Origin of the sequence: Streptomyces sp. NPDC007929 (assembly GCF_042959065.1) — a bacterium.
Lineage (GTDB): Bacteria > Actinomycetota > Actinomycetes > Streptomycetales > Streptomycetaceae > Streptomyces.
In genome coordinates this window covers 165,808-278,699 of the sequence record NZ_JBIBKD010000003.1, presented here as the reverse complement: position 1 = coordinate 278,699, position 112,892 = coordinate 165,808, and the positions used below count along the sequence as shown (strand labels likewise).

The 112,892-nt window shown below is 71.1% G+C and carries 102 protein-coding genes, 4 tRNA genes, 3 pseudogenes and 1 riboswitch (2 of these 110 only partly in view); of the genes and pseudogenes, 42 read left to right on the top strand and 67 right to left on the bottom strand.

Annotated elements, in window-relative coordinates:
- The 5 genes from rplA to ACFZDE_RS10875 form a co-directional block, all read right to left on the bottom strand.
- On the bottom strand, positions 1-254 hold the 5' portion of the coding sequence (gene rplA, locus ACFZDE_RS10895; protein ID WP_031102571.1) for a 50S ribosomal protein L1. It extends 472 nt beyond the left edge of the window; 254 of the gene's 726 nt are visible here — the first part of the coding sequence; its start codon is at positions 252-254; its stop codon lies off the left edge, out of view.
- A 77-nt stretch (positions 255-331) separates the two neighbouring features.
- Positions 332-766 (bottom strand): 50S ribosomal protein L11, encoded by a 435-nt coding sequence (gene rplK, locus ACFZDE_RS10890; protein ID WP_003992325.1) that lies wholly within the window; start codon positions 764-766, stop codon positions 332-334.
- 167 nt (positions 767-933) lie between these two features.
- Positions 934-1,758, bottom strand: a complete 825-nt coding sequence (gene nusG, locus ACFZDE_RS10885; RefSeq protein ID WP_390993063.1) for a transcription termination/antitermination protein NusG — start codon at positions 1,756-1,758, stop codon at positions 934-936.
- A gap of 80 nt (positions 1,759-1,838) precedes the next feature.
- The gene (secE, locus tag ACFZDE_RS10880) at positions 1,839-2,123 is read right to left on the bottom strand and encodes a preprotein translocase subunit SecE (protein WP_030839741.1); all 285 of its coding nucleotides are present in this window, start codon (positions 2,121-2,123) and stop codon (positions 1,839-1,841) included.
- Positions 2,124-2,231: 108 nt separating this feature from the next.
- Positions 2,232-2,304: transfer RNA gene (locus ACFZDE_RS10875), tRNA-Trp, on the bottom strand.
- A gap of 306 nt (positions 2,305-2,610) precedes the next feature.
- On the opposite strand from ACFZDE_RS10875, the gene ACFZDE_RS10870 reads away from it, so the two are divergent.
- Both ACFZDE_RS10870 and ACFZDE_RS10865 read left to right on the top strand, forming a co-directional pair.
- Positions 2,611-3,837, top strand: coding sequence for an aminotransferase class I/II-fold pyridoxal phosphate-dependent enzyme (locus ACFZDE_RS10870; RefSeq protein WP_390993059.1), 1,227 nt, complete (start codon positions 2,611-2,613; stop codon positions 3,835-3,837).
- A gap of 140 nt (positions 3,838-3,977) precedes the next feature.
- On the top strand, positions 3,978-5,009 hold the full coding sequence (locus tag ACFZDE_RS10865) for an adenosine deaminase (RefSeq protein ID WP_390993056.1): 1,032 nt from the start codon (positions 3,978-3,980) through the stop codon (positions 5,007-5,009).
- Between the two features lie 490 nt (positions 5,010-5,499).
- Here ACFZDE_RS10865 and ACFZDE_RS10860 read toward each other — a convergent pair whose 3' ends face one another.
- The 9 genes from ACFZDE_RS10860 to ACFZDE_RS10820 form a co-directional block, all read right to left on the bottom strand.
- Positions 5,500-6,555 carry a UDP-N-acetylmuramate dehydrogenase gene (locus tag ACFZDE_RS10860; protein WP_391199385.1) on the bottom strand — a complete coding sequence of 352 codons (1,056 nt, stop codon included), beginning with the start codon at positions 6,553-6,555 and terminating at the stop codon, positions 5,500-5,502.
- 99 nt (positions 6,556-6,654) lie between these two features.
- Positions 6,655-7,035 carry a DUF3291 domain-containing protein gene (locus ACFZDE_RS10855; RefSeq protein ID WP_391199383.1) on the bottom strand — a complete coding sequence of 127 codons (381 nt, stop codon included), beginning with the start codon at positions 7,033-7,035 and terminating at the stop codon, positions 6,655-6,657.
- A 32-nt stretch (positions 7,036-7,067) separates the two neighbouring features.
- Positions 7,068-8,516 (bottom strand): DHA2 family efflux MFS transporter permease subunit, encoded by a 1,449-nt coding sequence (locus ACFZDE_RS10850; protein WP_391199381.1) that lies wholly within the window; start codon positions 8,514-8,516, stop codon positions 7,068-7,070.
- A gap of 94 nt (positions 8,517-8,610) precedes the next feature.
- Positions 8,611-9,165 (bottom strand): TetR family transcriptional regulator, encoded by a 555-nt coding sequence (locus ACFZDE_RS10845; RefSeq protein WP_391199378.1) that lies wholly within the window; start codon positions 9,163-9,165, stop codon positions 8,611-8,613.
- A gap of 209 nt (positions 9,166-9,374) precedes the next feature.
- Complete coding sequence (locus ACFZDE_RS10840; protein ID WP_391199898.1) at positions 9,375-9,803, bottom strand: MaoC/PaaZ C-terminal domain-containing protein; 429 nt, start codon at positions 9,801-9,803, stop codon at positions 9,375-9,377.
- Positions 9,804-9,811: 8 nt separating this feature from the next.
- Entirely contained in the window at positions 9,812-10,264 is a 453-nt protein-coding gene (locus ACFZDE_RS10835; RefSeq protein ID WP_030839763.1) for a MaoC family dehydratase N-terminal domain-containing protein, read from the bottom strand.
- A gap of 100 nt (positions 10,265-10,364) precedes the next feature.
- Positions 10,365-10,529, bottom strand: a complete 165-nt coding sequence (gene rpmG, locus ACFZDE_RS10830) for a 50S ribosomal protein L33 (protein WP_003948671.1) — start codon at positions 10,527-10,529, stop codon at positions 10,365-10,367.
- Positions 10,530-10,619: 90 nt separating this feature from the next.
- Positions 10,620-10,692 (bottom strand) — tRNA-Met (locus ACFZDE_RS10825).
- A 47-nt stretch (positions 10,693-10,739) separates the two neighbouring features.
- Positions 10,740-10,812, bottom strand: a tRNA-Thr gene (locus tag ACFZDE_RS10820).
- Between the two features lie 288 nt (positions 10,813-11,100).
- Between ACFZDE_RS10820 and ACFZDE_RS10815 the strand changes: the two genes are divergently transcribed.
- Together ACFZDE_RS10815 and ACFZDE_RS10810 are read left to right on the top strand one after the other, a co-directional pair.
- Positions 11,101-12,432 (top strand): amidohydrolase family protein, encoded by a 1,332-nt coding sequence (locus ACFZDE_RS10815; RefSeq protein WP_391199376.1) that lies wholly within the window; start codon positions 11,101-11,103, stop codon positions 12,430-12,432.
- A gap of 229 nt (positions 12,433-12,661) precedes the next feature.
- Positions 12,662-13,318: an NAD(P)H-binding protein gene (locus ACFZDE_RS10810; RefSeq protein WP_390993037.1), complete on the top strand. Its 657-nt coding sequence runs from the start codon at positions 12,662-12,664 to the stop codon at positions 13,316-13,318.
- 87 nt (positions 13,319-13,405) lie between these two features.
- Here the strand turns inward: ACFZDE_RS10810 and ACFZDE_RS10805 are convergent, their stop codons facing one another.
- The 4 genes from ACFZDE_RS10805 to ACFZDE_RS10790 form a co-directional block, all read right to left on the bottom strand.
- Positions 13,406-13,618 (bottom strand): hypothetical protein, encoded by a 213-nt coding sequence (locus tag ACFZDE_RS10805; RefSeq protein ID WP_030839769.1) that lies wholly within the window; start codon positions 13,616-13,618, stop codon positions 13,406-13,408.
- 410 nt (positions 13,619-14,028) lie between these two features.
- Positions 14,029-15,522, bottom strand: a complete 1,494-nt coding sequence (rox, locus tag ACFZDE_RS10800; RefSeq protein WP_391199375.1) for a rifampin monooxygenase — start codon at positions 15,520-15,522, stop codon at positions 14,029-14,031.
- Between the two features lie 180 nt (positions 15,523-15,702).
- Positions 15,703-16,236 (bottom strand): CAP domain-containing protein, encoded by a 534-nt coding sequence (locus tag ACFZDE_RS10795; RefSeq protein WP_391199372.1) that lies wholly within the window; start codon positions 16,234-16,236, stop codon positions 15,703-15,705.
- 447 nt (positions 16,237-16,683) lie between these two features.
- Positions 16,684-16,765, bottom strand: a tRNA-Tyr gene (locus ACFZDE_RS10790).
- 219 nt (positions 16,766-16,984) lie between these two features.
- Here ACFZDE_RS10790 and ACFZDE_RS10785 point away from each other — a divergent pair.
- On the top strand, positions 16,985-17,473 hold the full coding sequence (locus ACFZDE_RS10785; protein WP_390993013.1) for a YajQ family cyclic di-GMP-binding protein: 489 nt from the start codon (positions 16,985-16,987) through the stop codon (positions 17,471-17,473).
- A 238-nt stretch (positions 17,474-17,711) separates the two neighbouring features.
- On the opposite strand, the gene ACFZDE_RS10780 is transcribed toward ACFZDE_RS10785, so the two are convergent.
- The gene (locus tag ACFZDE_RS10780; RefSeq protein ID WP_030839776.1) at positions 17,712-17,978 is read right to left on the bottom strand and encodes a GlsB/YeaQ/YmgE family stress response membrane protein; all 267 of its coding nucleotides are present in this window, start codon (positions 17,976-17,978) and stop codon (positions 17,712-17,714) included.
- Between the two features lie 193 nt (positions 17,979-18,171).
- Between ACFZDE_RS10780 and ACFZDE_RS10775 the strand changes: the two genes are divergently transcribed.
- Positions 18,172-19,428, top strand: coding sequence for an amino acid permease (locus ACFZDE_RS10775; RefSeq protein WP_391199369.1), 1,257 nt, complete (start codon positions 18,172-18,174; stop codon positions 19,426-19,428).
- Positions 19,429-19,772: 344 nt separating this feature from the next.
- Here ACFZDE_RS10775 and ACFZDE_RS10770 read toward each other — a convergent pair whose 3' ends face one another.
- The 12 genes from ACFZDE_RS10770 to ACFZDE_RS10715 form a co-directional block, all read right to left on the bottom strand.
- Positions 19,773-20,165, bottom strand: a complete 393-nt coding sequence (locus ACFZDE_RS10770; protein ID WP_031108328.1) for a YccF domain-containing protein — start codon at positions 20,163-20,165, stop codon at positions 19,773-19,775.
- Complete coding sequence (gene htpX / locus ACFZDE_RS10765; protein WP_030839782.1) at positions 20,162-21,025, bottom strand: zinc metalloprotease HtpX; 864 nt, start codon at positions 21,023-21,025, stop codon at positions 20,162-20,164. Before htpX ends, ACFZDE_RS10770 begins: the two co-directional genes overlap by 4 nt.
- A 279-nt stretch (positions 21,026-21,304) precedes the next feature.
- The gene (locus ACFZDE_RS10760) at positions 21,305-22,828 is read right to left on the bottom strand and encodes a proton-conducting transporter membrane subunit (protein ID WP_391199366.1); all 1,524 of its coding nucleotides are present in this window, start codon (positions 22,826-22,828) and stop codon (positions 21,305-21,307) included.
- Entirely contained in the window at positions 22,825-24,399 is a 1,575-nt protein-coding gene (locus ACFZDE_RS10755) for an NADH-quinone oxidoreductase subunit M (RefSeq protein WP_390993003.1), read from the bottom strand. Before ACFZDE_RS10755 ends, ACFZDE_RS10760 begins: the two co-directional genes overlap by 4 nt.
- Before the next feature lie 6 nt (positions 24,400-24,405).
- Complete coding sequence (locus tag ACFZDE_RS10750) at positions 24,406-26,400, bottom strand: NADH-quinone oxidoreductase subunit L (protein WP_391199363.1); 1,995 nt, start codon at positions 26,398-26,400, stop codon at positions 24,406-24,408.
- Positions 26,397-26,792, bottom strand: coding sequence for an NADH-quinone oxidoreductase subunit NuoK (nuoK, locus tag ACFZDE_RS10745; RefSeq protein WP_390992997.1), 396 nt, complete (start codon positions 26,790-26,792; stop codon positions 26,397-26,399). The genes ACFZDE_RS10750 and nuoK (ACFZDE_RS10745) overlap by 4 nt, the downstream gene beginning before the upstream one ends.
- Complete coding sequence (locus ACFZDE_RS10740; RefSeq protein ID WP_390992994.1) at positions 26,792-27,475, bottom strand: NADH-quinone oxidoreductase subunit J; 684 nt, start codon at positions 27,473-27,475, stop codon at positions 26,792-26,794. The genes nuoK (ACFZDE_RS10745) and ACFZDE_RS10740 overlap by 1 nt, the downstream gene beginning before the upstream one ends.
- A complete protein-coding gene (locus ACFZDE_RS10735) occupies positions 27,472-28,227 on the bottom strand; it encodes a 4Fe-4S binding protein (RefSeq protein ID WP_391199361.1) in 756 nt (251 codons plus the stop codon). The genes ACFZDE_RS10740 and ACFZDE_RS10735 overlap by 4 nt, the downstream gene beginning before the upstream one ends.
- Positions 28,228-28,229: 2 nt before the next feature.
- Positions 28,230-29,198: an NADH-quinone oxidoreductase subunit H gene (locus ACFZDE_RS10730; RefSeq protein WP_391199358.1), complete on the bottom strand. Its 969-nt coding sequence runs from the start codon at positions 29,196-29,198 to the stop codon at positions 28,230-28,232.
- Complete coding sequence (locus ACFZDE_RS10725) at positions 29,195-30,436, bottom strand: NADH-quinone oxidoreductase subunit C (RefSeq protein ID WP_391199355.1); 1,242 nt, start codon at positions 30,434-30,436, stop codon at positions 29,195-29,197. The genes ACFZDE_RS10730 and ACFZDE_RS10725 overlap by 4 nt, the downstream gene beginning before the upstream one ends.
- Positions 30,433-31,143, bottom strand: coding sequence for an NADH-quinone oxidoreductase subunit NuoB (gene nuoB / locus ACFZDE_RS10720; protein WP_391199352.1), 711 nt, complete (start codon positions 31,141-31,143; stop codon positions 30,433-30,435). Before nuoB ends, ACFZDE_RS10725 begins: the two co-directional genes overlap by 4 nt.
- The gene (locus tag ACFZDE_RS10715; protein WP_030234112.1) at positions 31,134-31,541 is read right to left on the bottom strand and encodes an NADH-quinone oxidoreductase subunit A; all 408 of its coding nucleotides are present in this window, start codon (positions 31,539-31,541) and stop codon (positions 31,134-31,136) included. Before ACFZDE_RS10715 ends, nuoB begins: the two co-directional genes overlap by 10 nt.
- 247 nt (positions 31,542-31,788) lie before the next feature.
- Between ACFZDE_RS10715 and ACFZDE_RS10710 the strand changes: the two genes are divergently transcribed.
- The 5 genes from ACFZDE_RS10710 to ACFZDE_RS10690 all read left to right on the top strand — a co-directional run bounded on the left by ACFZDE_RS10710 (position 31,789) and on the right by ACFZDE_RS10690 (position 38,845).
- The gene (locus tag ACFZDE_RS10710) at positions 31,789-32,997 is read left to right on the top strand and encodes a sensor domain-containing protein (protein ID WP_390992978.1); all 1,209 of its coding nucleotides are present in this window, start codon (positions 31,789-31,791) and stop codon (positions 32,995-32,997) included.
- Positions 32,998-33,259: 262 nt separating this feature from the next.
- Complete coding sequence (locus ACFZDE_RS10705; protein WP_391199349.1) at positions 33,260-34,621, top strand: sensor domain-containing protein; 1,362 nt, start codon at positions 33,260-33,262, stop codon at positions 34,619-34,621.
- Positions 34,622-34,847: 226 nt separating this feature from the next.
- A complete protein-coding gene (locus tag ACFZDE_RS10700) occupies positions 34,848-35,507 on the top strand; it encodes a response regulator (protein WP_391199896.1) in 660 nt (219 codons plus the stop codon).
- A gap of 337 nt (positions 35,508-35,844) precedes the next feature.
- The gene (locus ACFZDE_RS10695; protein WP_391199346.1) at positions 35,845-37,773 is read left to right on the top strand and encodes a 2-oxoacid:acceptor oxidoreductase subunit alpha; all 1,929 of its coding nucleotides are present in this window, start codon (positions 35,845-35,847) and stop codon (positions 37,771-37,773) included.
- On the top strand, positions 37,766-38,845 hold the full coding sequence (locus tag ACFZDE_RS10690; protein WP_390992966.1) for a thiamine pyrophosphate-dependent enzyme: 1,080 nt from the start codon (positions 37,766-37,768) through the stop codon (positions 38,843-38,845). The genes ACFZDE_RS10695 and ACFZDE_RS10690 overlap by 8 nt, the downstream gene beginning before the upstream one ends.
- A 48-nt stretch (positions 38,846-38,893) precedes the next feature.
- Here ACFZDE_RS10690 and ACFZDE_RS10685 read toward each other — a convergent pair whose 3' ends face one another.
- Positions 38,894-39,274: a winged helix-turn-helix transcriptional regulator gene (locus ACFZDE_RS10685; protein ID WP_391199344.1), complete on the bottom strand. Its 381-nt coding sequence runs from the start codon at positions 39,272-39,274 to the stop codon at positions 38,894-38,896.
- A 91-nt stretch (positions 39,275-39,365) separates the two neighbouring features.
- Here ACFZDE_RS10685 and ACFZDE_RS10680 point away from each other — a divergent pair, with 91 nt between their 5' ends.
- Together ACFZDE_RS10680 and rarD are read left to right on the top strand one after the other, a co-directional pair.
- Positions 39,366-40,220: an NAD(P)H-binding protein gene (locus ACFZDE_RS10680; protein WP_391199341.1), complete on the top strand. Its 855-nt coding sequence runs from the start codon at positions 39,366-39,368 to the stop codon at positions 40,218-40,220.
- Between the two features lie 188 nt (positions 40,221-40,408).
- On the top strand, positions 40,409-41,359 hold the full coding sequence (rarD, locus tag ACFZDE_RS10675; protein ID WP_390993930.1) for an EamA family transporter RarD: 951 nt from the start codon (positions 40,409-40,411) through the stop codon (positions 41,357-41,359).
- An 80-nt stretch (positions 41,360-41,439) separates the two neighbouring features.
- On the opposite strand, the pseudogene ACFZDE_RS10670 reads toward rarD, so the two are convergent.
- A pseudogene (locus ACFZDE_RS10670) lies at positions 41,440-42,519 on the bottom strand (MFS transporter); the annotation flags it as partial.
- 194 nt (positions 42,520-42,713) lie between these two features.
- The gene (locus ACFZDE_RS10665) at positions 42,714-43,289 is read right to left on the bottom strand and encodes an ABATE domain-containing protein (protein ID WP_391199894.1); all 576 of its coding nucleotides are present in this window, start codon (positions 43,287-43,289) and stop codon (positions 42,714-42,716) included.
- A 69-nt stretch (positions 43,290-43,358) separates the two neighbouring features.
- On the opposite strand from ACFZDE_RS10665, the gene ACFZDE_RS10660 reads away from it, so the two are divergent.
- Together ACFZDE_RS10660 and ACFZDE_RS10655 are read left to right on the top strand one after the other, a co-directional pair.
- Positions 43,359-43,832 carry a VOC family protein gene (locus ACFZDE_RS10660; RefSeq protein ID WP_390992957.1) on the top strand — a complete coding sequence of 158 codons (474 nt, stop codon included), beginning with the start codon at positions 43,359-43,361 and terminating at the stop codon, positions 43,830-43,832.
- Between the two features lie 242 nt (positions 43,833-44,074).
- Positions 44,075-45,025 (top strand): M28 family peptidase, encoded by a 951-nt coding sequence (locus ACFZDE_RS10655; RefSeq protein ID WP_391199338.1) that lies wholly within the window; start codon positions 44,075-44,077, stop codon positions 45,023-45,025.
- Positions 45,026-45,039: 14 nt separating this feature from the next.
- On the opposite strand, the gene ACFZDE_RS10650 is transcribed toward ACFZDE_RS10655, so the two are convergent.
- Complete coding sequence (locus ACFZDE_RS10650) at positions 45,040-46,440, bottom strand: tetratricopeptide repeat protein (protein ID WP_391199336.1); 1,401 nt, start codon at positions 46,438-46,440, stop codon at positions 45,040-45,042.
- 159 nt (positions 46,441-46,599) lie between these two features.
- On the opposite strand from ACFZDE_RS10650, the gene ACFZDE_RS10645 reads away from it, so the two are divergent.
- From ACFZDE_RS10645 to ACFZDE_RS10635, 3 genes are all read left to right on the top strand, one after another.
- Positions 46,600-47,103 carry a DUF6668 family protein gene (locus ACFZDE_RS10645; protein WP_391199332.1) on the top strand — a complete coding sequence of 168 codons (504 nt, stop codon included), beginning with the start codon at positions 46,600-46,602 and terminating at the stop codon, positions 47,101-47,103.
- 47 nt (positions 47,104-47,150) lie between these two features.
- Positions 47,151-48,446 (top strand): amidase family protein, encoded by a 1,296-nt coding sequence (locus ACFZDE_RS10640; RefSeq protein WP_391199329.1) that lies wholly within the window; start codon positions 47,151-47,153, stop codon positions 48,444-48,446.
- Positions 48,447-48,529: 83 nt separating this feature from the next.
- On the top strand, positions 48,530-49,111 hold the full coding sequence (locus ACFZDE_RS10635) for an NAD(P)H-dependent oxidoreductase (protein ID WP_391199892.1): 582 nt from the start codon (positions 48,530-48,532) through the stop codon (positions 49,109-49,111).
- Positions 49,112-49,146: 35 nt separating this feature from the next.
- Here ACFZDE_RS10635 and ACFZDE_RS10630 read toward each other — a convergent pair.
- The 3 genes and pseudogenes from ACFZDE_RS10630 to ACFZDE_RS10620 all read right to left on the bottom strand — a co-directional run.
- Positions 49,147-49,284 (bottom strand): annotated as a pseudogene (locus tag ACFZDE_RS10630) (ATP-binding cassette domain-containing protein); the annotation flags it as partial.
- A gap of 1 nt (position 49,285) precedes the next feature.
- Complete coding sequence (locus tag ACFZDE_RS10625) at positions 49,286-50,566, bottom strand: outer membrane lipoprotein carrier protein LolA (RefSeq protein ID WP_391199326.1); 1,281 nt, start codon at positions 50,564-50,566, stop codon at positions 49,286-49,288.
- A 230-nt stretch (positions 50,567-50,796) separates the two neighbouring features.
- Entirely contained in the window at positions 50,797-51,807 is a 1,011-nt protein-coding gene (locus ACFZDE_RS10620; protein ID WP_390992940.1) for a polyprenyl synthetase family protein, read from the bottom strand.
- 501 nt (positions 51,808-52,308) lie between these two features.
- Positions 52,309-52,482, top strand: a riboswitch (cyclic di-AMP (ydaO/yuaA leader).
- Positions 52,483-52,487: 5 nt separating this feature from the next.
- Between ACFZDE_RS10620 and ACFZDE_RS10615 the strand changes: the two genes are divergently transcribed.
- Positions 52,488-53,264 carry a transglycosylase SLT domain-containing protein gene (locus ACFZDE_RS10615; protein ID WP_390992937.1) on the top strand — a complete coding sequence of 259 codons (777 nt, stop codon included), beginning with the start codon at positions 52,488-52,490 and terminating at the stop codon, positions 53,262-53,264.
- Here ACFZDE_RS10615 and ACFZDE_RS10610 read toward each other — a convergent pair.
- Positions 53,228-54,076, bottom strand: coding sequence for a Cof-type HAD-IIB family hydrolase (locus ACFZDE_RS10610; protein WP_390992934.1), 849 nt, complete (start codon positions 54,074-54,076; stop codon positions 53,228-53,230). The genes ACFZDE_RS10615 and ACFZDE_RS10610 overlap by 37 nt on opposite strands.
- A 171-nt stretch (positions 54,077-54,247) precedes the next feature.
- Between ACFZDE_RS10610 and ACFZDE_RS10605 the strand changes: the two genes are divergently transcribed.
- The 3 genes from ACFZDE_RS10605 to ACFZDE_RS10595 all read left to right on the top strand — a co-directional run bounded on the left by ACFZDE_RS10605 (position 54,248) and on the right by ACFZDE_RS10595 (position 57,714).
- A complete protein-coding gene (locus ACFZDE_RS10605) occupies positions 54,248-55,333 on the top strand; it encodes a GNAT family N-acetyltransferase (RefSeq protein ID WP_391199323.1) in 1,086 nt (361 codons plus the stop codon).
- A 78-nt stretch (positions 55,334-55,411) separates the two neighbouring features.
- On the top strand, positions 55,412-56,875 hold the full coding sequence (locus tag ACFZDE_RS10600; protein ID WP_391199321.1) for a glycosyltransferase: 1,464 nt from the start codon (positions 55,412-55,414) through the stop codon (positions 56,873-56,875).
- Positions 56,872-57,714 carry a polysaccharide deacetylase family protein gene (locus ACFZDE_RS10595; protein WP_391199318.1) on the top strand — a complete coding sequence of 281 codons (843 nt, stop codon included), beginning with the start codon at positions 56,872-56,874 and terminating at the stop codon, positions 57,712-57,714. Before ACFZDE_RS10600 ends, ACFZDE_RS10595 begins: the two co-directional genes overlap by 4 nt.
- Positions 57,715-57,754: 40 nt before the next feature.
- On the opposite strand, the gene ACFZDE_RS10590 is transcribed toward ACFZDE_RS10595, so the two are convergent.
- From ACFZDE_RS10590 to ACFZDE_RS10570, 5 genes are all read right to left on the bottom strand, one after another.
- Entirely contained in the window at positions 57,755-58,888 is a 1,134-nt protein-coding gene (locus ACFZDE_RS10590; RefSeq protein ID WP_391199315.1) for a glycosyl hydrolase, read from the bottom strand.
- Positions 58,885-59,313 carry a hypothetical protein gene (locus ACFZDE_RS10585; RefSeq protein ID WP_390992922.1) on the bottom strand — a complete coding sequence of 143 codons (429 nt, stop codon included), beginning with the start codon at positions 59,311-59,313 and terminating at the stop codon, positions 58,885-58,887. Before ACFZDE_RS10585 ends, ACFZDE_RS10590 begins: the two co-directional genes overlap by 4 nt.
- Positions 59,310-61,169: a glycosyltransferase gene (locus ACFZDE_RS10580; RefSeq protein ID WP_391199890.1), complete on the bottom strand. Its 1,860-nt coding sequence runs from the start codon at positions 61,167-61,169 to the stop codon at positions 59,310-59,312. The genes ACFZDE_RS10585 and ACFZDE_RS10580 overlap by 4 nt, the downstream gene beginning before the upstream one ends.
- A 243-nt stretch (positions 61,170-61,412) precedes the next feature.
- Complete coding sequence (locus ACFZDE_RS10575) at positions 61,413-63,749, bottom strand: lipopolysaccharide biosynthesis protein (RefSeq protein WP_391199312.1); 2,337 nt, start codon at positions 63,747-63,749, stop codon at positions 61,413-61,415.
- Positions 63,742-65,031, bottom strand: a complete 1,290-nt coding sequence (locus tag ACFZDE_RS10570; protein ID WP_391199309.1) for a DegT/DnrJ/EryC1/StrS family aminotransferase — start codon at positions 65,029-65,031, stop codon at positions 63,742-63,744. Before ACFZDE_RS10570 ends, ACFZDE_RS10575 begins: the two co-directional genes overlap by 8 nt.
- A gap of 310 nt (positions 65,032-65,341) precedes the next feature.
- Between ACFZDE_RS10570 and fahA the strand changes: the two genes are divergently transcribed.
- From fahA to ACFZDE_RS10530, 8 genes are all read left to right on the top strand, one after another.
- A complete protein-coding gene (fahA, locus tag ACFZDE_RS10565) occupies positions 65,342-66,553 on the top strand; it encodes a fumarylacetoacetase (RefSeq protein WP_391199306.1) in 1,212 nt (403 codons plus the stop codon).
- A 217-nt stretch (positions 66,554-66,770) separates the two neighbouring features.
- Positions 66,771-67,709, top strand: a complete 939-nt coding sequence (locus tag ACFZDE_RS10560) for a M48 family metalloprotease (RefSeq protein WP_390993924.1) — start codon at positions 66,771-66,773, stop codon at positions 67,707-67,709.
- 215 nt (positions 67,710-67,924) lie between these two features.
- Positions 67,925-68,713 (top strand): UTRA domain-containing protein, encoded by a 789-nt coding sequence (locus tag ACFZDE_RS10555; protein WP_391199304.1) that lies wholly within the window; start codon positions 67,925-67,927, stop codon positions 68,711-68,713.
- A 33-nt stretch (positions 68,714-68,746) separates the two neighbouring features.
- Positions 68,747-68,974: a ferredoxin family protein gene (locus ACFZDE_RS10550; protein WP_003992261.1), complete on the top strand. Its 228-nt coding sequence runs from the start codon at positions 68,747-68,749 to the stop codon at positions 68,972-68,974.
- Positions 68,975-68,989: 15 nt separating this feature from the next.
- A complete protein-coding gene (locus tag ACFZDE_RS10545) occupies positions 68,990-70,336 on the top strand; it encodes an ABC transporter substrate-binding protein (protein WP_391199301.1) in 1,347 nt (448 codons plus the stop codon).
- Positions 70,333-71,247 carry an ABC transporter permease subunit gene (locus ACFZDE_RS10540; RefSeq protein WP_391199298.1) on the top strand — a complete coding sequence of 305 codons (915 nt, stop codon included), beginning with the start codon at positions 70,333-70,335 and terminating at the stop codon, positions 71,245-71,247. The genes ACFZDE_RS10545 and ACFZDE_RS10540 overlap by 4 nt, the downstream gene beginning before the upstream one ends.
- Positions 71,231-72,061 carry an ATP-binding cassette domain-containing protein gene (locus tag ACFZDE_RS10535; protein WP_391199296.1) on the top strand — a complete coding sequence of 277 codons (831 nt, stop codon included), beginning with the start codon at positions 71,231-71,233 and terminating at the stop codon, positions 72,059-72,061. Before ACFZDE_RS10540 ends, ACFZDE_RS10535 begins: the two co-directional genes overlap by 17 nt.
- A gap of 11 nt (positions 72,062-72,072) precedes the next feature.
- Positions 72,073-74,901, top strand: a complete 2,829-nt coding sequence (locus ACFZDE_RS10530; RefSeq protein WP_391199293.1) for a fumarate reductase/succinate dehydrogenase flavoprotein subunit — start codon at positions 72,073-72,075, stop codon at positions 74,899-74,901.
- 57 nt (positions 74,902-74,958) lie between these two features.
- On the opposite strand, the gene recQ is transcribed toward ACFZDE_RS10530, so the two are convergent.
- A complete protein-coding gene (gene recQ, locus ACFZDE_RS10525; protein ID WP_391199291.1) occupies positions 74,959-77,094 on the bottom strand; it encodes a DNA helicase RecQ in 2,136 nt (711 codons plus the stop codon).
- Positions 77,095-77,320: 226 nt separating this feature from the next.
- Between recQ and ACFZDE_RS10520 the strand changes: the two are divergent.
- Positions 77,321-77,594: pseudogene (locus ACFZDE_RS10520) on the top strand (Uma2 family endonuclease); the annotation flags it as partial.
- A 67-nt stretch (positions 77,595-77,661) separates the two neighbouring features.
- Here ACFZDE_RS10520 and nuoN read toward each other — a convergent pair.
- The 14 genes from nuoN to ACFZDE_RS10450 are packed head-to-tail and all read right to left on the bottom strand — an operon-like array spanning position 77,662 to position 93,760.
- Positions 77,662-79,311 (bottom strand): NADH-quinone oxidoreductase subunit NuoN, encoded by a 1,650-nt coding sequence (nuoN, locus tag ACFZDE_RS10515; RefSeq protein ID WP_391199289.1) that lies wholly within the window; start codon positions 79,309-79,311, stop codon positions 77,662-77,664.
- Positions 79,308-80,879 carry an NADH-quinone oxidoreductase subunit M gene (locus ACFZDE_RS10510; RefSeq protein ID WP_391199286.1) on the bottom strand — a complete coding sequence of 524 codons (1,572 nt, stop codon included), beginning with the start codon at positions 80,877-80,879 and terminating at the stop codon, positions 79,308-79,310. Before ACFZDE_RS10510 ends, nuoN begins: the two co-directional genes overlap by 4 nt.
- 5 nt (positions 80,880-80,884) lie before the next feature.
- Positions 80,885-82,849 (bottom strand): NADH-quinone oxidoreductase subunit L, encoded by a 1,965-nt coding sequence (nuoL, locus tag ACFZDE_RS10505; RefSeq protein ID WP_391199283.1) that lies wholly within the window; start codon positions 82,847-82,849, stop codon positions 80,885-80,887.
- A 15-nt stretch (positions 82,850-82,864) separates the two neighbouring features.
- Positions 82,865-83,164: an NADH-quinone oxidoreductase subunit NuoK gene (gene nuoK, locus ACFZDE_RS10500; RefSeq protein WP_003992252.1), complete on the bottom strand. Its 300-nt coding sequence runs from the start codon at positions 83,162-83,164 to the stop codon at positions 82,865-82,867.
- On the bottom strand, positions 83,161-84,003 hold the full coding sequence (locus tag ACFZDE_RS10495) for an NADH-quinone oxidoreductase subunit J (RefSeq protein ID WP_391199280.1): 843 nt from the start codon (positions 84,001-84,003) through the stop codon (positions 83,161-83,163). The genes nuoK (ACFZDE_RS10500) and ACFZDE_RS10495 overlap by 4 nt, the downstream gene beginning before the upstream one ends.
- Positions 84,000-84,665 (bottom strand): NADH-quinone oxidoreductase subunit NuoI, encoded by a 666-nt coding sequence (nuoI, locus tag ACFZDE_RS10490; RefSeq protein ID WP_390992886.1) that lies wholly within the window; start codon positions 84,663-84,665, stop codon positions 84,000-84,002. The genes ACFZDE_RS10495 and nuoI overlap by 4 nt, the downstream gene beginning before the upstream one ends.
- The gene (gene nuoH, locus ACFZDE_RS10485) at positions 84,658-86,031 is read right to left on the bottom strand and encodes an NADH-quinone oxidoreductase subunit NuoH (protein WP_390993922.1); all 1,374 of its coding nucleotides are present in this window, start codon (positions 86,029-86,031) and stop codon (positions 84,658-84,660) included. The genes nuoI and nuoH overlap by 8 nt, the downstream gene beginning before the upstream one ends.
- 20 nt (positions 86,032-86,051) lie before the next feature.
- Complete coding sequence (locus ACFZDE_RS10480; protein WP_391199277.1) at positions 86,052-88,556, bottom strand: NADH-quinone oxidoreductase subunit G; 2,505 nt, start codon at positions 88,554-88,556, stop codon at positions 86,052-86,054.
- The gene (gene nuoF, locus ACFZDE_RS10475; protein WP_390992881.1) at positions 88,553-89,899 is read right to left on the bottom strand and encodes an NADH-quinone oxidoreductase subunit NuoF; all 1,347 of its coding nucleotides are present in this window, start codon (positions 89,897-89,899) and stop codon (positions 88,553-88,555) included. Before nuoF ends, ACFZDE_RS10480 begins: the two co-directional genes overlap by 4 nt.
- A complete protein-coding gene (nuoE, locus tag ACFZDE_RS10470; RefSeq protein ID WP_390992878.1) occupies positions 89,899-90,759 on the bottom strand; it encodes an NADH-quinone oxidoreductase subunit NuoE in 861 nt (286 codons plus the stop codon). Before nuoE ends, nuoF begins: the two co-directional genes overlap by 1 nt.
- Entirely contained in the window at positions 90,756-92,078 is a 1,323-nt protein-coding gene (locus ACFZDE_RS10465) for an NADH-quinone oxidoreductase subunit D (protein ID WP_390992875.1), read from the bottom strand. The genes nuoE and ACFZDE_RS10465 overlap by 4 nt, the downstream gene beginning before the upstream one ends.
- Positions 92,075-92,836: an NADH-quinone oxidoreductase subunit C gene (locus tag ACFZDE_RS10460; RefSeq protein ID WP_391199275.1), complete on the bottom strand. Its 762-nt coding sequence runs from the start codon at positions 92,834-92,836 to the stop codon at positions 92,075-92,077. The genes ACFZDE_RS10465 and ACFZDE_RS10460 overlap by 4 nt, the downstream gene beginning before the upstream one ends.
- A complete protein-coding gene (locus ACFZDE_RS10455) occupies positions 92,833-93,387 on the bottom strand; it encodes an NADH-quinone oxidoreductase subunit B family protein (protein ID WP_006133126.1) in 555 nt (184 codons plus the stop codon). The genes ACFZDE_RS10460 and ACFZDE_RS10455 overlap by 4 nt, the downstream gene beginning before the upstream one ends.
- A gap of 13 nt (positions 93,388-93,400) precedes the next feature.
- On the bottom strand, positions 93,401-93,760 hold the full coding sequence (locus tag ACFZDE_RS10450; protein ID WP_003974383.1) for an NADH-quinone oxidoreductase subunit A: 360 nt from the start codon (positions 93,758-93,760) through the stop codon (positions 93,401-93,403).
- Positions 93,761-94,522: 762 nt separating this feature from the next.
- On the opposite strand from ACFZDE_RS10450, the gene ACFZDE_RS10445 reads away from it, so the two are divergent.
- Together ACFZDE_RS10445 and def are read left to right on the top strand one after the other, a co-directional pair.
- Complete coding sequence (locus ACFZDE_RS10445; RefSeq protein ID WP_391199272.1) at positions 94,523-95,353, top strand: NlpC/P60 family protein; 831 nt, start codon at positions 94,523-94,525, stop codon at positions 95,351-95,353.
- A gap of 263 nt (positions 95,354-95,616) precedes the next feature.
- Positions 95,617-96,246 carry a peptide deformylase gene (gene def / locus ACFZDE_RS10440; RefSeq protein WP_390992866.1) on the top strand — a complete coding sequence of 210 codons (630 nt, stop codon included), beginning with the start codon at positions 95,617-95,619 and terminating at the stop codon, positions 96,244-96,246.
- 12 nt (positions 96,247-96,258) lie between these two features.
- Here the strand turns inward: def and ACFZDE_RS10435 are convergent, their stop codons facing one another.
- Positions 96,259-97,551, bottom strand: coding sequence for a geranylgeranyl reductase family protein (locus ACFZDE_RS10435; RefSeq protein ID WP_390992863.1), 1,293 nt, complete (start codon positions 97,549-97,551; stop codon positions 96,259-96,261).
- A 100-nt stretch (positions 97,552-97,651) separates the two neighbouring features.
- Between ACFZDE_RS10435 and ACFZDE_RS10430 the strand changes: the two genes are divergently transcribed.
- On the top strand, positions 97,652-98,167 hold the full coding sequence (locus tag ACFZDE_RS10430; RefSeq protein WP_390992860.1) for a GNAT family N-acetyltransferase: 516 nt from the start codon (positions 97,652-97,654) through the stop codon (positions 98,165-98,167).
- A gap of 99 nt (positions 98,168-98,266) precedes the next feature.
- Positions 98,267-98,599, top strand: a complete 333-nt coding sequence (locus ACFZDE_RS10425) for a PASTA domain-containing protein (protein WP_391199270.1) — start codon at positions 98,267-98,269, stop codon at positions 98,597-98,599.
- 72 nt (positions 98,600-98,671) lie between these two features.
- Here ACFZDE_RS10425 and ACFZDE_RS10420 read toward each other — a convergent pair whose 3' ends face one another.
- Entirely contained in the window at positions 98,672-99,367 is a 696-nt protein-coding gene (locus tag ACFZDE_RS10420) for a demethylmenaquinone methyltransferase (protein WP_390992856.1), read from the bottom strand.
- Between the two features lie 136 nt (positions 99,368-99,503).
- Here ACFZDE_RS10420 and ACFZDE_RS10415 point away from each other — a divergent pair, with 136 nt between their 5' ends.
- The gene (locus tag ACFZDE_RS10415) at positions 99,504-100,523 is read left to right on the top strand and encodes a chitinase (RefSeq protein ID WP_391199268.1); all 1,020 of its coding nucleotides are present in this window, start codon (positions 99,504-99,506) and stop codon (positions 100,521-100,523) included.
- A 23-nt stretch (positions 100,524-100,546) separates the two neighbouring features.
- On the opposite strand, the gene ACFZDE_RS10410 is transcribed toward ACFZDE_RS10415, so the two are convergent.
- The 5 genes from ACFZDE_RS10410 to ACFZDE_RS10390 all read right to left on the bottom strand — a co-directional run bounded on the left by ACFZDE_RS10410 (position 100,547) and on the right by ACFZDE_RS10390 (position 107,405).
- Complete coding sequence (locus tag ACFZDE_RS10410) at positions 100,547-101,236, bottom strand: hypothetical protein (RefSeq protein WP_391199266.1); 690 nt, start codon at positions 101,234-101,236, stop codon at positions 100,547-100,549.
- A 42-nt stretch (positions 101,237-101,278) separates the two neighbouring features.
- The gene (gene mqnC, locus ACFZDE_RS10405) at positions 101,279-102,478 is read right to left on the bottom strand and encodes a cyclic dehypoxanthinyl futalosine synthase (RefSeq protein ID WP_391199264.1); all 1,200 of its coding nucleotides are present in this window, start codon (positions 102,476-102,478) and stop codon (positions 101,279-101,281) included.
- An 86-nt stretch (positions 102,479-102,564) separates the two neighbouring features.
- Complete coding sequence (locus tag ACFZDE_RS10400) at positions 102,565-103,701, bottom strand: type II CAAX prenyl endopeptidase Rce1 family protein (RefSeq protein WP_391199261.1); 1,137 nt, start codon at positions 103,699-103,701, stop codon at positions 102,565-102,567.
- 25 nt (positions 103,702-103,726) lie between these two features.
- Complete coding sequence (locus tag ACFZDE_RS10395) at positions 103,727-104,455, bottom strand: prepilin peptidase (RefSeq protein WP_391199259.1); 729 nt, start codon at positions 104,453-104,455, stop codon at positions 103,727-103,729.
- A gap of 4 nt (positions 104,456-104,459) precedes the next feature.
- Positions 104,460-107,405 carry a BTAD domain-containing putative transcriptional regulator gene (locus tag ACFZDE_RS10390; RefSeq protein ID WP_391199256.1) on the bottom strand — a complete coding sequence of 982 codons (2,946 nt, stop codon included), beginning with the start codon at positions 107,403-107,405 and terminating at the stop codon, positions 104,460-104,462.
- A gap of 358 nt (positions 107,406-107,763) precedes the next feature.
- Between ACFZDE_RS10390 and ACFZDE_RS10385 the strand changes: the two genes are divergently transcribed.
- From ACFZDE_RS10385 to ACFZDE_RS10360, 6 genes are all read left to right on the top strand, one after another.
- Positions 107,764-108,414, top strand: coding sequence for a hypothetical protein (locus ACFZDE_RS10385; RefSeq protein WP_391199253.1), 651 nt, complete (start codon positions 107,764-107,766; stop codon positions 108,412-108,414).
- Entirely contained in the window at positions 108,402-109,463 is a 1,062-nt protein-coding gene (locus ACFZDE_RS10380; protein ID WP_391199251.1) for a hypothetical protein, read from the top strand. Before ACFZDE_RS10385 ends, ACFZDE_RS10380 begins: the two co-directional genes overlap by 13 nt.
- A gap of 138 nt (positions 109,464-109,601) precedes the next feature.
- On the top strand, positions 109,602-111,182 hold the full coding sequence (locus tag ACFZDE_RS10375; protein WP_391199249.1) for a putative T7SS-secreted protein: 1,581 nt from the start codon (positions 109,602-109,604) through the stop codon (positions 111,180-111,182).
- A 26-nt stretch (positions 111,183-111,208) separates the two neighbouring features.
- A complete protein-coding gene (locus tag ACFZDE_RS10370) occupies positions 111,209-111,601 on the top strand; it encodes a hypothetical protein (RefSeq protein ID WP_391199246.1) in 393 nt (130 codons plus the stop codon).
- 32 nt (positions 111,602-111,633) lie between these two features.
- The gene (locus ACFZDE_RS10365; protein ID WP_390992824.1) at positions 111,634-112,239 is read left to right on the top strand and encodes a hypothetical protein; all 606 of its coding nucleotides are present in this window, start codon (positions 111,634-111,636) and stop codon (positions 112,237-112,239) included.
- Between the two features lie 26 nt (positions 112,240-112,265).
- The gene (locus ACFZDE_RS10360) at positions 112,266-112,628 is read left to right on the top strand and encodes a hypothetical protein (protein WP_142160769.1); all 363 of its coding nucleotides are present in this window, start codon (positions 112,266-112,268) and stop codon (positions 112,626-112,628) included.
- Between the two features lie 67 nt (positions 112,629-112,695).
- On the opposite strand, the gene ACFZDE_RS10355 is transcribed toward ACFZDE_RS10360, so the two are convergent.
- Positions 112,696-112,892, bottom strand: the 3' portion of a protein-coding gene (locus tag ACFZDE_RS10355; protein ID WP_390992821.1) for a hypothetical protein. It continues 34 nt past the right edge of the window; 197 of the gene's 231 nt are visible here — the last part of the coding sequence; the start codon falls outside the window, past its right edge — the gene reads right to left on this strand; it ends in the stop codon at positions 112,696-112,698.

Genomic DNA, 112,892 nt, shown 5'->3' with positions numbered 1-112,892 from the left:
TCGGCACGGTCACCGGTCGCGAAGACCAGGACCCGGGCGGTCTTGCCGGTGCCGTGCGGAAGGTTCACGGTGCCACGGACCATCTGGTCGGCCTTGCGCGGGTCGACACCCAGGCGGAAGGCGACCTCGACGGTGCCGTCGAACTTGGTCGTGGAGGTCTCCTTGGCGAGACGGACGGCCTCGAGCGGGGCGTACAGCTTCTCCCGGTCGACCTTGGCGTCCGCAGCGCGAAGGGACTTGCTGCGCTTGCTCACTACTGCTCCTGTGGATTCTTAGGAGTCGTGGTCCGGGCCGAGCAGGCCCCGCCACTACTGCTGGTGGTGGTTGGGGCTCAGCCCTCGACCGTGACGCCCATGGAGCGGGCGGTGCCGGCGATGATCTTCTCGGCGGCGTCCAGGTCGTTGGCGTTGAGGTCGGGCATCTTGGTCGTGGCGATCTCGCGGACCTGGTCACGCGTGATCTTCGCGACCTTGGTCTTGTGCGGCTCGCCGGAGCCCTTCTCGATGCCCGCGGCCTTCAGGATCATCTTCGCGGCCGGCGGCGTCTTGGTGATGAAGGTGAAGGAACGGTCCTCGTAGACCGTGATCTCCACCGGGATCACCCAGCCACGCTGCGACTCGGTCGCGGCGTTGTAGGCCTTGCAGAACTCCATGATGTTCACGCCGTGCTGACCCAGCGCGGGGCCGACCGGCGGGGCCGGGTTGGCGGCACCGGCCTGGATCTGGAGCTTGATGAGCCCCGTGACCTTCTTCTTCTTGGGAGGCATAGCTCTCCGGGTCCTTTCGATTCGGGTCCTGCCCGTGTACGGGGACCACCCGGACGCAGGCATACCGCACAACGATAACGGGTATAGATGCGCGGCCAAAAACCGAGCAGGTCAGGCGGACGCCGATGCGATCGCCTGACCTGCGCGGAAGCGATGGGTCCAGAAAGCTAGTTCTTCTGGATCTGGTCGAAGGAGAGCTCGACCGGCGTCTCGCGGCCGAAGATCTCGACGAGGCCCTTGACCTTCTTCGAGTCCGGGTTGATCTCGTTGATGGTCGCCTGCAGCGTGGCGAACGGGCCGTCGGTGACGGTGACCGAGTCGCCGACCTCGAAGTCCAGCACCTGGACCTCGACCTTGCGCTGCGGAGCCGGTTTGCCCTCGGCCTCGGCGGCCTCGCGGGCGGCCTTCTCCTCGGCCTCCGGGGCGAGCATCTTGACGATCTCGTCCAGGGTCAGCGGGTACGGGTCGTAGGCGTTGCCCACGAAGCCGGTGACGCCGGGGGTGTTGCGGACGACGCCCCAGGACTCGTTCGTCAGGTCCATACGGACCAGGACGTAGCCCGGGAGCTTGTTCTGCTTGATCGTCTTGCGGTCGCCGTTCTTGATCTGGACGACCTCTTCCTGCGGCACCTCGGCCTGGAAGATGTAGTCCTCGACGTTCAGCGAGACGGCACGCTGCTCGAGGTTGGTCTTCACGCGGTTCTCGTAGCCGGCGTAGGTGTGGATGACGTACCACTCGCCGGGCAGGACCCGCAGTTCCTCGCGGAGCTTCTCGATCGGGTCGCGGTCGTCCTCGGGCTCTTCCTCGAGTTCTTCCGCGGCCTCTTCGGCGTCCTCGGACTCCGCCTCGGCGGCGTCGTCCGCGACGGCGTCGGCAGCCTCGACCTCGGCGGAGGCCTCGGTGTCCTCGCTGTCCGCGCCCTCGACGACGTCGAGCTCGTCCTCGACGGACTCGACAGGCTCGATGGCGTCGTTCACGTTCGGGTCAGACACGGTGGCTGCTTCTTCCTGGATACATAGGGGTGGAACATGCGAAAGGAGCGCCGGGTACCTCGGCGCTCTTCGCGGACTGCTCAGCCGAACACGTACTTGGCGGCGTTGCTGAGCCCATAGTCAATCACGGTGACCAGGCCGATCATGATGACGACGAAGATGATCACCACGGTCGTGTAGGTCGTCAGCTGGTTGCGCGTCGGCCAGACGACCTTACGCAGTTCCGCGACGATCTGACGGTAGAAGAGGGCGAGCCGCTTCAGCGGGCCCTTCTTTCCGCGCTTGCCGCCCTTGCGAGTCTTCTTGGACTCCGGCGCCTCGTCCTGGGCATCAGGCATGTCGATGGAGCCCACGGCGTCCGTCACTCGTCCTCACCTGATTCCGGGTCGTGGCCGTGCCGCGCCCGGTCTGAGCCGCACGGCGGTGCATTGCTGTACGTACATGCGCACACATCCTGGCGAAGGTGTGTGTAGCAGGGCCGGAGGGACTTGAACCCCCAACCGCTGGTTTTGGAGACCAGTGCTCTACCAATTGAGCTACGACCCTTTGTGTGTCCCCCAACGTACCGCATCCATCCGAATGCTTGGTGTGCACCGAACGGGCGCGGCCTGCGAGAGGCCAACGAGGTGAGAGTGTACGTGCTCGGCGGCCGGTCGTCGAACAGAAAGGGCCCGTGGCAGGGCTCGTTGGCGCAAGATCGCCTCTACGGCCGGGGGCGGACCCACGCGGACACGCCGAAGATCGCCCAGGCCGCGCGGGTGATCCGCACTGTTGTTCAAGGGTTTGCCCGACGTTGTTCAGTCTGTGAAACCCCCGTGCCGCGCGCGTTTCCGGTCTGAAACGATGGGCCCCATGAGCGCTGCAACCCCTCCCACCGAGCGCCGGGTCTCCGCCCGAGTCGGCGCGATCTCCGAGTCCGCCACCCTCGCCGTGGACGCCAAGGCCAAGGCCCTCAAGGCCGCAGGGCGGCCGGTGATCGGCTTCGGCGCCGGTGAGCCCGACTTCCCCACTCCGGACTACATCGTCGAGGCCGCGATCGAGGCCTGCAAGAACCCGAAGTTCCACCGCTACACGCCGGCCGGCGGGCTGCCCGAGCTGAAGGCCGCCATCGCCGCGAAGACGCTGCGGGACTCCGGCTACGAGCCCGACGTGTCGCAGATCCTGGTCACCAACGGTGGCAAGCAGGCGATCTACGAGGCCTTCGCCGCGATCCTCGACCCCGGCGACGAGGTCATCGTGCCCGCGCCGTACTGGACGACGTACCCGGAGTCGATCCGGCTGGCCGGGGGTGTCCCGGTGGAGGTCGTGGCCGACGAGACGACCGGCTACCGGGTCTCCGTCGAGCAGCTGGAGGCGGCGCGCACGGAGAAGACCAAGGTCGTCCTCTTCGTCTCCCCGTCCAACCCGACCGGCGCGGTCTACAGCGAGCAGGAGACCGAGGCCATCGGCCGCTGGGCCGTCGAGCACGGCCTGTGGGTGATGACCGACGAGATCTACGAGCACCTCGTCTACGGCGGCGCCTCCGCCGTGTCGCTGCCGGCGGTGCTGCCGGAGCTGCGCGACAAGTGCGTCGTGGTCAACGGTGTCGCGAAGACGTACGCCATGACCGGCTGGCGGGTCGGGTGGATCATCGGCCCGAAGGACGTCGTCAAGGCCGCGACCAACCTGCAGTCGCACGCCACGTCGAACGTGTCCAACGTCGCCCAGGCGGCCGCGCTGGCCGCCGTCTCCGGTTCGCTGGACGCCGTCGCGAAGATGCGTGAGGCGTTCGACCGGCGGCGCAAGACCATCGTGCGGATGCTGAACGAGATCGACGGTGTGGTGTGCCCGGAGCCGGAGGGCGCGTTCTACGCCTACCCGTCGGTGAAGGCGCTGGTCGGCAAGGAGATCCGGGGGCGCCGGCCCAAGGACACGGTGGAGCTCGCCGCGCTGATCCTTGAGGAGTCCGAGGTCGCGGTGGTGCCGGGCGAGGCGTTCGGTACGCCCGGGTACCTGCGGCTGTCGTACGCGCTGGGTGACGAGGATCTGGTCGAGGGTGTGAGCCGGATTCAGAAGCTGCTGGCGGAGGCCAGGGACTGAACCAGCCGACTCACGTGAGTAGGTTGAGCGGGCCGTTCCCCTGGTGGGGAACGGCCCGCTCTGTCGTGTGCTCGTGCGAGCAAGACCACGTTCGGGGAAAACGCTGTCGGGAGTGCTGAGGCATGCGGCAGGATCCTGGAATGGAGCGTGAACGTGATGTCTCTGAGCTGCCGAAAGCCCATCTGCACCTGCACTTCACCGGGTCGATGCGGCCCTCGACCGTGCTGGAACTGGCCGACAAGCACGGGGTGCGGCTGCCCGACGCCCTGACCGAGGCCCTGGTCGGCGGGGAGCCGCCGAGACTGCGGGCGACGGACGAGCGGGGCTGGTTCCGCTTCCAGCGGCTGTACGACGCGGCGCGCTCGTGCCTGCGGGAGCCGGAGGACATCCAGCGGCTGGTGCGGGAGGCCGCGGAGGAGGACCTCCGGGACGGGTCGGGGTGGCTGGAGATCCAGGTCGACCCGACGTCGTACGCACCGCGGCTGGGTGGGCTGATTCCGGCGCTGGAGGTCATCCTCGACGCGGTGGAGACGACGTCGCGGGAGACCGGGCTCGGGATGCGGGTGCTGGTCGCGGCGAACCGGATGAAGCACCCGTTGGACGCGCGGACGCTGGCGCGGCTGGCGGCTCGGTACGCGGAGCGGGGGGTGGTCGGGTTCGGGCTGTCGAACGACGAGCGTCGGGGGATGGCGCGGGACTTCGACCGGGCGTTCGGGATCGCGCGTGAGGCCGGGTTGCTGTCGGCGCCGCACGGGGGTGAGCTGGCGGGGCCGTCGTCGGTGCGGGACTGCCTGGACGACCTGGGGGCGAACCGGGTGGGGCACGGGGTGCGGGCGGCGGAGGATCCGCGGCTGATGAAGCGGTTGGCTGACCGGCAGGTGACGTGCGAGGTGTGTCCGGCGTCGAACGTGGCGCTGGGGGTGTACGAGAAGCCGGAGGACGTGCCGTTGCGGACGTTGTTCGAGGCGGGGGTGCCGTTGGCGCTGGGCGCGGACGATCCGTTGCTGTTCGGGTCGCGGCTTGCCGCGCAGTACGAGATCGCGCGGCGGCATCACGGGTTCACGGACGCGGAGTTGGCGGAGGTGGCCCGGCAGTCTGTGCGGGGGTCGGCGGCGCCGGAGGGTGTGAAGACGAAACTGCTGGCGGGGGTGGACGACTGGCTGGCGTCGTAGGGGGCGGGCGGGCTTCGCCTATGCCTGGGGGGCGTGGCTCGCCTGGCTGGCGTCGTAGGGGGCGGGCGGGCTCCGCCTATGCCTGGGGGGTGGGTCGCCTGGCTGGTGTCGTAGGGGGCGGGCGGGCATCGCGTATGCCTGGGGTGTGGCTCGCCTGGCTGGCGTCGTAGGGGGCGGGCGTCGCCTACGCATGGGTGGTGGGTCGGGGCCGCGCCGGGGGGTGTCCGTCCTCGGAACGGCGCGATGGGGTTGCGTACCGACTCACTACCCGTTGACGCGCCAACCGCTGCGGGCGGACACCCCCCGACACGACCCCTTACGTCCGACGGCGGCTGCGGGAGCACTTAGCTGCGGGCATGCGTGCCGCTCGGGGCGGCACGGGTGGGCGCAGCGGCACCCCGCTCCGCCGGGCTGCGAAACCCCCCGGGCTCAGCAGCAACGCCGGGTACCTCGATCGCCGGGCTGCGGACCCAGCCGCAGGGTCGGGTGGCTACAGGCTGACTCCGACTGTCACCGGCTCGTTGACCAGCGTGATTCCGAAGGCCTCGTGGACTCCGGCCACGACCTCGCGGGCCAGGGCGAGAAGATCCTCGGTGGTCGCACTCCCCCGGTTCGTGAGCGCCAGCGTGTGCTTCGTCGAGATGCGGGCCGGCCCGTCGCCGTACCCCTTGGTGAAGCCGGACTTGTCGATCAGCCAGGCCGCGGAGGTCTTGGTGTGGCCCTCACCGGCCGGGTAGGCCGGGGGTTCCACCCCGTCACCGAGTCGTTGGCGCACGCGCGCGCGGAACGTCTCGAAGTCCGCGTCCTTGAGGATCGGGTTGGTGAAGAAGGACCCCGCCGACCAGGTGTCATGGTCCTCGGGGTCGAGGACCATGCCCTTGCCGGAGCGCAGCTTGAGCACCGTCTCGCGGGCCGTGGCGAGGGGGACGCGATCGCCCGCCTCCACACCGAGGGCGCGGGCCGTCTCGGCGTAGCGGAGGGGCGCGGAGAGGCCCTCGGCGTCCTCCAGGGAGAAGCGGACGCGCAGGACCACGTACCGCTCGGGGTCGGACTTGAAGCGGCTGTGACGGTAGGAGAAGGCGCAGTCCTCGTTGGCCAGGGTGACCGTCTCACCGGTGCGGCGGTCGTAGGCGACGACCTCGGTGATCGTCGAGGAGACCTCCTGGCCGTACGCCCCGACGTTCTGGATGGGGGTCGCGCCCGCCGAGCCGGGGATGCCGGCCAGGCACTCGATGCCGGCCAGGCCCGCCTCGACCGTGCGGGCGACGGCGTCGGTCCAGACCTCGCCGGCCGCGAGCTCCAGGTTCGTGCCGTCCAGGGAGTAGCCCTTGGTGGCCAGGACGAGGGCGGTGCCCTCGAAGCCCTTGTCGCCGATGACCAGGTTCGAGCCGCCGCCGATGAGCAGCAGCGGGGTGCCCGTCTCGTCGGCTTCGCGGACGGCGGCGATCACCTCGTCGTCCGTCGTCGCGGTGATCAGCCGGGTGGCGGGCCCGCCGAGCCGGAAGGTCGTCAGAGGGGCGAGGGGGGCGTCGTGGAGTTCCTGCACGGGCTCAAGAGTACGAGACGGCACCGACAGGGCCGGGCACGCGTGTGTGCGGCCCCGTTCCGTGAGGGGAAGCGGGGCCGCACGCGCGCGTGGAGGCTGTCAGGGCAGTCGGCGCAGTGCCTCGGACCAGGAGATCGGGAGGTCCTCGCTGCTCGCCTGCCAGGTGGTGAACGACGAGTCCCTCATCTGCGGGGCGAGGCCGCGGGAGGAGGGGCCGTGGGTGCCCGCGCGGGCGAAGGCGTGGAGCGCGTCCTTGGACTCCCAGGCCGAGAGGGTCCAGAAGGTCCGTTGCAACGGCTTCGCCCTCAGGGTCGCTCCGTAGGCGCCGGGGCTGCTGCGGACCTGCCGCCAGACGGCGGGCGTCCCGGCGAGGAACTTCAGGGCTCCCCACAGCGTGCGGGTCTCGAAGCGGGAGGCGAAGACGTACACCTCGGTGTCGCGGGGCGGGGTGTTCGGGACGGTCCAGGGAAGGGTCGGCATGCCGCTTCTCCTTAAGTTCGGCTCCTGTGGGGTCAGTGGGCGGCCGTCTCCAGCACCCGTGCCGGTTCGGCCGGGCCCCCCTGTCGTTCCGTGCGCCGCCGGGTCGGTATCAGCAGGGCGGCGATGCCGGCGAGGGCGACCACCGCGGCGCCCGTCACCAGGGCGGGCCGCATGCCGTCGACGAAGGTCTGGCCGGTCTCGTAACCGCCCTGGGCGGCGAAGATCGACGCCATGATCGCGATGCCGAGCGCCCCGCCCACCTCGCGCAGGGCGTTGTTGGCCCCGGAGGCGATGCCCTGCTCCGAGGGCCGCACGCTGGACATGACCAGGTGTGAGGCGGGGGCGAAGTAGAGCGCCATGCCGATGCCGCTGACGATCAGGGCGGGCAGCTGCGAGCCGTAGGAGGCGTCGGCCGTCGCCACCACGGCCATGTAGCCGAGGCCCAGGGCTTGCAGGAAGAGGCCCGTGGCGACGACCGGGCGGCCGCCGATGCGGTCGGCCAGGATGCCGGCGATGGGGGCGACCAGCATCGGCATGCCGGTCCAGGGCAGCATCCTGAGGCCGGCCTCGGTGGGCGAGTAGCCGAGGACGCCCTGCATGTACTGGCTGAGCAGGAAGATCGAGCCGAACATGCCGAGGAACATCAGCAGGCTCGCCGCGTTGATGCCGGCGAAGGCACGGGAGCGGAACAGCCGCATCGGGAGCATGGGGTTCTTGGCGCGGGTGCTGTAGAGGATGAAGCCGAGGAGCAGAGCGGAGCCCGTGAGCAGGCCCGTCAGGACGAGGGAGCCGGTCCAGCCGTCGACGGGGCCGCGGACCAGGCCGTAGACGATGCCGAAGAGGCCGCCGCTGGCGAGCAGGGTGCCGGGGATGTCGAGCGGGGCCCCGGTGCCGTGGGACTCGGCGAGGCGCAGCCGGGCGAGCGGCAGCAGGGCCAGGCCGAGCGGGACGTTCAGCCAGAAGATCCACTGCCAGGAGATGTGTTCGGTGAGGGTGCCGCCGACGAGCGGCCCGGAGGCGACGGCGAGTCCGTTGACGGCGCCCCAGATGCCGTACGCCATGCCGCGCTTGGCGACGGGCACGGCGGCGGTCAGCAGGGTGAGCGTCAGCGGCATCATCACGGCCGCGCCGACGCCCTGGACCGCGCGGGCGGCGATGAGGGAGTCGATGCCGGGGGCCATGGCCGCGGCGGCGGAGGCGCCGGTGAAGACGGTGAGTCCGGCGATGAACAGCCGGCGGCGGCCGAAGCGGTCGCCGAGGGCCGCGCCGAACATCAGCAGGACGGCGAAGGTGAGCGTGTAGGCGCTCACGGTCCATTCCAGGTCGTGCAACCCGCCGCCGAGGTCCTCGCGGATGGAGGGAAGGGCGGTGGTGACGACGAGGTTGTCGAGGGCCGCCATGAATCCGGCGACGCTGGTGATGACGAGGGCCCAGGCGGCTCCCCCGCGACGTGCGGTCTGCTGTGAAACCTGTTGTGACATCGCTCCCCCATGGAGTGTGTGCCGTAATCGATTAGTTATTGATTACTAACTTTCGAGGTCATGAAAAGGGGCCTTGCCTTCTCGTCCTGACGTATCAGCCGTCGGACTCCGACGGGCGCAGTCCCGCCCAGACCCGGTGATCGGCCGGGAAGCCCATGGCCACCAGACAGTTGATGAGCATGCCCTGGGCGAGGAACGACGTCGTCTCGTGGGCGTCAGCGCCGAGCGGCACATGGATCGTGTCCCACAGGCGCATCCAGCCCGCGCGCACGGCCTCGCCGAACTCGCGGTCCCCCTCCTCCTCCGCGGCCGACACGGCGAGGTACATCTGCATCTGCATCATCAGCCGCTCGGGCTGCTCGGAGATGGTCTCGACGTACGCACCGCCCATGGCGAGGCGGGCCTCTTCGCCCTCCAGCCCCTCGGCCGCGTCCGCGAACATCCGGATCGTATCCTCGACGCACCGCTCGGCGGCCGCCAGGAAGATCGCCTTCTTGCCCGGGAAGAGCCGGAAGAGATACGGCTGCGAGACGCCGACCCGGCGGGCGATCGCCTCGGTCGAGGTGCCGTGGTAGCCACCGCGAGCGAACTCGGTCGTCGCCGCCCGGATGACGCTCTCGCGCCGCTCTTCCGCACTCATCCTTGCCATGCGTTCAAAGTTAGTGCTCAATCACTAACCATGTCAAGCGAACAGTTCCATGCGTCCGTGGCCCCCCATATGCGTCCGTGGCCCCCCCATATGCGTACGCGGCGCCTCCATATGCATAAGGGACGACCCCATATGCGCAAGGGACGCCCCGGCATGCGTAAGGGACGCCCCGCAGTGGAGGGCGCCCCTTACATCGCGTCGCAGCCGTGTCAGGCCAGTCGTACGACCGCCCTGGACATGCCCAGCACCTTCTGACCGGCGCAGGTCGCGGTCAGGTCCACGCGGACGGTGTTGTCGTCGAGCTTGGCGGCGACCTTGCCGGCCACCTCGATCACGGCGCCCTGGTCGTCGTTCGGGACGACGACGGGCTTGGTGAAGCGGACGCCGTACTCGACGACCGTGCCCGGGTCGCCGGTCCAGTCGGTGACGACGCGGATCGCTTCGGCCATGGTGAACATGCCGTGCGCGATGACGTCGGGCAGGCCGACCTCCTTGGCGAACCTCTCGTTCCAGTGGATCGGGTTGAAGTCGCCGGAGGCGCCCGCGTACCGGACGAGGGTCTCGCGGGTCACGGGGAAGGTCTGCGCGGGCAGTTCGGTGCCGACCTCGACGTCGGCGTAGGAGATCTTCGCGGTCATGGGGTCGCTCACGCCTCCTCGGCCGCGCGGGCCACGAGCTTGGTCCAGGCGGTCACGACGTGCTCGCCGGCCTCGTCGTGGACCTCGCCGCGGATGTCCACGATGTCGTTGCCCGCGAGGGACTTGATCGCCTCGATGGTCGAGGTGACCGTGAGCCGGTCGCCGGCGCGGACCGGGCGGCGGTAGGCGAACTTCTGGTCGCCGTGCACCACGCGGCTGTAGTCCAGGCCGAGCTGCGGGTCCTGGACGACCTCGCCTGCGGCCTTGAAGGTGATCGCGAAAACGAAGGTCGGCGGGGCGATGACATCGGGGTGACCGAGTGCCTTGGCGGCCTCCGCGTCCGTGTACGCCGGGTTGGCGTCGCCGACGGCCTCGGCGAACTCACGGATCTTCTCCCGGCCCACCTCGTACGGCGCGGTGGGCGGGTACGTCCGCCCCACGAAGGACTGGTCGAGCGCCATGGCTCGGTACCTCCTGGTAGCTCTACTGACCGGTACGGGTCCCGCAACGACGCGAGGCCGCCCCCGATCTCTCGGGAACGGCCTCGTGTACGAGCCTGATTTATCGCGTTTCGCGGTGCGCGGTGTGCGCGTTGCAACGCGGGCAGTGCTTCTTCATCTCAAGGCGATCCGGGTTGTTACGCCGGTTCTTCTTGGTGATGTAGTTCCGCTCCTTGCACTCCACGCAGGCCAGCGTGATCTTCGGGCGGACGTCGGTGGCAGCCACGTGAGTGCTCCTAAGACGAACGGATGGACTTATTCAACGCAAGAAAGAGTAGCCGATCGAAGGACCGACCCCGCAATCGGCTACTGTCAGTAGCGGTGACCGGACTTGAACCGGTGACACAGCGATTATGAGCCGCTTGCTCTACCGACTGAGCTACACCGCTTTGATGTGGTCCGGACCCCGTCTTGCGACGGGAGCCAGTCACACCAGAGCCCCAAAACGGAATCGAACCGTTGACCTTCTCCTTACCATGGAGACGCTCTGCCGACTGAGCTATTGGGGCGAGCGATGAAGACATTACACGCTCCGCCGCCGTTCGCCCAAATCCGTTTCGAGGCACCCAGCCCGGGCGCCCGGACCGTCCTCCCGGCGCCCCCAGGGGGCCCTGCGGGATGTCTCCCGCCCAGCGGGCGGACCACGCCGAACCACACCGGACCACGCCTGACCACCCCGGACCACGCCGGTACGACTATTGCGCTCCTCCCGGCCACGGGCCGGAGGCCGTCCTAGGCTCGTCTCACTCTGCGTGATCACGCGCCCTCCCGCGCGCAGCCCGAGCCCCTGGAGTGCGATGCCCGACAGCCGGCCGCAGCCGCCACCGCCCCCGTCGTCCTCGCCCGGCCCCGCCGACCCGTCCTCGCTGCTGCTGTGCGGCGCGCGGCTCACCGACGGCCGGACCGTGGACGTACGGCTGGGCGGCGGGCGTATCGAGGCGGTCGGCACGGCCGGCAGCCTGGGAGCGGGCGGCACGCGCGCGTGCCGGGCACGGGTGGACCTCGGCGGCTACCTGCTGCTGCCGGCCCCCGCCGAGCCGCACGCCCATGCCGACACGGCCCTGTCGGCCGACTCCGAAGGCCCCGCCTCCCACGAACCGCAGGACGTGCAGCGCCGGGCGACGGAGGCCGCGCTGCTCCAGCTCGGACACGGGGCGACCTCGATGCGGGCGCACGTGCGCGTGGGCGACGTCCAGGGGCTGGGCGCGCTGACGGCCGTACTGCAGGCGCGCCGTGCCCTGCGCGGGCTCGCCGAGCTGACGACGGTGGCGATGCCCCGGGTGCTGACCGGGGTCGCGGGCGCCGACGGACTGGCGATGCTGCGGGACGCGGTGAAGATGGGCGCCTCGGTGGTGGGCGGCCGGCCGGACCTCGACCCTGATCCGACGGGGTACGTGGAAGCGGTCCTGGAGCTGGCCTCCGAGCACGGCTGCCCGGTCGACCTGCACACGGACGCCGGCGATCCGGCCCGGCTGGCCCGGCTGGCGGCGATGGCGGGCGGCCTGCGCCCCGGCGTGACCCTCAGCCCGTGCGGCGACCTCGGCCGGCTGCCCACCGAGGTGGCCTCGCGGACTGCCGATCAACTCGCTGCCGCCGGAGTGGCGGTGGTGTGCCTGCCACAGGGCGGCTGCGGCGGCGCCGACCGGCGGGGAGCGGCTCCGGTACGGCTGCTGCGCGCGGCCGGGGTGCGGGTGGCCGCCGGGAGCGGTGCGCTGCGGGACGTGTCCAACCCGGTGGGGCGTGGCGACCCGCTGGAGGCGGCCTTCCTGCTGGCCTCGCGCTACGGCTTGCCGCCCGAGGAGGCCTACGACGCCGTGAGCACGTCGGCGCGGGAGGTGCTGGGGCTGCCCGAGGTGCGGGTGGAGGCGGGATTCCCGGCCGAGTTGCTCGCGGTGCGCGGGGAGCGGCTCTCGGGGGTGCTGTCACTGGCCTACAGCCGGATCGTTGTACACCGGGGGCGCGTGGTGGCGCGGACCAGCGCGGTGCGGGAGTACTGCAGTTCTGCGGGTTCGGCAGGTTCGGCGGGTTCGGGGGGTTCGGCGCGTTCGTCTGCTTCCGCTACTTCGGGGACCTCGGTGGCTTCGGCGGAGTTGGGGCTGCCGCGGCAGGGGCGGGGGGATGTGCCGTAGAGCGGGGGAGCGGGCGGGGGCGGGGGAGCGTGGGGCGTGGGGTGTGAGTGGGGGCGCATCGGACGTGGGTGGGGCGCGTGGGGCGTGGGTGGGGGCTGAGGGCCGGGGCTGAGGCCGGGGCTGAGGCCGGGGCTGAGGGCCGGGGGATGTGCGGAGGTGTCGGGGTGGTGTGGGTGGTGTGGGTGAAGTCGTGCGGCGGGCAGTGCTGTCCGGGCGTACGGTCGAAGGCATGCGCATTGTCATCGCTGGTGGTCATGGTCAGATCGCGTTGCGGCTCGAGCGGCTGCTCGCCGCGCGCGGGGACGAGGTCGCGGGGATCATCCGCAAGGCCGAACAGGCCGACGATCTGCGGCAGGCCGGTGCCGAACCGATCGTGCTCGACCTGGAGTCGGCGTCCGTGGACGAGGTCGCGGAGCGGCTCAGGGGCGCCGACGCGGCGGTCTTCGCGGCGGGCGCGGGCCCGGGCAGCGGGGTGGCCCGCAAGGACACGGTGGACAAGACCGCGGCGGTCCTCTTCGCGGACGCGGCGGTGAAGGCGGGCGTACGGCGCTTCGTGATCGTGTCGTCCATGGGCGCCGATCCGCGCCATCAGGGGGACGAGATCTTCGACGTGTATCTGCGCGCCAAGGGCGAGGCGGACGCGTATGTGCGCGGGCTCGACGCCCTGGACTGGACGGTCCTGCGGCCCGGCCGGCTCACCGACGACGCCGGTACCGGTCTCGTCCGTCTGGAGGCTCGTACGGGCCGCGGCCCGATCCCGCGCGACGACGTGGCCGCCGTACTGGCGGAGCTGGTGGACACGTCCGCGACGGCCGGACTCACGCTGGAGCTGATCAGCGGGCCCGCGCCGGTTTCGGTGGCGGTGAAGTCGGTGGCGGGGAACTGAGGACTTCGGGGCGGGTACTGACGACTTCGATGGCGTTCGGGGTGGGCTGCTGGCGTCGGTCTGCCCGGCCGTCTCGTCAGGGCCTGCCTAGAACAGGGGTAGCTGGCCAGGGAAGTCCGGGACCGTGTAGCCGTCCAGTGAGGGTTGTTCGGGGCCAGGGCGGGCCTGGCGGCGGGAGCCCGGGCACGAGGTGAGTTCACCGTGCTCGCGGGCGCCGGGCGGGTCGTGGCGCGCGTACCGCCCGGCGACGACGGCGATCTCGCGGCGGCACTCGGGGCAGACTCTGCGGCGGGAGGACATGGGGCAAGTGTGCCGCGCGGGTGGGCCGGACATGCCTCTCCCCTGCGGAGGGCTCCCTTTCAGTGGCTTCACTCAATCAGTCGGCGGCCCGGGGCGGGATTCCCGTGCGGGGCCGTGTGCTGGGGGCCGACCGGGCCGCCGTCGGCGGGGCCGCGGTGACGTTGATCTCGCTGGGCGAGTTCACGGTCACCGACCTCGGGCCGGGGCCCGTGACCCTCGCGGGCAACTCCCCCAAGCACCGGCCGCCGGCCCAGGTCGTCGAGATCGGCGCGGCCGGGGCCACGGCGGGGCGTGAACGGCCACGACATCGAACTCGCCCACGTCGGGGAGTAGGGGCGGGGTGGGGCGGAGGGGGTGGGTGGGGTGCTCCGCCCCGCGCCCCCTGCGCCCGTCGGCCGTTCACGGATCGCTCAGCCGGTGCGGCCGGTGTGCTCGGTGTGCTCGGTGTGACTTTTGCGCTCGGAGTGGTCGGTGTGGCCGGTTGCCGTTCCGAACCATCGCGGCAGCCGGTCGAGCAGGTCCTGCTGGTTCTCGCCGACCCAGGCCACGTGGCCGTCCGGCCGCAGCAGCACAGCAGGAACGTCGAGCTCGTCGCTGACGTCCACGACGTGGTCGATCCGGTCCGCCCAGCCCGCCACCGAGAGTCCGCCGCCGGTCTGGTCGAGCAGCAGTCCACGGCCGCCGCGCATCCGCTCGTAGAGGCGGCCTCGCTGTCGCAACCGCACGTCCCGCAGCCTCCGGCCGAGCAGTTCGTGGCCGTCCCCGAAGTCGTAGCGGACGTCGATCGCGGTGATCTTCTCGATCAGGTGCCGGTTCACCTCCTCGAAGTCCATCAGCTCCGCCAGCAGCCGGCGCACGGCCTGCGGTCCTGGTTCGGGCGACAACAGCTGCATCTGTGCACGGGTGTTGTCCAGCACGGCGGCGGCCACCGGATGGCGTTCGTCGTGGTAGCTGTCCAGCAGGTCGTCCGGTGCCCAGCCGCGCAGCTCGGCGGCCAGCTTCCAGCCGAGGTTGAACGCGTCCTGGATACCGAGGTTGAGCCCCTGCCCGCCGGTCGGCGGGTGGATGTGCGCGGCGTCGCCGGCCAGCAGCACCCGGTCCACGCGGTAGCGCTCGGCCAGCCGGGTGGCGTCGCCGAAACGGGAGAGCCAGCGCGGGGAGTGCACGCCGAAGTCGGTGCCGGCGAACGCGCGCAGTTGCTGCTTGAACTCGTCGAGGGTCGGCGGAACCGTGCGGTCCTCGGCAACTCCCTCGGCGGGCACGATGACCCGGTGCACCCCGTTCCCCAACGGCATGGCCCCGAACCGGAACTGGGTCTTGCGGACCTCGGCCATCACGGCCGTCAGCTCCTGCGGCGACGCGGTCAACTCCATCTCGCCCAGCAGCGTCTCGACCCTGGAAGGCTCGCCGGGGAAGCCGATCCCGAGCAGCTTGCGCACCGTGCTGCGGCCGCCGTCGCAACCGACGAGGTAGCGGGAGCGCAGCCGCGTGCCGTCGGTCAGTTCGGCGGTCACACCGTCGCCGTCCTGGCTCAGCCCGACGAGTGCGCGGCCGCGGCGGATCTCCGTGCCGAGATCGGCGGCGTGCTCGGCCAGGAGACGGTCTGTGGCGGGCTGCGGGATGCCGAGGACGTAGCCGTGTGTGGTGTCCAGCCCGTCGGGTTGCGGCTTGGTGAGACCGGCGAAACCGCCGATCGGATGCGTCTTGCCCTCGGCGAGGAACCGCTCCAGCAGGCCACGCTGGTCCAGCACCTCGATGCTGCGTACGTGGAGACCGAGCGCGCGGACGTTCGGAGGCGGCTCCGCGTCCCTTTCCACTACGAGCACGTCGACGCCGTGCAGCCGCAGTTCTCCGGCCAGCATCATTCCGGTCGGACCACCGCCGGCAATGATCACATCAATCAAGACAGACCCCCGCTTTCGCCTGTTCCTGGCTTCAGGTCGGAGAATTCTGCGGCACAACGGGGGCCTTGCCGCAAGACCCCCCATGCGCTATAGGTTGAGAGTGGCGAGGAGTTGGTGAGTTGATGACTCCTTGCCTTTCTCATTCCCTCTCTTCTCTTATGAGAGAGGCGCTGCTGCGGCTCAGTAACCGGTGGCCAGGTCCAACGTCCACCAGGGCCCCCCGCGGCCGTTCGCGACGCCGACGCCCGCGTGGATGTAACGGCAGGTCAGGATGATGTCCCGGTGCTCGGGACTGTCGATCCAGGTGCGTACGACGGACTCGGGGGTGCCGGGGCCGGCGGCGATGCTCTCGGCGATGTAACCGGGGTGGTATCCGGCGTCCCGCATCCGGGCGGCCGGACTGCTGCCGTCACTGCCGGTGTGGGTGAGGCGCTGCTCACGGGCCATGTCGGCACTGTGCCTCTGGGCAGCGCGGTTGAGTGCGCTGCGGAGCCGCAGTGGTCTGCAATCGGCCCGGGCGCGCTGCCGGTTGACGGCGTCGACGACACCGGCTGCCGTATCGGCACGGACCTGGTCCGGACGGGTGTGGCTGTCCCAGGGCCGGACCAGCCCGGGTTCGGGCGCGGGCAGGGGCAGGGGCAGAGGCAGGGGCAATTCGGCAGAGGCGAAAAGGGTGACCCCCAGGGCGAGCGCGGCCCTGCCTATCCCGATCATTCATTCCCCCTTCTTTTCTCGGCGTACCGCTCACTGCGTCACGCCTTCCTCGCTCTGCGTGTCGCACGGAACACGCTAGTAATTCCCTTGCCTGTTGCCGCGCCCAGCGGTTCATTCGGAGTAACGGCACAAGCCGGTCTCCGAGGCGGCCGGTCGTCGGTCAGGCCGGGCTGGGCCGGTGCCGTGAGGGGGAGGGGGACGACAGGGCACCTCACCCGGCCGCGAGGGTTCGTGGGGTGGGCGCGAGGATCGAGGGCTGAGCCGAGGGCCGGGCAGCCCTTTATGACCTTCGTCACGGAAGCCCGCTGCGGTCCGAACTGGGGACTCGATGGACTGTGCGCGGAGACAGTCGGCGATCTTCGAGCCCACCCGGACAGCACCCTGAACGCAACGAAGAGACCCCCTCCGCTCTGCGTTTCCGCAGTTCGGAGGGGGTCTTCCCCAGTGTGGCGGCGCCAGGATTCGAACCTGGGAAGGCTGAGCCGGCAGATTTACAGTCTGCTCCCTTTGGCCGCTCGGGCACACCGCCGGGGGTTGCTGCCCGTCGAGCCGCTTTCCGCGGCGCTCCGTGGCAACGACGTAAACAATACCTGATGCGGAGGGGTGCTCCGCCACCCGGTTGATCGGCGCTCGGAGGGCCACGGGTGACTAGGCTTGCCGGATGCGGCCCGGGACCTGAACGGGCCCTGCGACCGCCCTCATACGCCGGTACGCACGATACGCACCCCGATACAAGGAGCCACAGGACATGGCCGACTCCAGTTTCGACATCGTCTCGAAGGTCGAGCGGCAGGAGGTCGACAACGCACTCAACCAGGCCGCCAAGGAGATCTCGCAGCGCTACGACTTCAAGGGCGTGGGTGCCTCGATCTCGTGGTCCGGTGACCAGATCCTCATGGAGGCGAACTCCGAGGACCGGGTGAAGGCCATCCTCGACGTCTTCCAGTCCAAGCTGATCAAGCGGGGCATCTCGCTGAAGGCTCTGGACGCGGGCGAGCCTCAGCTCTCCGGCAAGGAGTACAAGATCTTCTCGTCGATCAAGGAGGGCATCTCCCAGGAGAACGCCAAGAAGGTCGCGAAGACCATCCGCGACGAGGGCCCCAAGGGCGTGAAGGCGCAGGTGCAGGGCGAGGAGCTGCGGGTCAGCTCCAAGAACCGTGACGATCTGCAGGCCGTCATCGCCCTGCTGAAGGGCAAGGACTTCGACTTCGCCCTGCAGTTCGTGAACTACCGGTAGGTCTGGCCGGTAACTACCGGTAGGTCTGGCCGGTCGTCGGTCTCCCGCGGTCCGTACGGATATCAGGAAGGGTGGGTGCCGCCGGTGCCCACCCTTCTCGGCTGTTTGCGGCTCCCGGCACGACTGGTGGCTCGGCCAATCTGAGGCTGCCCCGCCCATGGCTCGACCAGTCCGTGGCTCGACCCGCCCATGGTTCGGGCGCTCGACCGGTCCGTGGCTCGACCGGTCCGTGGCGCCCTCAGTCGCGGGAGTTTCCGAACAGCAGCCGGTAGGCGATCAGCAGGACGAGGGATCCGCCGATCGCCGCTGCCCAGGTCGCACCGTCGTAGAAGCCCTTGGTGATCGGGTGGTCCATCCAGCGAGCCGATATCCAGCCGCCGATGAACGCGCCCGCGATGCCGATCAGGGTGGTGCCGATGAGGCCGCCCGGGTCGCGCCCCGGCAGCAGGAACTTCGCGATGGCTCCGGCCAACAGTCCCAGAATGATCCAGCTGATGATGGTCATACCGTGAACCTGCCCTTTCATGCTGTGCCCGCACGGTCCCGGCATGTGATCTTGCTTTCGGCCAGACCAGGCTCGTGCGTCGTACGTCGGGCGCTCCGAGCGCGGCCTCTTCGCCCCGCGCGTTCACGCCGTATTGGTGGGGAGGACGTCCGGCCAGCGTCTGCCGGTTGCAGTGATCAGTAGGGTGCGACGCATGTCAACCTCAGGTCCCGGGCTGCGCCGCACCCTCGGCGTGGGTGACGCAGTCGTCATCGGACTCGGCTCGATGGTGGGGGCCGGTGTCTTCGCCGCTCTCGCACCGGCCGCCCACGCCGCCGGCTCGGGACTGCTCCTCGGGCTCGCCGTCGCCGCCGTGGTCGCGTACTGCAACGCCATGTCGTCGGCTCGTCTCGCCGCCCTGTATCCCGCCTCGGGCGGCACCTATGTGTACGGGCGGGAGCGGCTCGGGGATTTCTGGGGGTATCTCGCCGGCTGGTCGTTCGTGGTCGGGAAGACGGCCTCCTGTGCGGCCATGGCGCTCACCGTGGGCACATACGTCTGGCCCGAGCAGGCGCACGCGGTGGCGGTCGCGGCCGTGGTGGCGCTGACCGCGGTGAACTACGGCGGCGTCCAGAAGTCCGCATGGCTGACGCGGGTGATCGTGGCGCTGGTCCTGGCTCTCCTCGCTTCCGTGGTGGTGGCTTGTCTGGTGTCGAGTGAGGCTGATGCAGGGCGGCTGGACATCGGGGCCCCGGGCGGGGCGGCCGGGGTGCTCCAGGCAGCCGGCCTGCTGTTCTTCGCCTTCGCCGGGTACGCGCGGATCGCGACGCTCGGCGAGGAGGTACGGGACCCGGCGCGCACCATTCCGCGCGCGATCCCGCTGGCGCTGGGCATCACGCTGGTGCTGTATGCCTGTGTGGCGGTGGCCGTCCTTTCGGTACTCGGGGCGGGCGGTCTCGGGAACGCGACAGCGCCGCTGGCCGACGCGGTGCGGGCGGCCGGGGTGCCCTCGCTGGTGCCGGTGGTGCGGGTCGGTGCGGCCGTGGCCGCGACGGGCTCGCTGCTCGCGCTGATCCTCGGGGTGTCGCGGACGACGCTGGCCATGGCCCGGGATCGGCATCTGCCGGGGGCGCTGGCCGCCGTGCATCCGCGGTTTCAGGTGCCGCACCGGGCGGAGCTCGCCGTGGGTGCGGTGGTCGCGGTCCTGGCCGCCACGGTGGACGTGCGCGGCGCGATCGGGTTCTCCTCCTTCGGTGTGCTGGCGTACTACGCCGTCGCCAACGCGTCGGCCTGGACACTGTCTTCGGCGCCGGCGGCGCGGCTGGTGCCGGTGGTGGGGCTGGTCGGGTGTGTGGTGCTGGCGTTCTCGCTGCCCGGGGTGTCGGTGGCCGTGGGCGCGGGGGTGCTGGCGGTGGGGGCGGTTGCGTACGTCGTGCGGGGGCGGATGAAGGGCGGGGCGGAGACGGGGTAGGACCGACGGTGGCCCTTCGCTACGGGCCGGGGTGGGGACGGGCGCAAGGGGCCAGGGATGGATGGGCGGAGGGCGGGTCGGGCCTTCAGGAGCCTCTCGAACCGAGTGCCGTCGAGCCTCGTGACCTGGTTCTCTTGGCGCTTGTCACCGACGCCGCAGACGCGCAGCGCGAGATGGTGGTCTCCGGGCCAATGTTGTGGTTCCTGGCCGTCATACGGGTCGGCAACTGCTCGATCGCGGTCATGGGTTCATGATGCAGACCGCCACTGACAATCGGGCGGGCCTGTGGATAACCCGAGACCTGTGGAGAGAGGGGACGTGGCCGGAGGGCCTGCGCTCTTCCGTCAGCGCACCGCGAACGGTTCGTCGGTCCGCACGATGTCGCGGCCGAGCGGGAGCAACGACACGGGAATGAGCTTGAAGTTGGCGATGCCCAGCGGGATGCCGATGATGGTGACGCACAGGGCGATGCCGGTGGCGATGTGGCCCAGGGCGAGCCACCAGCCCGCCAGCACCAGCCACAGCACGTTGCCCACGCAGGACGGGGCACCCGCGTCACGTCGCTCGATCGTCGTGTACCCGAAGGGCCACAGGGCGTAGACGCCGATGCGGAAGGCCGCGATGCCGAACGGGATACCGATGATCGTGATGCAGAGCAGCAGGCCCGCGAGCATGTAGGCGAGGAACAGCCAGAAGCCGCTCAGGACGAGCCATATGACGTTGAGTATGGTCCTCACTGGTTCCCACCTGCCATCTTCTCGAGCCGGGCGATACGTTCCGCCATCGGCGGGTGTGTGGAGAACATCTTGGAGAGGCCCTGACCGGGCCGAAACGGGTTGGCGATCATCATGTGGCTGGCGGTCTCGATGCGCGGCTCGGGCGGCAGCGGGAGCTGTTTCGTGCCCAGTTCGAGCTTGCGCAGGGCGCTGGCGAGGGCGAGCGGGTCGCCGGTGAGCTGGGCACCGGAGGCGTCCGCCTGGTACTCCCGGGAGCGGCTGATGGCCAGTTGGATGAGCGAGGCGGCGAGCGGGCCCAGGATCATGATCAGCAGCATGCCGAGCAGACCGGGGCCGTCATCGTCGTCCGAGCGTCCGATGGGGATCAGCCAGGCGAAGTTGACCAGGAACATGATGACGGAGGCTAGGGCGCCTGCCACGGACGAGATGAGGATGTCCCGGTTGTAGACATGGCTCAGCTCGTGGCCGATGACGCCGCGCAGCTCGCGCTCGTCCAGCAGGCGAAGGATGCCGTCGGTGCAGCACACTGCGGCGTTGCGCGGGTTGCGCCCGGTGGCGAAGGCGTTGGGTGCTTCCGTCGGGGAGATGTACAGGCGCGGCATGGGCTGGCGGGCCTGGGTGGAGAGCTCGCGGACCATGCGGTAGAGCGCCGGGGCCTCGAACTCGCTGACCGGGCGGGCGCGCATGGCGCGCAGTGCCAGTTTGTCGCTGTTCCAGTACGCGTACGCGTTGGTGGCCAGTGCTACCAGGACGGCGATGACGAGCCCCATGCGGCCGAAGAAGCTGCCGATGACGATGATGAGTGCGGACAGTCCTCCCAGGAGGATCGCTGTCCTGAGCCCGTTGTGCCGGCGGTGCACGGTACGCCCTCCTAGTGGTGCGGCGGGGGGACCCTTGCTTGCTGTGTCTGCGGTGCCACTGGTGCCGCGTCTCACGTCCCAGTGGACCTTCCCGTACTGGTCAACGCCAGGCGGGAGGCTCTAGTTCCCTTGCGTGTGCGGCGGCGGGTGTGGACCGTCCGGGTGACGGCGCCGGGAAGCGGCACGCGCGCGTGGGGGCGAGTGCCCCACGCGCGCGCGGTGTAAGCGGCCGGTTCCTGGAGGGCCCGGTCCGTTGCTGAAAGCCCGGCGGCAGGCCGTTCAGAAGAGCCCGGTGTCGGTGAAGCGCAGGACGAGCTGGGGTGCGCCGGACAGCGCGATGCCGAGGACGCCGGTCAGGGCGATCGCGGCGGTGACCGGGCCGGGAACGCGGTGCTTCTCGGGTTCGCCGTCGGGGGCGCGGAAGAGCAGGGCCGTCCACTGGAGGTAGTAGAAGAGCGCGATGACGACGTTGACGGCCATGATCACGGCCAGCCAGCCGAGATCGGCGTCGACGGCGGCCGAGAAGACGGTGACCTTGGCGAAGAGGCCGATGATGCCCGGCGGAAGCCCGGCCAGGCACAGCAGGAAGAACGCCAGGAGCAGCGCGGACAGGGGGCTGGAGGCATACAGGCCGCGGTAGTCGGCGACCCGGTTGAGGACCTTCGTCCTGCCGACGAGTGCCGCCACGGCGAAGGCTCCGAGGTTCACGGCGGCGTACATCAGGGCGTAGGCGACGGTGGAGCCGATCGACTTCTCGGCGTCCCCGGAGTACGCGGCGGCGGCGATCGGGACCAGGAGGTAGCCGGCCTGGCCGACGGAAGACCAGGCGAGCAGCCGTACCGCGCTGTACGCGCGCGTGGCCTGCTGGCGGAGGGCTCCGACGTTGCCCACGGTCATGGTGAGCGCGGCCAGGGCCGCCAGTGCGGGGCCCCACACATCGGCGTACGACGGGAGGGCTACGACGGTGACGAGGATCAGGCCGCTGAAGCCCACCGCCTTGCCGATGACCGACAGGTAGGCCGCGATCGGCAGGGGCGCGCCCACGTAGGTGTCGGGCACCCAGAAGTGGAAGGGCACGGCGGCCGTTTTGAAGGCGAATCCGATGAGGGTGAGGACGACTCCGGTCTGGGCGAGCGTGTGGAACTGCCCGTCGACGTTCTGGATGCGGTCGGCGACCTGGGTGAGGTAGAGGGTGCCCGTCGTGGCGTACACGAAGCTGATGCCCATGAGGCTGACCGCGGTCGCGGTGACGGAGGAGAGGAAGAACTTCAGGGCCGCCTCGGAGGACTTCCGGTCGCCGTACTTGAGGCCGACCAGCGCGAAGGCGGGCAGGGAGGCGACCTCCAGGGCGACGATCAGGGTCGCGAGGTCGCGGGAGGCGGGCAGGAGCGCGGCGCCGGCCGCGGAGGACAGCAGCAGGAACCAGTACTCGCCCTCGGGGAGGTTTTTGCGGGCGTCCTTCAGGGTGGTGACCGACAGAAGGGCGGTGAGGAGGGCGCCGCCGAGGACCAGGAACTGGATGACCAGGGTGAAGCGGTCGGCCGTGTAGCTGCATACGGCGGCGTCGCCGGTCAGGCAGAAGGTGCTGCGGTCGCCGTCCAGGAGGGGCAGGAGCATCGCCGTGGCGGCGGCCAGGCCCGCCACCGACGTCCAGCCCAGCAGCGCCTTGCGGTGCTCGGCAACGAACAGGTCGGCGACCAGGACGGCGAGTCCGACGACGGCCACGATGGTGGGCGGGGCGATCGCGAGCCAGTCGACGGACTGGACCAGCGAGGCGGCCAGGGGCTGGGCCGGGGAGCTCATCGGGTGCCTCCTGCGAGGAGCTGCTGGACGGCCGGGTCGCTCAGGCCGAGGAGTGCCTTGGGCCACAGGCCCGCGATGACAGTGAGGGCGACGAGCGGGGTCCACGCCGCGAACTCGTAGGAGCGCACGTCGGCGAGTTTCGGGGTGTCCTTGGGCAGCGCGCCCATGCAGACGCGGCGGACCACGATCAGCAGGTACGCGGCGGTCAGCAGGGTGCCGAACGCGCCGATAGCCATGAAGGTGAGGAAGGCGGGGCGGCTGAGACCCTCCGCAGGCTGGAACGCGCCGAACAGGGCCAGCATCTCCCCCCAGAAGCCGGCCAGGCCGGGCAGGCCGAGCGAGGCGACGGCGGCGAAGGCGAGCAGGCCACCGAGGCGCGGGGCCTTGCCGTAGAGCGCGGCTCCGGTCTCTTCGGCGAGGGTGTCGAGGTCGGTGGTGCCGGTGCGGTCCTTCAGGGCGCCGACCAGGAAGAAGAGCAGGCCGGTGATGAGGCCGTGGGCGATGTTGGCGAACAGGGCGCCGTTCACGCCGGTCGGGGTCATGGTGGCGATGCCGAGCAGGACGAAGCCCATGTGGCCGACGGAGGAGTACGCGATGAGGCGCTTGAGGTCGCCCTTCGCGCCCTGCTTGGCGAGGGCCAGGCAGGCCAGCGATCCGTAGATGATGCCGACGACGGCCAGGGCGGCGAGGTAGGGCGCGAAGGTGCGGAACCCGTCGGGCGCGATGGGGAGCAGGATCCGGACGAACCCGTACGTACCCATCTTCAGCAGGACCCCGGCCAGCAGGACCGAGCCGACGGTCGGGGCGGCGGTGTGGGCGTCGGGCAGCCAGCTGTGCAGCGGCCACATCGGCGTCTTCACCGCGAGCCCGATCCCGATCGCCAGAACGGCGATGACCTGCACGGATGTGGTCAGCGACCGGCCGTTGTCAGTGGCGAGTGCCACCATGTCGAACGTGCCCGCCTTGATTCCGATCAGGAGCAGGCCGAGCAGCATGACCACGGAGCCGAGCAGCGTGTACAGGATGAATCGCCACGCGGCCTGGCTCCGGCCCTCGCCGCCCCAGCGGGCGATGAGGAAGTACATCGGGATGAGGACCATCTCGAAGGCGAGGAAGAACAGCACCAGGTCGAGGACGGCGAAGGTGGCGAGTGTGCCGGACTCGAGCACCAGCAGCAGGGCGACGAAAGCCTTCGGAGTCGGCCCCGCGGGCATCTTGAAGTACGAGTAGAGCGCGCAGAGGAAGGTCAGCAGCGCGGTCAGGACCAGGAGGGGGAGGGAGATGCCGTCGATGCCGAGGTGGATGCGCACGTCGAGTGCGGGGATCCAGCTGATGTCCGTGCTGGCTTGCATCTTCGACGGCTGGTCGTGGTCGAAGCCGAGCGCGAGGACGATCGCCGCGATGAGGACCGCGCCGGTGACGGTGACGCCGTGCCGGAGCACGGCCTGCTCGGGTGATGTCCCCTTCAGCCCGGGCGGGGCCGGCAGGAGAGCGGCGGCGGCGCCGAGGAGCGGCCCGACGACGATGAACGCCAGGAGGAACTGCATCACGGACTCGTTGATATCGATCACGCCTGCTCACGCTCCCGTGGCGGCGAGGACGACGGCGACCGCGAGGACGACGGTGCCGGCGAGCAGCGCGCTCACATAGGTCTGGACGTTGCCGGTCTGGGCGCGTCGTGCGGCGGCGCCGAGCCAGCGGGGCAGCGCACCCGCGCCGCGGACATAGGTCTCGACGACCTCGCGGTCGAGGAATCGGACGAGACTCGCTCCGGCCTGGACGGGGCGGACGAAGAGAGCCGTGTACACGGCGTCCAGGTGGAAGCCCGCGGCGGCGTGCCGATGCAGGGGGCCGAGCAGCAGGCGCCCCGGGTCGGCGGGGTCGGGCGCGTAGGCGATGTCTCCGTAGGCCGGCTCGTGCGTGGCGATGGCCTCCGCCTCGACCTGGGCGGCGTCACCCTGCGGGTGGGCCGCGACGGCGCCGAGCGGAACACGGGTGGTGAGCGCGGTGGTGTGCCGCCAGGCGGCGTAGGTGACGATGCCGCCGACCAGGGCCACGCCCGTGCCGAGCACGGAGGTGGTCAGGGTCGGCGCGAGGTCGCGGCCGTCGAACCAGTCGGGCAGCAGGCGGAACGCGAATCCGCCGAGGGCCAGGGAGGGGATGGCCAGCACCCACAGCACGACGGTCATCGTCAGGGGCTGCCGGCCGTGGTCGGGGGCTTCGACGCCCCGGCCCCGGAAGGCCAGCAGCCACAGGCGCATCGCGTAGGCGGCGGTGAGTACGGCGGCGACGAGACCGGCGACGAGGACGATCCAGCCCGCCGCGGCAGGGGCGTGCTCGGTGTGGCCGGTGACCACGTGCTCGGCGACGCCGAGGACGGCTTCCTTGGAGAAGAAGCCGCTGAACGGCGGGATGGCGGCGAGGGCGAGCAGCGCGACGGTCATCGTCCAGTAGGCGTCGGGGACGCGGTCGCGCAGGTTCCGCATGCGGGACATGGCGGCGAGCGAGTTGGTGCCGGCGGCGTGGATGATCACGCCGGCCGCGAGGAACAGCAGCGCCTTGAAGGCGCCGTGGGACAGGAGGTGGAAGACAGCGGCCCCGCGGTCGCCGACGGCGAGGGCGCCGGTCATGTAGCCGAGCTGCCCGATCGTCGAGTAGGCGAGGACGCGCTTGATGTCGTCCTGGGCGAGCGCGGCGAGCGCCGAGCCGGTCATCGTCACGGCGGCCATGACGGCGAGGACGACCATCGCGGCCTGGGAGGTCTCGAAGACCGGAAGGAGCCGGGCGATGAAGTAGACACCGGCGGCGACCATCGTCGCCGCGTGGATCAGCGCGGAGACGGGGGTCGGGCCGGCCATCGCGTCGGGGAGCCAGGTGTGCAGCGGGAACTGCGCGGACTTGCCCGCCACACCGGCGAGGAGCAGCAGGGCGATCAGCGTCGGGTGCTCGAGTCCGCCGCTCGCGACGGTGCCGAGGATCCGGGTGACACGGAACGATCCGGCGTCGGTGGCCAGGGCGAACAGGCCGATGAGGAAGGGGACGTCGCCGAGTTTGGTCACCAGGAACGCCTTGAGGGAGGCGGCGCGGGCCTCCGGGGTCTCCCAGTAGTGACCGACAAGGAAGTAGGAGCAGATGCCCATGACTTCCCAGCCGACCAGCAGCACGATCAGGTCGCCGGAGTAGACGACCAGGAACATCGCGGAGGTGAACAGGGAAACGAGCGCGGCGTAGGAGGGGTAGCGCGGGTCGTCGCGCAGATAGCCCGTCGAGTAGATCTGCACGCAGGAGGCGACCAGGCCGACCAGGACGGCGACGAGCGCGGCGAAGCCGTCGATGTGCAGGGCGAGCTCGATCGGCACCGAGCCGGTGGGGGTGAGTTCCGTGGCCGAGTCAACGGCCGCGCCGCCGCCCTGGCGTACGGCGACCAGCGCGGCGAGCACCAGGGAGGTGAGCGTCGGCAGGACGGCGAGCGGACGGACGAACCCGGGTGCCGTGCGGCCGAGGAGCAGGCCGGCGACGGCGCCGAGGAACGGAAGGAGGGGGACGAGGACGGCGAGGGTGGTCGTGGTCACGCGGTGGCCTCAGCCTTCTGGGCCTCGTCGGACTGCCCGGGCGTGCGGGCGTCGTCGGGGTCGTCGGGGTCGTGCCGCTCGGAGGTGTCGCGGAGTTTGTCGATGTCCGCGGTGCCGCGGTTGCGGTGGACGGCGAGGACGATCGCCAGGCCGATGCCGATCTCGGCTGCCGCGATGGCGATGGTGAACAGGGTGAGGGCCTGGCCGGAGTGGAGGGTCTCCTCGGCGGTCCTGCTGAGCCAGACGTCGAAGGCGACCAGGTTGAGGTTGACGGCGTTGAGCATCAGCTCGACCGACATCAGGACCAGGATCGCGTTGCGGCGGGCGAGGACGCCGTACAGGCCTGTGCAGAACAGGAGCGCGGAGAGCACGGCGGGATAGGCGAGGTGCATCAGCGGCCACCTTCCTGCTGCTCGGACCTTTCCGAACTTTCTGCGACCGTTCGGGAACTCTCGGTGACAGCCGGAGCGTTCATGGAGGGAGAGCTCGAATCCGCCTTGGCCTTGCGGGACAGGACGATCGCACCGACCAGGGCGGCGAGGAGGAGGACGGAGAGGGCCTCGAAGGGCAGGACCCAGTTCTGGAAGAGGCTGGCGCCGGTGGCCTCGGTGGAGCCGGCGGCGGGGCCGTCCAGGTCGATCCAGGTCGTGCGGAACGCGTCGACGACGACCCAGACCAGGGCGGCGGCAGCGGCGACGGCCACGGCGAGGGCGGCCCAGCGGTTGCCGGAATCGGCGTCCGGGGAGCGGCCGATGGGGGCTCTGGTGAGCATCAGACCGAAAAGGAGGAGGACAACGACGGAACCGACATAGATGAGAACCTGCACCCACGCGATGAACTCGGCGGTGAGCAGGAGGTATTCGACGGCGAGACCGCCGAGGGTGACCACCAGCCACAGGGCGGCGTGCACCAGCTGCCGGGTGGTGACGGTGACGAGGGCGGCGCCGAAGGTCACCAGGCCGACCAGGAGAAAGGCGATCTCGACTCCGGTCGGGGAGAGGAAACCGTGGCTTCCGGCGCCGGCGCCGGGGGCCGGGGCCGTCGCGAGAAGAGCGGAGCTCATGGCGAGGGTCATGGTGAGCCCTCCTGCCCGAACTTCGACTGATCGGGCTTCGACTGGTCGGGAGTCGGCTGATCAGGCTTCGACTGATCGGGCTTCGGCTGGTCGGGAGTCGCGTTGCGTGGCTCGGTGCGGCCCGGCCTCGGCTGGTCGGTCTGCTGCTTGGAGTCGCCCTGGGGACGGGTGGGCTGCTCGGCGGCGCGGGCCTGCTCGTCGGCGTGGGGCTCGGTGGCCGGTGGGGCCTGCTGGGCGGCGAGTTTGTCGGCGGTCTTGCGGGCGGCGGCGAGTTCCTTCGGTTCCTCCGCGCCGAGGTCGAGGGCCGGCGGGGCCGGGACGGTCCACATCCACTCGCGGAGCTTGTCGCGCTCGTGCGTGAGGTCGCGGATGTCGGTCTCGGCGTACTCGAACTCAGGGGACCAGAACAGGGCGTCGAAAGGACAGACCTCGATGCAGATACCGCAGTACATGCACAGGGAGAAGTCGATGGCGAAGCGGTCGAGGACGTTACGGCTGCGCTCACGGCCGCCCGGGGTCGCCGCCGGGACCGTCTCCTTGTGGGAGTCGATGTAGATGCACCAGTCAGGACACTCGCGGGCGCACAGCATGCAGACCGTGCAGTTCTCCTCGAACAGGCCGATCACACCGCGGGTGCGGGGCGGGAGGTCGGGCTGGGCGTCGGGGTACTGCGCGGTGACGGACTTCTTCGTCATCGTGCGGAGGGTGACGGCCAGGCCCTTGGCGAGGCCACTGCCGGGAAGGGGGGCCATGGTTACTGGATCACCACCTTGACGACGCCGGTGAGGGCGATCTGAGCGAGGGAGAGGGGGACGAGGAGGGTCCAGGCAAGCTTCTGGAGCTGGTCCTCGCGCAGGCGGGGGTAGGTGACGCGCAGCCAGATCACGAGGAAGGCGAGGACGGCGGTCTTCAACAGGGTCCAGACCCAGCCGAGTCCGTCGGCACCCCAGGGGCCGTGCCAGCCGCCTAGGAAGAGAACGGTGGTGAGGCCGCACAGGACGACGATTCCGGCGTACTCGGCGAGGAGGAAGAGAGCGAAGCGAAGGCCGGTGTACTCCGTGTAGGCACCGAAGATGATCTCGGAGTCGGCGACGGGCATGTCGAAGGGCGGACGCTGGAGTTCGGCGAGGCCGGCCACGAAGAACACGATCGCGCCGACGATCTGCCAGGGCAGCCACCACCACTCGAAGGCGTCGAGGATGCCGGGGAGGGAGACGGTGCCGGCCGCCATCGCCACGGAGGCGGCGGTCAGCAGCATCGGCAGCTCGTAGGCGAGGAGCTGAGCGGCGGTGCGCAGGCCGCCGAGGAGGGAGAACTTGTTCGCGGACGCCCAGCCGGCCATGAGCGAGCCGAGGACGCCGACGCCCATGACGGCCAGGACGAAGAAGACGCCCGCGTCGATGACCTGACCGACGGCGCCCTCACCGGGACCGACGGGAATGGCGAGCAGGACGAGGAGGTACGGCAGGAGGGCGACGGCGGGGGCGAGTTGGAAGATGCGGCGGTCGGCGCCCGCGGGGACGACGTCTTCCTTCTGCGCGAACTTCACGCCGTCGGCGATCAGCTGGGCCCAGCCGTGGAAGCCGCCGGCGTACATGGGACCGAGGCGGCCCTGCATGTGGGCCATCACCTTGTGTTCGGTCTGCCCAATGACCAGAGGGAGGGTGAGGAAGACGACGAAGACGATCAGGAGTCGCAGGGCGACGTCGAGCACGTCGTTCACTGCGGGCCTCCTGCGGGGTCCTCGGGGTTGTCTGCGTTATCCGCGTTATCCGCGTCATCCGCGTTATCTGGGCTTTCGGGGCCCTCTGAGTTCGCCGGGTCCCGAGTCTCCGGGGCGTCCTTGGATACCTGCTTCTCGGGTGTGCCCGAGGGCTCCGGTGGGGCCGGGTTCTCAGGCGTTCGCGAGGACTGTTCGTCGAAGGCCGGGCGGGCGTGGTGCCAGGGGGCGTCGGAGGTCGGGGGCGCGGAACCGCCGCGCTGCTGACTCGCCGATCCCTGCGACGCCGAGCGGTTGCGCCGGGGGCCCGCCGCAGCCGGAGGCGTCGACTCACCCGGCGTGGACTGGCTCGCCGAGCCCTCGGCGGCAGAACGCGTCCGACGCGGACCGGCCGGAGTGCCCGTACCACCGGCTGGAACCCCCGCACCACCCGCCGTAGCCACCGCACCACCCGCCGGGGCTCCCGCACCACCCGCTGGAGCTCCCGCATCACCGGTCGGCGGTTCCTCACGGACCGGCGGGGTGCGCGCGCTGTCGGCCGCGGACTGGCTCGCGGAGCCTTGCGACACCGAGCGTGTTCGGCGTGCTGGGCGTTCGCCTGCGGGGCGGGCTGTGCCTCGGGTGGGGCGGTCGCCTGCTGTGCGGCCGGCGCCTCGGGTGGGGGCGGGCGGGAGTTGGCCCTTGAGGGGGCCCCATTCGTTGGGGTCGGGGACGCCGGGAGGGAGCATCTGGCGGCGCTTGGGGCCGCCGTGCTCCGACTCGCCCGGTTCCTTCGCACCGGGCCAGGCCTTGGCTACGCGGGCGGCCAGGACGAAGTCCTTGCGCAGGGGGTGGCCTTCGAAGTTCTCGGGGAGAAGGAGGTGGTCCAGCGCCGGGTGGCCGTCGAAGGTGATGCCGAACATTTCGTGCGTCTCGCGTTCGTGCCAGGCGGTACCGGCGTAGACGCCGACGGCGGAGGGCAGGGCGGGAGCCTCGTGCGGGACCGTGGTACGGAGGAGGAGGCGACGGAGGGGGGCCAGGGCTGCGACGTGGGCGGTGACGCGGAAGCCCGCGCCCGGTTCGTCAACCGCGCTCAGCCAGTCGAAGTAGGTGCAGCCGAGACGGTCGCGGGCGGTCTCCAGGGCGGTGATCCAGGTGGCCGGAGGTACGTCGACGGTCAGGACCTCGTAGGACTCCTCGGCTGTGGCGTCGGGGCCGAAGAGTTCCTCGGCGTCGGCGGGCAGCCAGCCGACCGCGGTCATCGTCCCTCCCCCGGCGTCGAGTCGGAGCCCGGGCCAGTGTCACGGGCAGGTCCCGATTCCGAGTCCGGGGTGGAGGCCGGGTCGGCGCCCGGGGTCGAGGCCGAGTCGGCGGTCGGTGCCGGGGGCGGGGGCTGTACCAGGCCGCTTTGCAGTGCGGCCGCCGAGGGGCGCCCGGTCTTGCTGCCGTAGCGGTCCCCGAGCGACTCGCGGGCGATCTTCTCCTGGAGCTTGAGGATGCCCTGGAGCAGGGCCTCGGGGCGGGGCGGGCAGCCGGGGACGTAGACGTCGACGGGGATGATCTGGTCGACGCCCTTGGTGACGGAGTAGGAGTCCCAGTAGGGGCCGCCGCAGTTGCTGCACGCGCCGAAGGAGATGACGTACTTCGGTTCGGGCATCTGCTCGTAGAGGCGTTTGACGGCCGGGGCCATCTTGTCGGTGACGGTGCCGGAGACGACCATCAGGTCGGCCTGGCGCGGGCCCGGGGCGAACGGGATGACGCCGAGGCGGATGAAGTCGTGGCGGGCCATCGACGCGGCGATGAACTCGATCGCGCAGCAGGCGAGGCCGAAGTTGAAGACCCAGAGCGAGTAGCGGCGGCCCCAGTTGAGGATGACCTTCATCGGCTCGGGGGCGAGTCGGGCCAGGGCGCCAAGCCGCTTGGGCTCGGGCAGCAGAACGGGCTCGGACACCGAGGGGTTCACGTCCATGCCAGGACGCCCTTCTTGTATGCGTAGAGCAGGCCGACGGCCAGGAAGCCGAGGAAGATGAACATCTCGACCAGGGTCGCCGCGCCGTAGCCGGGGGCGGCGAAGACGGTCGCCCAGGGAAAGAGGAAGATCGAGTCGACGGCGAAGATCACATAGAGGAAGGCGTAGACGTAGTAGCGGACCTGGGTGTGGGCCCAGCCCTCACCGACGGGGTCGACGCCGCACTCGTACGTCAGGAGCTTCTCGGGGGTGGGGACCACGGGCCGCAGCAGGCGGCCGGCGCCGAAGGCGACGGCGACGAACAGCACACCGACGACGGCGAGCAGTCCGACGACCGAATAGGACTGGAAGTAGTCCGCCGCGACGACGGTCGTGGTGACGACGGTCGGTTCCGGCACGTCCGTCCCTCGCTCCCTCAGAATTCGGACCAGTTTCGGACCTGGATCATGCGACGTCGCTGTGACGTCGCCGCGGCTCACGGGGGCGCCGCCGTTCGACGATCTGTACGCACGGGAGTCTAGGCCCTGATAAAGGCAGGGTAAGCAGCCCGTCACGGGCCCGGCACGCGAGGGTGGGGTTTTCCTCAGTTGATCCTGGCGGTCCACCTCATGGCGCCGTCGCCCGGCGCCGGGCACGCTAACGCATATGACCGAACGCATCACGTCCGCGGGGACGACGGCGGCCCGGGGGGCCGCAGGGCAGGACGACCGTCCGCCGCCGGCCCGGTTCGCCTACGACCGGCACACCTGGAAGGAGATCGCGCATCTGCTGGCCAACCTGCCGGTCGCGCTGCTCGGTTTCACCTATGTGGTGACGGTGTTCTCCACCGGTTTCGGGCTGACCGTCACGGTGATCGGGTTTCCGCTGCTCGCGGCGGGGCTCGCGGGGGCGCGGCAGTTGGGCAGGATGGAGCGGGCGCGGGCCCGGGCGCTGCTCGGGGTGCGGATCGAGGAGCCGAGCCGGCTGCGGATGCGGGGTGGGGGCGGCTTCTTCCAGCGTTTGTGGATGCAGCTGAAGGATCCGGTGGGCTGGCGTACGGCGCTGTACGAGTTCGTGCGGCTGCCGTGGGGGGTGCTGACCTTCACGGTCACGCTGGCCTCGCTGTTCGTGCTGTGGCCGGTGCTGCCGTTCATCGCCCGGGGGCTGACCAACGCCGACCGGGCCATGGTGCGGGCGCTGCTGTCGCCCTCCGACGAGCTGGAGCGGCGGATCGCGGAGCTGGAGTCGGACCGGGGGGTCGTGGTGGACACGGCCGCGGCGGACCTGCGGCGCATCGAGCGGGATCTGCACGACGGGGCGCAGGCGCGGCTGGTGAATCTGGCCATGGGGCTGGGCCTGGCCAAGGAGAAGGTGCTGGAGGATCCGGACGCCGCGGCGGCGATGGTCGAGGAGGCGCACGGCGAGGTGAAGCTCGCGCTCCAGGAGTTGCGGGATCTGGCGCGTGGCATCCATCCGGCGGTCCTGACCGACCGCGGTCTGGACGCGGCGCTGTCCTCGGTCGCCTCGCGCTGCACTGTCCCGGTGAAGGTGACGGTCGATCTGCCGGAGCGGCCGGCCGCGGCCATCGAGGGCATCGCCTACTTCACCGTCTCGGAGCTGCTGCAGAACGTCAGCAAGCACAGCCGGGCCAGGTCGGCGTCGGTGGATGTGTGGCGGACCGACACCCGGTTGCTCATTCAGGTGTGGGACGACGGTCAGGGGGGCGCGAGCCTCGACGGCGGTACGGGGATGAAGGGCCTGGCGGAGCGGCTGGACGCCGTGGACGGGCTGTTCGTCCTGGAGTCCCCCGAGGGCGGTCCGACGACCGTCACGGCGGAACTGCCATGGCGTGACCGGTCCGGGGCCACGGGATAGGGGCCGGGAACCCCTGGGCAGGGGCCCCGGGGAAGTGGCCCTGGAGCCCCTGGAGCCCCTGGACAGGGCTCCCTGGCAGGGCCCCCTGGCAGGGCCCCCGGGGCAGGGGTCCCCGGAAGAAGTGGGCCCCCGGGGCAGCGACCCCGAGGTAGGGAAAACCCCCCGTTCGAGACGCCGACGGACTCCATGGTCCGTCGACCTGCGGCGGAGCAGGGTGGAGGTACGGGAGCACAGCCGCGGGACGAGGAGAAGGACGACGCCGATGGCCACGGAGTACGGACAGGGATACGGGCTCGACAGCGGGTCGGGCTTCCCCGGGAGCACCGAACGGCGGCACCGGGTGCCGGCCGTGCTGCGGGCGCCGGTCGAGGGCCGAACCTGGCTGGAGCTCACCCACGTGCTGCTCAGCCTGCCGATCAGCATCCTGCTGTTCACCTACGCGGTCACGATGGTGTCGCTGGGCGCGGGACTGCTGATCACCTTCCTCGGTGTGCCGGTGCTGGCGGCGGGGCTGGCCGGGTGCCGGGGCTTCGGGGCGTTGGAGCGGATGCGGGCGCGGGGGCTGCTGGGCCTGGAGGTGGCCGAGCCGGAGCCGCTGCGGATGCGCAAGCCGGGCATGATGGCGTGGATGGGGGCCGTCCTCAAGAGCGGCGCCTCGTGGCGGGCGCTGCTGTACGCGGTGCTGCATCTGCCCTGGGCGGTGTTCTCGTTCGTTGTCGCCGTGAACGTGTGGGCGCTGGGCTGGGCGTTGCTGACGTATCCGCTGTGGTTCTGGGTGTTCCCGATGTACGCGGGGCAGGACGGGGTGCAGCTGTACGGCGACGAGGCGCACCGGATCTACCTGGACAACCCGTTCGAGATCACGGTGACGGCGTTGGTGGGGCTGCTGTTCACGATCGCCACGCCGTGGATCGTGCGGGCGCTGACGATGGTGGACCGGCTGATGGTGCACGGGCTGCTCGGGCCGTCGCGGCTGGTCTCGCGGGTCGTGGAGCTGGAGTCGGACCGGGGGGTCGTGGTGGACACGGCGGCGGCCGACCTGCGGCGCATCGAGCGGGATCTGCACGACGGGGCGCAGGCCCGGCTGGTGGCGCTGGCCATGGATCTGGGGCTGGCGAAGGAGAAGCTCCAGGAGGACCCGCGGGCGGCCGCGCGCATGGTCGGCGAGGCGCACGGCGAGGTGAAGACGGCGCTCCAGGAGCTGCGGGACCTGGCCCGGGGGATCCATCCGGCGGTGCTGACGGACCGGGGGCTGGACGCGGCGCTGTCGGCGGTGGCGTCGCGGTGCACGGTGCCGGTGCAGGTCGAGGTCGACCTGGCGGAGCGGCCGGCTCCGGCGATCGAGGGGATCGCCTACTTCACGGTGTCGGAGCTGCTGCAGAACGTCAGCAAGCACGCGCGGGCGACATGGGCGGGTGTCGAGGTGTGGCGGACGGAGAACCGGCTGATGCTGCAGGTCGTGGACAACGGCGTGGGCGGAGCAGACGTGGCCCAGGGGTCCGGCCTGGCGGGGCTCGCGGACCGGCTCGACGCGGTGGACGGGATCCTGGTGGTGGACTCGCCGGTGGGCGGCCCGACCCGGGTGACCGCCGAGCTGCCGTGGCGGGGCGAGCACGTGCGGTGACCGTCGCGGGGGCTCGGCCCCCGCGAGCCGTGACAGGGCCGGAGGCCGTCGCCTCCGGCCCCCCATCTTTCCCTCACCACCCGATCGTCCAGTCAAGAAGCCGGTCCCGGCCCCATAGACTCCCCGACCCTGAAATGCTGGACCCGTCGCACGGGTGGGCGGAGCCGATGTGGGCTGCGGACGGGCGGCATCGGGCTCTGGGGGGCCGAACATCGTGGAGGACAGGGTGCGGGTGGTCATCGCCGAGGATTCGGTGCTGCTCAGAGAGGGCCTGACCCGGTTGCTGACCGACCGGGGGCACGAGGTGGTCGCCGGTGTGGGTGACGGCGAGGCTCTGATCAAGACCATCTCGGAGCTGGACGCGCAGGGCGAGCTGCCGGACGTGGTCGTGGCGGACGTACGGATGCCGCCGACTCACACGGACGAGGGAGTGCGGGCGGCGGTGCAGCTGCGCAAGGCGCACCCGGGGCTCGGGGTGCTGGTGCTGTCGCAGTACGTGGAGGAGCGCTACGCCACCGAGCTGCTCGCCGGGTCCAGCCGCGGTGTCGGCTACCTGCTGAAGGACCGGGTCGCCGAGGTGCGGGAGTTCGTGGACGCGGTGGTGCGGGTGGCCGAGGGCGGTACGGCGCTCGACCCCGAGGTCGTCGCGCAGTTGCTGGGCCGCAGCCGTAAGCAGGACGTGCTGGCCGGGCTCACGCCCAGGGAGCGTGAGGTGCTGGGGCTGATGGCCGAGGGGCGGACGAACTCGGCGGTCGCGCGGCAGCTGGTGGTCAGCGACGGGGCGGTCGAGAAGCACGTCAGCAACATCTTCCTGAAGCTGGGGCTCTCCCCCAGCGAGGGCGACCACCGCAGGGTGCTGGCCGTGCTGACCTACCTCAACTCATGACGCGCCCCGGCTCAACCCCCGACGCACCCCGACTCGACTCAACTCCCGACGCACCCCGACTCAACCCCTGACGCACCCGACTCAACCCCCGCTGCACCCCGACCTCACTCCCAACACACCCCGACCTCACTCCCGACACACCCCGACTCGACCGCCGACGCGCCCCGGCCGACGGCTCGCGGTAAATCCGGACAACTCCGGGCACGTGAACATCCCAAAGTCGTGTCCAAGATGCGAATGACCCGAAGAAGGCGACCCTCGCGGTCGTAGGGTTGATCCTGGGAGGGCCTGCGGGAAGGCCTGTCCCGGACAGCGTCCTCGAGGGAGGTCCAGTTCAGTGACCAGCCAGGTCAGTAGCCCAGCGGAGCAGGCCGACGGAGCAGTCGTAGGAGAGCAGCGCAAAGCGGCGGGCGCGAAGGACGTCCGTCGCCTCGACCGGGTGATCATCAGGTTCGCGGGGGACTCGGGTGACGGTATGCAGCTCACCGGTGACCGTTTCACCTCGGAGACCGCGTCGTTCGGCAACGACCTGTCGACCCTGCCGAACTTCCCGGCCGAGATCCGGGCGCCCGCCGGGACCCTGCCGGGTGTGTCGTCCTTCCAGTTGCACTTCGCCGACCACGACATCCTCACCCCCGGCGACGCGCCGAACGTGCTGGTGGCGATGAACCCGGCCGCGCTGAAGGCGAATATCGGCGACCTGCCGCGCGGCGCCGAGGTGATCGTCAACACGGACGAGTTCACCAAGCGGGCGATGCAGAAGGTCGGCTACGAGACGTCCCCGCTGGAGGACGGCTCGCTGGACGGCTACCACCTGCACCCCGTGCCGCTGACCACGCTCACGGTCGAGGCGCTGAAGGAGTTCGACCTCAGCCGCAAGGAGGCCGAGCGCAGCAAGAACATGTTCGCGCTGGGCCTGCTGAGCTGGATGTACCACCGGCCCACGGAGGGCACGGAGAAGTTCCTGAAGTCGAAGTTCGCGAAGAAGCCGAACATCGCGGCGGCCAACATCGCGGCGTTCCGGGCCGGCTGGAACTTCGGCGAGACGACGGAGGACTTCGCCGTCTCCTACGAGGTCGCGCCCGCGGCCACGGCGTTCCCGCCGGGTGTCTACCGCAACATCTCCGGCAACCTCGCCCTGTCGTACGGGCTGGTCGCGGCGAGCCGGCAGGCGGATCTGCCGCTGTATCTGGGGTCGTACCCGATCACTCCGGCGTCGGACATCCTGCACGAGCTGTCCAAACACAAGAACTTCGGCGTGCGGACCTTCCAGGCGGAGGACGAGATCGCAGGCATCGGGGCCGCGCTGGGCGCGGCCTTCGGTGGTTCGCTGGCCGTGACCACGACGAGCGGTCCGGGCGTGGCGCTGAAGTCGGAGACGATCGGTCTCGCGGTCTCCCTGGAGCTGCCGCTGCTGGTCGTGGACATCCAGCGCGGTGGCCCGTCGACGGGGCTGCCGACCAAGACGGAGCAGGCGGATCTGCTCCAGGCGATGTACGGGCGCAACGGCGAGGCGCCGGTGCCGGTGGTCGCGCCGCGCACCCCGGCGGACTGCTTCGACGCGGCGCTGGAGGCGGCGCGGATCGCGCTGACGTACCGCACGCCGGTGTTCCTGCTGTCCGACGGCTATCTGGCGAACGGCTCCGAGCCCTGGCGGATCCCGGACATCGAGGAGCTGCCGGACCTGCGGGTGCAGTTCGCGCAGGGGCCGAACCACACGCTCGACGACGGCAGTGAGGTGTTCTGGCCGTACAAGCGGGATCCGCATACGCTGGCCCGCCCGTGGGCGATCCCGGGCACGCCGGGTCTGGAGCACCGGATCGGCGGCATCGAGAAGCAGGACGGCACGGGCAACATCTCCTACGACCCGGCCAACCACGACTTCATGGTGCGCACCCGGCAGGCGAAGATCGACGGCATCGACGTCCCGGACATCGAGGTGGACGATCCGCACGGGGCGAAGACGCTGGTGCTGGGCTGGGGCTCGACGTACGGGCCGATCACGGCGGCGGTGCGGCGGCTGCGCAGAGCCGGGGAGTCCGTCGCGCAGGCGCATCTGCGTCATCTCAACCCCTTCCCGCGGAATCTGGGTTCCGTGCTGGAGCGTTACGACAAGGTGGTGATCCCCGAGATGAACCTCGGGCAGCTTGCCACGCTCATCCGGGCGAAGTACCTGGTCGACGCCCACTCGTACACCCAGGTCAACGGCATGCCGTTCAAGGCGGAGCAGCTCGCCGCGGCTCTGAAGGAGGCCATCGATGGCTGAGACGTCCACGCACGGCACGGGCACCGTCGAAGCGCTCTCCCTCGTCCCCAAGGCCGAGGGCAGGCAGTCGATGAAGGACTTCAAGTCCGACCAGGAAGTGCGCTGGTGCCCCGGCTGCGGCGACTACGCCATCCTGGCCGCGGTGCAGGGCTTCATGCCCGAGCTGGGGCTGGCGAAGGAGAACATCGTCTTCGTCTCGGGCATCGGCTGCTCCTCCCGCTTCCCGTACTACATGAACACGTACGGGATGCACTCCATCCACGGTCGCGCCCCCGCCATCGCCACGGGTCTCGCCAGTTCCCGCCGGGATCTGTCGGTGTGGGTCGTCACCGGTGACGGGGACGCCCTGTCCATCGGCGGCAACCACCTGATCCACGCGCTGCGTCGCAACGTCAACCTCAAGATCCTGCTGTTCAACAACCGGATCTACGGTCTGACCAAGGGCCAGTACTCGCCGACCTCCGAGGTCGGGAAGATCACCAAGTCGACGCCGATGGGATCGCTGGACGCGCCGTTCAACCCGGTGTCGCTTGCGATCGGCGCGGAGGCGTCGTTCGTGGCGCGCACGGTCGACTCCGATCGCAAGCACCTCACCGAGGTGCTGCGCCAGGCCGCCGCGCACCAGGGCACGGCGCTGATCGAGATCTACCAGAACTGCAACATCTTCAACGACGGCGCCTTCGACGCCCTGAAGGACAAGCAGCAGGCCGAGGAGGCCGTGATCCGGCTGGAGCACGGCAAGCCGATCCGGTTCGGCGCCGACCAGGCCAAGGGCGTGGTCCGGGACCCGGCGACCGGTGATCTGAGGGTGGTGGCGGTGACGCCGGACAACGAGGACCAGGTGCTCGTGCACGACGCGCACTCCGCGTCCCCGACCACGGCGTTCGCGCTGTCGCGCCTGGCCGACCCGGACACCCTGCACCACACGCCGATCGGGGTGCTGCGCTCGGTGGAGCGGCCCGTCTACGACACGCAGATGGCCGACCAGCTCGACTCGGCGATCGAGCAGCACGGCAAGGGCGACCTGGGTGCACTGCTGGCGGGCGGCGACACCTGGACGGTCGTCGGCTGACCCTGCCGGAGGAAACCCCCCGGGGCCCGGGCCGTCCGTCTGAAAGCTCTAGGACGCGGCCCGGGCCTCGTCGTATGCCCGGCGGGCCCGCTCCACGTCCTCCAGGCGCTGGTGGGTCCAGGCGGCGAGGGCCTTGACCTGCTCTGCGGCCTCGCGGCCGAGGTCGGTGAGGGAGTAGTCGACGCGGGGCGGGATGACGGGCTTGGCGTCGCGGTGGACGAGTCCGTCGCGCTCCAGGGTCTGGAGGGTCTGGGTCAGCATCTTCTCGCTGGGGCCCCGGCCCCCGGGGGTGCTGATCGCGCGGCGCAGCTCGCTGAAGCGGTGGGGGCGGTTCAGCAGCTCGATGAGGACGAGCACGCCCCAGCGGCTGGTCACGTGCTCCAGGACCAGGCGGTGGGGGCAGAAGGCTTCATGGGCACTTACGGACATGCCAGTACCTTACTTCAAAGTGGGTACTTTCGAAGAGTTAGCGCACCTCCTAGGGTTAGTGCCATCGCACCCCACAAGGAGAGTCCTCACCATGAGCATCGTCGTCACCGGAGCAACCGGACAGCTCGGCCGCCACGTCGTGGAGCAGCTGCTGGAGAAGGTCCCCGCGGAGCAGATCACCGCGGTCGTCCGCAACGCCGGGAAGGCCGCGGACTTCGCGGACCGCGGGGTGAGGATCGCGCTCGCCGACTACAACACCCCGGCGTCCTTCGACGGCCTCTTCTCCGCGGGCGACAAGGTGCTGCTGGTCTCCGGCAACGAGTTCGACAAGGGCCGGGTGCGGCAGCACAAGGTCGTCATCGACGCCGCCAAGGCCGCCGGTGTCGCCCTGCTCGCCTACACCAGCGCCCCCGGCACCCTGACCGCCGCGCTCGCCGACGACCACCGCGGCACCGAGGAGATCCTGCTGGACTCCGGTGTGCCCTACGCGCTGCTGCGCAACGGCTGGTACCACGAGAACTACACCGAGAGCCTCGCCCCGGTGCTGGAGCACAACGCGGTCGTCGCCGCCGCCGGTGAGGGCAGGGTCTCCTCCGCCGCGCGCGCCGACTACGCCGCGGCCGCCGTCGCCGTGCTGACCGGCGAGGGCCACGAGAACAAGACGTACGAGCTGGGCGGCGACACCCCCTGGAGCTTCGCCGAGTACGCGGCCGAGCTGAGCCGGCAGACCGGCAAGGAGATCGCCTACAACGCCGTCTCCCCCGAGGCCCTGGCGGGCATCCTGACCGGCGCCGGCCTGCCGGAGCCGTTGGCCCGGATCCTCGCGGGCGTGGACGCCTCCATCGAGAAGGGCGAGCTGGTCGTCTCCAGCGGCGACCTGTCCCGCCTGACCGGCCGCCCGACCACGCCGTTCGCCGAGGCCATCGCCGCCGCGCTCAAGGGCTGACCCTCCCCCCGCCTCCGCACCACCCCCGGCTGTCATGACCGTATTGCGATACGGACATGACAGCCGGGGGTGCCCGGCGTTACCGTCGTGCACGCGGACACACGCCAGGCGCGAAGGAGGGGCCCGTGACCGGCAAGCCGAGGGGTGAGCGGCACATAGGACTGCTGAACGGCTTCGCGGCCTACGGGATGTGGGGGCTGGTCCCCCTGTTCTGGCCCCTGCTGAAGCCGGCCGGCGCCGTGGAGATCCTGGCCCACCGGATGGTGTGGTCGCTGGTCTTCGTGGGCGCCGCCCTGCTGGTGATGCGCCGCTGGGCGTGGGCCGGTGAGCTGCTGCGCCAGCCCCGCAAGCTGGCGCTGATCACGGTCGCCGCGGCCGTCATCACCATCAACTGGGGCCTGTACATCTGGTCGGTGAACTCCGGCCACGTGGTCGAGGCCTCGCTCGGGTACTTCATCAACCCGCTGGTCACCATCGCGATCGGGGTGCTGCTGCTGAAGGAGCGGCTGCGGCCGGTGCAGTGGGCGGCGGTCGGGACCGGCGTCGTCGCGGTCGTCGTACTGACCATCGGCTACGGTCGGCCCCCGTGGATCTCGCTCTGCCTGGCGTTCTCCTTCGCCACCTACGGGCTGGTGAAGAAGAAGGTGGGCCTCGGCGGCATCGAGTCGCTGGCCGCCGAGACCGCGATCCAGTTCCTGCCCGCCCTCGGCTTCCTGGTGTGGCTCTCCGCGCGGGGCGACTCCACCTTCACGACCGAGGGTGCGGGCCACGCGGCGCTGCTCGCCTCGGCCGGCATCGTCACCGCGCTCCCTCTGGTCTGCTTCGGCGCGGCCGCCATCCGCATCCCCCTGTCCACCATCGGCCTGCTCCAGTACTCGACGCCGGTCCTGCAGTTCCTGCTCGGCATCCTCTACTTCCACGAGGAGATGCCGCCGGAGCGGTGGGCCGGGTTCGCGCTGGTCTGGCTGGCGTTGACGCTGCTCACCTGGGACGCGTTGCGCGCCGCCCGCCGGGCCTCCCGGACGCTGACCAGCGAGATCAGCGTGCCCAGCACCACCAGGGCGACCGGCACGACCAGTGCCGCGCGAAACGCCGAGAGCGTGGCCTCAGGGCCGGACCCGGTGGACGCCAGGCCGTAGACGGCGGTCACCGCCGAGATGCCGATCGCGGAGCCGAACTGGGTGGCGGTGGTCAGCAGCCCTCCGGCCAGGCCCTGCTCCGACTCGGCCACACCGTCGGTCGCCGCGATCGTCAGCGGCCCGTAGGCCAGGGCGAAGGCGAGGCCGGAGAGCAGCAGGGTCGGGAACATCATGGCGTAGGACCAGTCCATGCCGACCGGCAGGAACAGCGCGTACGACGCCACGGCCAGGAGGAAGCCTCCGGTGATCACCCGGGCGTTGCCGAAACGGGCGACCAGCCGGGGCGTGAGCGTCGGCGCCAGGACGGCGTCGACGCCCATGACGATCAGGGCCACCGCCGTCTGCAGGGACGACCAGCCGCGCAGTTCCTGCAAGTAGAGCGTGACGACGAACTGGAAGCCGAAGAAGGCGCCGAGGAAGAGCAGCGCCCCGAGGTCGGCGCGCACGGCCGGGCTCCAGCGCAACATGCCGAGCCGCACGAGCGGGTCGGGGCAGCGGCGCTCGACCGCGACGAAGACGCCGGCCATGATCACGGCCGCGAGGGCCGAGGCCAGGGTGAGCGGCCAGTGGTGCAGGCCGTGCTCCAGGCGTACGACGGTGTAGGCGGCCAGCAGCATGGCGCCTGCGGCGGTGATCGCGCCGGGCAGGTCGAAGGTGCGCCCGCGCTTGGGCGGGGCGTCGCGCCGCGGGATCAGACGTACGGCCGCCAAGAGCAGGGCGGCGGCCAGCAGCACGGGGGCGAAGAACACCCAGCGCCAGCCGATCTCGGTGAGCAGGCCGCCGATCACCAGGCCGAGGGAGAAGCCGGCCGCGCCCGTTCCGGCGAAGACCAGCAGGGCCTTGTTGCGCTGCGGGCCCTCCTCGTACGACGTGGTGATCAGGGACAGCGCGGCCGGGGTCATGAACGCGGCGGCGACGCCCGTGACGAACCGGGCGACGATCAGCATCCAGCCGCCGGTCGCGAAGCCGCCGAGCCCCGAGAAGGCGAGGAAGACGATCAGCCAGAGCAGGAACATCCGCCGCCGTCCGAGCAGGTCGGCGGCCCGCCCGCCCAGCAGCGTGAAACCGGCGTAGCCGAGCACATAGGCGCTCATCACCCAGGCCGCGGTGCCGGTGGCCAGTCCGAGATCGGCACGGACGGCCGGGATCGCCACCGCCATCATCGCGACGTCGATGCCTTCGAGGAAGATCGTTCCGCACAGAACGAGCAGCAGCGCCCAGGCACGGGTGCCCATGAGTCAACACTCCTCCGGTGCGGGACGGTTGCGCAAGTGAGGGACTGCGCGAGCACCGTGGAGTACGGCGACGCCGATCCCCACCGCGTACGACACCCGTGCGGCCGAGGCCGCGGAGGCTACGACTCCGTGGCGGTGTGGCGGGCGCGGTGCGCCCGGACCTTCTCGCGGTTCCCGCAGTGCTCCATCGCGCACCAGCGGCGGCGGCCCGGGCGGGAGGTGTCGACGAAGAGCAGGTGGCAGTTGTGGGCGCCGCACTCGCGGACGCGCTCGGCGTGCGGCCCGGTGAACAGGTCGATCGCGTCGCGGGCGACGGTCGCGAGCAGGTGGGTGCCGGTGGCGCCGGGGGCCCAGGCGCGGGTGCCGTCGGGCTCGACGCGGGCGACGAGCGGGGGCGCCGCCGCGGCGGCGTTGACGACGTCCAGCTGAGCGGCTCGCAGGGGGCGGCCGTGGGCGCGGTCGGCCGCGAGCAGGAAGACCGCGTCGCGCAGGGCGCGGGCCTGTTCCAGTTCGGCCGCTGAGACGGTGAGGTCGAGGCCGTCCGGCAGCCGGCTGCGTCCGGCCCAGGTGACCAGGTCAGCGGGTTCGTGCAGCACCTCCCAGCGGGCGAACTCCCCCGGGCCGCCCGTCACCGTCAGCTCCAGACACAGGGTGCCGGGGTCGAAGCGGTAGGTCTTGCCCTGGCCCGAGACCAGCGTCAGGCCGGGCGTTCGATCCGGCGTTTCCCCTGCGCGTCCACTCACCTAACCAGTATAAGTGGTTACATGACGCAGACACCCGCATCACCGGCTCCCGTGCACTGGAAACTCGTCATCGACGCGAACGACCCGCACGCGCAGGCCGACTTCTGGGCCGCCGCCCTGCACTACGAGGTCGAGGACAACAGCGCCCTGATCTCGAAGCTGCTCGGCTTCGGCGCCCTGCCCGAGGAGGCCACGGTCGAGTTCCACGGCCGCCGCGCCTTCCGGGACCTGGTCGCCGTCCGGCACCCCGGGGATCCGCTCGACGAGGAGAGCGGGACCGGGCTGGGGCGGAGGCTGCTGTTCCAGCGGGTTCCGGAGACGAAATCGGGCAAGAACCGGCTGCATCTCGATCTGCACCCGGGCGAGGGACGCCGCGACGAGGAGGTCGCACGTCTGGAGGGGCTCGGGGCCGGTGCCCTGCGGCGGGTGAAGGAGCGGGGCGGCGAGTGGGTACTGATGGCCGACCCGGAGGGGAACGAGTTCTGCGTGCACTGACGGGGGCGCCGATGGGCACGGCGCCCCGGACGCCCGGCGTTCCGCGCCCGCGCCCGCACCCGCACCCGCACCCGCACCCGCACCCCGTGACGCGGGCTCCGGAGGCTACGGATCCGTAACTCCGTGGCCGAATAGGTACCTTGACGGAGAGTCAGTACCAGCTTCACCATCCAGGCACCCCATTCACTGTGGGTGGCCCGTGGACACCCCACGGGCCGCCCGACGGAATCCGGAGCCCCCACATGAAGCTCTCCGTTTCCGCGCGCGCCGTCGCCGCAGGCGGCATGGCAACAGCCATGCTCCTGACCGGCGGTGCCGTGGCCGACGCCGCGTCGTCCGCCCCTCCCAGAGCGGCCGCCGCGCCGGACATACCCGTGGCGAACGTCAAGGCCCACCTCTCCCAGCTGCAGTCCATAGCCACCGCCAACGGCGGCAACCGGGCGCACGGCAGGGCCGGCTACAAGGCCTCCCTCGACTACGTGAAGGCCAAGCTGGACGCCGCCGGATACACCACCTCGATCCAGCAGTTCACCGCGTCCGGCCGCACCGGCTACAACCTGATCGCCGACTGGCCGGGCGGTGATCCGAACCAGGTCCTGATGGCCGGCTCGCACCTCGACAGCGTCTCCTCGGGGGCCGGCATCAACGACAACGGCAGCGGCTCGTCCGCCGTCCTGGAGACCGCCCTGGCCGTCTCCCGGGCGCAGTACAAGCCCACCAAGCACCTGCGGTTCGCCTGGTGGGGCGCGGAGGAGCTCGGCCTGGTCGGCTCCCGCTACTACGTCAACCGGCTGGCCACCGGCGACCGTTCCAGGATCAGCGCCTACCTGAACTTCGACATGATCGGCTCCCCGAACCCCGGCTACTTCGTCTATGACGACGACCCGGCGATCGAGAAGACCTTCAAGGACTACTTCGGCGGCATCGGCGTCCCCACCGAGATCGAGACCGAGGGCGACGGCCGCTCCGACCACGCGCCCTTCAAGAGCGCGGGCGTGCGGGTGGGCGGTCTGTTCACGGGGGCGAGCCGGACGATGACGGCGGCGCAGGCGGCCAAGTGGGGCGGTACGGCGGGGCGGTCCTTCGACCGCTGCTACCACTCCTCCTGCGACACCACCGCCAACATCAACGACACCGCCCTGAACCGCAACAGCGACGCCCTCGCGCACGCGGTCTGGGAGCTGTCGGAGTAACCCCGGGGCGCCGCCTACTGATTGCGGGCGGCGCGTTCGGTGAGGCGGCCCATGCGGGCACGGGCCGACTCCAGTTGCTCGACCTCCTCGGCGGCCGGGCCGTCCTCGGCGGCGAGTTCCGTCCACAGGCCGATCAGGTCGCGGCCCAGCTCAAGACCCAGTGCCGGGTCGCGCACCGCCCGCCAGGCGGTGGCCGCGCTCTCCACGTTGCCGAAGGCGGCCTCCGCGTCGCCGGTCCGGCGGCGGGCACCGGCCAGGTCGAGCGACAGCCGGCAGGCACGGAGCGGGTCACCGGCCAAGTAGGCGATGTACGCGGTGAGTTCACGCAGCCGGAGCACCTCGGGGTGCTCCGGCCCGAGCGTCCCCGACGCCTGCGCGACGGTCTGCTCGGCCAGGACGCCGGCGGTCTCGATCCGGCCCTCCTTCACCGCCTCGTTGATCCGCGCGACCGGCTCCGCGAGGAGCGCGGGCGCTCCCGGGTCGCCCGGGGCGGTGAGGGGCTCTTCCCCGAGCACGGCCTCCGCGACGGCGTCGAAACCGCGGGGAGGGGTGGGCTTGGGGTCGGGGTCCAGGTCGGCGTGGATCTGGGCGGGCTCGGGGACCGGCCCGGGTCGCCGGGCCGGGGGCGCGTCCGGAACGGGGAGCGGCCTCGCGTCCATGGGCGGGGGCGGGCCGAAGGCACCGGTGGGCGGCGCGACGGTGCCGGGCGGCACGGGCTGCACGGCAGGGCCGGGTGGCACGGGCGGCATGGCAGGACCGGGCCGGACGGCAGGTCCCGAGGCCGGTGGTGCGTCTTCCGGGGCCGGTGGTGCGTCTTCCGGGGTGGGTTCCGTCGGCTTCGCTACGGATCGCGGCTCGAACGTCGGCACGGGTTCGTCGGCGGGCTGCGGCTCGGGCACGGCCCGCGGCGGAAACGCCGGGGCCGGGCCGGTCTTCCGCATCGGGCGCAGCACGTGCGTGGCGTTGTCCTCGTACGGCTCCCGGGACCCGGGCGCCGGGGCGCCGCCGCTCGGGGTGGGCTCCGGCTCGGGCGGCGTCAGGTCACCGCGGACGGGCTGCCGCTGCTCGGCCGGGGTCGTCGCGACCGGCTCCGCCGTGAAGTGGCTGGAGCCGTCCGGGTCGACCTGGAGCGGGACGACGTAGCCGATGCGCTCGTCACGGATCGTGGCGAGGACGGGGTGGCCGGTGGCGAGTGCGATGTGGTGGAGGCGGTTCAGGACGGCCCGCTGGATCTCCTCGCCGGGGGCCGCGAAGACCGGGACGCCGCCGACGGAGGCACCGTCGGACACCCCGCCGAGTCCCCCTCCCACGTCCGTTCCGGCCCCTGGGACGTGGACGTCGATCGGCGCCGCCGGGGTCGCCGCGTGCGCGGCCTGCTTCTGTTCCCGCTTCTTCTCGCGGCTGAGTCGCGACATCGTCCCCTCACTCGGCGTCGTACACCTACTGTCGAGTGTGTCCGCTCGCCCCCGTTTCTCACGTCACCACGGTGTCACAGGCTCGTCCCAAGGGCCGTCGGCCCCGGTCGGAGCGGTGTGACGGGCATGACGGCCGGGCGTTCGAGGGAGGAGAGGGGCATGCACACAGGCATGCGACAGGGACCGGAGATCTGGCTGCGCGGCCCGGTGACACCCCCGGAGCCGGTGCCGCCGGAGCCCCCGCACACCCATGCCGCGGCACGGCGCTTCTCCTGGATCGGCACGCACGGCGGCGCGGGCGTCTCCACGCTCGCCCAGGTCTACGGCGGCCAGGACTGCGGCCGGTCCTGGCCCGGGCCCGGCGATCCCCCGTCGGTGCTGCTGGTCGCGCGGACACACGCGGCCGGGCTGGACACGGTCGCCGGGGCGGTGGAGATCTTCCGGCGCGGCGGGGCACCGCGGGGGCTCGACCTGGACGCGGTCGTCCTCGTGGCGGACGCCCCGGGCCGGCTGCCGCGCCCGCTCGCCCAGCGGGTCAGGGCCCTGGAGTCGGTCATCGACGTGTACCGCGTGCCGTGGGTGCCGTCCTGGCGACTCGGCGAGCTCGGACACCCACCGCGCGAGACACGGGCCCTGGCCCGGCTGACGGGGGCGTCACACTGACAGCCGTCCCGGGGCCGGCCACACCCTTGTGCGTACCGCTGTCGGCCGTGGAGATCGCGGCGGGTGTACGGGCCCGGGAGTCGCGGGCGGTGGATGTGGTCGCGCAGGCCCTGGAGCGGATCGAGCGGGCCGACCCATGGCTGTGTGCGTTCGTCGAGGTGTGGGGCGAGGAGGCGCTGCGGCGGGCGCGTGAGGTGGACGGGCGGCTCGACCGGCACGGTGCGGATCCCGCACTGCCGCTGGCCGGTGTGCCGATCGCCGTGAAGGGGCGGCACGGGCTGCGCGCGGCGGGTCCGCTGCTCGCGGCCGGGGCCGTGGCCGTGGGGGCGACGTCCGTGCCCGGGCCGGGTACGCCCTGGCAGACCTGGGGGCTCGGGGCGCGGGGCCGTACCGTCAATCCGTGGCGGGCCGACCGTACGCCGGGCGGTTCGTCGGCCGGGGCGGCGGCGGCCGTGGCGGCCGGGCTGGTACCGCTGGCGACGGGTGGCGACGGTGCCGGGTCGGTGCGGATCCCGGCGGCGTGGTGCGGGGTGGTGGGGCTGAAGACCACGGCCGGACGACTGCCCTCCGCCGACCGTACGGGGCTCGCGGTCCCCGGTGTGCTCGCCCGTTCCGCCGCGGACGCGGCGTGCTGGTGGCAGGTGGTGGCCGGTGAGCCGGAGCCCGCCCGCCCCTCCCTGCCCGTCACCGCCGTCTGGTCCCCCGACCTCGGTTTCGCGGAACCCGACCAGGAGCCCGTCGCGCTCGCCCGGGCCGCGGTGGGTGCGCTCGTGGCCGCGGGTGTCGTACGGCTCGTACGGCCGCGGGTGCCGGTACGGCTGGTGGACCCCGGGCCCGCGTGGCTGGCGCTGCGCACGCCCGGCGCCGACCCGGCCAGGGCTGATACGCGCCGTGCTGACCCGGCCGAGGCTGATACGCCCGGTGCCGACCCGGCGGAGGCTGATATGCCCGGTGCCAACCTGGCCGAGGCTGATGCTGATACGCCCCCTGCCGACCCGGCGGAGCCCGTACCGGCCGGGCTCGACCTGGTCCGGCCCGGCCTGGCCCTGGCCCACCGCGTCAGGGCGGAGAACGACCGGCGCCTCGCCGCGCTGTTCGCCGACGCCGAGCTGCTGCTGACCCCTACGGCCCCCACCGCCCCGCATGGTCACGAGGGGCCGGGGGACCGCTACTCCACCTCGCTCACCTGGGCGTTCAACCTCAGCGGGCACCCGGCGCTGAGCCTTCCGGCCGGCTTCGGCGGGGACGGCTGCCCGGCCGGGCTGCATCTGGTCGCGCCGCACGGGCGGGAGGCGCTGCTGCTGGCCGTGGCACGTGAGGCGCAGGCGCGTTCCGGAGGCTGACGGACACCCCTGGCAGATTTGAATGCGCGCGCATATGATGCATGCGCATCCAGTCGTCGTACGCCACTCTTCTGGGGGACACCATGACCCGCCGCTTCCTCTTCGTCCTGGGCAGTGCTCGCGCCGAGGGCAACTCCGAGCTGCTGGCCCGCCGGGCCGCCGAGCAACTGCCCTCGGACGTCGAGCAGGAGTGGATCGACCTCACCGAGCTCACCGTGCCGGACTTCGAGGACCTGCGGCACGACAGCGACCACGTCCGCCCGACCGAGGGCGACGTGGCCCGGCTGCTGGACGCCACGCTCGCGGCGACGGACATCGTGATCGTCTCGCCCCTGTACTGGTACTCGGTCTCCGCGCAGACCAAGCGCTACCTCGACTACTGGTCGGGCTGGCTGCGCACGCCCGGCCTGGACTTCAAGGCGACCCTGGCCGGCCGCACCCTGTGGGGCGTCACCGCCCTCGCGCACACCCAGGAGGTGGTCGCCGACCCGCTGGTCGGGACGCTGCACAACTCGGCGGCGTACATGGGGATGCGCTTCGGCGGAGTGCTGCTCGGCAACGGCAGCAAGCCCGGTGACGTACTGACCGACGACGCGGCGCTGACCCGCGCCAAGACCTTCTTCGCGCAGGAGGCACCCCCGGCCAGGTTCCTGTACGAGGACTGAGCGTCAGGCGGTGATGTCCTTCGCCGTGAAGCGCGCATGAGGGTCCCGACGTGCGGCAGCACGGCGCGGGTGGCCCGGGGCATGGGCTGCCCCAGCACCCGGGCCGTGCCGGAGGTGGGCTCGATGAGGCCCATCAGCATGCGGATGGTGGTGGTCTTGCCGTAGCCGTTGGGGCTACTGGGCGGCGTCGGCCGCCTTCACGAGCGCGTCCTTGGTGACCAGGCCGGCGTAGACCTTGCCGTCGTCGGTGACGAGGGCGTTGACCAGGCGGGTCGAGAAGACCGTGCCGGAGCCGAACTTGCCGTGGACCTTGTCGCCGAGCGAGTCGATGAAGCCGCCGAAGTCGCCGCCGGCCTTCCCCGAGGGCACGCCCTCGCCGCCGGTGTCGAAGGTGGCGATGGCGTTCCAGCCCTCGCCGATGGTCTTCATGCCGTCGAGGCCCTTGCCGAAGTCCTCGCCGTCCTCGGGGGTGTGTTCGCGCGCCCCGCCCTTGCCGAAGGTCTTGCCGGGAGCCTTGCCCGGGGCGCCCTTCGCGTCCTTGTCGAGGTCCTTCTCCTCCGTCACCTTCGCGCCCTTGGGCGGAGTGAAGTCGAACGTGGAGGCCGCCGGCTTGGCGAAGTCGACCTTCGTGAAGCCGACGTCGACCACGGCCGCGCCACCGCTCGCCGGGGTCAGGGTGAACTTCAGCGGCATGCCGGTCTTCGCGTCCACGGCGACGCTGATCGCGCCGACCGTCGAGCCGGACTGCTTCGGCTTCACGACGAGCTTGTAGGCGTCCCGGCCGGCGACCTGGGCGGTGCCGTCGACGGTCACGGAGGTCGTGTCGTCGACCGCCTTCAGTGCCTCCTCGGCGAAGTCCTTCGGCGTGGCGGGCGGCTGCTGGTCCCTGCCGTCCTTGCCGTCCTTGCCGTCCTCGCCGCGCTCCGGGCTCTGCGAAGAGGTGCCGTGGTAGACCTCGTTGGACTTGCTGTCGTAGCCCCAGACGTCCTTGCCGTTGTGGATGACGCTGTACTCCGCGGCGTTCTCCAGCAGCGACAGCTTCTGCCGGTCGGGGCCGTCGGCGGCGACGCGCAGGGTGTGCGTGCCGGAGGCGAGTTCGGTGAGCTTGGCCGTCGGGTCGGCGGAGGAGCCGCCCTCGCCCTGGCTCGCCGCGCCGGACAGCAGACCGGACTCCAGGCCACCGAGGTCGGGCAGGCCCAGGTCGGTGCTGATCTTCACCGTGCCGGACAGCTGCTGGACGTCCGACTTCGCGATCTTCTCGATGAGCTGCTGTGCGGTGATCTTCGGGAGGTCCGGGTCACCGGAGTCGGCGAGCGCGGGGACCAGCCCGATCGTCGCGGCCGCCACCCCTATCACCGTGACCGGGACGACGTACCGCGCGGCTTTGTGCCGCCCGGAGCGCTGCTCGTCGACCTCCCCGGCGGTCGTGCTGTCGTCGGATGCGTACGGTGCCATGTGTGCCCTACCTCCGTGGTCGGCGGCGGCTGTCCGTGTCGTCCACGCACTCGTCCCTGAGCCGCCATTCTCACCCGAACAGGTGAGGAGTGGTGTTTTCCGTGGTCACCATCTGACCAAATCGGCCGGGGAGATACGTCAGACCCGGGGCTCAACTCCGCGTACTGCTGGGGTATGACACGCGGGGGCGACTTCTCCCCCGACCCGTAGGGGTCGTACGGGGAGACGGGCTAGCCGGCCCGGTGCACCACCGCGTCGCACAGCTCCAGCAGCGCCGCCTTCGCGGTGCACTCCGGCAGCGGGGCCAGCGCCGCACGGGCGTCCTGGGTGTAGCGGACGGTGTCCTGCCGGGCCTGCTCCAGCGCCGGGTGGGCCCGCAGCAGGCGCAGGGCCTCGGCGTGCCGCGCGTCGTCGGTGAGGTCGGAGTCGAGCAGCTCGCACAGGGCGGTGTCCTCGGCGAGTCCGAGCCGGGCCGCCCGCTCGCGCAGCCGGAGCACCGGCAGCGTGGGGATGCCCTCGCGCAGGTCGGTGCCGGGGGTCTTGCCGGACTCGTGGGAGTCGGAGGCGATGTCCAGGACGTCGTCCGCGAGCTGGAAGGCGACGCCGAGCCGCTCGCCGTACTGGGTCAGGACGTCCACGACCGTCTCGTCGGCGCCGGACATCATCGCGCCGAACCGGCACGACACGGCGACCAGCGAGCCGGTCTTGCCGCCCAGCACGTCCAGGTAGTGCTCGACGGGGTCGCGGCCGTCCTGCGGTCCGGCCGTCTCCAGGATCTGGCCGGTCACCAGCCGCTCGAACGCCTCGGCCTGCACCCGCACGGCCTCCGGGCCGAGGTCGGCCAGGATGTGCGAGGCCCGGGCGAAGAGGAAGTCGCCGGTGAGGACCGCGACGGAGTTGCCCCAGCGGGTGTTCGCGCTCGCGACGCCGCGGCGCACGGCGGCCTCGTCCATGACGTCGTCGTGGTAGAGCGTGGCGAGGTGGGTGAGCTCCACGACGACGGCCGACGGCACGATGCCGGGCGCGTAGCGGTCACCGAACTGGGCGGAGAGCATCACGAGCAGCGGGCGGAACCGCTTGCCGCCGGCCCGGACCAGATGCTGGGCGGCCTCCGTGATGAAGGGCACCTCACTCTTGGTGGCTTCGAGCAAGCCTTCCTCGACAGCCGCCAATCCGGCCTGGACATCGGCCTCCAGAGCCTGGTCCCGCACGCTCAGCCCGAACGGCCCGACGTCGGTCACGAGGGGTCTCCTGTCTGCTGTGTCTGCCGGTGACTACGCGGTTTGTCGATAGGTCGCTGTCCTCACTCGAGTCAGCGTATCCGGTCACGTTTCGATCACCGCCAGCGCCCATGGTTACAGGCCGGGCGGTATGCGATCACGACCCTTATGTTTTCGATCAACCTATAAGAACAGATATTTATCGACTTACCCTCGGGTAGCGAGTTATGCACGATTTGCCGTGATGAGCCGATGAATTCCCCTTGGCGGAAATTGCCCCATCGACTCGTGATCAGTGAGTTGAATCACTGCTTCCCCTTTTCCCCCTCCTGACCACATCGGCCTCTAACGCCGTTCCCCGGAAGCCAGTTGAGCCTTGACTCCAGCAAAGGATCAAGCGGCCCAAACGCCCCCGACCAAGGTCAACCACGCGATATGTGACTGAGGTGCTTGTTCCCGACATGTGCTCTCGCATACGTTCCGGCCCTGTCCGGCGGACGCCCAATCCTGCCGCCGCCCGGACTCCCCACAGAACCGACTCACTCACGCAGGGCAGGAGCGGGGGACCCAGGTAAGTCGCCGGTCCGCACAGCGGCACGGCTCGGGGTGAAGCCGCGCACGGCACAGCGCCGTACGCGGCCGGGCACCTCCCGGCCCGAACCCGACAGCTCACCTCGCAGGCGCCGGAGAGGAACATCACCATGGCCGGACGAGGCAAGCACCGTCGCACCAGAACCAACCCGCTGACCCGGGGCATCATCGCCGCCGGTACCGGTGGAGCGGCACTCACCCTTCCGCTGATCGGCGCCACCCACGCGAGCGCCGCCGAACCCCAGAGCGTCCCCGCCGCCGCACAGTCCGTGCCGCGCGCGGCCCAGCCCGCCAAGTCTCTCGCGTACACCGTGGTCAAGGGCGACTCGCTCGCCCGCATCGCGGACAAGTACGACGTCTCGGGCGGCTGGAAGCAGCTCTACAAGGACAACCGCGCCGCCGTCGGCGACAACCCGAAGCTGATCCACCCGGGTCTGAAGCTGACGGTGAAGACCGCCAAGGCGGACGCGAAGAAGACGGCGACCAAGTCGTCCGCCCCCGCCAAGCCGGCCGCCAAGCCCGCCGGCGGGGTCGCCCAGGCCACCCAGGCGTCCGCGAAGACCTACGCGAACAACCTCGACGGGTGGATCCGCGAGGCGCTGGACATCATGGCGCAGAAGGGGATCCCCGGGTCGTACGACGGCATCTACCGCAATGTCATGCGCGAGTCGTCCGGCAACCCCCAGGCCATCAACAACTGGGACTCCAACGCCGTCGCGGGCACCCCGTCCAAGGGCCTGCTCCAGACCATCGACCCCACCTTCCAGGCCTACCACGTGGACGGCACCTCGTGGGATCCGTACGACCCGGTCGCCAACATCACCGCGGCCTGCAACTACGCGGCCGACCGCTACGGCTCGATCGACAACGTCAACGGCCCGTACTGAGCCGTCCCGCCCAGCAGTCGCTCGAGGACGACGGCGATGCCGTCGTCCTCGTTCGACAGGGTGACCTCGTCGGCCACGGCCTTGAGCTCGGGATGGGCATTGGCCATCGCGACGCCGTGGCCGGCCCAGTCGAACATCGGGATGTCGTTGGGCATGTCGCCGAAGGCGATGGTGTCCGCCGGCCGCAGCCCCAGGTGCTCGGCGGCCAGCGCGAGACCCGTGGCCTTGGTGATCCCGCACGGCTGGAGCTCGACCGTGCCGGGCCCGGACATCGTCACCGTGGCCAGCGAGCCGACCACCGAGCGGGCCGTCGCCGCCAACTCGTCGTCCGACAGATGAGGGTGGCGCAGCAGCACCTTGCTGATCGGCTCGCCCCACAGCTCGTCGCGCCGCTCGACCCGCACGGCGGGCAGGGTCGGGTGCGGCATCAGATACCCCGGCTCGATCAGCGTGAGCCCCTCGACCCCGTCCTGGTCGACCGCCGCGTACACCTGCCCCACCTCGGCCTCGATCTTGCCCAGGGCGGTCTCGGCCAGCTCCCGGTCCAGGGTGATGGACCACAGCAGCCGGTCCGCGCCGGCGTCGTACACCTGCGCGCCCTGTCCGCACACCGCGAGCCCCGTGCACCCGAGGTCGTCCAGGAGCGGCCGCACTCTCGGCGCCGGCCGGCCCGTCACCACGAGATGCTGGGCACCGGCGTCCGCCACCCGCGCGAGCGCGGCGAGGGACCGGTCGGAGAGGGTGTCGTCGCCGCGCAGCAGCGTCCCGTCCAGGTCGGTGGCGATGAGTGAATATGCGATGGGTGCGGCCATGATCAGAGAATACGGACAGTGCGGCCCTTCGTTTCATCGCACGGTGAAGGCCGATTGCCCGGTTGAAGGCCTCTGCACCGGTTGGCAACAACATGCTCCGCTACCTACCCGAGAGGCCGCATAGAGCGGTACCTTCCAAGTGTCCAGGGGGGACTTGATCGGGGGGTCAGGTTGAGCAGTGGGCGCATTCGCGTGGCCGTGCCCGGGGAGCTCGGCGAAGGGGAGAGGGAGCGCTGGCGTGCGCTGCGCGCCGCATCCGAGGCACCGCGCAACCCTTTCATGGAGCCGGAGTTCACCGAAGCCGTCGGCCGGGTCAGGCCCGGGGCCAGGGTGGCCGTGGTGTACGAGGGGCTGGAGCCGGCCGGGTTCCTGCCGTACGAGCGGGGCCCGTTGGGCCAGGGCCGGGCGATCGGGCTCGGCGTCTCCGACGCGCAGGGCGCGATCCTGCGTCCCGGCCTCGATGTGGAGACGGGCGAACTGCTGGGGGCCTGCTCGCTGTCGAGTTTCGCCTTCGACAATCTGGAGGCCGAGCAGCGGCTGTTCGTCCGGTACACGGCCGAGGAGCACGCCACCTACGTCATCGAGGTGGAGAAGGGTTACGAGACCTACGAGTCGGTGCTGCGCGCGCAGTCGCCGAAGTTCCTGAAGACCACACTGGCCAAGGAGCGCAGGCTGGGCCGGCAGGCCGGTGAGCTGCGCTTCGTCTTCGACGAACGCGATCCGGCCGCGCTGCGCACGCTCATGGAGTGGAAGTCCGCGCAGTACCGCAGGACCGGCCGCCGGGACCGGTTCGCCCAGGAGTGGATCACCCGGCTCGTCGGGCAGCTGGCCCGGACCCGGGCACCGGAGTGCGGCGGCACGCTGTCCGTGCTGTACGCCGGTGAGCGGCCCGTCGCGGCGCACTTCGGGCTGCGTTCGGCCTCGGTGCTGGCCTGCTGGTTCCCGGCCTACGACCCGGAGTTCGCGAAGTTCTCGCCGGGTCTGGTGCTGCACCTGCGGATGGCGGAGGCGGCGGCCGCCGAGGGCATCGGCACGCTCGACCTGGGCCGGGGCGCGGCCGAGTACAAGGACGCGCTGAAGACGGGCGAACTGCCCGTGTACGAGGGCGCGGTGACCCGCCCGGGGGTGGGCGCCGCGCTGCACTGGCTGAGCCGCGAACCGGCACGCCGCGCGCACAGCTTCGTCCGCGGCAGGCCCCGGCTCGCGTCGCTGGCCGCGCGGACGCTGAAGGGCGCGGCCCGGCTGCGCCGTGGCTGACTCGCCGACTTGTGACTTGACGACTTGCTTGCTGACTTGTGACTTGCCGACTTGCTGACTTCACGAGGGGGTGGGCGCATGGCCGGTTCGGGGCGTGCGCGGGAGGAGATACGGCGGTTCCTGGACATCGGGGCGGTGCAGGTCGCCGAGCTGGACCTCGACGGTGACGAGGCGGTGCTCAGACCCGGCCCGGGGAGTCCGCCGGTGACGCACGGAGAGGTGTTCGTCCTGGTCAGGAGGGGCGGCCGACCGGTGGGCACCCTGCTCGGGCGGGTATCGGAGGGGGCGGATCCGAAGGCGGTACTGGCCGAGCGGGCGCGGGCGGAGTGCGGGCCGGCCGTCTTCGGCGAACCCGGCGAACCACCCTTCACGACCGTCGTCGTCGCGACCCGGGAGCGGGCCGGGCAGCTGGCCCGGGCGCTGGACTCGCTGCTGGCGCAGGACCATCCGCGGTTCGAGATCGTCGTCGTCGACAACGCGCCGGTCACGGACGAGACGCGGGAGCTTCTGGAGCGGAGGTACGCCGAGCGCGTGCGGTACGTCTGCGAGCCCGTTCCGGGGCTCGCAGCCGCCCACAACGCCGGGCTGGACGCCGTGCGCGGCGAGGTGGTCGCCTTCACCGACGACGACGTGGTCGCCGACCCGCGCTGGCTGACCGAGCTGACCGCGCCGTTCGCCGCCGACGCCGGACTCGGGTGCAGCACCGGGCTGATCCTGCCGGCGCGGCTGACGACCCCGGCCCAGGTGCTGCTGGAGAGCCACGGCGGCTTCGCGAAAGGCTTCACTCCAAGGACGTACGACCCGGCGCACCCGCCGGTCGACGAGCCGCTGTTCCCGTTCACGGCCGGGCGGTTCGGCTCGGGCGCGAACATGGCGTTCCGCACGGCGGTGCTGCGCCGCGTCGGCGGTTTCGACCCGGCGACCGGGGCCGGCACGGCGGCCCGGGGCGGCGACGACCTGTACGGGTTCGTCCGTGTCCTGGCCCAGGGCCACCGGCTGCGCTACACGCCGTACGCCCTGGTGTGGCACCACCACCGGGAGACCTGGCGGGATCTGGAGACCCAGGCCTACGGCTACGGCGCCGGGCTCACGGCGTACCTCACCGCGGTGCTCGTGAACCGGCCCGCGCTGCTTCCGGCGTTCCTCGCGAGGCTGCCGCGCGGGCTCGCGCACGCCCGGACGCTGACGGCCGTGCGCGACACGGACGCGGCGGGCGGCACCGGCACCGGCACCGGCACCGGCACGCCGGGCGACCACGACGAGCGGACGCATCCCTGGCCGCGGCGGCTGTCGCGGTTGCAGCGCCGGGGGATGGTCTACGGGCCGGTCGGCTATCTGCGGGCGCGGTACGCGCTGCGCGCGGCGGTTCGGGAGACGACGGCCCAGCGGGAGAAGGCTGCTCGGCGGGAGAAGGCTGCTGGGTCGGAGAAGACGGATCGGCGAGAGCAGACGGCTCAGCCGGAGAAGACGGATCAGCAGGAGAAGACGGCTCAGCAGGAGAAGACCGCTCAGCAGGAGCGGACCGCTCGGGGGGCGAGATGACGACGTCGGCGCGTACGCGGGGTGAGGGGCCGATATCGCCCTCGGGCACGGAGGCGATCCCCGTCTTCCTCTACCACGCGGTGATGGACGAGCCACCGGAGTGGATCGCCGAGTTCACGGTGACGCCACGGCAGTTCGCGGCGCATCTCGACGTCATCGCGGGCAGCGGGCGTACGCCCGTCACGATCAGTACGGTCGCCGATCATCTGGCCGGACGGGCGCCCCTGCCGCCCCGGCCCGTGCTGCTCACCTTCGACGACGGGTTCGCCGATCTGCCCGGCCCCACCGCCGAGGTCCTCGCCGCACGCGGGCTGCCCGCCACCGCCTACCTCACCACCGGCGCCATCGCCCCGGGCGGCCGCAGTCTGCTGCCGCCCGCACCGATGATGCCCCTGGCCCGGGCGGCGGAGCTGGAACGTTCCGGCATGGAGATCGGCAGTCACACCGTCACGCACGCGCAGCTCGACACCCTGTCCGCCAAGGCCCTGGCGTACGAACTGCGCACCTCCAAGGCGGTGCTGGAGGACGCCCTCGGGCACGAGATCCGGCATCTCGCCTATCCGCACGGCTACAACAGCCCCCGGGTGCGGGCCATGTCGGCCCGGGCGGGCTACGAGACGGCGACCGCGGTGCGGCACGCGCTCAGCTCGGATCGCGACGAGCGGTACCGCATCGCCCGGCTCATCGTCCGGCGCTCCCACACCGTCGCCGACGTCGAGGGCTGGCTGGCGGGTACGGGCGCGCGGGTCGCGCCGTACCGCGACGGGCCGAAGACGATCGTCTGGCGCTGGTACCGGCGAGCCCGTGCGGTGGTGAACGGACCCGAGTTCGCGGGGTGACCCCGGCAGCGACCCCCTGAACGGCTGGTCGAGGTGGGGGCTACCGCAGCGGCTGGTTGAGATAGGGGTCGGCGACCGCCTTGCGCAGGCTGTCCCAGGCCGCGTCGTTCGCCAGCGCCAGGTCGCAGTGCGGTCCGGGGTCGCGGTAGTTCCACTGGAGGGCGGCCTTGACGCCGTCCAGGCCCTTCAGCACCCCGGGCACCTGCGCGTACCACTCGGCCTGCCGCCGCGGGCGGTCGGTGTCCGCCGCGGTGCCGAACTCGGAGAGCATCAGCGGTTTGTCGTCGGAGATGTTCTCCCGGATCCAGTCGTGCGTGGCGCCCTGCGTCTGCGCGAAGGTCAGCCAGTCGGCCTGGTGACAGCGGTAGTAGTTGTACTGGTTGTAGCCGACCCAGTCGACGTAGTCGTCGCCCGGGTACATCTTCTTGATCTCGTCCGCGTGGTCGAGGTACCCGGTGGTGATCCACGTCCACACCACGTTGTCCACGCCCAGTTCGCGGAACCTGTCGTGGATGTGGCGGTAGGCCTTCACATAGTCGGCGGGGGTGCCGTTGGCCGGGGTGCGGGTGTCCATCTCCAGGTCGAAGGAGAGGAACACCTTCTTGCCGTATGCCTTGACGCGCCGGGCCTGGACGTCGATGACCTTCTCGTCCAGCTCGCCGGCCGCGATCTGCTGCCACGTCGGCTGCTGCGCCTTCGTGCCGCCCCACCACTTGCTCTCCCAGGAGAGCAGCAGCAGGTGGTCCTCGCCGACGCGCCGCTCCTCCGGGGTGAGCAGCTGGCCCTCGCGCCGGGTGCCCGAGGCCAGCGACATGTCGTGGTACGTGTACACGATGTCGAGTTGGCGTCCCACGCGCTTCTCGTAGGCGCGCACCTTCTCCGGGAGGTCGTCGCGCTCGTGCGGCACGAAAGCGCCGAACCAGGCGCCGCAGGGTGGTTCGAGGAGGGCCGTGGGGCGGCAGTCCGCGTCGGCGGCTCCCGGGGCCGGTCCCGACGCGTCGCGCAGGGCGAAGGCGGCGACCAGGACGGCGCCGACGACCGTGGCGGACGTGATCAGCAGTCGCCGCCGGCGCGTTGCCGAAGGGCGGGCGGGCCGCTCCTGGTCTTTTCGGTGCTGCCCTCCGGTCGGGCTCGGCGTGCGGCGAAAGGGACGGTGGGGACGGTTGAACCTCACTGAGCGGAACCCTTCGGTGTCCTCGGCCGCGGGGAGGCGCGCAGGGGCGGACAGAACGCGGCGAATGTGGTCAGCAGCGTCAGCGTCAGCAGCACTCGCTGCGCGCTGAAGGTGTGCGTGGCGATCAGTACGGTCGCGACGAGCATCAGGGCCGCGATGCTCAGGAACAGCGTCAGCATCAGCCGTTCCAGCAGGTCGGAGTGGCGGGCGAAGTCCGGGTCCCGGCGCTCCACGGGCCCTTCGGCCGGCCGTGCCCCCAGGGCGGGGGCGCAGACTCTGACCACGGCCGCGCCCGGGCCCGCCGCCAGGAACAGCACGACCGCCGCGCCCCGCAGCGGTGACCCGCCGGGCAGGGCGAGCGCGGCCAGCGCCAGCCAGCCGCCGAACGGGGGCAGCATCCGGACCACGAGTTCCTGCGGTGTCATCGCTCCGCCCCTTCCGACTGCTTCAGCACGTAGAGCCACCCGGCGCTGTTCTCCGCCACCAGCCGGAACCGCGGCGAGGCGGCGACGGACTTCTGGATGCGGTCCAGTTGCGCCTTGTCGAGCTGCCCGTTCATCTCGGAGTTGGCCAGCTGCCCCTGGGTGAGCAGGAAGTAGGCCCGGGCGGGCCGCTCCACCCCGGCCATGTCCCGCGCGAGGGTGGCGGCGGGGCTCTCGACGATCCGGTCGACGTGACTGCGGGCGTCGTCGAGGAACCAGTAGTGGTCGACGCTCCAGTAGGAGGCGTACGCGTCCGGGTAGTTGCGGTTGGCGGCCACGACCAGCGAGCCGTCGGGGGCCTGGTCGAAGAGCTGCCGTACGAGGGCCACTTCCTGCGGCGGGAAGTAGTTGATCCGGTCCTTGCCCGAGTAGGCCGGGACGAACGCCAGGGTTCCGCCGAGCAGCGCCGCCAGCGGCACCCAGGTGGCGATCCCCCACCGGCGGGCCGGGGCGGGGCCGGTGGTCTGCCGTTGGCCGGCCTCCTGGGCGGCGGAGCCGGTGGCGGTCTGCCGTTGGCCTGCCTCCTGGGCGGCGGCGTCGGCGGCCAGGGTGCGGACCTTGGGCAGCAGTGCCGCGGCGGCGAAGAAGGCGGCGCCGGGCAGCATGAACAGCAGCACCCGGAAGATCATCTCGCTGCCGTAGCTGCTCGCCGCGAACATCGGCAGCGGGGCCGCCGCGACCAGCAGCAGGGGCCACGCGCGGTGGCGCAGCACCCGCTGGCGCAGCACTCCGACGGCCGCGAGCAGCAGCACGGACCCGGAGAGCAGCCGGGCCACCCAGGAGGTGGCGATCGCTCCGGTGCCGGTCGGGGTGGCGCCGTAGCCCGTCTCCACGTTGGCCCCGACGTCGCCGATGGAGCGGATCATGTCGGGCATCGCCGCGGAGAGGAAGGGCAGCGCGGCCGTGAGGCACCAGGCGAGGAAGATCACGACGGTCGTGACCACCGGCACCCAGTCGCGGTAGCGGCGGCTCAGGCACAGGGCGAGCAGGCAGACGACGAGCATGCCCGGAGTGAGCTGGTGGGAGATGACGATCGCCACGACCATGACGGTGATCACCACCGTCCACACGGCCAGTCGCGGCCGGTCCCGCCGCACCGCCGATCGCCCGAAGCGCCGCAGGACGACGGCGAGCACGCCCACGTGCAGCGCGTACGCCACCGACTGGGGGGAGAAGTAGTCCTGCCCGACCCAGTTGGCGACGTAGAACAGCCAGACCGCGGTCCAGATCAGCCGCCGGTCCTCGGTGAAGGTGCGGTAGATCAGCAGCAGCGGGAGCAGCAGCATCAGGCTGGAGGCCAGGGGCCACCAGGCCATGAACATCGCCGCCGAGTCCACTCCCAGCAGCCGTTGCAGGGCGGCCTGGGCGGCGAAGAAGCCCGGCCACTGGTCGTAGACGGCCATGTCGCCGACCTGATCGGCCGTCTGCAGGCCTCCGGCCGTGAGCAGGTGGTCGATGACGGCCTCGTGCTTCCACGCCCAGGCGTACAGCGGGGTCGGGTAGAGCACCGCCTGGGTGGCCCGCTCCATCACCAGCAGACCGAGCACGTACGCCGCCGACCAGGCGGCCGGCCGCTGCGCGTCGCGGACCGTGAACCAGAAGCCGGTGGTGAGCACCGCGAGCCCCGCCCAGAAGGTCGGGTGCAGCGCGCTGACCAGCCCGTAGTCGTCGAGCCGCGAGACGTCGGTGTGCCGCATGGCGTACGCCCACAGGGCGAGCGCGACGAGCAGCGGAACGGCGGGCCAGGCCAGGGCACCCCGCCCGGACCAGGCGGGGGGCAGGTCGGACAGGTCCGTCACGGGCGCGTGGGCCGGGCTGGAGGACTCCGAGGAGGAGGGGCTCGAGGCCTGGCTGGCCGTCTCGGGGCGGCTGGAGGAGGTGTTCGCGCCGTCCCGGGCGGGTGTGGGTTCCGGCGTGGATCTCTCCCTCGGTGTGGTTGGCGGACGCACGGTGGTTCCCCCCTGGCGGTTGCTCTCTTCGGCTCTGCTCGGGCTCTGCTTGGGCCTGTTCGGGTTCTGCTTGGTCCCTGTTCGGGCTCTGCTTCAGCTCTGTTCGGGCTCTGCTTCAGCTCTGTTCGGGCTCTGTTGCGGTGGTCGGTCGGCCGTGGGGCGGGCCGGGGCCGTGGTGCGGGTGCGGGTGCGTGCCCACGCCGACACGGCGTGGTGGAGCGGCACGAGCAGCGCGAGGGCGAGGAGCAGGGGCGGCGCGAGGGGTGCGAGCGCGTCGCGCCACACCCAGCCGCCGACCGCCACGAGATACAGAACCCCCCAGCGCCCCGGCCATGTCAGCGGGCCGCCCGCCCTCGCGAGCAGCAGCCCCAACGGGATGAGACACAGCAGCAGGCAGACCGGCGGAGCCCAGCGCAGCAGCGGCTCGGGCCCGCCGAGCCCGGCCACGTCCGCCAGGAAGCCGGCCGTCCTTTCGTACAACGCCCCGTCCACCGCCCGCGGTTCCCGTCCGAGGGCGACCGGTGCGGCGTACAGGGCGAGCAGCGCCGCGGCCAGTGCCGTGCCGGGCAGCCACGGGTCGCGCCGGGTGCTCAGCGTGACGGCGGCGACGAACACCACGAGCAGCAGACCGCCCGCGGTGAGCGACGGCAGGGGCAGGCCCTCCAGCAACTGCCGTCCGGTCAGGGCGGCTCGGGAGGCGCCGTCCAGCCACGGCAGGTCCCGCAGCGGCGCGAGGAAGAAGAGGCAGGCCACCGCGAGCAGGCTCCACAGGGCGCCGCGCAGCCGCCGCTCGCGCGGCTCCTGATCCGGTTCCCCGGGATCCAGGGGCTCCACGGGCTCCACGGGCTCCAAGGAATCCGAGGACTCCAGGGACGGAGGTGGGGGTTCCCTGGTGGGTCCGTCCGGTCGCACGATCAGCGCCAGCGTGTCCGCCTGGAGCGCCTCGCGTTCGTATCCGGGGCGTCCGATGAACAGCGTGACCGTGTCCTGGTCGCCGTCCCTGGGCTGGTAGGCGGCCCGGCGGGCCCAGGTCGTGCCGTATCCGGCGGTGGCGTTGAGTTTCGCCCAGTGCGTGCCGTAGGCGAGGTCGGCGGGCGTACGGGCGGGGGGCGCGCTGTCGTCGTGGCGCAGGGCCGCGCGCAGTCCGGCCGTGGAGACGGCGGCGATCAGCGTCATGCTCAGCAGTACCGCCCAGCCGGCCCCCGCGATCCCCGCCGGGGTGAACAGCACGGCGGCGCTGCCCAGCACCAGGGCGCACATGGTCCCTTGGAGCGCGGCCAGTACACCGGTGCGCCCCTGGACGCGCAGCACGCCGATGTACAGCTCCACCACCACCCGGGGCAGGGCACCGAGGGCGAGCAGCCGCAGCACGGTCGAGCCGTGCTCGGCGTAGTCCGGACTGAAGGGCGTGAGGATGTACGGGGCGAAGACGACCAGCACGGCCACGACCGGGACCAGCAGCAGGGTCATGCGCCGCAGTGCGCCCCGGACGCCGTCGGCGAGTTGACGGGGGTCGTGCGAGGCGTGCGCGGTGAGCGACGAGGCCATGTTGATGGCCATGAACTCCATGGTGCCGCCGACGGTGTAGGCCACGTAGAAGTAGCCGTTCTCGGCGGCGCTGAAGCGGACGGCGACCATCACCGGCAGCAGGTTGATCATCGCCAGGCTGAACAGCGCGCCCAGCGAGTCCCCGGCCAGGAAGCGGCCCATCTCCTTGAGCCTCGGGGGTTCCTTGTCGCGGTCGGCCGCCGCCTGGCGCGGGATGAGCCTGCGGAAGATCAGCCAGCCCAGCGGCAGCGTGGAGAAGGCGATCGCCACCGCCCAGGAGACGAAGATGCCGAGGACGGGCAGCGTGCCGGCGAAGACGGCCAGCAGGGCCAGCTTCCCGACGGAGAACACCGCGTTCCCGGCGGGCACCCACTCCGCCTTGCGCAGTCCGGTGAGCACCCCGTCCTGGAGGGTGAGCAACGCCCAGGCCACGCAGGCCGCGACGAACACCGCGCCCGCCATGGGTGTGCCCAGCGGGGCGTAGGACGCTCCCCAGGCGTCCAGCGTGAGCAGGAAGACGGCGGCGGCGAGCGCCACGACCAGCGAACTGGCGACATACGTGCCCCACACCAGGCGCCCGGTCTCGCGTCCCGCGCGCGGGACGAAGCGGACGACGGCGCCGATCATCGTCGTGGCGGTGATGCTGGCGAGCAGCCGCATCGCGGCGATCGCGGCCGAGCCCTGGCCGACGGCCTCCTCCGTGTAGTAGCGGGCGGCCACCAGCCAGAAACCCAGGCCCAGTACGGCGGAGACGCCGGTGCTGAGCATGAGGAAGTAGGCGTTCTTGAACAGGGAGTCGTGGGTGTGGTCACTGTCGGCGGGCTTCGGTCCGCCGCCGTCGGTGCGCGCGGCGGCGGGCTCGTGCACCTGGATCTCAGCCACGGGAGCGTCCCAGCCCTCCCGCCGCGGGCCGGTTCCCTGGCCGTTCTCCCGGCGCCGGCCGGTTCCCGGGCCGTTCTGCCGGAGCCGGGACGGGTCGTGCCCCGGAGCGCTCCAGGACCTCGACGACCGTCCGTGCCCGCAGCGGGTCCACGGGCAGCGCGTGCCGCGCGAACCAGCGGGCCGCCTCGGGGGCCGGTGAGGGGTCGGTGAACTCCGGGCCGGCGTAGTCGTCCAGGGGCGGGTCGTAGAGGTAGCCGACGACAATGCCCTCCCGGGCCAGGGCCGCGATCGCCGCGTCCCGGTCGGCCACGAACAGCGGGACGCGGAACAGCGGCTGCGTCCCCTGGCCCTCGCGCGGCTTGGCCCAGGGCGTGGACAGCAGCAGTTCGGTGCCCGCCCGGCACGCGTCCAGCACCTCTTCCAACCGGTCGAGCTCGTGGCCGATGCGCCGCAGCCGCAGCCGGCCGGGCTGAAGCCGGTAGTCGTGCATGTCGACGCGCACCCACGGGTGGTGGGCGTCGAGCCCGGGTGTCTCGCGGGCGGCGCGGGCGAGTTCGTCCGGGCGCAGCGGCATCCGGATGTCCTCGCGGTCCGCCAGCCCCAGCAGCCGGATCGCGGACCGGGCGGCGCGCCGCAGCCGCAGTCCGCGCACCGCCGCCTCCGCGTACGGCCGGACCAGGTAGGCGAGTTCGGCGCTCGTGCGGCGCGGCGCGAGCAGTCCGGCGCAGGTCTGCTCCACCGCCTCCCGTAACCCGGGGTCGGCGAGCGAGAGCATGCCTCCGGCCTTCGCCCCGACGTGTTTGGACAGGCTGAACACCGACGCCTCGCCCCACGCCCCGACCGGCCGGTCCCCCACCCGGCTGCCGATCGCGTGCGCCCCGTCCTCGAACAGCGGGATCCCCAGCGCGTCGCACTTGTGCCGCAGGCGCGGCGCCGGGTCCGGGTTCCCGTACAGGTTCGTGGTGAGCACGGCGGACACCGAGCCCCACACCTCGTCCGGCACGGCATCGATGTCGATGGCCGCGTCCAGCGGGTTCAACGGCGCCTGCACCGGGCGCAGTCCGGCCGCGAGCACGACGAAGAAGATCACGTCGTCGTTGACCGGCGACATCAGCACGCGTCCGCCGGGCGGGCACCAGTGGCGCAGCGCCACGTACAGCCCGAAACGGCACGACGGTACGTACACACATTCCCGGCCGAGCCGGGCGCGCATGGTCTCTTCCAGCCGCTTCGGCTGTGCACCACGCCGCACCGAACCCGGACCGGCCTCCCCTATGGCCATCCGCCCCCCAGATGTGCCGTCGGAAAGCCCCCTCCCCGAGGCCTTCCGGCACCCGCCCAGAGTCGCCCCGTTCGCACCGCTCCGTCAAGATTGCGTCACGTCCTGTGGATAACTTCCGGCACGTACGAATGCGGCGTCCCGTCCGGCCCGCCGGAGTCGCCCCGTCCGGGCCCACCCGGGCCCACCTGCCCCGTTCGTCCCCCTCCACCTCCTCGGACTCTGCCCAGGACCGGTGAGTCACCCGTAACGTGTGGCACGACCACGAAGACGTGGCGACGACTTGGCACACCCGAAAGCGAGGCAGCACCCGATGCCCCCCTTCGATGTCCCCGAGGGCGACCCCTTCGGCCCGCACAATCTGCCGTACGGCGTGTTCTCCCTGCCCGGCTCGTCCCACCGGACCGTGGGTGTCCGGCTCGGCGACCAGGTGCTGGACGCGGGCGCCGCCGCCCACGCGCTCGGCTCGCCGTACGCCTCCCTGCTCGCCCGGCCGACCCTCAACCCGCTGCTGGCCGCGGGGCGTACCGCCTGGTCGGACGTGCGGCGGGCGCTGACCGCCTGGGTGACCGTGCCCTCCCACCGCGAGGCCGTCGCCCCGCTGTTCCACCCCCTGTCGTCGGTGGATCTGCACCTGCCGTTCGAGGTCGCGGACTACGTCGACTTCTACGCCTCCGAGAACCACGCCCGAAACGTCGGGCAGATCTTCCGCCCGGACGCGGAGGACTCCCTCACCCCCAACTGGAAGCACCTGCCCATCGGCTACCACGGCCGCTCCGGCACGGTCGTCGTCTCCGGCACGGAGATCGCCCGGCCCTCCGGTCAGCGCAAGGCCCCCACGGACGCCGCCCCCGTCTTCGGCCCGTCCGTCCGCCTGGACATCGAGGCCGAGGTCGGCTTCGTCGTCGGCGTGCCGTCCCGGATGGGCGCGCCGGTGGCCCTGGGCGACTTCCGCGAGCACGTGTTCGGGCTGTGCCTCCTCAACGACTGGTCCGCCCGCGACGTCCAGGCCTGGGAGTACGTGCCCCTCGGCCCGTTCCTCGGCAAGTCCTTCGCCACGTCGGTGTCGGCGTGGATCACCCCGCTGGACGCCCTGGAGGAGGCTCTCGTGGCGCCTCCGGCCCGGACGCACGAGCTGTTGCCGTACCTGGACGACAGCGACGAGGAACCCGGCGGCTACGACCTGCGGATCAGCGTCGCGATCAACGGCCACGTCGTCTCCGAGCCGCCCTTCTCCACCATGTACTGGACGGCCGCCCAGCAGCTGGCCCACATGACCGTCAACGGCGCCTCCCTGCGCACCGGTGACCTCTACGGCTCCGGCACGGTCAGCGGCCCGGCGGAGCGTGAGCGCGGCTCTCTGCTGGAGCTGACCTGGAACGGCCGCGAGCCCCTCGAACTCCCCGACGGCAAGCGGACGTTCCTGGAGGACGGCGACGTGGTGACCCTCTCGGCCTGGGCACCGGGGCCGGACGGCGCGCGGGTGGGGCTGGGCGAGGTGACCGGGCGAGTGGTCCAGGGCTGACGCCGGACGGCCGGGGGCCAGCCGACGCTCGCCCCCTCGGCCCCTTCCGTTGCCGTCCGACCCCTGACGCACACCGCCCGGCCCGTCATACTGGGCGCGGGGCGGTGTGCCCGCACGTACGTCGCGCTCGTCGTGGCCCTCGGTGCGCACAGCGGCCGCCCTGCCCCGCACCACCCGTGTCCGCCCCTCTTCCGACGAGGAACCGGAGCCCGTGGCCATGACCGTCTGCCTGCTCCTGCTGAGCGTCGTCGCCGTGACGGCCGCCGTCCCCGTGCCCCGGGCGCTGACCCGGGCCGCGTGGCCCGAGCGGGAACCGGTGGTCGCGCTGTGGGTCTGGCAGTGCCTGGTCGCCACGGTCCTGCTGGCCTGCGTGACGGCGCTCTCCCTGGGCGCCGCCGCCGTCTTCGGCACGGTCCGCGCCCAGTTGTTCGCCCCGGCGCCTCCGGCGGTGACAGCGGCGTACGACCTGTCCACCGCCCCGCCGTGGGCCGCCGCCCTCACCCTGCTGCTGGCCTGCGGCGCCGCCTGGACCACCGCCATGCTCGCGCGGGAGCTCGTCGAGGCGCGCAGGCGGCGTGCCCAGGCCCGCGCCCATCTGCGCGAGCGCGCCCCCGATCTGCCGGCCGGGCTGCCGGCGGCCAAGGGTCCGCTGCTGGTCCTGGAGGACGAGTACCCGGACGCCTGGTGGATGCCGGGGAGCCCGCCCCAGCTGATCGTCACCACGGGCGCCCTGCACCGCCTCACCGGCCACCAGCTCGACGCCGTCCTCACCCACGAGCGCGGCCACGCCCGGGCCCGCCACGACTGGCTGCTGCACCTGTCCACGGCCCTGGCCACTGGCTTCCCCCGCATCCCGCTGTTCGCCCACTTCTGCGACCAGACGCACCGCCTGGTCGAACTGGCCGCCGACGACACGGCCTCCCGCCGCTGCGGCCATCTGACGACCGCCCTGGCCCTGATCGAGCTCAACCAGCACCGCGGCGTCCTGTCCTGCGCCTCCAGCAACCGCCTGCTGGGCGAGCGCGTCGACCGGCTCCTGGAACCGCCGCCCCGGCTGGACCGCCGGCACCGTGCCCTGACCACCACGACGGCCGCGCTCGTGCCGCTGCTCCCCCTGCTGATCGCGTTCGCCCCGGGGCTGACGGCGCTGTCGTAGCCGGACGGGCCCGCGCCGTGCCGCGGTGTGGCGTGCCGTTCCGTTCCCTGCCGTTCCATTCCCGCCCGTTCCGTTCCCTGCCGTTCCGCTCCGTGGTGGCGGATCTCCCCGCGGGCCGGCCGAAACCGCAGGTCAGGAGTCGAACCGATCACACTCGCGATGGCGCAACATTCCCGCAACACCACTTTTCCTATCGGATAGGTATGGTCCGAGCCATGCCCAGTGACCGCATCCGAGACCACGCCGGACAGGGAGCCGCGACCACCGTCGCCGCCCACCGCGCGCGGCGACGGCTGCGCGCCGACCGGGCCCGGCAACTGGCCGACCTGCTCCGCCAGCAGGCGCTCACCGGCGCCTTCCCTGGCGGCACCCTCCCCCACGAGTCGGTCCTCGCCACCGAGTACGGCGCCAGCCGCAACACGGTCCGCGAGGCGCTCGACCTGCTGCGGGCCGAGGGTCTCGTGGAGCGTCAGCCCGGCGTCGGCACCGTGGTCGTGGCCCACAAGTACCCCCACGGCCTGGACCGCCTGATGGGCCTCGCGGAGACCCTGCGTGAACACGGGCGGGTCACCAACGAGGTCCGCACCATGGGCCCCGCCCCGGCCCCCGCCCCCGTCGCCGACCGCCTCCGGCTCGCGCCCGGCACCGACGTCCTCTACATCGAACGCCTGCGCAGGCTCGGCGGCCTGCCCCTGTCCCTCGACCTCACCTACATCCCCCTCGACATCGGCGCCGAACTGCTCGGCGCCGACCTGGAGAACACCGACGTCTTCCGCCTCCTGGAAGCCGTCACCGGCCGGCACCTCGGCCACGCCGAGATCACCCTGGAAGCGGTCAGCGCGGACACCCACTCGGCCGCCGTGCTCGAAGCCCCGCGCGGCGCCGCCGTCCTCATGCTGGAACGCCTCACCCACCTCGCGGACGGCCGCCCGGTCGACCTGGAGTTCATCCGCTTCCGCGGCGACCGCATCACCATGAGCGGCCTGCTGCACCGGACCCGGTAACCACCCCGCTCGCGCACATCCCTGGAGACAGCCATGCCCTTGGCGCCCCAGCGGGCCGACGTGCCCGTGACCATCGACGAGTCGAAGTGCATCGACGGCTGCACGCTCTGCGTGGACATGTGCCCGCTGGACTCCCTCGCCATCGACGAGCGCAACGGCAAGGCCTACATGCATGTCGACGAGTGCTGGTACTGCGGCCCGTGCGCGGCCCGCTGCCCCACCGGAGCCGTCACGGTCAACATGCCCTATCTGCTCCGGTGAGAGGCCCGAACCATCATGAAACGCACAGTCGTCGCGATCTCCGCCGTCGTCCTCCTGCTCCCGCTCACCGGCTGCGGCGGTGACGCCGAGGCGGGCAGCGGCTCCACGGTCACCGTCACCGTCGGCTACCAGTCCAGGACGATCAACACCGTCACGGCGGGCACCCTGCTCCGCTCGCTCGGCGCCTTCGAGAAGCAGCTGAACTCCCTGCACGACGGCGTCCGCTACAAGGTGGACTGGCAGGACTACGCCACCGGCGCCCCCATCACCGCCCAGATGACGGCAGGGAAGATCGACATCGGCTCGATGGGCGACTTCCCGCTGCTCATCAACGCCGCCCGCGGCAAGCAGCTGAACAGCCCCACCCGCCTGGTCTCGGTCACCGGCTACAACCTCCGCGGCGGCCTCAACACCATCGTCACCGCGCCCGGCTCCCAGCTGACCGCGTTGAAGGAGCTGAAGGGCAGAAAGGTCTCCACGAGCGTCGGTTCGGCCGCCGACGGCACGCTCGTCCGGGCTCTCCAGCGTGCCGGCCTCGACCCGAACGAAGACATCGAGAAGCTCAACCAGCAGCCCTCCGTCGGCGCCTCCGCCCTCACGGCGGGCAGCACCGACGCGCTCTCCCAGTTCGTCGCCTGGCCCGGCCTGCTCGCCTTCCAGGGCAAGGCGAAGGCGCTCTACGACGGTGCCCGGCTGAACCTGCCCACCTTCCACGGCGTCACCGCCCGCGAGGACTTCGCGAAGGAGCGCCCGGCCGTGCTGGAGGCCTTCCTGAAGGCCCAGGCGCAGGCGACCGACCATCTGAACGAGCACCCGGTGGACGCCGCCGAGAAGGTCGCGAAGGCCACGGGCCTGCCCGCCGAGGTCGTCTACCTCTACAACGGCGATCACGGCATCGCCACCTTCGACCCGGCCATCAAGCCCCAGCTCGTCTCCGCGCTGAAGCAGGACGTGTCGGTCCTCAAGGCGGCGAAGCTCACCGGTGATGTGGACGTCGACTCCTTCGTCGACGACCGGTACGTGAGGAAGGCCCTCGGCCCGGCGGCGTACGCGGAGCATCTCGCCACGAAGCCCGCACCGGCCGCGAGTGAGGCCTGGCCCAAGGGCGCCTCGAAGACCGTCACGTTCAACTCCCCCTCCAAGCTGTTGCGTTACGTCGCCGGGCACCGCGGCGAACTGCGCGCCGCCTACGTGCCCGACACCACCACCGGCACCCTCTGGTTCGCCGACAAGGCGGTGTGGGTGGCCGACGGTGACAAGCTGCTGCCCTTCGTCGCCCCCGACACCGCGCGGGCGTACCTCGCCGGGCACGGTGGAGCGCGCGTGGTGCCGTACGCCGACGCCCTGGAGCGGGCGTCATGAGGCGGTACGCGCTGCGTGGGCTGTCGCTGGCCGCCGCCCTCGGCCTGTGGCAGGCGCTGACCAGCCTGGACGTCGACCTGTGGCTGCGCTTCTCGCAGTTCCCGACGGTCACCGACGTGGCCCGGACCTTCGCCGCCCGGGTGTCCGGGCCGGACTACTGGACGGACCTCACCGACAGCCTCACCCGGATCCTCACCGGCTTCCTGCTGGCCGCCGTCCTCGGGGTGGCCACGGGCGTGCTCGTGGCGCGCTCGCGTCTCGCCGAGGACCTGCTCGGCCCCGTGCTGGAGGTGATCCGGCCGATCCCCGCCATCGCCCTGGTCCCGGTCGCGATCCTGCTGTTCCCCTCCAACGAGCAGGGCATCGTCTTCATCACCTGCACCGCCGCGTTCTTCCCCGTCCTGGTCTCCACCCGGCACGCGGTGCGCGCCCTGACGCCCGTGTGGGAGGAGGCCGTGCGCACCATGGGTGGCGGCCGGTGGCGGGTCCTCGTCTCGGTCGTGCTGCCGGGTGCGCTGCCCGGTGTGTTCGGCGGCCTGTCCGTCGGCATCGGCGTCTCGTGGATCTGCGTGATCTCCGCCGAGATGATCTCCGGCCAGTACGGCGTGGGTTACCGCACCTGGCAGGACTACACCGTCGTCGACTACCCCGGTGTGTTCGTCGGCATGGTCACCATCGGCGTCCTGGGCTGGCTCACCTCCACGGCCGTGGAACTGCTGGGCCGCCGCCTCACCCGCTGGCTGCCCCGCACCGCGTACGTGCCCGGGGCCCGGCCGCCCCGGCCCGACCGGTCCGTGCGCCCGGCACCATCCGCCCCCGCGCCCGCGCCCGCCCCAGCCACCGCCACCGCCACCGCCACCGCCACCGCCGGCACCCGATCCGAGGAGGCACGCGATGAGCACCTCGTCTGAGGCCGTCTCCCACCCCCTGGCCGGAGACCCGCCGGACTCAACACCCAGGACGGCTCCCGAAACCGCCCCCGCCACCCCGGGGCACGGCACCCGGCTCACCCTCACCGGCGCCTCCCTCGGCCGCCCCGGCGCACCCGCCCTGGACAAGGTCGACCTGGACGTCGCCCCCGGCGAGATCCTCACCGTCGTCGGGCCGTCCGGCTGCGGCAAGTCGACCCTGCTGCGCACCCTGGCCGGCCTGCTGGCGCCGCTCGCGGGCGGGATCACCCAGGACGGGCGGGCACTGACCGGCCCCTCGGCCGAACGGGCCCTGGTCTTCCAGGAGGACGCCCTGCTCCCCTGGCGCACCCTGCGCGCCAACGTCGAACTACCCCTGGCCATCCGCGGCGTGCCGCGCGCCGCACGCCGCGAGGAGGCCCAGGTCTGGCTGACACGGGTCGGACTCGGCGCGCAAGCACGGCAGTTGCCGCACCGGGTCTCCGGCGGGCAGCGCCAGCGCGTCCAGCTGGCCCGCGCCCTGGCCGGGCGCCCGCGCGCCGTCCTGATGGACGAGCCGTTCGGCGCGCTCGACGCGCAGACCCGGGCGGGCATGCAGGACCTGCTGGTGGAGGTGCTCCAGGGCACGGGCGCCACCGTCGTCTTCGTCACCCACGACGTGGACGAGGCCCTGTTCCTCGGCGACCGCGTGGCCCTGCTCGGCGCGGGCGGCCTCGTCGCCGTCCGGGACATCCCCCGCCCGCGCGAGCGCGGCGCGCACGACGACCCGGCGCGCGTGGCCCTGCGGCGCGACGTCCTCACCTCGCTCGGTACCTGAAAGGCACCCCGGTGACCACCTCCGTGAACCCCCCTGCGGACACCTCCCTGGCCGTCCCGTCCCTCGCCGACGCCGAGGAGCTGACCTGCGACGTCCTGGTCATCGGCGGCGGCACCGCCGGCACCATGGCCGCGCTGACCGCCGCCGAGCACGGCGCGAGCGTGCTGCTGCTGGAGAAGGCGCACGTCCGCCACTCCGGCGCGCTCGCCATGGGCATGGACGGCGTCAACAACGCGGTCATCCCGGGCCGCGCCGAACCCGACGACTACGTCGCCGAGATCACCCGCGCCAACGACGGCATCGTCGACCAGTCCACCGTCCGCCAGACCGCCACCCGCGGCTTCGGCATGGTGCAGCGGCTGGAGTCCTACGGCGTGAAGTTCGAGAAGGACGAGCACGGCGACTACGCGGTCCGCCAGGTGCACCGCTCCGGCTCCTACGTCCTGCCGATGCCGGAGGGCAAGGACGTCAAGAAGGTCCTCTACCGGCAGCTGCGGCGGCGCGAGATGCGGGAGCGGATCCGCATCGAGAACCGGGTGATGCCGGTGCGGGTCCTCACGGCGGGCGGGCGGGCCGTCGGAGCGGCGGGCTTCAACACCCGCACCGGGCAGTTCGTGCAGGTACGCGCGGGCTCGGTGGTCCTCGCGACCGGCGCCTGCGGCCGCCTGGGCCTGCCGGCCTCCGGCTACCTCTACGGCACCTACGAGAACCCCACGAACGCGGGCGACGGCTACGCCATGGCCTACCACGCGGGCGCCGAACTCACCGGCATCGAGTGCTTCCAGATCAACCCGCTGATCAAGGACTACAACGGCCCGGCCTGCGCCTACGTCGCCAACCCCTTCGGTGGCTACCAGGTCAACCGGCACGGCGAGCGGTTCGTCGACTCCGACTACTGGTCGGGCCAGATGATGGCCGAGTTCGCCGCCGAGGTCGCGTCCGACCGGGGCCCGGTGTACCTGAAGCTGAGCCACCTCCCCGAGGAGTCGGTCTCGGCCCTGGAGACGATCCTGCACTCCACCGAGCGCCCCACCCGGGGCACCTTCCACTCCGGCCGCGGCCACGACTACCGCACCCATGACATCGAGATGCACATCTCCGAGATCGGCCTGTGCGGCGGCCACTCCGCCTCCGGCGTCCGCGTGGACGAGCACGCCCGCACGACCGTCCCCCGGCTCTACGCCGCCGGCGACCTGGCCTGCGTGCCCCACAACTACATGATCGGCGCGTTCGTCTTCGGAGACCTGGCGGGCGCGGACGCGTCCCAGTACTCGGCGTACGAGGGCGAGTTGCCGGCCGACCAGCTGCGGGAGGCGCACGAGCTGATCTACCGTCCGCTGCGCAACCCCGACGGCCCGCCGCAGCCCCAGGTCGAGTACAAGCTGCGCCGCTTCGTGAACGACTACGTCGCTCCGCCCAAGTCCGGCGCCCGGCTGTCGCTGGCCCTGGAGGCATTCGAGCGGATGCACACCGACATCGCCGATATGGGCGCCCGCACCGCGCACGAACTGATGCGCTGCGCGGAGGTCAGCTTCATCCGCGACTGCGCGGAGATGGCCGCCCGGTCCTCGCTGGCCCGCACGGAGTCCCGCTGGGGCCTCTATCACGACCGTCTCGACCATCCACGGCGCGACGACGCGTCCTGGTTCCACCATCTCGATCTGCACAAGTCCCCCTCTGGTGCGATGGAGTTCACGGCACGCCCCGTGGCCCCCTATCTCGTTCCGGTCGACGGCTTCGATCCCGTCGGTGGCCCGCCGCGTGTCCTCGGCGAGGTGCACGCCGAGGACGTGGCCACGGCGGGCTCGCGTGACCTGGCGCCGGTCGCGGCGGCGGTGGGAGCGGCGGGGCCGGCGCCCACTGCGGCGCCGCCGACCACCGCCACCGCCCCTTCCGGTGAGGAGTCCGCCGCCCGCCTGCTCGAACTCGTCGCCCTCGCCGAGGTGGAACCCGAACTCGACGCCCTCCGGCCCTACTTGGGCGATCCCGTCTCCGCCGTCCGCCGTGCGGCCGTCGCCGTGCTCACGGAGACCCTCCCGCCGGGGACGGGCACCGCGCTCGCCGCCGCCCTGCGCGACAGCGCCGCCGAGGTGCGTGCCGCCGCGGCCGCGTCACTGCGCGAGCTGGTCGAAACGCTCCCGGCCGAGCCGGACCTGCGCGACGGCCTCGCCGCCGCCCTGGCCGAGCCGGACCCGGTGGTACGAGCCGCGGCCCTGGACGTCCTGCGCGCGCTGCGCCTCGGCGACGCCTCCCTCTTCGCGGGCTCCCTCACGGACTCTCTCGCCGACTCCGACATCGCCGTCCGCATCGAGGCCGTACGCGCCCTCGTGTCGGTCGACGCGGCAGGCGAACTGGCCGGTGCGGCGCTCTCCGACCCCTCCCGCGAGGTCCGGGTGGCGATCGCCAAGGGTCTGGCGGCGGTGGGTGCCGAGCGGCCGGTGGGTGACGCCCCGGACGGCACCGACCCCACCGCCGGTGTCATCGAAGCGGCCCTCACCGGCCTCCTCGACGACCCCGATGCCCTGGTGCGGGCCGCGGCCTACGCGGCACTGGGCACCACCGGCTGCCCGGCGCCCCTCACCGCGCGCGCCGTCGCCGCCCTGTCCGAGACGGCCTGGCAGGTGCGGTCCGGAGCCGCCACCGCCCTGTCGGTCGCCGACCCCGACGTCGCCGTCCCGGCGCTCGCCAAGGCCCTGGCGGACCCCAACGCCGACGTCCGCAAGGCCGCCGTCCTGGCGCTGACCCGGCACCGCGGCGCCGAGGAGGCCCGGGCTGCGCTCGCCACGGCCACGACGGACTCCGACGCGGATGTCAGGGCGTACGCGGGACGGGCGCTCTGACCGGCCGGGCTCCCGAATGCCCCTGACCCGGCCGGAGCCCGGCCCCCTGTCCGGACGTCATATCCAGTCGTCGGGCTCCGGCTCCTCGTCCATCTCCGGCCAGTGGTCCGGCTCGCCCGCGTCCCGACCGGCGGCGTGAGCCGGAGCCTGGCCGGACGCCGTCGGGGCCGGGGACGGGCCACCCCCGGACGCGGATCCCGCCGCCGAGGACGGGTCACCCGCGGGCGCGTCGCCCGTCGGCCCGTCCAGCGACGCGAGCACCTCCAGTACACCCTCCCCGTAGGTGGTGAGCTTCTTCTCGCCGACGCCGCTGATCCCGCCGAGCTCCCCCACCGACCTCGGCCACACCGTGGCGATCTCCCGCAGGGTGGCGTCGTGGAAGATCACGTACGCCGGGACGCCCTGTTCACGAGCCTGCTCGGCGCGCCAGGCACGCAGCGCCTCGAAGGCCGGCAGCAGTTCCTCGGGCAGCTCGGCGGCGGCCGCCTTGCCCTTGCGCTCGCCGCGCCCGGAACCGGAGGACGAGGACCCCGACCGTGAGGTCACCGGCTTCTTGGGCTCCTTGCGCAGCGGCACGTCGCGCTCCCGCCGCAGCACCGCCCCGCTGGCCTCGGTCAGCACCAGAGTGCCGTACTCGCCCTCCACGGCGAGCAGCCCCTGCGCCAGCAACTGCCGTATGACGCCACGCCATTCGGCCTCGGTCAGTTCCTCACCGATGCCGAACACGGACAGCTGGTCGTGGTCGAACTGGATGACCTTGGCGGTCCGCTTCCCCAGCAGGATGTCGACGATCTGCACCGCGCCGAACTTCTGCCCGCGCTCGCGCTGCAGCCGGACGACCGTGGACAGGGCCTTCTGCGCCGCGACGGTGCCGTCCCAGGTCTCCGGCGGGGTCAGGCAGGTGTCGCAGTTGCCGCAGCCGGACGGGTCGGGGTCCTGGCCGAAGTAGGCGAGGAGCTGGCCGCGGCGGCACTGGGCCGTCTCGCACAGTGCCAGCATCGAGTCCAGATGGGCCTGGGCCCGGCGCCGGAAGGCCTCGTCGCCGTCACCGGACTGGATCAGCTTGCGCTGCTGGATGACGTCGTTCAGCCCGTAGGCCATCCAGGCCGTGGACGGCAGCCCGTCGCGGCCGGCGCGGCCCGTCTCCTGGTAGTAGCCCTCGACCGACTTGGGCAGGTCGAGGTGGGCGACGAAACGGACGTCCGGCTTGTCGATGCCCATGCCGAAGGCGATGGTCGCGACCACGACCAGGCCGTCCTCCCGCAGGAAGCGGGACTGGTGGGCGGCGCGGGTGCCCGCGTCCAGGCCCGCGTGGTACGGCACCGCCTCGATGCCGTTGCGGCTGAGGAACTCGGCGGTCTTCTCCACCGAGTTGCGCGACAGGCAGTAGACGATGCCCGCGTCGCCCGCGTGCTCCTCGCGCAGGAAGCTCAACAGCTGCTTCTTGGGGTCGGCCTTGGGCACGATGCGGTACTGGATGTTGGGCCGGTCGAAGCTCGCCACGAAGTGCCGGGCCGCCGGCATGTGCAGCCGCTCGGTGATCTCCCGATGCGTCGCGTGTGTGGCCGTCGCCGTCAGCGCGGTGCGCGGCACGTCCGGCCAGCGCTCGCCGAGCAGGGACAGCGCCAGGTAGTCGGGGCGGAAGTCGTGGCCCCACTGGGAGACGCAGTGCGCCTCGTCGATCGCGAAGAGGGAGATCTTGCCGCGGGAGAGCAGGTCGAGCGTGCTGCCCAGCCGCAGCCGCTCCGGCGCGAGGTACAGCAGGTCCAGCTCGCCGGCGAGGAACTCGGCCTCCACCATCCGCCGCTCGTCGAAGTCCTGCGTGGAGTTCATGAACCCGGCTCGCACGCCCAGCGCCCGCAGCGCGTCCACCTGGTCCTGCATCAGAGCGATGAGCGGGGAGACGACCACGCCGGTGCCCGGCCTGACCAGGGACGGGATCTGGTAGCACAGCGACTTGCCGCCACCGGTCGGCATGAGCACGACGGCGTCGCCGCCGGCCACCACATGCTCGATGACCGCTTCCTGCTCACCCCGGAAGGCCTCGTACCCGAAGACCCGGTGCAGCGCGGCCAGTGCCTCGCTCGCGTCGGCCCCGAGGGGCCCGGCGGGACCACTGCCCGCGCCGGTCCCGGTCCCGGCCGACCCGGCCCCGGTCACCCCGGCTCCGGTCACCGCGTCCAGTTCCGTCATCACACCCGTCCCGCCCGTCGCGCCCATCGTTGCGTCCCCCGTGCGTCGCGCTTCGACCACTGCGTCCACCATAGGCGCCCGCACCGACAGCCCCGGAGTTATCCACAGGTCCGCCCGGTACGGCTGCGTCAAGGACACGATCGTCGTTCACCCGTTCGCAGGAGACCTGCCCGTTTTCGGCGGATAGTCTGAACGCACGGGCGAGCGTCCGTCCCATGGGAGCACTGAAGCTGTGCTCCTGGCGATCGAGGTCGTCTCCGAGGACTCCGTCTCCCGCGACCGCGAGACCAAGCCCTTGAAGTACGCGCGGGCCAAGATTCCGCACTCCTGGCGGGTCGAGACCGAGAACGGGCGCGCTGCGGTGCATGTCTTCGAGCTGGAGCCGACCACGGGTGCGTACACCGGCGTCAACATCTTCCGCGAGCGGATGAGCGGACGTTCCCTTCCCGGCAGACCTGGACCTCACGCAGATCCGGGCGCGCCGGGGCAGGACACCATAGGCCTGGACAAGCCGCGGCCCGGTACTCCTGACGGAGGTACCGGGCCGCAGCCTTCGTGTAAGCGGCGTCAGCGGACGAACACCCCCGCCGACCCCGCCAGATCCAGGAAGTACTGCGGCGCCACACCGAGGACCAGTGTGACCGCCACGCCCACGCCGATCGCCGTCATCGTCAGCGGCGACGGCACCGCCACCGTCGGGCCCTCCGGTCGCGGCTCGCTGAAGAACATCAGCACGATGACGCGGATGTAGAAGAACGCCGCGATCGCCGACGAGATCACACCGACGACGACGAGCGGGGCCGCCCCGCCCTCCGCCGCCGCCTTGAACACGGCGAACTTGCCCGCGAAGCCGGACGTCAGCGGAATGCCCGCGAAGGCCAGCAGGAACACCGCGAACACCGCCGCCACCAGCGGAGACCTGCGGCCGAGCCCCGCCCATTTGGACAGGTGCGTCGCCTCGCCCCCGGCGTCACGGACGAGCGTGACCACCGCGAAGGCGCCGATCGTCACGAACGAGTACGCAGCCAGGTAGAACAGCACCGACGAGACGCCGTCGGGGGTGGTCGCGATGACACCCGCGAGGATGAACCCGGCGTGCGCGATCGACGAGTACGCCAGCAGCCGCTTGATGTCGGTCTGCGTGATCGCGACGATCGCACCGCCCAGCATCGTGACGATGGCCACGGCCCACATGACCGGCCGCCAGTCCCAGCGCAGGCCCGGCAGGACGACGTACAGCAGCCGCAGCAGCGCGCCGAACGCCGCCACCTTCGTCGCCGCCGCCATGAAGCCGGTCACCGGCGTCGGCGCGCCCTGGTACACGTCCGGCGTCCACATGTGGAACGGCACCGCGCCCACCTTGAACAGCAGGCCCATCACCAGCAGCGCGGCGCCGATGAGCAGCAGCGCGTCGTTGCCCATGGTGCCGGCGAGCGCCGGGTTGACGTCCTGCACGGTGCCGTCGACGACCTGGGCGATCGTCGCGTACGACATCGAGCCCGCGTAGCCGTAGAGCAGCGCGATGCCGAACAGGGTGAACGCGGAGGCGAAGGCGCCGAGCAGGAAGTACTTGACCGCCGCCTCCTGCGACATGAGCCGCTTGCGGCGAGCCAGGGCGCACAGCAGGTACAGCGGCAGGGAGAGGACCTCCAGCGCCACGAACAGCGTCAGCAGGTCGTTGGCCGCCGGGAAGACCAGCATGCCGGCGACCGCGAACAGCAGCAGCGGGAACACCTCGGTGGTGGTGAACCCGGCCTTGACCGCGGCCTTCTCGCTGTCGCTGCCCGGCACGGAGGCGGCCTGCGCGGCGAAGGAGTCCACGCGGCTGCCGTGCGCCTCGGGGTCCAGGCGCCGCTCGGCGAAGGTGAACAGGCCCACCAGCGCCGCCAGCAGGATGGTGCCCTGGAGGAACAGGGCCGGTCCGTCCACGGCGATCGCGCCCATCGCCGCGATGCCCGCCTTGGTCGTGCCGTACCCGTCAGCCGCGAGCGCCACGACCGCGGCGAAGGCGGCGGCGAGGGCGACGACGGACACGAACATCTGGGCGTAGTAGCGCGACTTCCGCGGGACGAACGCCTCGACCATGATCCCGACGACCGCCGCGCCGACGATGATCAGGGTGGGGGCGAGCTGCCCGTATTCGATCTTCGGCGCGTCGATCTTGGCGATCGGGTCGGCCGCGGTTGTCCACAGGCTGTGGACGGCTGTTGCGCTCACTTGGCCGCCTCCACCTCGGGCTGGGGGTCCTTCTTCTGGACGTCGGACATGGTCTGCTTGACCGCCGGGTCGATGATCTGCGTGACGGGCTTCGGGTAGACGCCCAGGAAGATCAGCAGGACGACCAGCGGGGCGACGACCGCGAGCTCACGGATCCTGAGGTCCGGCATCGCGGAGACCTCCGGTTTCACGGGGCCCGTCATCGTCCGCTGGTAGAGGACGAGGGTGTAGAGCGCGGCGAGGACGATGCCGAAGGTGGCGATGATGCCGATCACCGGGTAGCGCGTGAACGTGCCGACCAGGACCAGGAACTCACTGACGAACGGCGCGAGACCCGGCAGCGACAGGGTCGCGAGGCTGCCGATCAGGAACGTGCCGGCGAGCACCGGGGCGACCTTCTGCACTCCGCCGTAGTCGGCGATGAGCCGCGAGCCGCGCCGGGAGATCAGGAAGCCCGCGACCAGCATCAGCGCGGCCGTCGAGATGCCGTGGTTGATCATGTAGAGCGTCGCGCCGGACTGGCCCTGGCTGGTCATCGCGAAGATGCCCATGATGATGAAGCCGAAGTGCGAGATCGACGCGTAGGCCACCAGCCGCTTGATGTCCCGCTGGCCGACCGCGAGCAGTGCCCCGTAGATGATGCTGATCAGGGCGAGGACGAGGATCACGGGTGTGGCCCATTTGCTGGCCTCCGGGAAGAGCTGGAGGCAGAAGCGGAGCATCGCGAAGGTGCCGACCTTGTCGACGACCGCGGTGATGAGCACGGCGACCGGAGCCGTCGACTCCTGCATGGCGTTGGGCAGCCAGGTGTGCAGCGGCCACAGCGGTGCCTTCACCGCGAAGGCGAAGAAGAAGCCGAGGAACAGCCAGCGTTCGGTGCCGGTCGCCATGTCGAGCGTGCCGTTGGCCCGGGCCTCGGCGATCTCCGTCAGCGAGAAGTTCCCGGCGACCACGTACAGGCCGATCACCGCGGCCAGCATGATCAGGCCGCCGGCCAGGTTGTAGAGGAGGAACTTCACGGCCGCGTACGACCGTTGGGTCGCCGCCGCCTTCTCGCCGTGCTCGTGGGCACGGTCCCCGAAGCCGCCGATGAGGAAGTACATCGGGATCAGCATGGCTTCGAAGAAGATGTAGAAGAGGAAGACGTCAGTGGCCTCGAACGAGAGGATCACCATCGCCTCGACGGCCAGGATCAGGGCGAAGAAGCCCTGCGTCGGCCGCCACCGGCTGCTGCCGGTCTCCAGGGGGTCGGCGTCGTGCCAGCCCGCCAGGATGATGAAGGGGATCAGCAGCGCCGTGAGCGCGACGAGCGCCACGCCGATGCCGTCCACGCCCAGTTCGTAGCGGACGCCGAAGTCGGCGATCCAGGCGTGGGACTCGGTGAGCTGGTAGCGGTCGCCGTCCGGGTCGAAGCGGACCAGGACGGTGATCGCCAGGACGAGTGTGGCGAGCGAGAAGAGCAGCGCCAGCCACTTGGCGGCGGTGCGCTTCGCGGCCGGTACGGCCGCCGTGGCGATCGCCCCGACGGCCGGGAGCGCCGCTGTCGCTGTCAGCAGAGGAAAGGACATCGGTATCAGACCGCCCTCATCAGCAGGGTCGCGGCGACGATGATCGCCGCGCCCCCGAACATCGAGACCGCGTAGGAGCGGGCGAAGCCGTTCTGCAGCTTGCGCATCCGCCCGGAGAGGCCGCCGACCGAGGCCGCCGTGCCGTTGACGACGCCGTCGACCAGGGTGTGGTCGACGTAGACCAGGGACCGCGTGAGGTGCTCGCCGCCGCGGACCAGGACGACGTGGTTGAAGTCGTCCTGGAGCAGGTCGCGCCGGGCGGCCCGGGTGAGCAGCGAGCCGCGCGGGGCGACGGCCGGGACCGGGCGGCGGCCGTACTGGGCCCAGGCGATGGCGACGCCGATGACCATGCAGGCGACGGTCGCGCCGGTGACCACGCCCGCGCTGATCGGCGGGTTGCCGTGACTGTGCCCGGTGACGGGCTCCAGCCAGTGCATGAACCGGTCGCCGATGCTGAAGAACGCGCCTCCGGCCACCGACCCGACGGCCAGCACGATCATCGGGACCGTCATGATCTTGGGCGACTCGTGCGGGTGCGGCGGCGTGTACGCGCCGCGTGTCTCGGCGGCGGGCTCCACGTCGGGCTGGGCCGGGGACGGCGTCGGTGCGTTGCGCCAGCGCTCCTCGCCGAAGAACGTCATCAGCATCACGCGCGTCATGTAGAACGCGGTGATGGCCGCGCCGAGCAGGGCGCAGGCGCCGAGGATCCAGCCCTCGGTGCCGCCCTTGGCGAACGCCGCCTCGATGATCTTGTCCTTGGAGAAGAAGCCGGACAGGCCCGGGAAGCCGATGATCGCCAGATAGCCGAGGCCGAAGGTGACGAAGGTGACCGGCATGTACTTCCGCAGTCCGCCGTAGCGGCGCATGTCGACCTCGTCGTTCATGCCGTGCATGACCGAGCCGGCGCCGAGGAACAGGCCTGCCTTGAAGAAGCCGTGCGTCACCAGGTGCATGATCGCGAAGACGTAGCCGATGGGGCCGAGGCCCGCGGCGAGGATCATGTAGCCGATCTGCGACATGGTCGAGCCGGCCAGGGCCTTCTTGATGTCGTCCTTCGCGCAACCGACGATCGCACCGAACAGCAGCGTGACCGCGCCGACGATGGTGACGACGAGCTGCGCGTCCGGCGCGCCGTTGAAGACGGCCGCGGAGCGGACGATCAGGTAGACACCGGCCGTCACCATGGTCGCGGCGTGGATGAGGGCCGAGACCGGGGTCGGGCCCTCCATCGCGTCCCCGAGCCAGGACTGCAGCGGCACCTGGGCCGACTTGCCGCAGGCGGCGAGGAGCAGCATCAGCGCGATCGCGGTCAGCTTGTCCTCACCGGCGGCACCGGCGAGAGAGGCCTCCGCGTGACTGCCGAGCACCGGCTCGAAGGCGAAGGTGCCGAACCACAGGAACATCAGCATGATCGCGATGGACAGGCCCATGTCGCCGACGCGGTTGACCAGGAAGGCCTTCTTCGCGGCCGTGGCGGCGCTGGGCTTGTGCTGCCAGAAGCCGATCAGCAGGTAGGAGGCGAGACCGACGCCCTCCCAGCCGACGTACAGCAGCAGGTAGTTGTCCGCGAGGACGAGGATCAGCATCGCCGCGAGGAACAGGTTCAGATAGCCGAAGAAGCGGCGGCGCCGCTCGTCGTGCTCCATGTACCCGACGGAGTACAGGTGGATCAGCGATCCGACGCCCGTGATCAGCAGCACGAACGTCATGGACAACTGGTCGAGCTGGAAGGCGACGTCCGCCTGGAAGCCCTCGACCGGGATCCAGCTGAACAGGTGCTGGGACATCTCGCGGTGTTCGGCGCTCTGCCCCAGCATGTCGGTGAACAGCACCAGGCCGAGCACGAAGGAGACGGCCGCGAGCGCGGTGCCGAGCCAGTGGCCGACGGCGTCCAGCCGCCGGCCACCGCACAGCAGGACCGCCGCTCCGAGCAGAGGCGCCGCCACCAGCAGCGCAATGAGGTTCTCCACGATTCTTCCGACCCCTTACAGCTTCATCAGGCTGGCGTCGTCGACCGAGGCCGAGTGGCGGGCACGGAACAGGGACACGATGATCGCGAGCCCGACCACGACCTCGGCGGCGGCGACGACCATCGTGAAGAAGGCGATGATCTGCCCGTCGAGGTTGCCGTGCATCCGGGAGAAGGCGACGAACGCGAGGTTGCAGGCGTTGAGCATGAGCTCGATGCACATGAACACGACGATCGCGTTGCGCCTGATGAGCACGCCGGTGGCGCCGATCGTGAACAACAGGGCCGCGAGGTAGAGGTAGTTGACGGGGTTCACTTCGACGCCTCCTCGGACCGCTGGAACTTCGCCGGCCCGACCGCCCTGCGCTCCAGACGCTCCTCGGCCCGCTGCTCCAGGGCCTTGAGGTCGTTGAGCGCCTCCTGCGACACGTCACGGATCTGTCCGCGCTCGCGCAGGGTCTTGCTGACGGTGATGTCGGACGGGGTGCCGTCGGGCAGCAGGCCCGCGATGTCGACCGCGTTGTGCCGGGCGTAGACACCCGGCGCCGGCAGGGGCGGCAGTTGCTTGCCCGAGCGGACGCGCTCCACGGCGAGCTCCCGCTGCGTCTTGGCGCGTTCGGTGCGCTCGCGGTGGGTGAGCACCATGGCGCCGACGGCGGCCGTGATGAGCAGGGCGCCGGTGATCTCGAACGCGAAGACGTACTTGGTGAAGAGGAGAGCGGCGAGGCCCTCCACATTGCCCCCGGCGTTGGCCTGGCCGAGGCCGTTGAACTCCGTCAGGGACGCGTTGCCGATCCCGGCGACCAGCAGGACGCCGAAGCCGAGCCCGCACAGCAGGGCCAGCCAGCGCTGGCCCTTGATGGTCTCCTTCAGGGAGTCCGCCGCGGTGACGCCGACGAGCATCACCACGAACAGGAACAGCATCATGATCGCGCCGGTGTAGACGACGATCTGGACGACGCCCAGGAAGTAGGCGCCGTTGGCCAGGTAGAACACCGCCAGGATGATCATGGTGCCGGCGAGGCAGAGCGCGCTGTGCACGGCCCTCTTCATGAGGATGGTGCACAGGGCGCCGATCACCGCGACGGTGCCGAGGATCCAGAACTGGACGGCCTCTCCGGTGGAGGTGGAGTAGGCGGCGAGCTGGGTGGTCATCGGCCGATCACCTTCTCCGAGGCGGGTTCCGTACCGCCGAAGGTCGAGTCGGCCTCCTGCACCACCTCGCCCTTGGAGTGGGCGACCTGTTGCTCGGTGCCGGGCGCCGCCTCCGTCACCAGGCCCCGGTAGTAGTCCTGTTCGTCGGTGCCGGGGTAGATGGCGTGGGGCGAGTCGACCATGCCCTCCTCCAGACCGGCGAGCAGCTGCTCCTTGGTGTAGATGAGGTTGGCCCGGCTGGAGTCGGCCAGCTCGAACTCGTTGGTCATCGTCAGCGCGCGCGTGGGGCAGGCCTCGATGCACAGGCCGCACAGGATGCAGCGGGCGTAGTTGATCTGGTAGACGCGGCCGTACCGCTCGCCCGGCGAGTAGCGCTCCTCGTCGGTGTTGTCCGCGCCCTCCACATAGATGGCGTCGGCGGGGCAGGCCCAGGCGCACAGTTCACAGCCGACGCACTTCTCCAGGCCGTCCGGATGGCGGTTGAGCTGGTGCCGTCCGTGGAAGCGCGGAGCCGTGGTCTTCTGCTGCTCGGGGTACTGCTCGGTCAGCCGCTTCTTGAACATGGCCTTGAAGGTCACGCCGAAGCCGGCCACGGGGTTCTGGAAACCGGGCTTGGTGTCCTTGGGTTCCTCGGCCTTCGAACGCTCGAGTTCCTCAGCCATCGGACGCCTCCTTTCCATCCGTAGATCCGCCCAGAGGTCCGTCACTCTGAGTATCGGGCCCACCACTGACAATCAGCTCCGGCTCACGGCGTGAGCGGCGCGGGACCGGCGGAAGTTCCTGTCCGGGCAGGGGCGGTACGGGGAAACCGCCCGCCATCGGGTCGAAGGCGGCCGGGGTCTCGGCCGGCTCCTCGGCCTTCTTGGCCTTCTCGCGGAACATGTCGACGACGAAGGAGAGCAGCAGCAGGGCGAGGACGCCGCCACCCACGTACAGGGCGATGTCGGCGAAGTCGTAGCCCTCGTTGCGGAAGGCCCGCACGCTGGCGACGAGCATCAGCCACACCAGCGAGACCGGGATGAGGACCTTCCAGCCGAGCTTCATCAGCTGGTCGTAGCGCACCCGCGGGAGGGTGCCGCGGATCCAGATGAACATGAACAGCAGCAGCTGGACCTTGACCGTGAACCACAGCAGCGGCCACCAGCCGTGGTTGGCGCCCTCCCAGAAGGTGCTGATGGGCCAGGGGGCCCGCCAGCCGCCGAGGAACAGCGTGGTGGCGACGGCCGAGACGGTCACCATGTTGACGTACTCGGCGAGCATGAACATCGCGAACTTGATCGACGAGTACTCGGTGTTGAAGCCGCCGACCAGGTCGCCCTCGGACTCCGGCATGTCGAACGGCGCGCGGTTGGTCTCGCCGACCATCGTGACGACGTAGATGATGAACGAGACCGGCAGCAGCACGATGTACCAGCGGTCGGCCTGCTGCTCGACGATCGTCGAGGTCGACATGGACCCCGAGTAGAGGAAGACGGAGGCGAAGGCGGCGCCCATCGCGATCTCGTAGGAGATCATCTGCGCGCAGGAGCGCAAGCCCCCCAGCAGCGGGTAGGTCGAGCCGGAGCTCCAGCCCGCCAGGACGATGCCGTAGATGCCGACCGAGGCGACCGCGAGGATGTAGAGCATCGCGATCGGCAGGTCGGTGAGCTGCATCGTGGTGCGCTGGCCGAAGATCGAGATCTCGTTGCCGGCCGGGCCGAACGGGATCACCGCGATCGCCATGAAGGCCGGGATGGCCGCGATGACGGGCGCGAGGACGTAGACCGCCTTGTCCGCGCGCTTGACGATCACGTCCTCCTTCAGCATCAGCTTGATGCCGTCGGCGAGCGACTGGAGCATGCCCCAGGGGCCGTGCCGGTTGGGGCCGATGCGCAGCTGCATCCAGGCGACGACCTTGCGCTCCATCACGATGGAGACCAGCACGGTCACCATCAGGAAGGCGAAGCAGAAGACCGCCTTGATGACGACCAGCCACCAGGGGTCGGTGCCGAACATCGAGAGGTCTTCAGCGGCGAGGTACGCGCTCATGCCGCCGCCTCCTTGGGGGCTCATGCCTCCACCTCCTTGGGGGCCTCGCCGGCGAGCGTCGCCGGGCCGATGCGGACGAGGGAGCCGGGCCGCGCCCCGGTGTCGGAGGCGACGCCGCCGCCGGCGGAGTTCAGCGGCAGCCACACCACCCGGTCGGGCATGTCACTGATCTGGAGCGGGAGTTCCACGACGCCCTGGGGGCCGGTCACCGCGAGCAGGTCGCCGTCCTTGACGCCCGCCTCGGCGGCCGTCGGGGCCGACACACGCGCGCGTGCGGCGTGCCGGGTGCCGGCGAGGGCCTCGTCGCCCTGCTGGAGGAGGCCCTGGTCGAGCAGCAGCCGGTGCCCCGCGAGGACGGCTTCCCCGGCGGCCGGCCGCGGCAGCGCGGCCGCGGTCTCCAGCGGCTCACCGGCCCGCGGGCCGTCCCAGGCGCCGAGCCGGTCGATCTCACCGCGCACGGTGCGCAGGTCCGGCAGTCCGAGGTGGACGTCCATGGCGTCGGCCAGCATCTGTAGCACGCGCGCGTCGGTGGGCGCGGAGCGGCGGGTCATCTGGTCGGGCTTGAGCGCCGCCTCGAAGAAGCGGATGCGCCCCTCCCAGTTGAGGAAGGTGCCGGCCTTCTCGGCGACCGCCGCGACGGGCAGGACGACGTCGGCCTTGCGGCTGATCTCGCTCGGCCGCAGCTCCAGCGAGACCAGGAAGCCCACCTCGTCCAGCGCCGCACGCGCGCGTGCCGGGTCGGGCAGGTCGGCGATCTCCACGCCCGCCACCAGCAGGGCCTGGAGTTCTCCGGTCGCGGCGGCCTCCACGATCTGGCCGGTGTCCCGCCCGTAGCGGTGCGGCAGACCCGCGACGCCCCAGACGCTCGCGACCTCGTCACGCGCGCGTGGGTCGGTGGCCGGACGCCCGCCCGGCAGCAGCGACGGCAGCGCGCCCGCCTCGATCGCACCGCGTTCCCCGGCCCGGCGCGGGATCCACACCAGTCCGGCGCCGGTCGCGGCGGCGGTGCGGGCGGCGGCGGTGAGACCGCCGGCCACGGCGGCCAGCCGCTCACCGACGACGATCACCGCGCCCTCGGCGCGCAGCGCCTCGGCGGCGAGCGCACCGTCGCCCTCCAGGCCGGCGCCGTTCGCCAGCGCGTCCAGCCACTCGGTCTCGGTGCCGGGGGCCGCCGGCAGCAGCGTGCCGCCCGCCTTCTCCAGACCGCGTGTGGCGTGCGTGGCCAGGGAGTAGACCTTCTGGCCGTGCCCACGCCAGGCCTTGCGCAGCCGCAGGAAGACGCCGGGGGCCTCCTCCTCCGCCTCGAACCCGACGAGCAGGACGGCGGGGGCCTTCTCCAGCGCGGTGTACGTGACGCCCGTGCCGTCGAGGTCCCGGCCGCGCCCGGCGATCTGGGCGGCGAGGAAGTCGGCCTCCTCGCTGCTGTGCACGCGCGCGCGGAAGTCGATGTCGTTGGTGTCGAGCGCCACCCGTGCGAACTTGCTGTACGCGTAGGCGTCCTCGACGGTGAGGCGGCCGCCGGTCAGGACTCCGGTGCGGCCCCGGGAGGCCAGCAGCCCCTGGGCCGCGATCTGGAGCGCCTCCGGCCAGGAAGCCGCCTCCAGCTCGCCCTCGGCGTTGCGCACCAGCGGCGTCTGAAGCCGGTCGCGCTGCTGCGCGTACCGGAACCCGAACCGCCCCTTGTCGCAGATCCACTCCTCGTTGACCTCGGGGTCGTTGGCGGCCAGGCGCCGCATGACCTTGCCGCGGCGGTGGTCGGTGCGGGTGGCGCAGCCTCCGGAGCAGTGCTCGCACACCGACGGGGAGGAGACCAGGTCGAAGGGGCGGGAGCGGAATCGGTACGCCGCCGAGGTCAGCGCGCCGACCGGGCAGATCTGGATGGTGTTGCCGGAGAAGTACGACTCGAAGGGGTCGCCCTCGCCGGTGCCGACCTGCTGGAGCGCGCCCCGCTCGATCAGCTCGATCATCGGGTCGCCCGCGACCTGGTTGGAGAAGCGGGTGCAGCGGGCGCACAGCACGCACCGCTCCCGGTCGAGCAGCACCTGGGTGGAGATCGGGACGGGCTTCTCGTAGGTCCGCTTGCGGCCCTCGAAACGGGAGTCGGCGTCGCCGTGCGACATGGCCTGGTTCTGCAGCGGGCACTCGCCGCCCTTGTCGCAGACCGGGCAGTCCAGCGGGTGGTTGATGAGCAGGAGCTCCATCACACCCTTCTGGGCCTTCTCCGCGACCGGGGAGGTCAGGTGGGTCTTCACCACCATGCCGTCGGTGCAGGTGATGGTGCAGGAGGCCATGGGCTTGCGCTGGCCCTCGACCTCGACGATGCACTGGCGGCAGGCGCCGGCCGGGTCCAGGAGGGGGTGGTCGCAGAACCGGGGGATCTCGATGCCGAGCTGTTCGGCGGCCCGGATGACCAGGGTGCCCTTGGGCACGCTGATCTCGGCGCCGTCGATCGTCAGCGACACGAGGTCCTCCGGCGGGAGGGCCGCCTCTCCCCCGCCGGAGGCAGAGCTGGTGGTCACGGTCATGCGTTCACCTCCGTGCGGTCGGCCCAGGCCGTGGACTTGGCCGGGTCGAAGGGGCAGCCCCGGCCCGTGATGTGCTGCTCGTACTCCTCGCGGAAGTACTTGAGCGAGGAGAAGATCGGCGAGGCGGCACCGTCGCCGAGGGCGCAGAAGGACTTGCCGTTGATGTTGTCGGCGATGTCGTTCAGCTTGTCGAGGTCGGACATCTGTCCCTTGCCGGCCTCGATGTCGCGCAGCAACTGCACGAGCCAGTAGGTCCCTTCGCGGCAGGGCGTGCACTTGCCGCAGGACTCGTGGGCGTAGAACTCGGTCCAGCGCGTGACGGCACGGACCACGCAGGTCGTCTCGTCGAAGCACTGGAGGGCTTTGGTGCCGAGCATGGAACCCGCGGCGCCCACTCCTTCGTAATCAAGGGGGACGTCGAGATGCTCGTCGGTGAACATCGGGGTCGAGGAGCCGCCCGGCGTCCAGAACTTGAGGCGGTGCCCGGGGCGCATCCCGCCGCTCATCTCGAGCAGCTGGCGGAGTGTGATCCCGAGCGGCGCCTCGTACTGGCCGGGGCTCGCGACATGGCCGGAGAGGGAGTAGAGCGTGAAGCCGGGCGACTTCTCACTCCCCATCGACCGGAACCATTCCTTGCCCCGGTGCAGGATCGCGGGAACCGACGCGATCGATTCGACGTTGTTCACCACAGTCGGGCACGCATAGAGGCCCGCGACGGCAGGGAAGGGGGGACGAAGCCGCGGTTGACCCCGGCGGCCTTCGAGCGAGTCCAGCAGTGCGGTCTCCTCACCGCAGATGTACGCGCCCGCGCCCGCGTGCACGGTGATGTCGAGGTCGAGTCCGCTGCCCAGGATGTTCTCGCCGAGGAAGCCGGCCTCGTAGGCCTCACGCACGGCCGAGTGCAACCGCCGCAGCACCGGGACGACTTCACCACGCAGATAGATGAAGGCGTGCGACGACCTGATGGCGTAACACGCGATGATCATGCCCTCGATGAGGCTGTGCGGGTTCGCGAAGAGGAGCGGGATGTCCTTGCACGTCCCCGGCTCCGACTCGTCGGCGTTGACAACAAGATAGTGCGGCTTGCCGTCCCCCTGGGGAATGAACTGCCACTTCATCCCGGTGGGGAACCCCGCGCCACCGCGCCCGCGCAGACCGGAGTCCTTGACGTACGCGATCAGGTCGTCCGGCGTCATGGCGAGCGCCTTGCGCAGCCCCTCGTAGCCGTCGTGCCTGCGGTACACGTCCAGCGTCCAGGACTTGTCCTCGTCCCAGAAGGCCGACAGCACCGGGGCGAGCAGCTTCTCGGGGCTGGTGTCTTTCAGCTCGGGTGCCAAGGTCATCACTCCCCCTCCTCGGCGGTGGGCCCGGCCGGGTGGGCCGGGTCGGAGGCCGATGTGTCCTGCGGCGCGTCGTGCGAGCTCAGGTGCTCGGTCGGGGACGGCTCGTGCGGTGCCCCGGTGCGGGCCGCCTCACCGCGCGGGTGCACCACGCGTGCGGGAGAGGCCTCCCCCTTGGCGAGCTTCAGGCCGACCAGGGAGGCGGGTCCCGCGCTGCCCCCGGACTCGACGGCCCCGTCCCGCTCGTCGGGGAAGCCCGCCAGGATCCGGGCGGTCTCCTTGAAGGTGCACATGCGGGCGCCGCGGGTGGGCGTGACCGGCCGTCCCGCGCGCAGGTCGTCGACGAGGCTCTTGGCGCTGGCCGGGGTCTGGTTGTCGAAGAACTCCCAGTTGACCATCACGACCGGCGCGAAGTCGCAGGCCGCGTTGCACTCGATGTGCTCCAGGGTGACCTTGCCGTCGCCGGTGGTCTCGCCGTTGCCGACGCCGAGGTGCTCCTGGAGCTCCTCGAAGATCGCGTCCCCGCCCATGACGGCGCACAGGGTGTTGGTGCACACCCCCACCTGGTAGTCGCCGCTCGGCCTGCGGCGGTACATGGAGTAGAAGGTGGCGACCGCGGTGACCTCGGCGGTGGTCAGGCCGAGCACGTCCGCGCAGAACCGCATGCCGGTGCGGGTGACGTGCCCCTCCTCCGCCTGGACGAGGTGCAGCAGCGGGAGCAGGGCGGACCGGGAGTCGGGGTAGCGGGCGACGATCTCGCGCGCGTCCGTCTCCAGACGGGCCCGGACGTCGTCCGGGTAGGCGGGGGCGGGCAGTTCGGGCATGCCCAGGCTGACGCCCCGCTCGGAAGACGATGTGGTCACCGGTCGACGCCTCCCATCACGGGGTCGATGGACGCGACGGCGACGATGACGTCGGCGACCTGGCCGCCCTCGCACATCGCCGCCATGGCCTGAAGGTTGGTGAAGGACGGGTCCCGGAAGTGGACCCGGTAGGGGCGGGTGCCGCCGTCGGACACGACGTGCACCCCGAGTTCGCCCTTGGGTGACTCGACCGCCGTGTACGCCTGTCCCGGCGGGACGCGGAAGCCCTCGGTGACCAGCTTGAAGTGGTGGATCAGGGCCTCCATGGAGGTGCCCATGATCTTCTTGATGTGGTCGAGGGAGTTGCCGAGCCCGTCGGGGCCCAGGGCGAGCTGGGCGGGCCAGGCGATCTTCTTGTCGGCGACCATGACCGGGCCGGGCTGGAGCCGGTCCAGGCACTGCTCGACGATCCTCAGGGACTGGCGCATTTCCTCCAGCCGGATGAGGAAGCGGCCGTAGGAGTCGCAGGTGTCGGCGGTCGGGATCTCGAAGTCGTAGGTCTCGTAGCCGCAGTAGGGCTGCGTCTTGCGCAGGTCGTGCGGCAGGCCGGTGGAGCGCAGGACCGGGCCGGTCGCGCCGAGGGCCATGCAGCCGGCCAGGTCGAGGTAGCCGACGTCCTGCATGCGGGCCTTGAAGATGGGGTTCCCGGTGGCGAGCTTGTCGTACTCCGGGAGGTTCTTCTTCATCTTCTTCACGAACTCGCGGATCTGGTCCACCGCGCCGGGCGGCAGGTCCTGGGCGAGTCCGCCGGGGCGGATGTACGCGTGGTTCATCCGCAGGCCGGTGATCAGCTCGTAGATATCGAGAATGAGTTCACGATCACGAAAGCCGTAGATCATGATCGTGGTCGCGCCGAGCTCCATGCCGCCGGTGGCGATGCACACCAGGTGCGAGGAGAGCCGGTTCAGCTCCATCAGGAGCACGCGGATGATCGAGGCGCGGTCCGGGATCTGGTCCTCGATGCCGAGGAGCTTCTCGACGCCGAGGCAGTACGCCGTCTCGTTGAAGAACGGCGTCAGGTAGTCCATGCGCGTCACGAACGTGGTGCCCTGCGTCCACGTGCGGTACTCGAGGTTCTTCTCGATGCCGGTGTGCAGATAACCGATTCCGCAGCGGGCCTCGGTGACGGTCTCGCCGTCGATCTCCAGGATCAGCCGCAGCACGCCGTGGGTGGACGGGTGCTGCGGGCCCATGTTGACGACGATGCGCTCGTCGTCGGCGCGGGCCGCTGACTGGACGACCTCGTCCCAGTCGCCGCCGGTGACGGTGTAGACGGTGCCCTCGGTGGTCTCGCGAGGGGAGGCGTGGGAAGTGCTCATGAGTACGACCTCCGCTGGTCCGGAGCCGGGATCTGGGCGCCCTTGTATTCGACGGGGATGCCGCCGAGGGGGTAGTCCTTGCGCTGCGGGAAGCCCTGCCAGTCGTCCGGCATCATGATCCGCGTCAGGGCCGGGTGGCCGTCGAAGACGATTCCGAAGAAGTCGTACGTCTCGCGCTCGTGCCAGTCGTTCGTCGGATAGACCTCGAACAGCGACGGGATGTGCGGGTCGCTGTCGGGGGCGCTGACCTCAAGGCGGATCAGCCGGTTGTGGGTGATCGACCGCAGGTGGTAGACGGCGTGCAGCTCGCGGCCCTTGTCGTTCGGGTAGTGCACACCGCTGACGCCGGTGCACAGCTCGAAGCGCAGGGCCGGGTCGTCGCGCAGGGTGCGGGCGACACGGACGAGGTGCTCGCGCTCGATGTGGAAGGTCAGCTCGTCACGGTCGACGACCGTCTTCTCGATGGCGTTGCCGGGGACCAGGCCCTGTTCCTCCAGGGCCCCCTCCAGCTCGTCGGCGACCTCGTCGAACCATCCGCCGTAGGGGCGGCCGGCCGGGCCCGGGAGCCGGACCGAGCGGACCAGGCCGCCGTAGCCGGAGGTGTCGCCGCCGTTGTTGGCGCCGAACATGCCGCGCTGGACGCGGATCTCCTCACCGCCCTGGCCACGCTGGCCGGGGAGGTTCTCCGCGGAGAGGTCCTTCTCCGGGTTGACCCCGTTCGACCCGTTCGCACCGTTGGCGCCCTTCGCGTCGCTCATCGCAGCAGCCCCTTCATCTCGATGGTGGGCAGCGCCTTGAGCGCCGCTTCCTCCGCCTCGCGGGCCGCTTCCTCGGCGTTCACGCCGAGCTTGGAGCTCTGGATCTTCTGGTGCAGCTTGAGGATCGCGTCCATGAGCATCTCCGGCCGGGGCGGGCAGCCGGGGAGGTAGATGTCGACCGGCACGACGTGGTCGACGCCCTGGACGATGGCGTAGTTGTTGAACATGCCGCCGGACGAGGCGCAGACCCCCATGGAGATCACCCACTTGGGGTTCGGCATCTGGTCGTAGACCTGCCGGAGCACCGGCGCCATCTTCTGGCTGACCCGGCCGGCGACGATCATCAGGTCCGCCTGGCGGGGCGAGCCGCGGAAGACCTCCATGCCGAAGCGCGCCAGGTCGTAGCGGCCCGCGCCGGTGGTCATCATCTCGATGGCACAGCAGGCGAGGCCGAACGTGGCCGGGAAGACGGACGACTTGCGCACCCAGCCCGCGGCCTGCTCGACGGTGGTCAGCAGGAAGCCGCTCGGCAGCTTTTCTTCGAGTCCCATGACGTGTGGCTCCTCAGTCCCATTCCAGGCCGCCGCGCCGCCATACGTACGCGTACGCGACGAAGACGGTGAGCACGAAGAGCAGCATCTCCACGAGCCCGAAGATCCCCAGGGCGTCGAAGGTGACGGCCCAGGGGTAGAGGAAGACGATCTCGATATCGAAAATGATGAAGAGCATCGCCGTCAGGTAGTACTTGATGGGGAAGCGCCCGCCACCGGCCGGCGTGGGGGTCGGCTCGATACCGCACTCGTAGGCCTCGAGCTTGGCGCGGTTGTACCGCTTGGGCCCGATCAACGTGGCCATGACCACGGAGAAGATCGCAAAGCCTGCCCCGAGGGCTCCCAGTACGAGGATGGGCGCATAAGCGTTCACCGCTCCTCGCTCCTCTCAGTCGGCACTGACTGCATGGGGGTCCCCCCTGGTCGAGCGAAGCCGAGACCTAGGGGGAGGTTTGCATTGGGCCCACTTGCGCCCCACCCGTCCCTCGAACCCCGCCCGCCCCGGCGAAGATCGGGAACATGTGAAGCAGGTCACAAGCCCAACCGCGTGCATCTTATGCCCGACGCTCTGTGATCTGCGACACGGGGTATTACTGAACCTTTGTGATCTCCACCACCTGACGATCGATCATGAAGTCGGATGAGCGGTGATCTTCACACGCGAAGCGTCCGAGTGATCACGAGAGGTGACATTTTGGCTCGTCACCGCAGGCCGGAGGGGTCGTCTCAATATCAAGATGGTTCTCTTGCATGCAAATTGGCGATGGACTTGATCTCTTGGTAGAGGCGCGTTCACACATCAGGGGGGTCACGAGGCGGGGTGTGGACGCGTGCACGCGTTCACGATCTTCGCGAGCCCGTGACCCGGCCGTGATCTTCGCGCGGGACGCGACGAACGGGACGGCCGTTCCGTGACCTCCGTCACACAGATGAGAGATCCATGAGAACGGGGCTTGGCCAATCAAGCCAACCGATGGTAGGCGCGGGGCAATTCGGGCGTATTGATCAAAGACCGTGATCACAGGCCGATCACGGTGCGCCCGCAATGTCCGTTACGGCGTCAATAAAGGGGCTCGTCGGGGGGATTTGGGGGCCCGGTTGAACAACTGTGGCGCAGCACACGTTTCTTGAAGATATGAAGGAGCCCCTGGTACCGGTTGTTCCCATGTCCCACACCGCTCACATACGCAGCCACCGGAAACCCCGCCGCAGCGCGACCTCTTCGATCGCCGTGCGTGCCGGAGTTGCCGGTGGCGTCCTCAGCATGGCAGCGGCGGGCGCGTCCGCCTCGGCGAGCGCCGCCGAGCCGGTGACGCAGACCATCGAACTGCCCACCCTGACGGCCGACCTGTCCGCTCAGGTCGCCCAGTCCGCGGCCGCCACCCAGCAGGCCGCCGCCAACTACGAGCTGCGCGCCGAGCGTGACGCGGCCGCCGCCAAGGCCGCCGCCGAGGCCAAGAAGGACCTCGCCGCGGCCAAGAAGGCCGAGGCCAAGAAGAAGGCCGCCGAGGCCGCCCGCAAGGCCGCCGCCGAGCGCGCCACGCGCAGCGCCGAGCGCGCCACCCTCTCCGCCTCCGCCTCCACCTCGACCTCCGTGTCGGCGCCCGCCAGCGGCAGCGTCGCGACGGTCATCGCCTTCCTCAAGGCCCAGGTGGGCGACGCCTACGTCATGGGCGCCACCGGTCCCAACGCCTGGGACTGCTCCTCCCTCGTGCAGGCCGCGTACAAGCAGGTCGGTGTGGACCTGCCGCGCGTCTCGCAGGACCAGTCGATGGCCGGCACCGACGTGCCGCTGTCCAGCGTCCAGGTCGGCGACATCCTGTACTGGGGTGGCAAGGGCTCCGCGTACCACGTGGGTGTCTACATCGGGAACGGCCAGTACCTGGACGCCGCCAACCCGTCCAAGGGCGTCGTCATCCAGGACCTTTCGGGCTACCCGGCGTCGGGCGCGGTCCGCGTCCTCTGATCGCACGCGTACGGGCTTGAGGGCCGCCGCCTCCTCGGGAGGCAGGCGGCCCTCCGTCCTGTCCACGCCTCTCCTGCCGCCCTGGCGGCGTTCTCCCGGCCTGCCCGGCCTCCCAGGCTCCCGGGGCCCGGCAGGCATGCCCACGGGCCCCGAGCGGCCTCAGGGGCTTCCTCCCGTGTGGCCGGACTCCTCCTGGGACCACCGCGGGTGTCTCTGCTGTCATGAGTGCCGGTCAGCAAGAACCGACACCCGAGGAGAGACAGATGCCCAGCGTCTTCGTACAGGGCCGGCCCGTCGACTCGTATCCGCGGCTCGCGCCCGAGGCCCGGCGCGGACACCTCCGGCGGATCACCGAGGTCGGTGAGGAGGTCCTGCACAAGCCGTGCCGGGACGTCACCGAGTTCGGCCCGGACCTCGCCGCGCTCATCGACGACATGTTCCTGACGATGTACACCGCCTCCGGCGCCGGACTCGCCGCGAACCAGGTCGGTGTCGATATGCGACTGTTCGTCTACGACTGCCCGGACGACGACGGGGTGCGGCACGTCGGGCACGTCGTCAACCCGGTGCTGGAACCGCTCGACGCCGCCCGCAGGAGGCTGCTCGACGAGGGCGAGGGCTGTCTGTCGGTGCCGGGCGCCACCATGGACGTACCGCGACCGGACCGGGCCGTCGTCCACGGCCTCGACAGGGACGGCGAGCCGGTCGTGATCGAGGGCACGGGGTACTTCGCCCGCTGCCTCGCGCACGAGACCGACCACTGCGACGGCCGGCTCTACCTGGACCGGCTCGCCAAGCGGGAGCGCAGGGACGCGCTGGCGCAGATGGCGGACCGGCGGGACGAGGTGCTCGCCCGCCGGGCCGCGAACGCCGAGGCCCTCACCCGGAGGTAGCCGCCGGCCGGCTCAGGCCTTCGGGGCCACCCTGCTCAGCCCGTTGATGATGCGGTCCATCGCGTCGCCGCCCGTCGGGTCGGTGAGGTTCGCCAGCAGCTTCAGGGTGAACTTCATCAGCATCGGGTGCGTGAGACCGCGCTGGGCCGCGATCTGCATGACCTTCGGGTTGCCGATGAGCTTCACGAAGGCGCGGCCGAGGGTGTAGTAGCCGCCGTAGGTGTCCTTCAGGACGCGCGGGTAGCGCTGGAGGGCCAGTTCGCGGCTCTGCGGGGTCGGCCGGGCGTGGGCCTGGACGATGACGTCGGCGGCGATCTGGCCGGACTCCATGGCGTAGGCGATGCCCTCGCCGTTGAAGGGGTTCACCAGGCCGCCGGCGTCGCCGACGAGCAGCAGGCCCTTGGTGTAGTGCGGCTGGCGGTTGAAGGCCATCGGCAGGGCGGCGCCGCGGATCGGGCCGGTCATGTTGTCGGGGGTGTAGCCCCAGTCCTCCGGCATGGACGCGCACCAGGCCTTCAGCACCTCGCGCCAGTCCAGCTCCTTGAAGGAGTCGGAGGTGTTGAGGACACCGAGGCCGACGTTCGAGGTGCCGTCGCCCATGCCGAAGATCCAGCCGTAGCCGGGCAGCAGGCGGTCCTCGGCGCCGCGGCGGTCCCACAGCTCCAGCCAGGACTCCAGGTAGTCGTCCTCGTGGCGCGGGCTGGTGAAGTACGTGCGCACCGCCACGCCCATCGGACGGTCCTCGCGGCGGTGCAGGCCCATCGCCAGGGACAGCCGGGTGGAGTTGCCGTCGGCGGCGACGACCAGCGGGGCGCGGAAGGTGACCTCGCGCTTGTCCTCACCGAGCTTGGCGTGCACCCCGGTGATACGGCCCGTGCGCTCGTCCAGGATCGGCGCGCCCACGTTGCACCGCTCGAAGAGCCGCGCACCGGCTTTCTGAGCGTTCCTTGCGAGCTGCTCGTCGAAGTCGTCGCGCTTGCGGACGAGGCCGTAGTCGGGGAAGGAGGCGAGATCCGGCCAGTCGAGCTGGAGCCGCACCCCGCCGCCGATGATGCGCAGGCCCTTGTTGCGCAGCCAGCCCGCCTCTTCCGAGATGTCGATGCCCATCGCCACCAGCTGCTTGACGGCGCGCGGGGTGAGGCCGTCGCCGCAGACCTTCTCGCGGGGGAACTCTGTCTTCTCCAGCAGGAGGACGTCGAGTCCCGCCTTGGCGAGGTGGTAGGCGGTGGTGGAGCCGGCCGGCCCCGCGCCCACGACGATCACATCGGCGGTGTTCTCGGAGAGGGGCTCGGTCACGACGGTCACGGCGGGATCTCCCCAAGTTCGTCAATCTTGCGTGCCGACCGGCACTGGACATGGGCAGTCTATGCAGCAGCATTCATCACCCGGCTGAAGGGCTGCCTCCGTGAACCTGGCTCTCCCCGCTGTACGGCTTCGCGTCCCCACCCACGAGGACGCGTTCACCTGGCACCGGATCTTCGACGACCCGGACGTCATGGAGTACCAGGGCGGCAGGGCCGCGGAACTCTCGGTCTACGAGGAGCTCACCGCCCGCCAGCGCCGGCACGACGCGGAACTCGGCTTCTGCCTGTGGACCGTGCTCGATGAGTCGGGTCAGGTCATCGGCTTCACCGGGGCCCAGCCGTGGGACCGGCCCTGGGGCCCGGCCGGGGAGATCGAGATCGGCTGGCGGCTGGGCCGGGAGCACTGGGGCAAGGGCTATGTCACCGCGGCCGCGCGGCAGACGCTGGAGCGGATGCGGGCCAGGGGCGTCCCGGGCGTCGTCGCAATGGTCGACGCCCGCAACAGCCGGTCCATCGCGGTGACCCGGCGCCTGGGGATGCGCCTGGCCGAGACGTTCACAACCCCGGCCTCGCAGCGGGCGGGGCACTGCTACCGGCTCGATCTCCAGGGCGGTTGACGCGGAGTAGTCGACTGTCACAGACCGACACCGGTCGCTTCCGGTCGGTACGGGGCGGGAGTTACCCTTCCTGTACCGCTGGGGGTGACATCTGTGCACATGTCCCGCAAGACACCCGAAGTGCGCGTACCGCGTCTGGTCGGTCTGATGGCCGTGGACGCGCGGGAGACGGCCCGCGCACAGGGCCTCCTCCTCGCCGCACCGGACCGGCCCGAGCTCCCTCTCGCCGTCGTCGACTACGTCGTACGCCAGTACCCGCAGCCCGGCGCCGAGGTGCCGCGGGACTCGATGGTCTACGTGTGGTTCGACTTCGGCCCGGGTGAGGGCGGCGGGGGCGTGCACGAACCGCGGATCCCGCGTCCGCCCCGGGGCGGTCTCCAGCGCGAGCTGGACGAGCCGGGCGACCCGTACATGGTCCTCAGCTCACCCTGAGGCCGAGGCTCACTCCGGGGCCGAGGCTCGCTCCGGGGCCGAGGCTCACCCTGAGGCCGACGGGCCCCGGTCTCACTCGGCCTTGAAGCCCCGGTGCAGGGCGACGATGCCGCCGCTCAGGTTGCGCCAGGCCACCCTCGACCAGCCGGCCTTGCCCAGGCGCCCGGCGAGGGCGGGCTGGTCCGGCCAGGCGCGGATGGACTCGGCGAGGTAGACGTAGGCGTCCGGGCTGGAGGACACGGCCCGGGCGACCGGCGGCAGGGCGCGCATCAGGTACTCGGTGTAGACCGTGCGGAACGGCGCCCACGTGGGGTGCGAGAACTCGCAGATCACGATCCGCCCGCCGGGCCGGGTCACCCGGAGCATCTCGCGCAGGCCCGCGTCGGTGTCCTGCACGTTGCGCAGCCCGAAGGAGATGGTGACGGCGTCGAAGGTGTCGTCCTTGAAGGGGAGCCGCGTCGCGTCGCCGGCGGTGTACGGCAGCCAGGGCTGACGCTGCTTGCCGACCTGGAGCATGCCCTGGGAGAAGTCGCAGGGGACGACGTAGGCGCCGGTGCGGGCGAAGGGCAGCGAGGAGGTGCCGGTGCCCGCCGCCAGGTCGAGGATCTTCTGCGCGGGGCGCGCGTCGACCGCCTTGGCGACCTCCTTGCGCCATCGTCGGTCCTGGCCGAGGGACAGCACGTCGTTGGTCAGGTCGTACCGTTCCGCCACGTCGTCGAACATCGAGGCGACTTCGTGCGGCTGCTTGTCCAGGGATGCGCGGGTCACGGGCCCATTCTTGCAGCACCCCCTCCGGGCTGGAGCCCCGGCCGCGTGCGTGCCGCCGCCTCCGTGAGACGTTCGGTGCCGGGGGACGTACTTTCTGTTTCTACCCCCGCACCTCACGAGAACGGGAGCGCACGTCATGAGGAGTCACCGGAAACCGGCGGTGGCCGGGCTGGGCTGTCTGCTCGCCCTCGCCACCGCCGCATGCTCCGGGCAGGGCGACGCGGCCCCTGGGGCCTCCGCAGCCCCCACGTCCGCCGGGTCTCCCGCGTCTCCCGCGGCCGGCACCTCGTACGCCCCGTACCTCAGCGCCACCGAGGCCGCCGGCACCGACACCGCCGGCTCCCCCACGACGTACAACCTGGCGTTCGTCATAGCCGACGGCGACGACTGCGCCCCGCGCTGGAACGGCACGCACGCCATCGGCGACGCCAAGGTCGCCTCGCGCATCGCGAAGCTCAAGGCGGACGGCGGCCGGGTCCGGGTCTCCTTCGGCGGCGCCTCCGGCAAGGAGCTCGCGGCGAACTGTGGCAGCGCCGCGGAGCTGGCGACGGCGTACGGCAAGGCGCTGGACGCGGCCGGCACCGGCCTCGCCGACTTCGACATCGAGGGCGACGAACTCTCCGACTCCGCCTCCGTCACCCTGCGTTCGAAGGCGATCGCACGGATGCAGAGGGAACGGACCGGCCTGGACGTCTCGTTCACGCTCCCGGTGATGCCCTCGGGCCTGGACAAGGACGGCCTGGCGCTGCTCGACTCCGCAAACGACCACGGCGTACGGGTCTCCACCGTCAACCTCATGACGATGAACTACGGCTCCTCGTACGACGGTGACATGGGCGGCTACGCCCGCACGGCCGCCGGGGCCGCGCACACCCAGTTGAAGAAGGTCTTCGGCACCTCGGACGCGACCGCCTGGCAGGGCATGGCGCTCACCTCGATGATCGGCGTCAACGACGTCGCGAACGAGACCTTCACGCTCGCGGACGCCGCCGAGGTGCGGGCGTTCGCCGAGGAGAAGGGCATCGCCTGGGTGTCGATGTGGTCGACGGCCCGGGACCGGCAGTGCGCGCGGGGCGCCGACTCGTCCAGGGCGGCGACGGATTGCAGCGGGGTGGCGCAGGGGGCGGGGGCGTTCGGGAAGGCGTTCGCGGGCTGACCGGCCATCGGCCAGGGGGCCGGTCAGCGGGCCCGGTAGACCAGCCGGCCGGCCAGTACGGTCGCCACGCAGGTCGCCGCGCCGCGCTCGCGCAGGGCCGTCTCGTCGGGCACGTCGAACACGACCAGGTCGGCCCGGCCGCCGATGGTCAACGGGCCGTGGACGGCGCCCTGGAGGTCGTACCCCTCCGCGAGCGGGTCGAGGTCGGGCCGCTCGCCCAGCAGCATGCCGGGAGCGCCCATGGTCCCCACGACGGTGAGCCCGCAGCGGGCGACGGCCGTGGCCACCAGCGGATCGCGGAAGCGGGCGCCGGGTGAGGCGACCGCGGTCGTGCCGTAGCGCAGCATCCGCTGCACACCGCGTCGCACGCTGCCCGACCAGCGGGTCTCGGTGAGGTCGCCCAGGGCGGCCAGCCGCTCGCCCCACAGGGGCTGTTCGCCCAGCTCGTCGGCCTCGCGGGGGTCGGGGTGGTAGCAGTGGCGCAGCAGCCACAGCGGGTGCCACTGGCGCAGGCCCGGGGTGAGAACGCCGGGCCAGCGCCGTATCCGCGCGCCGGGCGCGTCCTCGGCGACCTCGTCGTAGGGCCCCACGGCGACGACCCGGTCACCGTCGACCGCGACGGCACCGTCCACGACGGGTGCGCCCGGGCCGGGTGCGCCCGGGCCGGGTGCGCCCGCCGGGAGGACCAGCGGGGCGGCGTGGATCGTCAGCACGGCCGGGTCGGTCGGGTGGCGTGGATCGTCAGCACGGCCGGGTCAGTTGGGCGCCAGCAGCTTCAGCTCGGGGAGAGCCGTGCCGCCCTCGATGGCCGTGGAGGAGATGTGCGAGACGACGCGGTCGTCCACCGGGTCGTTCGCCGGGTCGTCGTGGACGACGAGGTGCTCGTACGTGGTCGCACGCTGGGCGGGCACCCGGCCCGCCTTCCGGATGAGGTCGATGATCTCCATCCGGTTGGACCGGTGCTTGGCACCGGCCGACGACACCACGTTCTCCTCCAGCATGATCGAGCCGAGGTCGTCGGCGCCGTAGTGCAGGGAGAGCTGGCCGACCTCCTTGCCGGTGGTCAGCCACGAGCCCTGGATGTGGGCGATGTTGTCCATGAACAGCCGCGCGATGGCGATCATCCGCAGGTACTCGAAGAGCGTCGCCTGTGTGCGGCCCTTCAGGTGGTTGTTCTCGGGCTGGTAGGTGTACGGGATGAAGGCGCGGAAGCCGCCGGTGCGGTCCTGGACGTCCCGGATCATCCGCAGGTGCTCGATGCGCTCGGCGTTGGTCTCGCCGGTGCCCATCAGCATGGTGGAGGTGGACTCCACGCCCAGGTTGTGCGCGATCTCCATGATCTCCAGCCAGCGCTCGCCGGACTCCTTCAGCGGGGCGATGGCCTTGCGGGGCCGCTCGGGCAGCAGCTCGGCACCGGCACCGGCGAAGGAGTCGAGGCCGGCGGCGTGAATGCGCTGGATGGCCTCCTCGACGGAGACCTTCGAGATCCGGGCCATGTGCTCGACCTCGGACGCCCCCAGGCTGTGGATGACCAGCTGGGGGAACTCCTTCTTGATCGCCGCGAAGTGCTTCTCGTAGTACTCGACGCCGTAGTCCGGGTGGTGGCCGCCCTGGAACATGATCTGCGTGCCGCCCAGTTCGACGGTCTCCGCGCAGCGGCGCAGGATGTCGTCCAGGTCGCGCGTCCAGCCCTTGTCCTTGGCCTTCGGCGGGGCGTAGAACGCGCAGAACTTGCACGCCGTGACGCACACGTTCGTGTAGTTGATGTTGCGCTCGATGATGTACGTCGCGATGTGCTCGGTCCCGGCGTACCGGCGGCGGCGTACGGCGTCGGCGGCGGCGCCCAGCGCGTGCAGGGGTGCGTCCCGGTACAGCACGAGGGCCTCGTCCGGGGTGATCCGCCCACCGGCGGCTGCACGGTCGAGGATGGGCTGAAGGTCGGCCTTCTCGGTCACCGGGCGTCCCTTTCGTAAGGGTTGTGGACGGACCAGCCCAGCGTACGCCAGGGGTTTCACGAGCCGGACGTCAGGCCGTGCGGCCGTCAAGCGGTGCGGGCGGGGCCGGGGTGGTCGGGGCCGGACTGGCCGGGAGTGGACTGGTCGGGGCCGGACTGGTCGGCGTGGCCGGGGTACCGGGCGGGCGCGGGGTGGCCGGGGTACGGGGCGGGCGCGGGGTGGCCGGGGTACGGGGCGTGCCCGGGGGCCGCAGGGTGCCCCGGGTGCGCGGGGTGCCCGTAGTACGGGGCGGGTGCGGGCGGGGGTGGCGGCGTCGGCTCGGACAGGCGCTGTGGCTCGCGGCGCCGGGCGAGCCACAGCACGAGCGCCGCGTAGAGCAGGTCGGTGACCACGGCCGTGAGGGCCAGCGGCCAGGGCGCGTCGGCCGCGGTCTCGTCCGACGCCAGTCCGTCGACGACCGCCGCGGAGACGCCGAAGGCCAGCAGGTTGTTCAGGACGTGCAGGGCGATCGCCGCCTCCAGCCCGCCGGTGCGGATCGTGAGCAGCCCCGCCACCACGCCGTTCACCAGCAGACCGAGGAAGCCCCAGCGGGTCCCCCAGCCGTGGGCCGCGGCGAACAGCACGGCCTGCGGGAGCACGGCGAGCCACGGGGAGCGCACGAACGCCCCCACCGCCTGGGTCAGCCAGCCCCGGAACACGTACTCCTCGGCCGCGGCCTGCAACGGCACGAGGACGGCCAGCACGGCCAGGGCCGCGAGGAAGGAGCTCCACCCCACCCACGCGCCGGGCTCGTCCGAGTCGCCCGGCAGGAAGAAGGCGATCACCGTGAGCAGCAGGATGGGCGGCAGTCCGGCCAGCAGACACCACCCGAGCCAGCCGGTCCGCAGCCGTCCGGTGACCGAGGTGACGGTCCCGGCGGCCCGTCTCGCCGGCCAGAGCGTGGCCAGCAGCACCAGGGGCAGGGCGATCGCGAGGGACACCAGATCCAGCGCGGTGTTCCCGAGCGGCCCCAAGTCGATTCCCCCGTCGGGCAGTTCCGGCGCGCCGAACGCCACTCCCAGACCGTAGGTGACGCCCAGCAGCACGAGCAGGAGCACGACGTAGACGAGGCTCAGCAGCACGGTGCCGACCAGCGGGCGCCACCATCTGAGCCGACCTGTGGCCCGGTCCAGGCGGTGGTACGGGTGACCGGTGGGGTCGGGGCACGAAGGCAGGCTTGTCATGATCACAAGAATGCCGGGCCCCGGGTCAGGCCGTGTAGGAACCCACCAGGAGCCCCAGGTACGCCCCCGCGATCAGGAACGGGCCGAAGGGGATGGCCGTCTTGCGGGTGGCCCGGCGGGTGACGACCAGGGCCCCGCCGTACAGGGCGCCCAGGAGGAAACCGGCGAAGGTGCCGAGCATGACCGTCGGCCAGCCGTACCAGCCGAGGGCCGCGCCCGCGCCGAGGGCGAGTTTGACGTCGCCGAAGCCCATGCCCGCGGGGTTGACGAGGAACAGCACGAAGTAGCCGCCGCCCAGCGCGAGGGAGCCGAGCAGGGCCGTCGTCCAGACGCCCGCGTGTTCGGGGACCAGGGCGGTGAGGCCCAGCAGGGCCAGGGCGGCACCGGCGAAGGGGAGGGTGAGCGGGTCGGGCAGCCGCCGGACACGGAAGTCGACGACCGTGAGCAGCACGCCGGCCGGGGCGAGCAGCAGCCAGACGCCGAGCTCGGGGCGGGTGCCGGTGGCGGCGGCGAGGACGGCGCAGACCAGGGCGGTGGCGATCACCAGGGGCGTCGTACGCGGCCCGTAGCCGCGCTCCGCGCACAGTGGGCAGGACGCGCGCCCCAGCCAGCCGCGCAGGGCGTGCCCGCCGGGGCACTCCTGACGCCACGCCTCACCCGAGGGCGCCGAGAAGCGGTAGGCCGCGCGCGGCAGCAGCGCTCCGGCCGCCGCGCCCCACAGCGCGGCGGCGGCGACCAGCACCCAGGTGCTCATCCGCTCATCCCGTCGCGGCGGTGGCGTCACGCCACGTCGGCAGCAACTCGTCGAGCAGCGCCTCGGTGCGCGGCGGCAGTCCGCGGGCCCCGCTGCGGCCGACGAGGTCGGCGGCGAGTCCGGACAGCCGCTCCGAGTCGCCGGTGGCGTGGGTGGCGCGCAGCAGTTCGTGCCACAGCCGCTCGTCGGCCGGGGCGGTCCGCAGCGCCGCGTTCAGCGCCTCGATGGCCTTCTCCGCGCGGCCCTTCTCCATGTGGAACTCGCACAGCGCGAGGCCCGTGTCCGCGACGAGCAGCGGCAGCTGGGCGTCGACGATCTCGTGGGTGAGCCACCGGTAGCGCCCCTCGGGCCGGTCGGCGAGCAGCGGCCCGCGCACCAGCACCAGCGCGTCGGTGAGCAGCCGCCCGCGCACGGCCCGGCTGTCGACGCCCTTGCCCTGCGTGGCCTCGTGATAGAGCGAGCGCAGCACGTCCAGGTCGGAGACGACGCTCTTGGCGAGGGTGAGCCGCCCGCTCGCGTCCCTGCCGAGGCGGGGCGTGCCGTCCGGGTCGGTGCCGAGCCAGATCCGCAGCCGGTCCAGCAGCGCGCTGCGGACGTCGTCGGTGACACCGCGCGGCCACAGCGCGGAGGACAGCACCCGCGGGTGCACGCCCTCGCGGTGCAGGAGCAGCAGGGCGAGCGCCTCGTGCAGCAGCGCGCTGCGCTCCCCGTCCGGGGTGTCCAGGCCGATGATCTCGTACGGCCCGACCAGCCGCGCGTACACGGCCGGGCGCCCCTGCTCGCTGATGTCGACGAGGAACGGGGGCGCGGTCGCGGGCCCGTCGCTCTCGCGCTCCGGGTCGGACTCGACGAACAGCTCCACCACGGCCCGCTGCTGGGCCACGGGCAGCACCTGCGCGTCGAGTTCGAGCCCGAGGAGCGGCGCGAGCAGCTTGCCCTCGCCGGTGATCTCCATCTCCCAGGCGGCGCCGGGCAGATCGCCGGTCTCGGTGCCGACGAGGTAGCCGATGCCGAGCCGGCTCGCGTCGGCGGCCAGTTCGGCGAGGGTGACGGCGTCCTCGGCGGACGGCTGGGCGGCGAGCAGGACGAGGTGCGGGGCCCAGCGGGTGTGCTGGGCGGGCCCGGTGCGGCCGGTGAGGACGGAGTCGTGCCCGGCGGCGCCGAGCGCTCCGCGCCGCTGCCGCGTCTCGGCCTCCATGGTCTCGACGAGCGCCTCGATGTCCTCGAGGTGCCGGATCCGGTTGGGGGCGAGGGGGGTGAGGTCCTCGCCGAATCCGACGAGGGTGATGGTCATGCGGTCCGACCAGCCGTTGGTCGCCAACTCGGCGGCGACGGACGCGAAGACGGCGGCCCGGTCGGCCTCCCGGCCGCTCAGCGACACGATGCCCGGCACGGCCTCCAGGTTGAGCAGCAGCCGCGAGTCGTCCATGGTGCCGAGGCTGACGAGGCCCGGGTAGGGCGCGGCGGTGTCGATGTCCTCGTAGCGCTCGCCGTCGGTCCGCGACAGCATCCAGAACGTCTGGTCCTGCCCCTGCTGCCAGGGCGCCGGGGGCTTCCCGGCGGGCTGGGCGAGCTGGAGGTGCAGGTCGCCGTTGCTGAGCCAGGCCGCGTAGACGACCGGCAGGGGGCGCGACTCCTCGGCGAGGGAGGCGGCGAGACCGCGCAGCGACCGGTCGAGCAGCCGTACGCCCTCGGGGTCGGCGCCGACGAGCAGCGCGTCCTGGACGTCCTGCGCGTCACCGCTCGGCGTGGGCGGCTCCATGCCGCGCCGCCCGCCGACGGCTCCGAACGCCGACTGCCACAGCGCCTGCCGGCGCCGCCGCCCCAGGGCACCGAGGAGACCGGCGGCGAGGAGCGGGGCGGTGAGGAGGGCCTCGGGGAGGCCGAAGGCGCTGTCGGACTCGGCGCCGACGGGGGTGGCCTGCTGGTGGCCGGTGCCGTCATGGGCGGGCCGTTGCTGGTCGGGGACGGACACGTGGGTGGCGCCGCCGCCGTGGGCCTGGTCGCTACCGCCTTCGGTGCCTCCTGCACCCTGGGCGTGGTCGCCGGTCCGGGCGTAGTCGCTGATCTGCTGCTGCACGTCCGGCGACACGTTGGGCGCCTCGTCGGGCATCTCGACGAGGTCGCCGCCGCGGGCGTCACCCGGCATCTCCATGATCCAGCCGGGCCGGATGAGGCTGGCCTCGGAGAGCTTGGAACCGTCCGGCTGCACGCGGTCCTTGTTGAGCTCGAAGATCTCCTTGTAGCGGCGCCCGTCGCCGAGGTGGCGCTGGGCTATCTCCCACAGGGAGTCGTGGTGACGCCCCTCGGGCGGCTGGATCCGGTAGAACTTCGTGTCGCCCTGCTGGGCGGTGCTGCCGCCGGCGTCGGCGTGGGCGGCGGCGTGCGAGGCCTGTTCGGCGAGGGCCGCCGCGGCGCCGGAGGCCTGCTCCTGCTGCTGGGCGAAGATGCCCGGGGTGGCCTGGGCGGCCGCGACGGTCGGCTTCTGATGGGCGTCGTAGCTGTTCCCGAGCTGCGAGAGACCCGGCGTGAAGCTGGCGGCGGTCGCCCCGACGAGCAGCAGCGCGGCCACGAGCTGACGCGCCAGCAACTGGCTCGGCCCCGCGCCCGGCACCCGGCCCGGCACGCCGACGCCCGACAGCGCGGCCTTCATCTCCACGAGCACGCACGCCGTGAACTGCGCCCACGCCAGCCATACGACGACGGTGAGGATGTTCAGGAACGTGTGAACGGTGATCTCTTGCTGCAACCAGTCGAAACTGGGCACCCCGTCGGGCAGCGGCCACCCGATCTGCGTGGCCAGCGCGCCCGGCACGCCGACGAGCAGCACGGCCAGGGCGAGGAAGGCGAAGAACGCCTTCACGAAGTCCCCGAACGAACGCCGCCGGATCCGCACGGGCTGCGGGGTCCGGTTCCGCGGGGCACCCGCGTCCCCCGACGTCGTTCCCATGGTCGTTCCCGTCGTACTTCCCGTCGAGCTTGACGAGCTTGAGGTGCGGCGTCGCGGCATGGCGGGTGTCCTGGGGTCGAGTGTGGAGTGAGGGGTGTGCTGAGCCTACAGAGATCTTATGGACTCTCATCGGGGTCGTCGAAGGGCGGATCGACGGACCTCCGCGGCCGTCCCATTTGCCCCCGAAGTCACAGGTGTTCGCCGCGGGGTCGGCCGCCCGGAGACGCGGCATTCGCAAGTGCTACGCACACTCCTCACGATCCCCACGCAATCCACTGCTGGCCCTAGAAGCGCCACGCCCGGCCCCTGATAGCTTCGTTCTCTGTCGCGTACACCGAAACTACGGGGGAGATCAACTGTGGTCCGCCGCGCACTGACCACCACTGCCGCCGCGTTCGCCACGACGGCGGCGCTGCTTCTGACCGCCTGTGGCGGGGGCGAGAACTCGTCATCGGACGACATCAAGGGCGCGGGCGACAGCTCCGGCAGCCCGTCGGCATCGGCCTCTTCCTCCGCGGGGTCCGACGTCGAGCGCCCGGTGATCAAGCTCCCGAGCAGCTTCCAGCTGACGTTCGAGAACTGGACGAGCAGTGATCCAGTGGAGCAGGCCGTGCTGAACGACGGCAGGGAACAGCTGCGGGCCGGCTACGAGGCGATCATCGAGAACGATCCCGAGAGCGAGAACCGCGCCTTCTACGACACGAAGAACGGTTTCCTGCAGAGTCAGCAGTGGATCAGGACCTACACGGACAAGAACCTCACCGTCATCGGCAAGCTGCCCGTGTTCGACCCCAAGGTCACCCTCTCCAAGGACAAGGCGGCGGCGTCCCTCTCCTACTGCACCGACGAGAGCAGGGCCTCCACGAAGAACCGCAAGACCGGCGAGGTCAAGGGCAACCCGGCCGGCACGGACCCCGAGGTCCTCTACGTCATCTCCATGGGCAAGAGCCCCCAGGGGGTGTGGCAGGCAGTGTCCGCCCGTTCGGAGCGGGGTGGATGCGCGAAGTGAAGTCCCCACACACCTCCCGGCCGGTCACCGTCGCCGCGCTGACCGTCACGCTCCTCGCACCCGCGCCTGCCATGGCCCTCGGCGGCGAGGGCAGTTACGGCGGCGGGGCCAAGGACAACGAGATCTCCGCCTCCGCCTCGCACTCCAGGATCAAGGTCACCCGGACGAGCGGTCCCACCGGCGGTAAGCAGGGCACCGTGGCGGCGACGGACGTCAACTGGAAGCCGCCGCCGTGCTGGTACGAGCCCGTCTTCACCCCCGAGCAGCTGAAGAACTTCTCGGAGAACGACGGCAGCGGTGACGCCGGTCTGCGGGACGGCTGGTACGGCTCGGAGCTCTGGACGGACCACTTCAGGGACGAGAAGGACGCCACCACGATCTTCACCAAGCCGGCGACCGTGAAGGGGTACAAGAACTACAACCTGGGCAAGAAGGGCTACTTCTGGCGCGGGGTGGCCCCGAACGTGACCGAGATCGACGACACGTCGCTGTGCAGCCGGCTGATGTTCTGGCAGGACGCCGGTGACATCCCCCAGGTGCCGAACGCCCCCACCCCGCAGACGCTCGCGGAGTACGCCTACGACAAGGTCAAGGTTCCCGAGACCGAGGTCGAGTTGAAGCCGGCCGCCAAGTCGACGGTGAACCTCCCGACCTGGGTCTGGCTGGACAAGGGCACGTTCCAGGACGTCCAGGTGCGCGCGGAACTCCCGGGCACGGGCCTGTGGGCGGAGACGACGGCCAAGCCGGTCGCCCTCCACCTGGACCCCGGCACCAAGGACGCCGAGGTCTACCCCGCCTCCGGCGACTGCGAGATCAACGACGACGGCTCCATCGGCACCCCCTACACCAAAGGCGCCGCCGACAGGACCCCACCGTGCGGCATCCGCTACCTCCGCGCCACCCATGGCAACCCCTACCGGCTTTCCGCCAGCGTCACCTGGAAAATCACCTGGCAAGGCTCCGACGGCACCGGCGGCAACCTCCCCGACGGCACCTTCGAAACCACCCAGAACATGAACGTCCAGGAAATCCAGTCGATCAACCGCTGACAGGGCGCGGTCCGGATAAACGCACCGCCGGCCCTGCCGCGCGCGGCGCCGAGCACCCCTGCTTACCTCGACCTGCCATGCGATAGGTTCAACGCCCGCTCTGATACAGACCGTTGCGGGTGTTACGGGGGAACACACGTGTCACACAGGCCGACCGACTGGCACATACTCGACCTGGATGGGGACCCGGCCCCGGGCGATCCCCAGCGCGTCCGCAAACTCGCGTCTACGCTGCACGACTTCGCAGACGATGTCGCCGATGCCCTGCGCGATCTGAAGGGCATCGCCAAGGAGGACGAGATCCTCTCCTGGGCGGGCAAGACGGCGGATGTGTTCGCGGAGGAGTTCGCTGACGCACCGAAGAAGCTGAGGAAGCTGAAGAAGTCCTACGACCTGGCCGGTGATGCCCTGGCTTCCTTCTGGCCTGACCTGGAGACCGCCCAGGACAAGGCCGACAGGGCACTGCGGGACGGCCGCAAAGCGCGCGCCGAACTCACCACGGCACAGACGGCCCTGTCCGGGGCCAACGACTGGGTGCGGACGGCGACCGAGAAGACCGACTCGTACGACCCGTCGAAGAACGCCGGCAAGGACGTCCCCAAGCCGGACGAGTCCGAGGTCCGCCGCGCCACGCGGAACGCACAGCACGCCAAGGCTCGCCAGAGCGCGGCCGAGCAGGACGTGCAGGCCGCGCAGAGTGCCCTCGACGCGGCCAAGAAGCTCGCCGGCCAGGCACGGCGTATGCGCGAGGAGGCCGCCCGTCGGACGGTCGTGAAATTGGAGGAGGCCTCCGACGCCGGGATCCCCAACCGGCACTGGTGGGAGGAGATCGGCGACTGGGTCACCGACCACTGGGACGAGATCGTCATGGTCTGCAAATGGGTCGTGACAGTCGTCGGCATCCTCGTGATGATCATCGGCGGCCCGCTGGGCTGGCTCGTCTTCGCGGCGGCTCTCGTCGTGCTCGCCGACACGTTGAGAAAGGTCATCAAGGGTCAGGCCGGCTGGGGTGATCTCCTATGGGCAGCCCTGGACTGCATACCTGCAACGAAGGGTTTCACGAGCCTCGCCAAGCTCGGAAAGCTCTGGAAAGCCGGAGGTCTCAAGGCACTCGGCGCCGGCTTCATGGGTGGAATCGGTGGCGGATTGAAGAACCTCGGCAACAGTGTCCGAGCCCTGAAAGACGTCCGTTATTTGACATTCAGCATGATGGGAAAGAGCCGTTGGTGGAAGGCCGACTCCCCTCACGTAAGTCCCCCTACCCGGGCAGCGGACGACGCGCTCCCCTCCGATATTCCCGTGTATCACAAAGAGGGGGCTACTGCTATCGGGTACGATCCCGCCACCCTCAGAAACTTTGATGTTGCCGAGCGGCTTCCCGGCTATCAGGACGTGATTATTCACGGAACCAGGGACGGCCGCATGCTCGCCGGCGAAGCGAATCGGGCGGGCCTGCGGGCAGGTGGCCATACAGTCAACCCGAATCACGTCCTTGATACAATCAACCGAATACCTGGCTACAATGGCGAGCCCATCAGGATGCTCACCTGCCATTCCGGAGCCGCACAGCCGCACGTGATCCAGGACATGGCGAACTCCCTGGGGGTTCCCGTCAAGGCTCCTACCAACGCAGTCGGTGTGCCCAGCTTTGGCGAGGGTCCCTTCACACCGCACATCAGGGACGAGGGCGTATGGCTCACCTTTCTCCCCATGGCATGAAGACGGCAGCACCAGAAGGAGTCTCGATGATTCGCCCTGTAGGGTTCTTCTCCGAACTCTCTCCCGGCTGGGGGCTGGCGGAGACCGGATCGATCAAGGATGCCGTCAGGCCCTCTGGCGAGCCGGACGAGAACAGAATCCTCGAATACCTCAGAAATGGTCAAGGGATCTGGAGCGAAATGAGCGCGGGTCCGGACGTTCTGGATCCCGACGGACCCGACCTGCCCGGCATCGGTTCCATGTACACAGATGGAACCTGGATCTGGCGCGAGGACCTCTGCTATTACCTGGCCACGTACCATGTCGCTCTTCCCGACGATTTCGTCAAGCACATCAGAGCCTTGGACTACACGGCACCTGCAGTGCCCGAAAGTAGGCTGGTCGACATCGCCAGGCACGACCTCGGTCTCAGCATGTAATGGAATTGGACCGGAAGAGATAGGTTGCATCGATGCCCAGTTTCTCGCTGGCAGTTCCGGAATCCTGGTGGGAGTTCGACATCCGCCCAGAAGGGCGTGACTCCATGATCAGGGCACTTGTGGACGATCGGGTTCGGGAGACTCCCGAACTCGCCCCATACCGAGCTGACATGAGCTCCATGCTCCGCAAGATGGCCAAGGACGCCCATGACTCCGGCGCCCTGTACCTGGGCTGCATGGCGGAGAACTTCGACGGCGTCCCGTTGTCCGCGACCATCACGGTGTCGATCCTCGGCTCGCGGAACAAGCAGGGCATGGCTCTGTCCACGGACCCCCGGGCCATCGCCGAGAGTCTGCGCACCATCACACCTCACCGGGAAGGCGATGCCTGGCGCAGGGTGACGACAGTCGAGATCCCGGAAGTGGGCCCTGCCGCGCGCACCTACGGTGTCGAGGACGTGCCCGTCGCTCAGGGGGACAGCCGGACGCTGCGTATGGTGTTGAGCCAGACGTATGTGCCCATTCCGGGAACCACCGATCAGGTCGCACTCATCTCCGGAGCCAGCCCCGTGCTGGACCTGGCCGATGCCTTCCATGACATCTTCGACGCTGTGACGAGTACCTTCCGCTTCGTCTGACCGTCCGACCTGCTGGGGGAATCCACATGGGCAAGGGCAAGAGCGACCTCGCGCTTCCGCTGACCGAGCTGGAGAGCTACGGGCGGCGGCTGCGGTCCATCAAGACCCGTCTGAATCACACCAAGAAACTCTTCGAGTCGTACAAGGACGACATCGGCGACGGCAGCGTCAATGACGCGCTCGACGATTTCGAGTCCAACTGGGAAGACGGGCGCGAGGACATCACGCAGCAGCTCGACGCGCTGGCGAGCATGTCCGATGCCGTCGTGCGCGAGTTCAAGAAGCTCGATGACGAACTCGCCAAGAAGGTGAACGACGCCATGAAGACCGAGGACAAGCGGGGCGGTAAGGGCAGTAAGGGTGGCAAGGGGGACGGCGGGGGGAAGTAGGACCGTCGCCGAGTGACGCGAAAGGGCCCCGGATCCGGAGATCCGGGGCCCTTTCCTGCGGGGTGCGTCAGGAAGCGACCGTCGCGTTGAGGTGCAGGTCCGCCGAGATGCCCTGCGGCGAGAGGGCCAGGCCCAGGCCGCCGCCGACGCCGGCGGTGAGGCCGGCGGCCGTGGTCTCGACGTAGAGACCGGCTGCGGCGCCGGCACCCGCGGCAGCACCGCCCGCCTGGCCGCCGGCGATGGAGTCCAGCTCGGCGTCGGACA

Coding starts and splice junctions, on each gene's coding strand:
- rplK (WP_003992325.1), bottom strand. CDS start 766: ATGCCTCCCAAGAAGAAGAAGGTCACGGGGCTCATCAAGCTCCAGATC.
- ACFZDE_RS10870 (WP_390993059.1), top strand. CDS start 2,611: ATGAGCGCTGCAACCCCTCCCACCGAGCGCCGGGTCTCCGCCCGAGTC.
- ACFZDE_RS10865 (WP_390993056.1), top strand. CDS start 3,978: ATGGAGCGTGAACGTGATGTCTCTGAGCTGCCGAAAGCCCATCTGCAC.
- ACFZDE_RS10855 (WP_391199383.1), bottom strand. CDS start 7,035: ATGCCGACCCTTCCCTGGACCGTCCCGAACACCCCGCCCCGCGACACC.
- ACFZDE_RS10850 (WP_391199381.1), bottom strand. CDS start 8,516: ATGTCACAACAGGTTTCACAGCAGACCGCACGTCGCGGGGGAGCCGCC.
- ACFZDE_RS10845 (WP_391199378.1), bottom strand. CDS start 9,165: ATGGCAAGGATGAGTGCGGAAGAGCGGCGCGAGAGCGTCATCCGGGCG.
- ACFZDE_RS10840 (WP_391199898.1), bottom strand. CDS start 9,803: ATGACCGCGAAGATCTCCTACGCCGACGTCGAGGTCGGCACCGAACTG.
- ACFZDE_RS10835 (WP_030839763.1), bottom strand. CDS start 10,264: ATGGCGCTCGACCAGTCCTTCGTGGGGCGGACGTACCCGCCCACCGCG.
- ACFZDE_RS10815 (WP_391199376.1), top strand. CDS start 11,101: ATGCCCGACAGCCGGCCGCAGCCGCCACCGCCCCCGTCGTCCTCGCCC.
- ACFZDE_RS10810 (WP_390993037.1), top strand. CDS start 12,662: ATGCGCATTGTCATCGCTGGTGGTCATGGTCAGATCGCGTTGCGGCTC.
- ACFZDE_RS10805 (WP_030839769.1), bottom strand. CDS start 13,618: ATGTCCTCCCGCCGCAGAGTCTGCCCCGAGTGCCGCCGCGAGATCGCC.
- ACFZDE_RS10795 (WP_391199372.1), bottom strand. CDS start 16,236: ATGATCGGGATAGGCAGGGCCGCGCTCGCCCTGGGGGTCACCCTTTTC.
- ACFZDE_RS10785 (WP_390993013.1), top strand. CDS start 16,985: ATGGCCGACTCCAGTTTCGACATCGTCTCGAAGGTCGAGCGGCAGGAG.
- ACFZDE_RS10780 (WP_030839776.1), bottom strand. CDS start 17,978: ATGACCATCATCAGCTGGATCATTCTGGGACTGTTGGCCGGAGCCATC.
- ACFZDE_RS10775 (WP_391199369.1), top strand. CDS start 18,172: ATGTCAACCTCAGGTCCCGGGCTGCGCCGCACCCTCGGCGTGGGTGAC.
- ACFZDE_RS10760 (WP_391199366.1), bottom strand. CDS start 22,828: ATGAGCTCCCCGGCCCAGCCCCTGGCCGCCTCGCTGGTCCAGTCCGTC.
- nuoK (WP_390992997.1), bottom strand. CDS start 26,792: ATGCACCTCGCCTATCCCGCCGTGCTCTCCGCGCTCCTGTTCTGCACA.
- ACFZDE_RS10740 (WP_390992994.1), bottom strand. CDS start 27,475: ATGACCCTCGCCATGAGCTCCGCTCTTCTCGCGACGGCCCCGGCCCCC.
- ACFZDE_RS10735 (WP_391199361.1), bottom strand. CDS start 28,227: ATGGCCCCCCTTCCCGGCAGTGGCCTCGCCAAGGGCCTGGCCGTCACC.
- ACFZDE_RS10725 (WP_391199355.1), bottom strand. CDS start 30,436: ATGACCGCGGTCGGCTGGCTGCCCGCCGACGCCGAGGAACTCTTCGGC.
- nuoB (WP_391199352.1), bottom strand. CDS start 31,143: ATGGACGTGAACCCCTCGGTGTCCGAGCCCGTTCTGCTGCCCGAGCCC.
- ACFZDE_RS10710 (WP_390992978.1), top strand. CDS start 31,789: ATGACCGAACGCATCACGTCCGCGGGGACGACGGCGGCCCGGGGGGCC.
- ACFZDE_RS10705 (WP_391199349.1), top strand. CDS start 33,260: ATGGCCACGGAGTACGGACAGGGATACGGGCTCGACAGCGGGTCGGGC.
- ACFZDE_RS10690 (WP_390992966.1), top strand. CDS start 37,766: ATGGCTGAGACGTCCACGCACGGCACGGGCACCGTCGAAGCGCTCTCC.
- ACFZDE_RS10685 (WP_391199344.1), bottom strand. CDS start 39,274: ATGTCCGTAAGTGCCCATGAAGCCTTCTGCCCCCACCGCCTGGTCCTG.
- ACFZDE_RS10680 (WP_391199341.1), top strand. CDS start 39,366: ATGAGCATCGTCGTCACCGGAGCAACCGGACAGCTCGGCCGCCACGTC.
- rarD (WP_390993930.1), top strand. CDS start 40,409: ATGTGGGGGCTGGTCCCCCTGTTCTGGCCCCTGCTGAAGCCGGCCGGC.
- ACFZDE_RS10660 (WP_390992957.1), top strand. CDS start 43,359: ATGACGCAGACACCCGCATCACCGGCTCCCGTGCACTGGAAACTCGTC.
- ACFZDE_RS10655 (WP_391199338.1), top strand. CDS start 44,075: ATGAAGCTCTCCGTTTCCGCGCGCGCCGTCGCCGCAGGCGGCATGGCA.
- ACFZDE_RS10650 (WP_391199336.1), bottom strand. CDS start 46,440: ATGTCGCGACTCAGCCGCGAGAAGAAGCGGGAACAGAAGCAGGCCGCG.
- ACFZDE_RS10645 (WP_391199332.1), top strand. CDS start 46,600: ATGCACACAGGCATGCGACAGGGACCGGAGATCTGGCTGCGCGGCCCG.
- ACFZDE_RS10635 (WP_391199892.1), top strand. CDS start 48,530: ATGACCCGCCGCTTCCTCTTCGTCCTGGGCAGTGCTCGCGCCGAGGGC.
- ACFZDE_RS10625 (WP_391199326.1), bottom strand. CDS start 50,566: ATGGCACCGTACGCATCCGACGACAGCACGACCGCCGGGGAGGTCGAC.
- ACFZDE_RS10615 (WP_390992937.1), top strand. CDS start 52,488: ATGGCCGGACGAGGCAAGCACCGTCGCACCAGAACCAACCCGCTGACC.
- ACFZDE_RS10610 (WP_390992934.1), bottom strand. CDS start 54,076: ATGGCCGCACCCATCGCATATTCACTCATCGCCACCGACCTGGACGGG.
- ACFZDE_RS10600 (WP_391199321.1), top strand. CDS start 55,412: ATGGCCGGTTCGGGGCGTGCGCGGGAGGAGATACGGCGGTTCCTGGAC.
- ACFZDE_RS10595 (WP_391199318.1), top strand. CDS start 56,872: ATGACGACGTCGGCGCGTACGCGGGGTGAGGGGCCGATATCGCCCTCG.
- ACFZDE_RS10585 (WP_390992922.1), bottom strand. CDS start 59,313: ATGACACCGCAGGAACTCGTGGTCCGGATGCTGCCCCCGTTCGGCGGC.
- ACFZDE_RS10570 (WP_391199309.1), bottom strand. CDS start 65,031: ATGGCCATAGGGGAGGCCGGTCCGGGTTCGGTGCGGCGTGGTGCACAG.
- fahA (WP_391199306.1), top strand. CDS start 65,342: ATGCCCCCCTTCGATGTCCCCGAGGGCGACCCCTTCGGCCCGCACAAT.
- ACFZDE_RS10560 (WP_390993924.1), top strand. CDS start 66,771: ATGACCGTCTGCCTGCTCCTGCTGAGCGTCGTCGCCGTGACGGCCGCC.
- ACFZDE_RS10555 (WP_391199304.1), top strand. CDS start 67,925: ATGCCCAGTGACCGCATCCGAGACCACGCCGGACAGGGAGCCGCGACC.
- ACFZDE_RS10550 (WP_003992261.1), top strand. CDS start 68,747: ATGCCCTTGGCGCCCCAGCGGGCCGACGTGCCCGTGACCATCGACGAG.
- ACFZDE_RS10545 (WP_391199301.1), top strand. CDS start 68,990: ATGAAACGCACAGTCGTCGCGATCTCCGCCGTCGTCCTCCTGCTCCCG.
- ACFZDE_RS10540 (WP_391199298.1), top strand. CDS start 70,333: ATGAGGCGGTACGCGCTGCGTGGGCTGTCGCTGGCCGCCGCCCTCGGC.
- ACFZDE_RS10535 (WP_391199296.1), top strand. CDS start 71,231: ATGAGCACCTCGTCTGAGGCCGTCTCCCACCCCCTGGCCGGAGACCCG.
- recQ (WP_391199291.1), bottom strand. CDS start 77,094: ATGACGGAACTGGACGCGGTGACCGGAGCCGGGGTGACCGGGGCCGGG.
- ACFZDE_RS10510 (WP_391199286.1), bottom strand. CDS start 80,879: ATGTCCTTTCCTCTGCTGACAGCGACAGCGGCGCTCCCGGCCGTCGGG.
- ACFZDE_RS10495 (WP_391199280.1), bottom strand. CDS start 84,003: ATGACCACCCAGCTCGCCGCCTACTCCACCTCCACCGGAGAGGCCGTC.
- nuoI (WP_390992886.1), bottom strand. CDS start 84,665: ATGGCTGAGGAACTCGAGCGTTCGAAGGCCGAGGAACCCAAGGACACC.
- nuoH (WP_390993922.1), bottom strand. CDS start 86,031: ATGAGCGCGTACCTCGCCGCTGAAGACCTCTCGATGTTCGGCACCGAC.
- ACFZDE_RS10480 (WP_391199277.1), bottom strand. CDS start 88,556: ATGACCGTGACCACCAGCTCTGCCTCCGGCGGGGGAGAGGCGGCCCTC.
- nuoF (WP_390992881.1), bottom strand. CDS start 89,899: ATGACCTTGGCACCCGAGCTGAAAGACACCAGCCCCGAGAAGCTGCTC.
- ACFZDE_RS10465 (WP_390992875.1), bottom strand. CDS start 92,078: ATGAGCACTTCCCACGCCTCCCCTCGCGAGACCACCGAGGGCACCGTC.
- ACFZDE_RS10460 (WP_391199275.1), bottom strand. CDS start 92,836: ATGAGCGACGCGAAGGGCGCCAACGGTGCGAACGGGTCGAACGGGGTC.
- ACFZDE_RS10455 (WP_006133126.1), bottom strand. CDS start 93,387: ATGGGACTCGAAGAAAAGCTGCCGAGCGGCTTCCTGCTGACCACCGTC.
- ACFZDE_RS10445 (WP_391199272.1), top strand. CDS start 94,523: ATGAAGGAGCCCCTGGTACCGGTTGTTCCCATGTCCCACACCGCTCAC.
- def (WP_390992866.1), top strand. CDS start 95,617: ATGCCCAGCGTCTTCGTACAGGGCCGGCCCGTCGACTCGTATCCGCGG.
- ACFZDE_RS10425 (WP_391199270.1), top strand. CDS start 98,267: ATGTCCCGCAAGACACCCGAAGTGCGCGTACCGCGTCTGGTCGGTCTG.
- ACFZDE_RS10415 (WP_391199268.1), top strand. CDS start 99,504: ATGAGGAGTCACCGGAAACCGGCGGTGGCCGGGCTGGGCTGTCTGCTC.
- ACFZDE_RS10400 (WP_391199261.1), bottom strand. CDS start 103,701: ATGACAAGCCTGCCTTCGTGCCCCGACCCCACCGGTCACCCGTACCAC.
- ACFZDE_RS10395 (WP_391199259.1), bottom strand. CDS start 104,455: ATGAGCACCTGGGTGCTGGTCGCCGCCGCCGCGCTGTGGGGCGCGGCG.
- ACFZDE_RS10390 (WP_391199256.1), bottom strand. CDS start 107,405: ATGGGAACGACGTCGGGGGACGCGGGTGCCCCGCGGAACCGGACCCCG.
- ACFZDE_RS10380 (WP_391199251.1), top strand. CDS start 108,402: ATGCGCGAAGTGAAGTCCCCACACACCTCCCGGCCGGTCACCGTCGCC.
- ACFZDE_RS10370 (WP_391199246.1), top strand. CDS start 111,209: ATGATTCGCCCTGTAGGGTTCTTCTCCGAACTCTCTCCCGGCTGGGGG.
- ACFZDE_RS10365 (WP_390992824.1), top strand. CDS start 111,634: ATGCCCAGTTTCTCGCTGGCAGTTCCGGAATCCTGGTGGGAGTTCGAC.
- ACFZDE_RS10360 (WP_142160769.1), top strand. CDS start 112,266: ATGGGCAAGGGCAAGAGCGACCTCGCGCTTCCGCTGACCGAGCTGGAG.